The organism is Pleomorphochaeta naphthae, from assembly GCF_055396005.1.
In genome coordinates this window covers 2,750,207-2,865,549 of record NZ_AP042457.1, presented here as the reverse complement: position 1 = coordinate 2,865,549, position 115,343 = coordinate 2,750,207, and the positions used below count along the sequence as shown (strand labels likewise).

Sequence of the window (115,343 nt, the reverse complement as noted above, 5' to 3'; positions counted from 1 at the left end):
CTATATAGATGTTGTGAGATTGCAAGAGAACTAACACTCGAAGACAAATGGAAAGTTGGGAGAGTTATAGCCCGTCCATATTTAGGAAGAAAAAAAGGTGAATTTAAAAGAACTGCAAATCGCCATGATTATGCTCTAAAACCTTATGGCAAGACAGCCTTAAATGTCTTAAAAGATAATGGTTATCAAGTTATATCTGTTGGAAAAATCTTTGATATATTTGATGGAGAAGGTTTAACTGAATCAAACAAATCTAAAAGTTCTGTTCATGGAATGGAACAAACAATAGAGATCGCAAAAAGAGATTTCACAGGTTTATGTTTTACAAATCTAGTAGATTTTGATGCTCTTTGGGGGCATAGAAGAGATCCTCAAGGCTATGCTAAAGAAATAGAAAGATTTGATATAAAATTAGGTGAATTCTTAAAAGAAATAAAAGAGGATGATTTATTAATAATAACAGCTGATCATGGAAACGATCCAACATATACAGGAAGTGATCATACTAGAGAATATGTTCCATTTTTAGCTTATTCTCCTTCAATTAAAGATCCTAAAGAGTTAGAGGTTTACGATACTTTTGCGATAATTGGTAATACAATTGCAGATAATTTTGATCTTGAAATGCCTGAAAATACGATTGGCACATCAATTTTAGACAAACTAGAATAAGGACCTTTATTCTTGTTATATAGCTGTTGTAATAGATAGAATACAACAGCTATTTTTTTACTTTAAATTCTTAATTGGATCTAAAACTCTATAATCTCCAACCATTTTACTTACAGTTCTCTTATGAGCATCTTCACAACCGTTAAAAGGTTTATCTTGATTTTCACTCTTATATTTTTGAGTTAACCATAAAACATCATTTGAAATTCTATCTAAATTTTTTATTTCCAATTCTGTTAAAAATTTAATAAAATCAACACCATCTTTAGCTCCTAATACATCAAAAGCACTATTTATTAATTCTTTATAATGGTGAAGACAAAAGCCTTTACTTTTAGAGAGGGCTTCTCTAAAAGGTGGTTCATTCATACTCATAAATATAATAGTATAAATATATCTATCTAACCGTTTTTGCATTTGAGTACAAATCAAACAACCTTTTTCTCTTTTAGCTATTTCTTCATTAAATAAAGAGATAGCCTTATTCATTTTTCTAGGAGACGATGCATTCTGCATAGAGTAAAAAGCTTTTTCAAACTTTTGTCGACTTTGAGCTAAATAAGTATCACAAATTAACGCAAGACCTTGAGGTTTTTGAGCTTTAGCTAAAAGTTGAAAATGGTGATTACAAAATCCATATTCATTTACTTTTACTCTTGTTTCTGGATTCATTACCGAAGAACCTAAATAAAAATCAACTCCATGTTGCTCTGCTTCTTTCATCAAAGAGCATAGAAAACATTCACAATCACTCTCAAGAGCATCCCAAACTGGAATTGTCTCTAATTTATATTTTGGTTTTGCCATTTATAATCCTTTAGATTTCAAATAACTTTTTACGATATCTGGATAGTTAGTAATTATTCCATCTACTTCCCATTCCACACATTTTGCCAAAGATTCCATATCATTTACCGTCCATGTATTGACTTTAACATTGTGTTTTTTACACTCATCAACAGTTTCTTTAGTTAATGTCAAAACATCAGGATGATAACATTCTATATTCAAAGCATTAGCATAAGGCCCTATATTCAATAAGCCTTGAGATTCAACTAATAACCCACAAACTATATTATGATCAATTTTCTTAGTTAAAATAGTTGAACTATGATTAAATGAAGAAATTATAACTCTATCTAGTAAATTATATTTTTTTAACATCGAAATAACTTTACTTTCAATATTAGGATAATAAATTAAATTAGTTTTGATTTCTATATTAGTTACTATATCTTTATCATAAATATAAGAGCAATATTCTTCAAAAGTTGGAATTTCTTGTTTAGAATAAGAATCGAAAAATTTAGTATTTGCATTTAACTGTTTTAATTCTTCTAAACTTTTGTCCTTAACAAAACCTGTTCCATTAGTAGTTCTATCAACAGTTTCATCGTGAATTACAACAAGTTCATTATCTTTTGTTAAATGTACATCCAATTCAATTCCATCACAGCAGCCATCTTCAACAGCTTTTCTAAAAGCTAACATTGTATTTTCAGGATATAATCCTGAAAATCCACGGTGAGCATAAGTTTTTATTGACATTTTATACCTTTCTTAATTCAATAAAATAGGGAGTTAATTAAAACTCCCTAATTTTAATTTTATTTAATTAAGGACATAGCCTTCTTAGCAATGTTCTCTGGAGTAAAACCAAAGGCTTTAGATAAATAATCAAGTTTTCCAACTTCACCAAATCTTTCACCAACATTAACAAAGTCCATTTTTACAGGATATGTCTTTGCTAAATGACTAGCTACCATCTCTCCAACTCCACCACTGTATCTTCCGTTTTCACAAACTAAGACACGATTACATCTTTTAGCTACTTCTTCAATTAAATCTGTATCTAAAGGTCTTATTGTATGTAAGTCTACTAGAGTTGCATCAATTTTGTTCTCTTTAAGAATTTCTAAAGCTCCAGTTGCAGCATCAACCATTGTCTGTCCTGTTGCTATAATTGCCACATCTTTTCCTTTGCTTAATTCTATACCCTTTCCAAGTTCAATCTTTGTTCCAACTGGATATCTGTGTGTTACACCTTTTCTTGCACTACGTGTATATGATGGTTGTTTGTTTTCATAAGCTTGTCTAATTAATTCATACATACTTTGTGCATCTGATGGATCTATAATTACTACACCTGGTACTTGCCTCATTAATGCAATATCTTCAAATGGCATATGTGTTCCACCATTTAATTGTGCTGTAATTCCAGGATCTGATCCAATTAGGTGTATTACTTGATGTGCATATCCAACTGATAAGAAAAATTGGTCAAATGTTCTTCTACTTGCAAAACATCCAAAAGTGTGTGCAAAAGGTGTTAAACCCATTGAGGATAGTCCTGCTCCAACTCCTACCATATTTGCTTCAGCTATTCCACAGTTAAAGAATCTTTCAGGATATTTATCTTGAAAGCTCTTTGATCCTATACAACTTGCTAAATCAGCATCAAGCATTACTATATCTTCGTGTTCTGCTGCTAAGTCATTTATAGCTGCCATAACAGCATCACGCATATTAACAATATTACTAGTATCTCTCATTAGTTAACTCCTTCTCTTTCTCGAAGTTCTTCAATTGCAGTCTTTGCAACGGTTTCATCATAAGCCATACTATGATTTGCACTAGTTCCTTCTCCTGGAATAAATCCATAAGATTTAATAGTATCCATAACAATCATAGAAGGTCTATCTGTTGCTGCTTTTGCTTTCTCTATTGCAATAGCTATTTCTCTAAAGTTATGTCCATTTATTCTTTGAACATGCCAGTTAAAACCTAACCATCTTGTATCAATATTATCCATTGATACTACATCTTCTGTATAACCGTCTAACTGCAATTTATTTAAATCTGTAAATGCTATAAGATTTCCTAGCTTCCATTGGGCTGCTGTTTCAGCTCCTTCCCAAATTTGTCCTTCTTGGCTTTCACCATCTCCTATAACTACAAATGTATTTGCTTTTATTTTTTTAATCTTTTGTCCTAATGCTATTCCAACTGCTGCTGAAAAACCTTGGCCTAAAGATCCTCCTGTAAAGTCTACTCCAGGAGTCTTTGTCATATCACAGTGACTTGGTAGATTTGTTCCACCTTGATTCAAAGTTAAAAGCCATTCTTCTGGAAAATATCCCTTGCTTGCTAAAGTAGCATAAACGGCTGGACCAGCATGTCCCTTAGAACATACAAAACGATCTCGATCCTCTTTTTTTGGATTCTTTGGATCAATTCTTAATTCTTGGTAATATAAATAAGTAAGCAATTCAATAATTGACATACTTCCACCAATATGACCTGAACCAAAATGTCCAATTTCTTTAATTGTCATCTCTCGAATTTCCAAAGCTTTTTGCTTTAGGTATTTGACATCCATGGTACTCTCCTAATTGTATATATTATTATTATTTGTTTTTTTATAAATATTAATTTAATGAAAAAAGCAAACACCAAATTTAAAAATAATAAAAAAAGTTTAGCCTTAATTCAAAATTAATTAACTTCCACCTTGAAAGTTAAAATTGCAAGTTTAATAAGTTAAAATTTAAATACTTATTATAATAAAAAAGGCTTTAATATCCTATTATTTTATTCGTGTAAATTATAACATAAAAGAAATATCATGAAAATAAAAAAGCTACTCTTTTGATACATAATTATTTATTTATATTAAGAAATTAAACAAAAAACTTGTAGCTAATTATCTATTTTGATACAATACCAACTATTAGAAATTTACCATTAGCAGGAGAAAAAAACTATGAGAATGAGCAAAATGTTTTCCAAAACATTAAGGGAAGCACCAAGCGCTGCAGATAGTAAAGGTTATGAAATGCTACTGAGAGCGGGCTTTGTTCGCCAAATGGGAGCTGGAATATTTACATTACTACCTTTAGGCTATCGTACTACCCAAAAAATTGAAAATATTATAAGAGAAGAAATGGATCACATTGGTGGTCAAGAAATATTAATGCCCGTAGTTAATCCCGCTGACATTTGGAAAGAAACTGGAAGATATTATAGCATTGATAAAGAAATGACTCGTTTTAACGATAGAGCTAATAGAGACATGGTTCTAGCTATGACCCATGAAGAAGACGCTACAGCTATCGCAAGAAATGAAATTGGCTCTTATAAAAAGTTACCACAATTAGTATATCAAATACAAACAAAATGGAGAGATGATGCTAGACCTAGAGCTGGTTTAATTAGAGTTAGAGAATTTACTATGAAAGATAGCTATAGCTTTGATAGAAATGTTGAAGGTTTAAATGAACAATACAAAGCTCATTATGCTTCATATTTTAGAATTTTCTCTAAAGCCGGTCTTCCTGTTATCGTTGTTGGTGCTGATTCTGGTATGATGGGTGGTAAAATTTCGCATGAGTATATGTACCTTTCTCCAATTGGTGAAGATACTATTATTACTTGTGATAAATGTGGTTACACAGCTAATAGACAAGTTGCAGTTTTCCAAAAAGAATATTTTAAAGAAGAAGAAAAAGAATTAGAAAAAGTTAAAACCCCTGATTGCAAAACAATTGAAGAGCTTTGCTCTTTTTTGAATATTGAAAAAAGACAAACAGCAAAAGCTGTATTTATGGTTGGAACCTTCATTGATGACCAAACAGGAGAAGAAGAAGAAAAATTAATAACTGCAATTATTAGAGGAGATTTAGATGTTGAGGAAAATAAACTTCAAAAGATATCTAAAGCAAATACTCTAAGACCAGCACATGAAGAAGAAATAAAAGCTGCTAATATGGTTCCAGGTTATGGTTCTGCTATTAACTGTGATCCTAAAACAATTGTTATTGTTGATGATTCCGTTAAAAAGAGTAATAACCTTGTAGCTGGAGCTAATGAACAGGGGTATCATCTACTAAATACTAATTTTGGTAGAGACTACACTGGAATTGTAGCTGATATTGCAAGTGCAAAAGATGGATATACTTGTCTTTGTGGTCATAAGCTAAAAGAAAATAGAGGTATTGAAGTTGGAAACATCTTCCAATTAGGAACTAGATATAGTAAAGCTATGAATTGCTATTTCACAGATGAAGATGGAAAAAACAAACCTGTAATTATGGGCTCTTATGGTATCGGAGTTGGTAGATTCTTAGCTTGTCTAGCTGAAGAATATACTGATGAAAAGGGGTTAAGCCTTCCTATCACCGTATCTCCATATCAAGTTCATTTAATAAATTTAATAAAAGATAAATCTTTAGGCGAAAAAATTTATGAAGATTTAACTAATTTAGGAGTTGAAGTTCTATTTGATGATAGAAAAGAAAGCCCTGGTGTAAAATTTACTGATGCAGATTTAATAGGTATTCCAATTAGAATTACCCTAGGTAATAGAAGTGTAAAAGACGGAAAAGCAGAAGTGAAGTTAAGAAAAGAGTTGGATAAAAACTTTTTGTTTGACTTAGATTCACTTACCTCTCAAATTTTAGATTGTATAAATCAATTAAAAGAAGAAATTCAAAAAAACATAGTTCACAAAGAATTAGAACTTTAAGTTTATTACCACCCTTTATTATAAATTAGGGTGGGTTATTTATTTGAATAGACAAATTAAAAACAATTAATAATATGAAATTTTTAAAATATTTAGAGATTTCATATTTTTTTTAATCATTAATAAAGCACTGACTCTTAATACAAAATATATTTTTAAATTAATAATTAGTAAAAAACCAACTTATATCAAACATAGTACAAATTTGTTTTTTTTATTATGACCGATAATTAATAAAAAAAATCAACATTCTTATATAAAAAGTATACTTTTCACAAAATTTTTAAAATTTTAATTATCTTTTTATAACAAATGAAAAAAAGTTTTATAAAACTGCAAGATTTTAACTTGACTTATTCAAACATATAACATAGTATAGATATTGTTAATAAAGAACTCTTCATTCTTAATTAACACGTCTCTAATTACTTTTATTGACAACACAAATAAGCACAACAAAAAAAGCAATATTATAAAATATTGCTTTTTTTGCGATTTAAAAGAAAAACCTAATTAGAATTTATCCAATTAGGCTTTTAAGTTAAAATCTAGTATCTTAATGTCATACAATTTTCAAAACTAATTTGCACCTAGTTTTTTCAACGCGTTAACAACATAAGTTCTTTTTTTCAATTTAGCATATTCCAATACACTGTGATTTTGATAATCTCTAGCGTTTACATCTGCACCTTCTTTAATTAGTGCTGTTACTATTTTTGTTTCACTATTACTATTCACTGCCATAATTAAAGGAGTTTCTCCTAAGTAATTTCTACTATCCAAATTAGCACCAGCATTGATTAAAGCTAAAATAATTTTAGGATTAGTATTATTGTTTGCTGCTAAATGGAGTGAATTAGATCTATATTTAGGTTCAGTAGCATTTACATCTGAGCCTGCTTGAATAAGTGCATTTAAAACAACTAATGATGGATTATTTTGTGCCGCCAACATGATAGGGGACATTCCCCAATCATTGGTACAATTAATATCCGCACCCTTACTTATTAGATCTTTAATGTCTTTTGCCTTCTTTGAACTTTCAGCTGCAGCTAAAAGTTTTTTGTTTAATAATTCTGTCTTCTTTGTCATTTACATCTCCTGTAAAACCAGAAATTAACTTACTTTATTATTATGAATTATTTGACAATTGTAAAGATATCGACACTTTTAAGACATTTTAAGTAATTATTACAGAGTTCTCTTCCAAACATCTATTGGATTAATTTTCATTCTTATAAGACAATAAAGATATCCAAACAAAAGCCCAGCTAAGTGAGTTAGATGTGCTACTCCACCATTAAAACCAGAAGCTTGGCTAAACAATTCAATGACAAAAAACAATACTATTAGTAAAGGAGCTCTTATTGGAAGTAAGCCAAAGATATATACTTTTGCAAAAGGGAAAAATACAGCAAATAAAAGTAATATTCCATATATGGCACCAGAAGCACCTAAGAGTATGGAATTTTGACCTAATAAGAAAAAGCTAACGAAGCTAAATATTCCCGACAAAGTTCCAACTAATAAATAAAATAGTAAAAATTCTCTAGTCCCCAATCTTTTTTCTAATGCTTGACCAAAAATAAATAAGGAAAGCATATTGAAAAAAATATGCGAAAAACTACTATGGACAAACATATATGTAAAAACTTGATACACATATCCATTTAAAACGAACGCAGGTATCATAGATAAATAATATATGCCTCTTGGCCATACTATTGTCGTTAATATATATACAAAAACATTTATACCAATTAAATATAAAGTTGCATTCGAATAGGTATATTTAAATTTCTTATTCAATAAATTTTCTTTCATATTCATAAAGATATAGATGCAAATACTAAATAGTCAACTAAATTTCTAAAAAAACATTTAATCTTTATCAGATACACACTATTACATATAAAAATTTATTTTTTGGTATGCTTATTGCTTTGTTATTCATATTAATAATTTTTTTTTATAAACTCCTAGAGAAACAGTAAACATTTTTTTATTTATTGTTTCTCTTATTTTATTAAAAGGTGTGAAATTTTTGCACAAATTTATTAAATTAGAAAATTATATACAGTCTTTTTTCTAAAATAATTAAAAAATTATAGCTTTTTGAGCTCTAAACATCCTTTTTAACAATTGGCACGCTTATTGCATGATATTATATAAACAGAGTAGATTTTTTCAACCTCCTTTTTTAAGTGTGATTTATAGATGCTAACAAACCTCTCCCACCCCCTTGTTAGCATCTATATTTTTTTTGTCCTAAAAATAGGTGTGAAAATTTTTCTCAATTATTAAATACAAGAAAATATTACACATTAACACAGTACGTCACTTTTAACATTTCTTAAATAAACTTGCTATTTTGGCCTATTTTTAGGGGTTTTTACTTTTTGGCACGCTTATTGCATATATATTTACATAAAAAAACAGAGCAACAGTTTTTTTCAACCTCCTTTTTGGACGCCGATTCTCTCCTTTTATTCGGCGTCTTTTTTTTGCCCTTTTTAGAGTATCGATTTTAAAAACTTTTTATGATAAAATAAACATATGGCTAAAACAAGAAGAGATAAAGCTGATTTTTATACAAAAAAGGCACATAGAGAAGGATATCCTGCAAGATCCGTATATAAACTAGAGGAAATCCAAGCAAGTAATCATATAATCAAACCTGGTGATAAAATCCTAGATGTAGGGGCAGCTCCAGGCTCTTGGACTTTATACACCCATAGAGAATTATTAAAAGAAAAAGGTTCTATTGTAGCTGTTGATTTAAACCCTTTAAACTTAAATCCAATTCCTCCAACAGTTACTTTTTTTCAAGGTGATGCTTTTAGCAAAGAAATAAGAGAAAAACTAGTTAAACTAGGACCTTATGATTCAATTATTAGTGATGCAGCTCCAATGACAATGGGTAATAGAAGTGTAGATACCGCTAGAAGTGAAAATTTAGCTGAACAAGTTTTATATTTAGCTATGGAACAACTAAAAGTCCACGGGAATTTAGTCATTAAAATATTCCAAGGTGGTGGACAGCAAGAAATTTTAAAATTAATGAGAAAATATTTCACAAAAGCTAAAACAACAAAACCAAAAGCATGTAGATCAGATTCATTTGAAATTTTTTTAATAGGTTTAGATAAAAAAGAAACCCTTTAATTTAAATACTATAATCTAAATTAAAGGGTCTTTATCAATATTTATAATTATTGTTTATTGTCATCAAAATGAACATCTAATTGTGGGAAAGGTACGCTTATGCCCTTTTCTCCTAATTTTCCAACAACTTCACTTTGAAATCTCCAATATACTTTCCAATAATCTTCAGGTTTTACCCAAGGTCTAAGTAAGAAATCTATTGAGGAATTTGATAATTTATGAACTTCAATTATTGGAGATGGATCTGACAATACTTCTGGATATGAATTTAGCATTTCAGTAAATACAGATTTGCAAATCGATAAATCAGAATCATAGGGAACACTAACTGTCATAGAAACACCGCGTTTAGAAGTATAAGAATAATTAGTAATGGCCACTCCCCAAACTAATTTGTTAGACATTGTAATTCTTTTACCATCTGGAGTATTTAAAGTTACGCACATTAAATCCATAGAAGCAACGGATCCAGAGAGGCTACCCACTTCAATATAATCACCTTTCCTAAAAGGTTCATTTAAAACTAGCATAGCGCCTGCAAAAAAATTAGACAAGGAATCTTGAAAAGCTAAACCTAAAACAACACCTGTGACTCCTAAGCCGGCAACAAGAGGACCCATATTTATACCAAGGTGTTGTAAAAAAGTTAATATAATAATTATCCATCCAATTACTGATATAATTTTTATTATATAAATAATTAATAATTCACTTAAATTTTTTGACTTATTTAAAACAGCTTTAATTGATCTAATAATTATCTTTAAAGCTATCCAAGAAACTATAACAATTAATATTCCAGATAGCAAACTAATACTAAAGGCTTTAAAACCTTGTGCCTGCCAAAATTTTAAATTAGAACTTATGCTTTCAGCAAAAGTTGTAGTTGCAACTTCCGTTGCTAAAGATAATAAGGCTCTCATACTCTACTCCTCAAATCACTTTATTCAATTTTTGTAGTTAATGATTATAAAAAGAGTATAGAGAATTTAAAATATATAAACAATTAAGGAATATCTAAGATTGTCAAATATCCACTTAGTATATATAAAAAGAGGACACCTCTATAGATATCCTCTTCTTTATTATCTATTTATTTTTTTTACTTAGCTAATAGACTATTTAATTTTTTAGTAAACTCTACAGGATCTTTAGGCATAACCCCTTGAGCTAACATTGCTTGACCTAATAATACTTCACTTAAAGTTTTATTAAATTCTTTATCTTTACTATCAGCAAGTTTCTTAACAATTTCATGCTCACAATTTACTTCTAAAATTGGTTTTGATTCAGGTATATCTGTTTGCCCCATCTGTTTTAGAATTTGTTGCATTTGTACACTTGGATCATTTTCATCTACGACAACAATTGCAGGAGAGTCAACAAGACGTGAAGAAACAACTACATTGCTAACTTTATCACCTAACGCATCTTTTATTTTCTTAACTATTGCCTTTTCTTCTTTAGAATCTTCTTTTTTATCTTCTTTGTCATCTTTTAAATCATCAACTGCACCACTCTTATTAATAGCTTTTAAAGGGATATCTTTATAATTAGCAATAGAACCAATGATAAAATCATCAATTTCTTCTGGCATAATTAATACTTCATATCCTTTTTTCTTATATGCTTCTAATAAGGGGCTAGCCTTTAGAGTTTCTTCTTTACCACCTGTTATATAGTAAATACTCTTTTGATTTTCACTCATCCTTTCTTTATATTGAGAAAGAGAAACATAGCCTTCTTGTGTTGAAGATTTAAATCTAACAAGTTCTAATAGAGTATCTCTATTAGCATAATCGCTATATAAACCTTCTTTTAAAGGACCATTATATTGTTCAATGAATTTTGTATATAACTCAGGATTATTATCCGCAATCTTTTTAAACTCACCTAGCAACTTTTTAACGCTTGCATTTCTAATTGTAGACATTACCCTATTTTGTTGTAAGATTTCTCTAGAAACATTTAATGGTAAATCTTCACTATCAATGATACCTCTAACGAATCTTAAATATGTTGGTAATAATTCTTTATCATCATCTGTTATATAAACTCTTTTTACATAAAGTTTAACACCCGGTTTATAATCTGCATATTTCATATCAAAAGGTGCTTTAGCAGGAACATAGAATAATGTAGTATATTCAGTAACACCTTCAGCTTTAACATGAGTGTAGAATAAAGGATCTTCACTATCACTATAATTATTCTTGTAGAATTCATTATAGTCTTCTTCTTTTAATGAACTCTTACTTTTTCTCCATAATGCTGTGCAACTATTAATTTGTTCAACTTTATGTTCAATTGTCTTAATTGGATTTCCATCAGCATCTTTTTTACCATCTGGATCTGGAGTTTCTTGGTCATAACTTAAATAAATAGGATAAGCAATATGATCACTATATTTTTTGATTAGCTGCTCAATTTCCCAACGGTTTGCATACATCACCCCTTCTTCATTTAAATGAAGAATAAGAGTAGATCCTTGTTCATCTCTTTCTGACTCTTCAATTGTATAAGAGCCTTCTCCTGTACTAGACCATTTATAAGCTTTATCTTCACCAGCTTTCTTTGTTATAACTTCTACACTTTTAGCTACCATGAAGGCACTGTAAAAACCAACACCAAATTGACCAATTAAATTATTATCTTTTTTTAAATCATCAGTTAAATTAGCTAGAAATTTCTTAGTTCCACTTGATGCAATAGTACCTAAATTATCATTTAAGTCGTCATGGTTCATTCCAATACCATTATCTTTAATAGTTAAAGTAGCATCGCTTCCCTCAGTAAACTCAATATCTATTCTTGGGTCAAATTCATAATTTTTAAACTTGTCATCAGTGAGTGATAAATATTTTAATTTATCGATAGCATCAGAAGAGTTTGAAACTAACTCTCTTAAAAATATTTCTTTATGTGAATAAAGAGAATGAATAATTAATTGTAATAATTGAGAAACTTCAGTTTTAAATTTTTTCTGTTCCACGTTAATCCTCCAGAAGAACTATAAATTTACATTTAAAAGTCAAAAGACCTTTAAAGAAAGTACAAAAAAAACAGAGAATCGGCAACTGTAAAAGCCAAAAAAAATACCGCTTAACCAAAGGGCAAAGCGGCAACCTCCTATTTGATTCTACTCAATTTAGAATCTTTTATACCTATGCGCTGGGTCTATCGCAATAGATATGAACAACGACATTTATTATTATTGCATAACTTTTATATTATGTAAAACATTTTTTTAACTATTTTTTTAAACGAGGAAAAAGACATTATTTTCTTCTATTTACATGAAAATGCCCTATTAAATTTGATGAAAGTCTCTAAATTATATGGAACAATAATTTTTTCTCTTTCAGTTAAAAAAAAGAACTAAAAACAACCTATAAAAATTATCAACTTATCATCAAAAGTCACAAAATTCGTAAAAAATTATAAAAATACTTGTAAAAAATAAAGAAAATCCAAATTAAAAACATATTCCAAAATATGGCAATAAAAACTTTAAATTTATTTTTTTATATAAAAAAAGGTAAAATTGTAAATTAAAGTTTCCCCAAAATACCCAATCCTATGTCTTATTTAAGTTTATATATAAAGATTAAAATAAAATCATATTTTGAAACAATACCCATGATTTAGTTATAAAATGAGCATATTTTAAATATTTTAAAAATGTAATAAGTATGCAACAAGTTTAAAATTTTAAAAACTTTCTTCATATTACCCCTTACATTTGACAAATGTTATATGATATACTATTTACAGAATAAAAAATTAAAAGGAATTAGAAATGTTAATAACTCCAATAACAAACGAAACAAAATCAACTCAAATTGCAAACAAGTTAGAAGAAATGATTTTAAACAAAAAATATAGAGCGGGAGAAACCCTTCCAAGCCAACATGAATTAGCTCAACAATTTTCAGCTTCCAGCAGATCTGTAAGAGAAGCTTTTAAAAATTTAGAAGCAAAAGGTTTAATTCAAGTTAGCCAAGGTAAACGTGCTCTAGTGAAAAGTAATAATTTGGATCAATTTGTTGAATCACTTTCGATGTCTATGCTATCAAAACAAGTACCTGATAAAAAATTACTAACAGATTTGATGCAAGTTAGAACAACTATTGAAGTTTCAGCAACAAGAGAATTATCTCGTAGTCCTTCTAGAATGCTTATTGTTCGTTCTCTTGGTCGTTGTGTTACTAAGATGGAAAATACAATCCCTATTTTAGAAGAAAACCCAAGAGATATTGAAGCTCTTACTAATTTTAAGCAAAATGATTTTGAATTCCATACTACTTTAATAAAATCTAATGATAATATTATTTTAAATTCTATTTATGAAAATTTATCTCCACAATTATATGCAGCCTTAGACAGAGTTAAAGAAAATCTTGCAGAAAAGAAAAAGAAAGTTAATGAATATCGCTATTTAGTAGATGCTCTAGAAAATGGACAAACAGATTTAGCAGTAGCTTTAACTTTAGTTAACTTAACCAATATATCTGATAAATTTGAAGACTTAAAACTCTAAACATTATTAAAAAAAACTCTTTGTTGTAAATATTATCAACAAGGAGTTTTTTTAAATTTGAAATAAACCTAAATGCTCTACTAATATTTTTAAACCAATAAATATCAAAATTATTCCACCAAGAACTTCAGACCATTTGCCAAATTTACTTCCAAAAATATGCCCTATAAATACACCTATAAAAGATAAAATAAAAGTAATTACTCCTATTATAGCTACAGAAAGAAGGATATTAATATTAGGAAGTAGTGCAAACGTAACCCCTATAGCTAAAGCATCAATACTTGTTGCAATAGCTAAAAAAAATAAATTTTTTACATCTATTAATGTCGTACTACAACATTCTATTTCATGCTTCTTTAATGCTTCTACAATCATTTTTCCTCCTATGAAGGATAATAATAAAAAAGCTATCCAGTGATCGAAGCTTACAATATATGTTGCAAAAGATTTAGCTAAAAGCCAACCCAAAAGTGGCATTAAAAATTGAAAACCTCCGAAAAAGAAAGCAACAATAAAAGCATATTTATATTTTATTTCAGCTAAACAGAGACCTTTACTTATTGATGCTGCAAAAGCATCCATAGAAAGTCCAATAGCTATTAAAATCAATTCCATATAATCCATATCATTTTCCCAAGACTTAAAAAAAAACATTTTTTTTTAGTCATTGAAAGGATTATATCAAAATTATTTATCTTGAACACCATTAGATTGTCTATTTACTTAATATTCTTTTAAATTAATTTACTTGTTCAAATTTCTTTTTTCAACTATTTTATGCAAATAATATGATTTCATGATATAATTATATTAAATTTAATACGGAGGTTTGCACATGAAAAGATGTTCAATCATTATACATAGTGTAAATGGCAACTGTTTTATTATGGGACAGTATTTACAAGAATTATTAATTGAAAGAAGCTGTGATGCAAGACTTTACAGAGTTGAAGACGACGATTTACATATTTGGGCAAACAAATTAGAAACTGCAAATGATTTCTTAGAAGATATATTAGCTTTACCTATTGCTAACTCATCAACACTTAAAAAAAGTGAGATGATTATCCTAGGATCACCTACTTTATTTGGCAATGTTACTGCAGAAATGAAGGCTTTTTTGGACTCTACATTTGAACTTTCTGAAACTAGAGATTTAGATTCAAAATTCTTTGCAAGCTTCACTAGTTGTAGACACTCAACTTGCGAAGGTGCACATGCTATTGATTCAATGCTTTTATGGGCCCAAAATATGGGTATGATACACATTCCTTTTGGAGTACATACAGAAATTGATTCAGACAATCAACCAGTTGCTGGTCTTGTTCATTTAGCTGGAAAAGAAAATTTAATTAGGCCTAGTCAAAAATTAGGTAAAGTAATGGAAGTCTATGCTGATACTCTAGCAGCTTATATTCAAGAATAATATAAAACTACTTATAAATTAAAACGGATTGTTTTTTTGTAAAACCTTACAATATTCAGTCCGTTTTTTTATAAATTAATTATTTTCTAAAAAGAAAATCTACAATGCGTTTATAGAACCTATACCAATAACCTTTTCCAAATCTAACTTTATAATCTAAGGCAGCACTTTCGATAGAAACATTTTGAGAGCCACTCATATTTTTTAAATCATCCCAATGACGAACAATCCAAATATATAAATCTCCTTCAGTTTTTCCGGGAAAAGAAGATAATAATTTTAATTTTCGACACTCCTTGATTATTGGGAAGTAAACATTTTTATACCAACTTTTTACAGCTTTATCAAAAGGTATTTCTTTGTCCTTTTTTTCATTCATATAGTATTTGTGTACATTAATATGATTTAATACTTCAGGATACATACCTGGGGAAGAAAAGATTATTTCATCAATTGGAATCAAATTTTCGAAATCATATTGTTCTAAAAACTGTTTTCTTTCATAATCAATAACAGCTTTTCTTAATTCCCTCATAGTCATACCTTGTTTTAAAGGTATTTGAGAATCTAATTCTACAATCTCAGCATCAATAAATTCAGCGCCTTGGCTTTTTGCGACAGAAACTCTATGATTTCCATCTCTAACAAAATACCATTGACCAAGCTTATATACACTAATTGCGGGTAAATCTACAAATTGCAAATGTGCTTTATCTATACTTTTCCATCTCTCTTTTAATAATTCTTTTTTAGGATAAAAAGCTTTTGAAAAATCTCTAGCACGACCTTCACTTCCTATAATATCTTTAATAGGAATGCTTTTAATACCTAAATAAGACTGACTTTTTGGTTTAATTAGCTCTGTAACTTCATATAAAGAGAGTAAGTCAGAATTTTCCCATTTTAATTTAGATAACAATACTTGAATAGTCGCCCTATTTTTTGCTTTTTCAAAATTTTCTTCAGTTTGTGTTCCAAGATCAAATTCACTCATCTTAATTCCTTATGTGTTAGTTCTTTTTATCACCTAACTTAATATCTTCTAAAACATATGCTTTATATACATTAATAATCTTTGTTCGTCTATATACAACTTTCCTTCTTGCATTTGTATCAATTAAATGTATATGACCATGTAATAAATATCTGGGTTTAAAAATATCCATAAAAGTTAAAAAACTAGAAAAGCCTTTATGACATTTATCTTTGTCATCATTGTAACCTAAAGGAGGAGCATGAGTGACTAATATATCTAAATAACGGCCATATTTTATTTTATTAAATAATAATTTTGGAATAAGTTTAACAATTCTCTTACGCATTTGTCTTTCTGTATATTGGCTTTTACCCTTATTATACTTATAAGAACCTCCTAATCCTGCAATAATTAAACCAGTTTTTTTATCCCTAATAACTTTCCCGTCTAAACATTCCCCACCATAAATACGTTCAACGCCTATAGGGGTATTTAAATTTCTAGTTTCTTTTCCAGCATTCATAAACCTGTCATATTCTTCTAAATTATGATTTCCAAAAACAAAATATAATGGCTTATTTAAAGAAGAAAGAATAAACTCATAATATGATAGAGATAAATCTCCAGCAGAAATTACTAAGTCTATATCTTTGAAATGGTCTTTAACATGTGATGAATAAATTAATCTATCTTTATCGTCTGAAATACACAGAATTTTCATTAAGCCGCCTCTTTTGTATATCTGTATAGTACAATATTTCTTGTGTTTTTTATAGTAAAATCTTTATTGCAAATATTTAACTTATGTTAATCTTAACAATTTATAATCATATTTAGTTTAACATATTATATTTTTGCTAGACGTATAAACTTTCTTAAGGCATAATAACTAAAGAAGAACATGGGGAATCAAATGGAAATAAAACATAATAGACCAACATGGGTTCTTAATTTCAAAAAACCAATGGGAACTGAAATAAAATATATTAATGGACATTGGTATCTTTATGAAAGAAGCTCTATTTGGGATTCCACAAAAGGAAAAGCAAAAAAAAAGAGTGGTAAACTAATTGGAACGATAACAGAAAATGGTTTAATTTTAAAAAAAGAAAAACAAAATATCGAGACGATTACTTGTTTTGAATTTGGAGCTTCAAACTTTTTATTTGAAAATAGTAATGAATTAAGAGAAAGATTAAAAACTTACTACACTGAATATTGGAAACCTATTTATGCTTTAGTCTTATTAAAAGTTAAAGAAAATTGCTCCCTTAATGAATTTAAAGTATTATATGATTCGTCATTTCTTAAAATAAAATTAGGAAAATTAGTAAATCAAAAGATTGATATAAAAAATGCTATAATTTATTTAGCCCAACAAATTGAAATCCTAGAAAATTTCTTTAATATAGAGGAATGCAATCAACTTTTAGATTATTATGAAAAATTAATCAATAAAGATTTTACAAGCAAATCATATTTTCTAGATTATCTAACTTACAACAATCTAGAAGATGATATTTTATTACTTAAAAAAGACTCTTCTATCCAAACAAGAGAAGAAACTTTATCATATGGTTTAGCAATAATTAATTATATGGCAATTCATGTTATAAATTCTATAAACAATATTATTGCTGAAAAAGGTCTTTACAATACTTATAGATTCGAAGGAGTAATTAATTTATTAAAAACAATATATGCATTGAAGATAAATCGGTCATTAAATACAACAAAGCTTTCCAAAGAAGTTGAAAAGCTTTGCTATGCACTTGATTATAAAATATCTATTAAAAATTAATTGGATGCCTATTATCTAAAGCAACTTTTTCAAGATATTTCTTATCTAAATTTAACTCATTTGCAATTTCAATTAAAAGGGGTTTTGATACGAGATTTTGCTCACAGAACAAATAAAGTAAGGCCTTTTCGCTAATATTTGCAGGTAATAGAGAATTATAATAAACTTGAGCATTTTCATAATTCTTATAACGAGTATGAATATGTTTATAAAGATGTGATTTCTCCATATTTTCTTTAATATTATATAACTCTTCTTTTAGAGGTGTAGCCTCACCTCTAGCAGCTAACTCTCCTAAAGGTTTTAAATGATAGTAAGTATATTCTTTAGCAGGGAGAAAGTGATGCTTATCACATCTTGCTTCATAATCTGGTTCAAGAGATGAAGATTTAACTCTATCTCCGCCTACAATAATTAAAGGATCAAAATATAAAGCAGGACATTCTTTATTATCAACTTTATAAAATCTATATGTATAGAAAGCATGATCCAAACAATCTGGATGTTCACAATATGCTGTTAAAGGAATTACATCTGTAGCAACATCTAACATCAATCTAGCAGTTGAATTAAATAAGTCCCTTCTGAAATTCAAAACTAAAGTGGGGAATATAAACATTATACCCTTTTCTAGACTATGATTTCTAACAACATATGCTAATCTTTCATCAAAAAAAGAAGCTTCATCTATAATATAAGTACCTACTGTAGGATTATCTTCAATTACTTTTTCCAAACCAAAAGAATCTTTAATTTTAGCAATATTCTTACCACAACGAACATAGCCAGATCTAAAAGCAAGTGCATCATCAGGATATTCATGGAATCTATCTCCATCAACTTCTGATCTGATAAAAAAAACATTTCGCCTATCTACATTCTTATAACTAGTTGCCTTTTTTACTACATCGCTTTTTTTCTGAGCAATATTTGCATCTCGCCAAACTCTTGCAGCAAATTCAGTTTTCCCAGATCCCATAGGTCCAATTAAAAGAACCCTTCTCCCAGGAAGGGTAAAATCAAAATGTGTAAACGTATCTAAAATTTCTAAAGAAGGAAAGCCTAAACTTTTTAAAAAATCAGACTTTTCTTCCATATTTTTCTTAATATTGTGCATCAGAAGTGGCTCCAGTTACAATAGCTACTCCACAACTAGCACCAATTCTAGTTGCTCCAGCATCAATCATAGCCTTAGCTTCTTCATAACTGTGAATGCCTCCACTAGCCTTCACTCCAAGTTCTTTACCTACTGTTTTTCTCATTAAAGCAACATCTTCTACTTTAGCGCCTGCTGTTGAAAAACCTGTTGAAGTTTTTACAAAATCTGCACCAGCTTTTTTAGCTAAAATACAAGCTTTTATTTTTTCATCATCAGATAATAAGCAAGTTTCAATAATAACTTTTAATAGTTTATCACCACAAGCTTGTTTAACTGTTTGTATGTCTTTTAAAACTAAATCATCTTTACTGTCTTTTAACCAACCAATATTGATTACCATATCAATTTCATCAGCACCGTCTTCAATAGCTTGTTTGGCTTCAAAAGCCTTCGCTTTTGTGCTCATAGCACCTAATGGAAAGCCTACAACTGTACAAACTGATACAGCTGAATTTTTTAGTTTATTAGCACATTCTTTAACATGACAACTATTTATACAAACTGAAGCAAAATGATACTCCAATGCTTCATTACAAAGTTCTGATATTTTTTCGCTAGTAGTATTAGCCGCTAAAACTGTATGATCTATATATGATGCAATATCCATAATTTAACTTGTTAAGAAAAATCTTAACATCCTCCATAATAAAAATTCTTATTTTACAATCCATATTTTACTCTATTGTAAGAGATACGGCAACTGATACCTTTTAGAATTATAGAATATTAATTTTATATAATTTTTTTATTACGGAGATTATATCATTGACTAACTTAGGATTATATAGATACTCTAATCACATGTTACAAATATTTGCAGATAATTTTATGTGGGTATTGATGATTGTTTTACTTGTAAATCTTTCTCAACGAAAACTAGCCCACTCAGACAAAAAACGTATTGCAACAATTTATATTGCTGCTCTTTTGCTCCTTTATAATATTCTTGTTGTATTGGTTTTGACAAATGAACTTCCAATGTACCTTGGATATGTTGCTATAATTGTGCCAATTACTATTGGAATCTTTTTTAGAGATCGAGTTTGGCCATTTAGACTACATTGTAAAAAATGTGGAGTTAGAATGCCCTTTGATAGAATAATCGGTGGAGATGAAAATCTTTGCGAAGATTGTTGGTTAGAAGAACATCCTGAAGAAGCTGAAAAAAAACGTAAAGAAGAAGAAGAAAAACAAAAGGAAATTGAGAAAGAAAACACTTTTGTTTGTCCAGATAGTGTTAATGAAATTGATTGGGATGCTTGGGATCCTCAGGAAAGATGTGTGCTCTCCTATGTTAAAAAAGATGATAAAGTCTTACTTATTAACAAAAAAAAGGGCATTGGAAAAGGTTTAGTTAATGGTCCTGGAGGACATATCGAACTTGAAGAGACAGCTATTGAAGCTGCATACAGAGAGTTTGAAGAAGAAACTGGATATACTACAGATAATTTAGAATATGTTGGAACACTTAACTTCCAATTTAAAGATGGCCTGTCAATGAGAGGCTATGTATATATAGGAGAAGGGGCAAAAGGAGAACTTAAGGAAAGTGAAGAAACAGTTCCTTTTTGGTGCCCAATTAATGAGCTACCTTTAGATCAAATGTGGGAAGATGATAAATTATGGCTTGAACAAGCCTTACAAGGTAAAAAATTTATAGGTAACTTTATATTTGATGGAGAGAAAATGCTCTCCCATGACGTAACTTTTGAATAAAAATATATAATGGGGGTAGTGTAAAATACTACCCCTTATTTTTTAGTGACAACCACAACCGCCATCACCACAAGAACAACCATCACCTTCGTCTTCACTGCCACATGAACAGCCACCATGATTAGCAGCATTTAAATCTATTAAAGATAATCCTTGTTCTGTTACAACAAATTTAGCACTTGCTAAAGCAGCTTTTGCATTTTCGCCATAAACTACAGGAACACCATCAACATCTTCTACTTCGCCATCATCTGTTAAATCGACATTCAAAGTACTAGAAACACCATCATTCTTTATAAAAAAATAAATAGCTTTCTTTTCGTTCTTTTTTAATTCTTCTAAAAAAATAACCTTGGAGGTTTCATCAAATTGCATATAATACATCCTAAATTTTTGAATTTTAATAAATATACCCTAAATTTTAAAACAATATAACCTATAAGCCTTAAAATTTGAGCACTTTATCTCTTGATATCTAAATTTTCCTTCTTTATTATTAAAATTATGAATTTACAAATACCAACAAACGAAGCTACTAATGAGCTTATAATTAAAAAATCTAGATTCATTGCTATAGCAAAAAAAGTAAAAACTTTAGAAGAAGTTAAAACCTTAGTTCAAAATACAAAAAAAGAACATCCTAATGCTAATCATGTAGTTCATGCTGCAATTGTAGGGAATCAAGGTACAATTTATAGTTATAGTGATGATAAAGAACCTAAAAATACTGCAGGAAGACCAGCCTTTGAAGTCTTAAAAGGTAGTAATTTAACTAATATTGTAATATTAATCATTAGATATTTTGGTGGAACCTTACTTGGGACAGGCGGTTTAGTTAAGGCCTATGGAGATAGTGCAAAAGAAGTTTTAAAAAAAATAAAAAGTGAAGAGCTAATTCAAAAAAGTGAACTAATTTTAAAAACATCATATGATAGATATGAAAAAGTAAAACTAATTTTAGAAAAAAATTCAGTAGAAATTTATGATGAAATATTTGACGTTGGTATTACAATTAAAGGAACATTGCCTTTGACTAATTGCGAAGATTTAAAAGCTAAAATTATAGAAAATTCGAATGCAAAAGATCTAATTGAATTTAATACCTTACCTTTCTAGCGACGTGATATCTTATTGAATTTGAGAGATTTAATTAAATCTTCACTTTCTTCTTCTTTTTTCTCTTCAGATTTAATTAATGTATCTTCATAAAAATCATTATCATCAATTGTATTTGTTAATTTTATTGCTATTGAAATTGCTTTCTCAACAGCTTTCTCTTCAATTTTATCAATTGTATCATTTTTCGTATGGAAAAAAGAATTTTTTATCCCATTATCAAAATCAAGAGCCATTAAAGTACAAGCCTTAACTTTAGCTTTATAACCACTTGCTGCATCAGTTGCTCCACTTAAAAAGGGTAACGGATGGTTTTTAGCTTTATATCCCATTGCTACAGCTAATTTCACACATTTTTGTGCCAGTTCTTTAGAAAGTGGCATTAATCCGTTAATATCACTATCAATAAAAACAAGATCATCAGCATTATATAAACAATCAAAATTTAACTGGATAGGATTTTCAAATAAAGCTTGATGTTTATCAAACCATACACTTGAGCCTCTTAGTCCAACTTCCTCAGCATCAAAACTTGCAAAAACTAATCTAGTATTAGACAAACCTTCGCCGCAATCTTTTTTCCACTTAAAATAACGTGAAAGTTGAATTAAAATACTTGAACTTATTAAATTATCCCCAGCTCCAGGAGAGGCTTCTTTAGAATAATAGTTTATTATTCTAAAAACTATTGGGCTAGCTGCTAATAATAGAACAATGATTACAATAGTTGTTAAAGGAGGAAAACCAACTTTTAAGATCCTATTCGTTAATAACTCAACTATAATTTCTACAATATTCATTATTATAGCTAACCCAAACAAAATAATTGGTAATTCTACATTTAAAAAATACCCTTTTTCACCTCTATTATTAGTTAGTAAAGGAGCACTATCATGATGAGATGTAAAAATAACAGTATTTTTAACTTCCTCCTCTGGTTCAATTACTCCATGTACATTAACACCATCTGAATCTTTAACCTTGCTCTCAAAAATAGGTTTGTAAACAATATATTCTCTATAAACATAAAAAGAAAAAAATAATACTATTAGTAAAGATAAAATAGGCATACCAAAAATTAATAATATAAGTGAGGTTATATAAACATAGGGTATTAATCTTATCCAAAGGCCATATGCTAATCCTTTATGTTTAAATTCTTGTTTAGCTGTAAAATCACAATATTCACTTAATCGTTCATTGATTGAAGAGGCACATTCTTTACATGATTGTGAACCTGTCAATCTTGGACCAAATTTTTTTATTAAATTTTCTGTCTCACTTATTGCATCCTCTGCTAAACTAGTTGCTCTCAAAGGATCTAAAGGAGATTTTCTATGAGTGTGTAAATCAGGTTTAACTAAATCTGGTTTTTTATTTTTTTTTCTACTAAAAATTTTAGTGATTTTTAACAAAAGTAACATCTCCTATTTATTAGCAAATATAATATAGCTCTTAGAAAAATTAAAGAAGGTAATATGATGCTATCTAAAGTATATAACTTTTTATTTAAAAATTTAAGCAACCCAATAGTTTTTAATTATTTTTGGTCCAACAAAAATAAACTTAATTAAAATTAGTATTTTTTTTATTAATGACGTACAAATAAATTAAAAACTATCTTGACTAATTCATCCTGTACCACTATATTATATTTCTGTTGACGTCTTGATGTCACAGATAAATGGAGAGATGGCCGAGTGGTCGAAGGCAGTAGTCTTGAAAACTACCGTGGGGAAACTCACCAAGGGTTCGAATCCCTTTCTCTCCGTATCTAACATATTTATATAAGTTAGGGATTGGAGAGGTGCGAGAGTGGCCGAATCGGGCTCCCTGCTAAGGAGTTGACCTGGTAACGGGTCCGGGGGTTCGAATCCCCCCTTCTCCGATTAAGGTCCTTGTTTAACACAAGGACTTTTTTATTTTCAATATTTATTTCTTTTTTTTTTATTTTATCTCCCATGTTTGACACTATTTTTGTATTAATATAAAATATGGTAATTCGTTGCAAATGCAACAAAGGAATAATTTATGGAAGATATTAATAAATATATTGAAGAGCTAGAAAAATGCAAACTTTTTAATTCAATCTCAAGACAAGATTTAGAAACCTTATTACCCTGCCTCAAATCAAAAGTTATATCATACGATAAAAACCAAACAGTTTTCCACCAAGGGGATCTTATTGATAAAGTTGGAATTATTTTAGAAGGAAATTTAATCATCCAAGGAATAGACTTTTGGGGAAATAGCTCAATTTTAAAAAATTTAATTCGTTATGAAATGTTTGGAGAAATATATGCTTTTGAGAAGAAACCTTTAGATGTTTCAATTATAGCAAATTCAAAATCTACTATCTTATTTTTAAGTTTAGATAAAATATTAAATCCTTGTCAGAAATCTTGTGTTTTTCATACAAGGTTAATTGTAAATTTATTACAAATATTCGCAAAGAAAGCAATCGCGATGAATAATAAAATTAGAATTTTATCTAAAAGAACTACTGAAGATAAACTCTTAACTTATTTAAATTCTTTATCATTACAACAAAATAGTAAAGAATTTACTATTCCATTTAACAGACAAGAATTAGCAGACTTTTTAGTTGTAAATAGAAGTGCTCTTAGTAAAGAACTGATGAGATTAAAAAAAGATGGTGTAATAGATTATGATAGAAATAAATTTATTTTATTGGAATAAAAATTTTATGCAAAATATAGATTTGACATTATTTTATTTAGTCTTTCGAACATAATCCCATAAAATTTTACCACTTGACATATTTAATAAAAAAGAATATAGTCGACTTTCGTAAATAAAGGAAGTAAAAGAAATTATATTCCTTTTGTTTTTTTTAAAATGAGACCTTAGCTCAGCTGGATAGAGCATCAGTTTGCGGAACTGAGGGTCGGAGGTTCGAATCCTCTAGGTCTCGACAATATGAATGCAGTTGTATACTGGAGAGATGTCCGAGAGGTCGAAGGAGACGGACTCGAAATCCGTTGTAGCGTTCCACGTTACCGAGGGTTCGAATCCCTCTCTCTCCGATAATTACTCTCTCACCTCCAGTTAAATGCTATTTATGACCCTTTATGGAGAGATGTCCGAGTGGTCGAAGGTGTACGCTTGGAAGGCGTATGTGCCCGAAAGGTACCGAGGGTTCGAATCCCTCTCTCTCCGTTTTTCAGTCGGTAGATTCTGTACTATGGATAATTACCCAACCCCGTCAGGACCGGAAGGTAGCAGCGGTAAGTAGTTTTTTCATGAGATACAGGTGATTTACCGACTGTTTTTTTATATTTATTTCTTATATAAAATCTTATATAATTACATTGATTTTATGCTATAATCATAAATTGTAGGAGAATTGTATGGCTTATGAAGTAACAGCAACAAGAAAACGACCTCAAAATTTTGATAGCCTAGTTGGCCAAGAATTTGTTGTTTCAACAATAAAAAACTCTATTAAAGCTAATAGAATTGCTCACGCATATCTTTTTTGTGGACCTAGAGGTGTTGGAAAAACTTCATCAGCTAGACTTTTAGCAAAAGCTTTAAATTGTGAGCATGGACCTACTCCAAATCCTTGTGGAAAATGTGAACTTTGTGTTGAAATTACAAAGGGTAATTGTAACGATGTAATTGAAATCGACGGAGCAAGCAATAATAGTGTTGATGACATTAGAAATATAAAGGAAGAAGTTCGCTTCCATCCACAAAAGGGAAGATATAAAATTTATATAATTGATGAAGTTCATATGCTAAGTAAAAGTGCTTTTAACGCATTGTTAAAAACAATTGAAGAACCCCCAAGTTATACTATTTTTATTTTTGCAACAACAGAAACTCAAAAAGTTCCTGCAACAATTAGAAGTCGTTGTCAACAATTCCATTTTCAACTTATCAATATTGAGACAATTAGTGCTTGTTTAAATCAAGCTGCTAAAGATTTAGAAATTGAAGCTGATCCTGATGCCATTTTCTGGATTGCTAAAGAAGCAACAGGCTCAATGCGTGATGCTTATACACTTTTTGATCAAGTTGTAGCCTTTAGTAACAATCATATTACCCTTGATAAAATCAAAGATAAACTTGGTTTAATTGGTATAGATCAAATAAACACTATATTTACCCATATAATTAATAAAGATATGAAAAATGTTCTATCAGAACTTGATAATATGTTAAAAGCTGGAATTTCTGTCGAACAATGTATTAAAGATTTTGCTACTTATTTTAGAACACTCTTATTACTTAAACAAAATATTTCAGACCCAAACATTTTGGGAATGCAATCTAAAGATATTCCAGAAAAAATTATAAAGACATATTCATCTGAACAAATAGAAGCAGGTCTTGAATTATTTATTAATTTATATAGAGATATTAAATATTCTATAAGTCCTAGATTTGAACTTGAACTTGCTATAAACAAACTTCAAAATCTAACTCAATTAGCCTCACCTATTATAGTTATGCAAAAAATTGCTGAACTTAAAAATGAAATTTTATCTGATTCAAATATTTCTAATGAAAAAGTAAGTAATGTAGAAAAGCAAGCAGAACTTCAAAAGCAAGCAGAACTTCAAAAGCAAGCAGAACTTCAAAAGCAAACAGAACTTCAAAAGCAAGCGGAACTTCAAAAGCAAGCGGAACTTCAAAAGCAAGCGGAACTTCAAAAGCAAGCAGAACTCCAAAAGCAAGCGGAACTTCAAAAGCAAGCAGAACTTCAAAAGCAAGCAGAACTTCAAAAGCAAGCGGATCTTCAAAAGCAAGCGGAACTTCAAAAGCAAGCGGATCTTCAAAAGCAAGCGGATCTTAAAAAGCAAGCGGAACTTCAAAAGCAAGCGGATCTTCAAAAGCAAGCGGATCTTAAAAAGCAAGCGGAACTCCAAAAGCAAGCGGATCTTCATAATACTAAAATCATCGCAGAACAAAGAAAAACTGAAGAAATAGCAACATCAAGACAACAAAATCAAGCAAATAATAATTTATTTACTCTTGAACAATTGCCACTGATTGTTGATTTAATGAAGAACAAATATTTTAAAGTTTCAACAGCGTGTAACAAAATTACAAAGGTTGAACAAAGAGGTAGTACTCTCGTTTTATACACACCTTTAAATTTTAACTTAGTAATAATGAAAGAAAACGAAAGAATTATTAGAGCTGCGATAAAGAGAATTTGTGGGTATCAAGGCCCAATAGCATTTGAATTAGAAAATGTTAAACCTAGTATAACAGAAAAAAAAGCAATAGATCCTTTTGTTGAAGAAACAAGGAAAATGTTTAGAGGCAAAATAGAAGAAGTTGACTAATTTAAAAAAAAACTTTATTAAACAATTGATTAGATTAATTATTATAGGAGGAAGGCGATTTAGCCTAAATTTAATATGAACCCATTTGATATGATGAAAAATATGAAAGACCTACAAAAGAATGTAGATAAAATGAAATCACAATTAGAAACCATTTTCGTTACAGGTAGTGCTGGAGCTGGGATGGTTGAAATAACCATTAATGGAAAATACACAATCACTGACATTAAAATTGATAAAGCAATTGTAGACCCAGAAGATGTTAACACTTTACAAGTATTAATTGCAGCAGCTTTTAATAATGCTTCAGAAAATCTACAGAAAAAACTACAAGAAGAAAGTGCTAAAATGGCAGGATCTTTTGGCAATATGTTTGGACAAAACTAATGAGTGCTTTAGAAGATTTAATCGAACACTTAAGCAGACTCCCCAGCATTGGACCGAAAACTGCGTCAAGACTAGCTTATCATTTAATAAAAACAGATAATGGGTATAACCAATTATTGGGGAAAGAGATTGCAACAATTCAAGATAAAATTTTCCCTTGTAGCATTTGTGGAAGTTTTACTGAAACAGACCCTTGTCCTATTTGTTCAGATCCATCAAGAGACCATAGCACCATTTGCATAGTAGAACAACCACAAGATGTAGTAACACTTCTATCAAGTGGTGTTTATGATGGTATGTTTCATGTATTAGGTGGGGCTATAAGCCCAATTGATGGCATTGGAGTCAATCAATTAAATTTTTCAAATTTAGTAAAACGCCTAAAAGAAGGGTCTTTTAAAGAAGTTATAATCGCAACAAATCCTACAGAAGAAGGGGATACAACAGCTTTGTATATAAGACAGCTATTAAAAGATAGCGATATTAAGATAACTCGACTCGCAAGTGGTTTGCCAATTGGTGGAGATATTGAATATGCAGATAAAGTTACCGTTGCTAGATCGCTAAGAGGAAGAATTAAATTTTAAGAAAAAATAGTCTCATCTAGAGACTATTTTTTTATATAGTTTTGAAATTCATTAAATCTTTTTTCCATAATAGAAACTCCATGATTATAAAAATCATCTAAAACCTTAATATCTTGCTCTAAATGTGAAATGCTATTTACTTCAGGTTGAATAACAAAAATCCTATTTTCATCTTCCAATTTTTTTATTTCCGATAGCCTATTATTATATCTTAGATGTCTTGAATTCAGTGCTTCTACTATTTTAGGATATTTTTTATATTTATGAGCTATTATAGATTTCATTAATTTGCTATTTTCTTTTTTAATGTATCCTTTTTTCTGCGTTAATACCAAAACAACAATCTCTTCATTTTTTTCTAAGGCTCTATTTAAAGGAATAGAATTTGATACACTACCGTCAACATAAGGTATTGAATCAATTTCAACAATAGGTGCAGCTAATGGCATGCTACAAGAAGCTCGACAACTCGCCATATCGCGTTTATAAGGGTCAATCCTTAAATATTCACATTTCCCTGTCAAACAGTTCGTTGCAACAAGTTCTACATCATGATTATATTTTATGAAATTCTCATAACTATAGGGAAAAGTTTTTTCAGGAAAATCTATAAATAACTTATCCATATCTAAAATTTTAGAAGTTAAAAATTTACTTTTATGTATATATCTATTTTTTTTATTATCAATTAAAATAGTATTTCTTGATCTACCTTTCTGGTGTGAGGCATAATTCAAACCATTACTTGCTCCAGCAGACACTCCAAGGATTTTAGAGAAGTAGATATCTCTATCCATAAGAAAATCTAATACTCCTGCTGTAAAGATTCCTCTATTAGCCCCGCCTTCTAATATTATAGTTCCATTAATTTCCATAAAATCCTCAAAAAAAACATGCAAAGCAAACTAGCCTTACATGCATTCACCATTATTTAATATGTCTTTCTTTTTTTATTTTTTCATAAGCTTCTTGTATTTCTCTAAACTTCTTTGTTGCCATTTTTGAGAATTCTTCAGGTAAGCCTTTAGAAGCGATTGTATCAGGATGATATTCTATACTCAATTTTCTATAAGCCTTTTTAATCTCTGACTCTGTTGCATTCTTTTGTAAACCTAAGATAGTATAAGCAGCTTCTATAGAATCAGAAGTTGTATATTTATTTTTTAATGCGTCAAAATATGATGGAGAGAATCTAAATATTGATATAACTTGTTTTATAATATTTTCTTCTTCTTTTGATAGTGTTCCATCTGAAATTGCAACTTTAAATAAAGCTTCTATAGTTAACTGTAATATTGCTTGATCATGGCTAAATCCAGAATACAATTGTCGAGCAAACTGTTCAACTGTACCACCGTTGACTAAAGCAGCCTCAAATACTCTTCTTGCAGCCTCTTTTGATGCAGCATCTAAACCTAATTCATTATCAATAAATTTATTTACAGCGGCTCTCTCTTCATTACTGACTCTAGAATCAGCCTGTGTTAATCTTGCTAAAAGAGAAAATACACCAACAAAGAACAACATGTTTCTCTGTTCAACACGATTCATTCTTCTTTGACCAAATTCGTAATATTTGGTGCTAGAAGAATTCTGATCATAATTTTCTGCATGATCAAACAGATTACCAAAAGCAACTCCTGCTATTAAACCAATAGGCCCACCTAAAGTAAAGCCAAGAATTCCACCTATAAATTTACCAAACCATGCCATTATAATTTATCTACCAACATTGAACACTTACCAGAAGGAATTGGAAGTGTTTTCTTCTTATTTTCATCTACTATTTCTATAGTGAAATAATAAAGCTTTTCACTTTCTAGACGAATTTCCCATCCTCTAGCATTCTTATTACTTAAAATAGTAATCATATTTCTTTTTAGGGAAAGACCTTCTATTCCCATTGCTTCACGACTTGTCATAGTCCAATCTACAGTCTTCCTTGGTAAAGAAATATCCATACCTATTATATTTTCTATCATCAATGAAATAGTGATTAACCCATTCATCGCTATATGTCGTTTCCTTGGGAAATTTGGAAGTTCTAAAGTAGTACTCTTTCCTTCTTTATTTGGTAAATAACCTTCCCAAACATCGTCAATTTTATCTGAATCTGGATGAAAAGTGTCTAAGATAAAGTATAGATGTCTAATAGCACATTCACGAGCAAAAACAAATTCATTATATTTAATTAAACCTTTAACAACCATGAATGTATTAATTGGAATAACACCACCACACCAACCATTTCCTGATTCACTAAAGTTTGGTGAACTAACAGGTAAACCTGGGAAAGGATTGTCTGTACCAAATTCTTCTGGATTATGTAATTTTTCAATTAAGAATGAAGCTCTTTCATCATTTGGGATTTCTGCTAAAAGTGTCCAATATGCACCGATAAATTTTTCACCGACTTTTTTCCCTTTTGAGTTTAAATCATAATAAAAGCTTGTTTCTTCATCCCACATGTGAGTATTAATTCTAGTTTTAAGTCCAAAATACATTTTTTTGTATTTAAAACTTAGCTCTTTATCATTTAAAATATCACCAATAGCAGACATATAGAGAGCATTCATAGCTAATTGTGCATTAAAGTCAATTGGGTAAACACAATTCTTTCTAGGAATGTTACCACTTAAACAAGCTGAAACAGGAACAGAATATAATCCGTTATCTGCTTTGAAGTTTTCGGTTAACCATTCAAAGTATTTTTCTAATTTTGGGACGACTTCTTTTAATCTTTTTTTGTTTCCAATTTTATGATAAAAAGTAAACTCAACATAGGCTAATAAACAAGGAGCTAAGCCTAATGGGTTATTGGGATTTTTTACAATAGCACCAGTTTCAACTGAATAATCACTTCTAATTGCTCCATCTTCTTCTTGTTTTGAATAAAAATAATCTATCAAAGCAAATGGAGAATATTTTTGATTACTGTAAACCAAAAATAAAGCTGACATACAAGCTTCAAACTGATTAAAGGTTTTTTGATTTGGATATGACAAATATTCCCCAACAAATCCGTTTTGTTCAGTACCGCTCTTCCATTGTTCATTTATCCACACCCATGTACGATTATACATGTCGACAAAATCTTGATCATAAAAATGTATTGCTGGAACTAATTCCTTAACCAATGTCTTCTCCTCAAATCTAATGAGATCACTAGAATCTAATAAAATACAATATAATAATAAACTCTTCAAGAGGCAATTTATTAACGTACTTTATTATCATACACTATATTTTTAAAATTCTAACAAAAAAAATAATTTTTTTACCATTTTTTTATCATTTTTTTTAATAAATCACATTAATAGCCCCTTCCTTTATCGTAATTTCAATTTTGTCTACTTTTTTTCCCACCATTTCTCCATCAATATGGATTGGCATATCATGATTTTTAGAAAATATATTTATCCATTTTTCTTTTGAATATGAAAAATGCTCATCATATAATTGTTTACCCGATAAAAATTTTATAGCTGTTTTTATAATTTTGTTTTTAGCAATAGGCTTAGCAGCATAAACAAAATCTAAATATCCATCATTGAGAATAGCTTTAGGTGTCATTAAAAAAGCTCCTCCCATCCTTCTTCCATTTCCAATTGATAATTGTTGAGATTTTATATCTATAATTCCTGATTCTTTTTCAACTCTCAGATCTAATGGTAAAGGATAATGTCTTAATAAATTTAATAAAGCTAAAATATAACTTAGTGTCCCAGATACTCGCTTATAACTACTTGCGATAAAATTAACTGATGGCTCAAAACCAATACCTAGCCCATTAATGAAGTGGGCACCTTCTAAAAACCTACCACCAACACAAAATCCTACATCTATTTGTTTATAATTATTATTTTTAATTTTTTTTACAATATCATTGATTGATAATTTATTTATTTTTAACATCCAAGCAAAATCATTTCCTCTACCTATTGGTAAAATGGAGAATATAGGTCTTTTTTCAATTGGTAGCCCCAATTCTTCTGACCTTTTTAAAATACCATCTATGCTTTCATTTACAGTTCCATCTCCACCGGCTGCTGTAATAAAATCATATTTACCTACAGCTTCATATGCTATTTTTCTACAATCATTTCTAGCTTCTGATTTTATTATATCAACTACTATATTTTCACTCTTAAATGCTTTTAAAATAATTTTATCTAATTTACTAGACTTTCCTTTATTTGCATTAGGGTTTAATATTACTAAACCTTTATTCCCCATCTATTTATCCTTGATAATATACCTTAAATATATTTATAATTTTCATCTATTTTACACTATAGCAACACATCTAACAAGTTTATTGATTTTTTTTTCTTTTTTCCTATAATTTGCTTGTTTCTATTTTATAAATAATATAAACATTAATTTATAACAAATATGACTAAAACAATTGAAAAAAGAAACTTCTATAAAAAATTACTACAATTAGCAGTTCCAATAATGGTTCACCAACTTCTAATAAATTCTGCATCTTTTGTAGATACTATAATGATAGGACAATTAGGAGCGGAGAGTGTTGCCGCTGTAGGGTTAGCTAATCAAATGTTTTTCTTGATTAATCTAATCTACTTCGGACTAGGTAGTGGATCTGGGGTACTTATGTCCCAGTTTTGGGGTGCTAAAAACCAAAATGGATTTAAAAAAGCTTTTGTTCTTGCGATTACCACAAGTTCTATTTTTGCATTGATATTTAGTTTTTCTTCATTCTTCTTCCCACGCCAAATAATGTCCTTTTTTATAAAAGATGAACAAGTTATTATACTTGGAATCCAGTATCTTAAAATAGTTAGTATAAGTTATTTTTTCTCTTCAATAGCATTTATTTATGCTACAGCTTTTAGATCAATCCACAATACAAAAATTCCTTTATTTGTAGCTCTTTTATCATTATCAATAAATACTCTTGGAAATTATGTATTAATATTTGGAATTGGCCCTTTCCCTAAGTTAGGTGTACAAGGTGCTGCTATTTCTACAACTTTTTGTAGGTTCGTTGAAGGGGCTCTACTAATTGGCTTAACATATAAAAAGAAAAATTCAGCTTTAAGATTAAATAAAAATAGCAACCTTGTTTTCACTAAAATATTTATAAAAAAATTCTTTAAAGCAAGTTCCCCTGTAGTTCTAAACGAATTAACTTGGGCACTTGGTATGGTAGCTTACAAATATGCATTCTCTAAAATGGGAACAAACGCTATAGCAGCCGTTCAGGTTACAGAATCTATAACAGGCTTATTTTTTGTTGTAATTATGGGATTTAGTATGGCTGCATCAATTATGATAGGAAATAAAGTAGGTGAAAAAGAATATGAAGTGGCCCAAATAATGTCTAATAGATTTTTATTTATTAGCTTAATAAGTGGAGTTCTTATGGGACTTCTATTATTAGTTTCAGCGCCTGTTTTAACTAGATTGTTTTCTTTAAATGATACAGTATCAACTTTAATTATTAAAACTCTTTTCTACTATTCTTTTCTCTTTCCTTTAAAATTTGTGGTTACTGTTATTATAGTTGGAATTATTAGAGGTGGAGGAAGTACAACTTTTGCTTTTTTATCAGAAGCTCTATGTGTATGGTTAATAGGAGTTCCTTCTGTATTTATAGCTATTTTTATATTCGATCTTCCTCTTCCATTAGTTTACCTTGTTATGAGCTTAGAAGAAGTTGCAAAAACTATTATAGGTTTTATTAAAATCAAATCCAAAACTTGGATAAAAGATTTTACTCAATAACAAGTATACAATTGTACAAATAATTTGTCTTTTAAAGTTTATAGTTTCAACTTAATTTGACCACTTCTAACTTGTTATCTATACTTAGACTGTAACGAGGAGTTATTTATGAATACAGTTTTAATAAATGGTACTGTTTTAACAGGATATGCACAATTAGAAGATTGTGCAATATATATAGATGAAAACGGAAATATTGGTGATATTTTCAATATGAAACGTTTTGCTCAAAAAGAATTTCCTTCAGACACTGTCGTAATTGATATACAAAATAGTTATGTAATTCCAGGTCTTATAGATACTCACATCCATGGGATTGGTGGATATGGAACTGAAGATAATTCTCCAGATGCTATCTTAGGAATGAGTGAAAGACTTGCAGATTTTGGTGTTACTAGATTTCTACCGACAATATACACAGATAGTGAAGAAAATATGATTGCAGGAATAAAAGCAATTGTAGATGCTATGGGAAAAGAAAAAGGAGCTATAATTCAAGGAGTAAATGTTGAAGGTCCTTTTATCTCTTCTAAAAGAATTGGAGCCCAAAACCCAGAAGGTGTTAGAGCTGTTGATTTAGATCTTTTCCATAAATTTCTAGAAGTAGGAAAAGGTAATATAGTTTGTATGACGGTAGCCCCAGAGTTGAAACACATGCGTATGTTAGCCCTTGAAGCTAGAAAACATAACGTCGTTTTATTAGCAGGGCATACAGATGCTACTTATGAAAATATCCTTGAAGGCATGCAATGTGGAATTCTGCATTCTACTCACTTCTTTAATGCAATGAGTCGACTACATCATAGAAACCCAGGCACAGTTGGGGCGATTATGATTCAAAAAAACATGAAGGCAGAGATTATCTGTGATGGAGTTCATGTCCATCCTGAATTAGTAAAACTACTTATTCGAGAAAAGCCTCTTGATAATATAGTAATGATTACAGATGCTTTAAAACCAACAAAACAAAGAACAGGTTGTTTACTTGCAAATGGTGTTGAAGCCCAATTAAGTGAAGAAGGTGCTTTTATTAGCAAAAAAGACCCATCTCTATTCTTAGGTAGTTCTCTTACTATGTTACAAGGTCTTAGGAATATGACCGACTGGGGAATATCTTTATCAGATTCTGTCCAAATGGCTTCTTGCAATCCAGCTAGAATTTATTCAATGAATAAAACTGGTGCCTTAATCCCAGAATATAAAGCAGATTTAACGGTCTTAGATAAAAATTTACAGTTGAAAGCTTTGTTTATTGGGGGTAAGCTAATAAGAGATCGATTAGCATAAGGGAGTAGAAATGAAAAATATCAAAGATTTAGAACCTAAGGCACTTTTTTCCTATTTTAAAGATATCTCAGATATTCCAAGAGAATCAGGAAATGAAGAGGGAGTTAGACAATATTTATTAAACTTTGCTAAAGAAAATAATTTTAAAGCAAAAGTTGATAAAATTGGAAATGTCATTATTTATGTCCCAGCAACAAAAGGATATGAAAATAGGAGTTCAGTGGCTTTACAAGGTCATATGGATATGGTCTGTGTAAAAACTTTAGAGTCTACACATGATTTTACTAAAGACCCTATTGAATTACAAATCGATGGAGATTTCCTTAAGGCTAAAGATACTACATTAGGTGGCGATAATGGTATTGCAATCGCAATGGCTCTTGATGTATTTACTGATAAAACAGTAAAACATGGTCCTTTAGAAGGAATCTTTACAGTAAGTGAAGAAACAGGTTTAACTGGAGCTTTTAATATAGAAGAAGATAATATAAAAAGCAGAAAGTTAATTAATTTAGATAGTGAAGAAGAAGGTATAATCTACATAGGTTGTGCTGGTGGTATAGAAACTCAAGCAACGTTGAAAGCTGATAAAGATAAAGTTGATTCATCATATAAAGGGTATAAATTAACAGTAAAAGACTTACTTGGTGGACACAGTGGTGCTGAGATACACATGCAAAGAGCTAACGCTATAAAGCTCATTGCAAGAACACTAGTAGATTTAAAAACTCTTCGCCTAGCATCAATTGAAGGAGGAACGAAACGAAATGTTATTCCATCCTCTTGTGTAAGTGTCTTTGCGATTGACCAAAGTGAAGAAAAAGCGCTTAAAGATGCAGTCGAAAAACTAAAGCTTATATACAAAGAAGAGTTCTCAATCCAAGAGCCTAATATAACAATATCATTAGATGAAGAAAAAGTTGAAAAAGCATTTTCAACTAAGGATAGTACTAACTTTATTAGATCTCTATATCTTGCTCCGCATGGTGTTGCTTCAATGAGTATGGAATTAAAAGGAGTTGTAGAAACTTCTTCTAACCTTGCAATAGTTAAAACAACGGCTACAGGTTTAGAAGCTATAAGCTCTCATAGATCTTCAATAATGAGCAGTAGAGATGATATTGCAAATAGATGTGCTAAAGCCTTCTTAACTTGTAATGCTGATGTTGTACAAGTTGGAGCTTATCCATCATGGAAACCAGATTTATCTTCTAAATTAACTAAGTTCTGCGCAAAGGCATATGAAGAATATGCAAATAAAAAACCAGTTTTGACAGCTATTCATGCAGGGCTTGAATGTGGAATTATCAATTCTAGAATTAAAGGTATGGATTCTGTTTCATTTGGACCAGATATGTTTGGTGTTCACTCAGTGAATGAAAAACTATCTATTTCTTCAACAAAAAGAACTAGTGAATTCTTAAAACATTTATTATCTATAATTGAATAACTATATTTGGCTAATTAATTATAATATTAACTAGCCAAAATTTTACTTAAATATTAGAGGCAAAAATGAATAGTAAAACTGCTGTAATTGGTATTGTTGGGGAAATCTCTCCTCCGTCTCCTTCTTCTGCCTTTCAACAATTCAAAAGACAAGGTTGTGTTGACACTTATACGAGAGCGATTGAAAAAGTTAATGCAATACCAATTATCTTACCATATATTAAAGAATATAATTCAGACACAATCAAAACTCTAATTTCTAAAATTGATGGCCTATTAATCCCTGGAGGAATAGATATTGACCCTTCTATATATGGAGAAGGCCGCGTTAGTGAATGTCAAAATAGCAACAAAGAGTTTGATATATATTGTATAGATATAATTAAAGAAACAGTAAAAGAAAAAAAACCTATCCTAGGCATCTGTAGGGGATGTCAACTTTTAAATGTAGCTCTAGGGGGTACTTTGTTCCAAGATCAAAATTTAGATAATAGAGAATCTAAAGAATTCAATCATTTAGCGTTAGATTATATTGATACGGTTAGTCATAAAATCATAATAAATAAAGACTCAAAACTAAATAGGATTTTTAATAAAAGAGTATTAAGTGTTAATAGCTTACATCATCAAAGTATAAATAAAGTTGGAAACGACTTAGTCCTCTCTGCTCTAAGTCTAGATGGTTTAGTTGAAGCTATTGAAGGTGAAGATTCTTCATCCTTTTGTATAGGAGTACAATGGCATCCTGAAACATTATTTACTAAAGACGAATCAATGGCACCTCTTTTTAAAGCCTTAATTGATTCAATTTAATTTTTTTGATTTCCCATTATGAAAAACGGATTGATTTATTACAAACCAATCCGTATTATTTATAATTAAAAATTAAACTTCTAATCTAGTTTTCTTCTGCGATTTGTCTTGCCATTTCAGCACCTAATTCAAAAGCTTTTTTCTTATCTTCTTCACTAGGGGAACCTTGATATTCAACTTCACCAATAAAATCTAATTTCATAGATTCAACAAATGGTAAGAATTGTTTCAAAGCTCCTCCAGACCATCCATAAGAACCGAATCTAGCAATTTTCCTATTTGTAATATGAGATCGATCCATTTGATCTAAAACACTGTACATAGGAGGGAACATTTTATATTCGTAAGTAGGCATACCTACAATAATTCCTTCACTCCTCCAAGCTTTTTCAAGAACAAAAGATTCATGAGTTTGTGGAACTTGCATCACGTGAACTTTAATACCCGGAACGCTTTCAATTCCTGAAAGAATACTATCGACTAAAGCTTGAGTATTACCATACATACTAGACCAAACTAAAGTAATTTCTTTTTCTCTTTTACCTTTAGCGTAAGATGCTAATCTCTTATAAATTGAAATAGCTTTTTCAGGATGTTCTCTCCAAATTACACCGTGAGAGGGGCAAATAACATTAACATCTACAGTTTCTAATTTACTTATTGCTCTTAAACAGAAAGCAGAAAAAGAACTTATAATATTTGCATAATATCTCTCTGTTTCTGGAATGAGTAAATCCCATTCTTCTTTTGTTAATTCATCATCAAAACTATTTTCATATACACCATAAGAACCAAAACCATCACAAGAAAATAAGATTTTATCTTCTACTAAGTAAGTCATCATTGTTTCTGGCCAGTGAACATTAGGAGTCATGAAGAATTTTAAAGTTTTGTCACCTAAATCTAAAGTTTCGCCATCTTCAACTGCATGAATATTTGTTTTTAAATTGTAAAAAGCATCTAATAAAGGAACTGCTTTTTTAGAACAAAAAATCTTAACATCAGGATTCTTCTTTACAATATCAGCTAAAGCGCCAGTATGATCTGGTTCCATATGATTTACTACTAAGTAATCAATTCCTTTATCTTTAATATCTAATGAATCAAGTTCAGAATTTACCTCTTGTTCCGCACCATCCCAATCTTTGACATAATCAATTAATACAGTTTTTTCACTACCTTTTATTAGGTATGAATTAATCATTACACCTTTAGGAATAGGCCATATTCCTTCAAATAATTCTTTACAACAAACTGTAGCAGGTAAGCGAAAAACATTTTCAATTATTTTATCTGGCTTCATTTATATATCTCCTAAAATATTATTCAATAACGAAATAAAAATAATTATTCTATTGAATTATACACGTTCTTTTCAATTAAAACATAGTTAAAATATTTAAACAAGAACTAAAATGATGAATTTTAATTTTTTATATCAAACTGTTAGCCTAAGCTAATGAAACATTAAATCTTCTTTCAATATTTTTAATTTGATGTTCTAATTCTCTATAATTTGGACATACTTTCTCTAATTTTGAGTAGAAATTCTTACTATGATTTTTTTCCAAAATATGCACTAACTCATGGAAAATAACATAATCAATACAAGAAGAAGGAAGCATCGCTAATCTAAAAGAAAAATTGATATTGTCTTTTGCTGAACATGAACCCCATCTCGTATTCGATTTTTGTATTTTTATATTTTGAATTAAAGGTTTAAAGTCTTTAAATGCAATATTTTCTTCAAATTTTCTCAATATAATATCTCTAGTTCTACTTTTATAATATTGAACAATTGCTAATTCTATCTGATCTTTTGAATTGTTATTTATATAAAGTTGTATCTCCTTTTTCTCATCATTTAAAATGATATTAGATACAATTTTATTAATGTTTTTAAAAGAAGAATCCTTAACATTAATTAATTTTAATTTGTATAGTTTTCCATCTAATAAAAAAAGATCTCCATCTGTAAAAGTATGTTTTCTAGTACTAGGATTATTTTCTAACTTATCAATATTATCCTCTATCCATTTCTTATTCTTGCAAACAAATTCTTCTATTTTTTGAGTGGAAACATTTTTAGGTGCACTTACAACAATTCTTTGATCTCTTTTAATAGAAATAGTGATTCCTTTATACTTATTTGATTTAATTATTTTATAATTGTTTTGTTTTTCTGTATCTAACATAGACGATTGTTTTTTTTCTCTTTATAATAATTTTCATGAATGATTTTAATAGTATTAATTTAAACCTTTTTCAACCTATTGTTTATAATAAAGAATCAAACTCCTTAGCACAAGATATAGAAACCGCTTATCTATTATTAATAAAAAAACTTGATAAAAGTAAAACAGCATCTGAAGCTTGTATAAATATTAAATATTTTTGTGAAGATAAAATATCCTTTGAAATTACAGAATTTGGTTTTGCAGATCAACCAAGTAAAGAAGTTGTAGAAGCTGTAAATAAGGGAGAAGAAATTCCTTTAGTTGAACACGATATGGAAATTCCACCAGGAAAATATAAATTCATACAACTTCCTTTTCTCCCAACTCAAGAAAATTTATTTTCTACATTGATGCAAATTACTTGTTCTAATAATGTAAAAAACAGTGGTAATTTTTATTTAAGATTATTAAAAGAAAATGCCATAACTATAATAGCTCAAATTATTTTAACATTAGAAAAATAATGGGATTAGAAAAGGAACAAGTAGTGTCATTACTATCCCATGATACATCGTTGGTATCATAAAAGATGGTCCAAACTGCGTAGTTAAAATTGGAAGGGTTACATCCATAGTTGTGGCCCCTCCGATACAAACAGAAGGATAATAAAAACGTCTGCCAAATTTTGCTAGAAAAGGAATTAAAAAGAAAGAAAAACTTTCTCTAAAAATATTACTTAAAAAAGATATAGAGCCTAGAAGCGGGTAACCCAAATCCGTAATCATAATCCCAGATAAGCTATACCAACCAAAACCTGAAGAAAGGCCTAAACTTTCTTTAATTGTGAAATTCGTAAAAAAAGGTAAGAAGAGAGAGCCTAAATATGTTCCAATTATAGTCCATAAAGGTAGTAATAATAAAATAGGAGAAGAGAAAATTTCTGTTACTTTTATTTTAGAATTTATTATTCCCATACCTGAACAAAATAATAAACAATATAATAAATACGTGATTATTGAAGAGGTATACCAATTAAAAAAGGGAGTAAATAATCTCAATAACATTCCTAAAATAACTGTCATTATTAATATTAAAGGTTCTTTTACAATGTATATAATACGTATAAACCAATGTTTTTTAACTTGAATTTTTGCTTCATCACTTAGTTGAGCATTGTATAAAGAATTAATATCACTACTAGTTATATTACTGTCAGTATTTTTAATAGTACCGTCTTCATTTACTATTCTTGATTTTTTAAAATCTATTAAAAAGGAAGCTATTGTAGCTATAATAATTGTCCCCAAAACTGAAAAAGTTGTTACCATCAAAGCTTGTATACCAATAGTATTTAATTGCGACAAAATATTATCAATTGATCCTGTATTTATCCCCATAAAAAATAATAATAAATATAATATGATACCTGAAAGAAAATTTACTTTTTTTAAAGCTTTTTCAGGTAATTTTTTTCCTACAAAGAATCCTAGAACTAGGGCAAAAATTAATTTTGATAAATACATAATTGTTTCCATAAAAGAAACCATAGTAGAAATACTTAGTTAAATCAATAAAAACTAAAACATTTCTATAACATAATATATAAAATCACTTTACGTATTCCATATTGAAGAGTATATTTTTATTCATGAACATTGAAAAAAAAAGTGATACCGTCCATTTAATTAAATTTAAAGATAATAGTGAACTACTATTAATTGGAACAGCCCACATTTCTAAAGAAAGTGTAAATGAGGTTAATTCATATATTGAAGAATATAAACCTGATAGGATTTGTATTGAATTAGATAAGACTAGATATAGTAATAAAAAAGATAGTCAAACTTGGTCAAACAAAACAATTACTAAAGTTTTAAAAGAAGGAAAAGGTTTTTTACTTCTTGCTAATATGGCTTTAGCGTCCTTTCAAAAAAGAATGGGAAATAGTACTGGTATTAAACCAGGAGAAGAAATCCTAAAGGCAGCTAAATTAGCTGAAGAGAAAAAAATACCCTTTTCTTTTTGTGATAGAGAAATTCAAACAACATTTAAAAGGGCTTGGAGAAAATCTAATTTTTGGAATAAAATGAAATTACTAGCTACTTTAATTTCAGCTGCTTTTAGTAAAGAAGAAATATCTGAAGAAGAACTTGCTGAACTTAAAAAAGCAGATGTTCTTGAAACTATGCTCAATGAAATGGCTAAAGAATTACCAACGATTAAAGAAGTCTTAATTGATGAAAGAGATTTATATTTAGCCACTAGTATGTATACTGCAAAAGGGGAGAGAAAACTTGGTGTCATTGGTGCTGGGCATACCCAAGGAATTTTAAATAATTTAAAAGCTCTAGATGAAGAAAAATTATCAAAAGATATCACAAAAATTTCTTCTGTCCCTAAACCAAGTAAAGTTGCCAAATCTTTAACCTATCTTATTCCAATTGTCATTATTGGAATTATAGTATATGGCTTTGCACACTCTGGTTGGGATAAAGGTATTACCTTATTTAGTTATTGGGTTATAGTTAATGCTATTTTTACTGGAATTGGAGGAATTGTAGCTTTAGCACATCCACTAAATATAATTATTAGTATGCTAGCTGCCCCATTTACAAGTTTAAACCCAACAATTGGTGTTGGGATTGTTTCAGGTCTTTTGGAACTAAAGCTCAGAAAACCTAGTGTAAAAGATTTTGATAAAATGAGCGATGATGCACTTTCTCTAAAAGGTTGGTACAAAAATAGAGCACTCCATGGCTTGTATGTGTTTTTCATTTGTTCGATAGGTTCTGCTATAGGAACTTTTATAGGATTTCCTGTCCTATTAAATATATTAGCTTAAAATAATATAACAAACTTATTATATAAAACTTCTTACTAGATATATCTAATAAGAAGTTTTTTTTTATACTATGCTTAATACTTCAGTTATATGATGGCATTTATAACTTTTTATTTTTGTAGATGAAGTAGTATGAGGACTAACAACTTCTTCAAATCCCATATCTATAGCAGCCTTAATTCGTTTACTACTAAAATTAACAGGTCTAACTTCTCCGGCTAAACTTAATTCACCAAAGGCTATACAACTTTCTCTAAAAACTTCACCTTTCAAAGAAGAAGTTAATGCAATAGCTAAAGCCAATTCGATTGATACTTCTTTTAATTTAATTCCTCCACCAACATTCACATATATATCACAATCACTAAAACGAAGATTTGCATGTCTTTCTAAAATAGCAGCAACTCTTGTTACACGTGAAACATCTATACGATCACTATAAATTCTCGAATATCCACTTTTTGCAGGAATGGTTAAAGCTTGTATTTCTACTATAAATGTTCTAGATCCTTCAATTACCGAAGTAAAAGCAATTCCAGGAGGCAAATGGCCTTTTGCTCTTTTATTTAAAAATAGACCAGAAGGATTAGCAACAACAGAAAGTCCCTTCTCCCCCATTGTAAAAATTCCTAATTCATCTACTGAACCAAATCTATTCTTTACTGCCCGAACTATACGAACTCCATTCGTTGTTTGATCAAAATATAAAACGGTATCAACAAGATGTTCAACAATTTTTGGACCCGCAATAGTACCATCCTTTGTTACATGTCCTATAAAAAATAAAGAAGCTCCGCTCTTTTTTGCTTCACCAATTAATTCCATAGCACAACTTCGCATTTGTGTTGATGATCCAGCCATAGAAGTAATTTGAGAAGAAGATAAAGTTTGCAAAGAATCAATTACTATAATCTGTGGTTTTAACTCATCTATTACTGTTAATAAATTTTCAACTTTTGTATCATTATATATATAGATTTTAGAAGAATTTAATTTTAATCTATTAGCTCTCTGTTTGATTTGAGAAGATGATTCTTCTCCACTTACATATAAAACTTTATAAGAGGTAGAACAATTTGCCACAGTTTGAAGCATTAAAGTAGATTTACCTATACCAGGTTCTCCTCCTAATAAAATAGCAGAACCTTTCATTATCCCACCACCAAGTACGCGGTCAAATTCATTGAACCCTGTATGGAATCTCATTTCATCTTCTATTTCTATTTCATCGAGCACTAAGGGTTTATTAGTTTTAGAAATATTTACCCTTTTTCCAACTTTTTCTTTTTCTTCAATAGCTTGTTCTTCAAACGAATTCCAACTTCCACAAGATGTACAACGACCCATCCATTTTGATTCAACCTTACCACATTCACTACAAACATATCTAATATTTTTATTTCTCATAAGACTATCCTAATATTTATAATAAATATTATATCATAAATTGTTTTTTTGCTTTAAAAAAAACATCCCAACTTTTAGTAAGCTGAGATGCTATAATATTTATTTTTTAAAATTTAAAATTTAATTAACTCAACATTGAAAATTAAATATGCATTAGGAGGAATTACTCCTGGGTATCCGGCTTCACCATAACCTAATTCTGGTGGAATAATTAAAGTTCTATTTTCACCTTTTGTCATTGTTTGAAGAGCTTCATTCCAGCCTTCAATAACAGTTCCAATTTGGAAAGTTGCTGGAACACCTCTAGCTTTTGAAGAATCAAAAACTTTTCCATCTAATAATTTTCCTTCATAATGAACAGTTACAGAATCACCCATTTTTGGACTTTCTCCATTGTTCCCTTCTTTATTGATAACGTAAAGAAGACCTGAATCAGTTTCAATTGCTTTAGGATAAGCTTTTTTAATTGATTTTAAAACTGTAGCACGTTGTTTCTTTAATTTCTCTAATTTTAGCTTTTGAGAATTTTTTACTAAATCATCAAACTTTTCACGTGAAACATCAAAAGCTTTAGCAGCTTCACCAACTCTTTCTATAGAAATTGAATTAATTCTATCATCTTGTTTGATGGAATTTACAACATCCATTCCTTCAACTACGTTTCCGAATACTGTATGTTTATCATCAAGCCATGGAGTCTCTACATGTGTTATAAAAAATTGAGATCCGTTTGTACCAGGTCCAGCATTTGCCATTGATAAAATTCCAGGACTATTATGTCTCAAAGTAGAATCGAATTCATCTGGGAATTTATAACCAGGACCACCAGTGCCTGTTCCTAAAGGGCAACCACCTTGGATCATGAAATTATCAATAACTCTATGGAAATTTAAACCGTCGTAAAAAGGCTCTCCATCATTAAAAATTCCTTCAGCTAAACCTACAAAATTCATTACGGTCATAGGTGTTTTTTCAAATTCTAGATTCAATATTATATCACCTTTATCTGTATTGATAATCGCATATAATCCATCAGTTAAGTTTTTACTCATTTTAATTTACTCCTTATATTTCAAACAAATCTCTACCATTAGATAACTTTTGAAATAAATTTTCTAATTCTTTTTCATTATTATAAGATAACACAATTTTACCTTTATTCAAATCACCTTTAATTTCTACTTTATTTCCAACTGCTTGAATAAATTTATCTTGTATTTCAACAATTTCTGAATCTATAGGATTTACTTTTTCTTTTTTAGTTTTTTTATCAGAGAGAACATCTCTATGGCCTTTATTTAATTCTTTAGCTATTTTTTCTGCTTCTCTAACAGACACATTATCCTTAGTTAATTTTTCCATTAATAAAATCCTATCTGCAGGATTAACTAATGATAACAAAGCTCGAGCATGTCCTGGACTATATTCACCATTAATAAGACCGTCTTGCATGACCTTTGGAAGTTGTAATAATCTCATACTATTACTAATAGCAGAACGGCTTTTCCCAATTTTTGTTGCAAGTTCTTCTTGTGTTATACCAGTTTCTTGAATAAGGAAAGAATATGCAGAAGCTTCTTCAATTGGATTTAAATCTTCTCTTTGTATATTTTCTATTAATGCTATTTCGAGTCGACTTTCGTGAGTAAATTTTTTAACAATAACAGGAATTCTTTCTAAACCTGCTAATTTTGCAGCTCTAAACCTACGTTCACCTGCAATGATTGAAAACATATTATTATCTACTTCTTCAACAAGGATAGGTTGTAATATTCCTTGCTCCTTTATTGATTGAGCCAATTCTTTTAAAGCGTTTTCGTTAAAATATTTTCTTGGTTGATCTTTATTTATTTTTATTTGTTTAATTGAGACATGAAGAATCAAATTAGATTCATGGGTTGTTTTTGTTGTGCTATCTACTTTATTTGAAAAAATTCCTTCAATAGAATAGCCATCAATTAAAGAGCCCATGCCTTTTCCTAAACCTTTTTTCTTGTTATTCAACACGTTCTATTACCTCCTGAGCAAACTTATAATATGCTTTCGAGCCAGAACAGCTTTTATCATAAGCGAAAATGGGTAGGCCATGCGATGGTGCTTCAGAGAGCCTAACATTTCGTGGGATCTTAGTTTTAAATGTCAAAGTTGGAAAATATTCAGAGACATCTTCAACAACATCATTAGCTAGCTTTGTTCTTTTACTAAACATAGTAAAAAGAATACCCAAGACTTCTAAATCTGGATTTAAATTTCTTTTTATACTTATTATAGTTCTCATTAAAGAATTCAGTCCTTCCATTGCTAAATATTCACATTGCATTGGAATAATTACATGTTTTGCCCATGCTAAAGTATTAATTGTAACTAAACCTAGGGAAGGTGGACAATCTCCAATTATATAATCATACATATTATCTAATTTAGAAAAAGTTTCTTTGACAAAAAAGTTTCTATCTTCAAAATCTACAAGTTCGATATTTAAACCTGCTAAATCAATATTAGCAGTAATTATATCTAAATTATTGAAATTAGTTTTTTGACAAGCTTCAACTACAGATACTTGCTTAGTAAGGATCTCATAAGTTCCAGGAGCACTATTATCAGCAGAAAGAGAACTAGAAAGATTTCCTTGAGAGTCAAAGTCAATTAAGAGAACTTTTTTACCTAACATGGCTAAAGCTGCTCCAACATTAACTACACTAGTAGTTTTACCTACCCCACCTTTTTGATTTAAAAAAATTATTTTTTTAGCACTCATAGTATAAATATAAGGTATATATCTAATATTGTCAGTAATTAAAATTAAAATACTAGTAAAGTAATTGAATTTTCTAGACGATTAAAAAAATTTTTAGTATACTTGCTACATATTAATTTAAATATAGGAGATAACAATGGAAGATAAAGTAAAATCCGCTATTGAAGATATTCGCCCTTCATTACAGAATGATGGTGGAGATATAGAATTTATTAAATTAGACGGAAAAACAGTTTTTGTTTCTTTACAAGGTGCTTGTGCAGGTTGCCCAATGTCTCAAATGACACTCAAAGGTGGTGTTGAAAGATATTTACGCGACAAAGTTGATTCAGAAATCGTAGTAGAAAATGTTTAACGTGAAACATTAATTTTCAAATTATAAATTTCAATAAAAAATACATTGCATTTATGTAGTGTATTTTTTTTATTTAAAGTTTTAGTGTACAAAATGCAAAAGTAGAGTTAAAATACTTTAGTCTTCTGTTATTTACTTACCCATTTTTTGTAAAAAAACAAAATTTGGGTATTTTTTTATTAAAAAATAACTTCAAATCTTTAATTTACTTTAAGGCCTTCTACGTTTTTAATATATAGTAATTATAAATATAAAATCTATCAAAAATAATATAGAAATAATTCTTTATTACACAAGGAATTATAATTATATTTTGACTAACACGCTTCTATATAACAGTACAGATTTTAATAAATTAAACTTTTTATAATATCACTATAAGTATAAAAAAATCACCCATTGTAATTAATGAGTGACTTTTTTTGGTAATATTATTACCTTTCTTTATTTCTTAATAATATCGAAGTTATTCTTTATCATTATTTTCTTGCTCAGTAACAACTTGATCGGTAGCATCAACATCTATTGATTCGATTTCACTACCTTCAGCTTCTTCTTCGTCATAATTTGTTGAAGCTAAAGCAACAATACTATCATCTTTGCTCTTTAGCGTTACAACTCTAACACCGCTAGCATTCCTTCCTTGAGTTGAAATATCTTTTACATGAATTCTAATAGTTTGACCTAACATTGTTACACAAACTATATCATTTTCTTCATTTACAGATACTGCATTAATAATAGTACTACTCTTATCTCCAATTCTAAAGATCTTTTGACCTTGGGTACCTCTATGGTGATTCATAAATTGATCATAAGAAACTTGTTTACCTTTACCTTTTTCAGTAACCATTAACACTCTCTTAGCTGGATCAACTTTTAATAAGCCGGCAACATTATCATCGCCTCTTAATTTAATACCACGTACACCGTGCGTTGCTCTACCCATAGCTCTAACATCGGTAGCATTCATTCTAAGGGCTAAACCATTCTTAGTAACTAACATGACATCATCTTCATCTTGAACAAATTCGCAATGAAGTAATTCATCACCCTCATCTAAAATAATAGCAATAACACCTTTAGCTCTAGCATTTTTAAATAAATCTAATCTACATCTCTTAACAACGCCAAATTTGGTAGCAACCATTAAGTATTTCTTTTCATCAAATTCTTTGAAATTGAATATTGTAGTTATCTTTTCATCAGAATTTAACTGTAGTAAATTCTTTATACTAGATCCTTTAGCATTCTTTGAAGCCTCTGGAATTTGGAATACTTTAGTATAATAAGCCTTACCGGCATCAGTAACATACATAACATATTCATGGGTTGAAGCAACAAACATATGTTCAACAAAATCAGCTTCTTGTAATTTTGTTGTTCTAGAACCCTTTCCAGCTCTACCTTGAGCTTTATATTCTTCAACAGGAATTCGTTTTGCAAAACCTTTATTGCTAATTAAAACAACAACATCTTCTTCTTTAATGAAATCTTCCAAATTACTTTGTCCAATTTCTTCAGGATGAATCTTAGTTAACCTTCTATCTTTTGCACCAACTCTTAAAGCTAATTCTTTAGTTTCATCAGATACAACTTGTAAAATTTTTTGCTCATCAGCTAACAAGGAAGTATAATAATTAATCTTTTTCTCAAGCTCTGCTAACTCTTCTAAAATTTTACTTGCTTCTAATTGTGATAAACGGCCAAGTTTCATATCGATAATAGCTTGAGCTTGAATATCATCTAAAGCAAAATTTTCCATCAATCTATCACAAGCTATAGTATTATTTGCACTGCTTTTAATAATACTTATTACTTCATCAATATTATCTAAACCAATCTTAAGACCTTTTAATATATGGGCTCTTTCTTGAGCTTTTTTTAAATCATACTTTGTTCTTCTTGTTACTACATCTTCTCTATGTTTAATGTAATAAACAAGCATTTCTTTAAGATTTAATAATTTTGGTCTACCATTAACTAAGGCTAAGTTATTTACATTAAAATTTGTTTGAAGAGCTGTTTTAGCAAATAATAAATTTAAAACTACAATTGCTTGGGCCCCTGTTTTTAATTCAACAACAAGACGAATACCATTTCTATCTGATTCATCTTTTACTGCAGCAATACCAGGAATTATATTATCTTTTCTTAAATTATCAATCTTCTTTACTAATTCAGATTTATTTACTTGATACGGAATTTCAGAAAAAACAATTTGATCTCTACCTTTATCTGGAGTTTCTATTTCATAAGAGGCTCTAATAACAATTTTTCCTCTTCCTGTAGTAAAAGCATCTCTAATACCATTTAGACCACATATATTTGCCCCTGTTGGGAAATCAGGTCCTTTGATATAGTTTCTCATTAATTCATCGATTGTTATATCTGGATCCTGAATTACAGCCTCAATTGCTGAACATATTTCAGTAATATTATGAGGAGCCATATTTGTTGCCATACCAACAGCAATACCACTTGAACCATTAGCTAATAAAAAAGGAAAAGCTGCCGGAAGTACAGTTGGCTCAGTCATAGAATCATCATAGTTTGGCCCGAAATCTACAGTATTTTTATTAATATCTGTAAGCATTTCTTCACCGATTTTACTCATTTTTGATTCAGTATATCTCATAGCTGCTGGTGGATCTCCATCAATGGAACCGAAGTTTCCTTGCGGAGATACAACAGGATATCTTAAAGAGAAATCCTGAGCTAATCTAACTAGAGCTTCATAAACGGAACTATCTCCATGTGGGTGATATTTACCTAAAACGTCACCAACTATCCTAGCACATTTTTTATAACTACTATTGGCTCTTAATCCCATATCATACATATCATATAAAATACGTCTATGAACAGGTTTTAAACCATCTCTTACATCTGGTAAAGCACGAGAGACAATAACAGACATAGCATAATTTAAATAAGACTCTTTCATCTCTTTTGAAACGTCTACATCTATTATTCTTTCGTTTTTTTCAATTATTTGATCATCATCCATACAGATATCCTTTTAAACGTCTAAATTAGAAACATATTCAGCATTTGCATCAATAAATTCTCTTCTTGGTGCAACATCTTCACCCATCAACATAGAGAAAACTCTATCAGCCTCTTCGGCATCTTCTAACCTTATTCTACTAATCATTCTTGTTTCTGGGTTCATTGTAGTTTCCCAAAGTTGTTCTGGGTTCATTTCACCAAGACCTTTATATCTTTGTATTGATACACCTTTTGAATTATCAGTAATATTATTGTCTTCAAGAATTTTAACTCTAGCTTCTTCGTCATAGGCATAGAAAACTTTTTTATTTATTGTAATTTTATAAAGAGGAGGCATAGCAAAATAAACATATCCAGCCTCAATTAAAGGTCTCATATATCTAAAGAAGAAGGTTAATAATAAGGTTCTAATATGAGAACCATCAACATCAGCATCTGCCATAATAATAACTTTATGATAACGAACTTTATCAATTTCAAAAGTTACATTTTCAACATCATCTTCTTCATTCTCTATATTATTATAGCGAGTAACACCAGCCCCTAAAGTTTGAATAATAGGTTGAAGTTTATCATTTCCTATTACCTTATATTCTTGAGCTTTTTCAACATTAAGCATTTTTCCCCATAAAGGTAAAATTGCTTGGAAAGATCTATCTCTTCCTTGTTTAGCTGAACCACCTGCTGAATCTCCCTCAACTATATATACTTCACATTTTGCTGGATCTTTTTCTGAACAAACAGCTAATTTGCCAGGTAAACCACCACCATCACTTTTCTTTCTTATTTGTTCTCTTGCTTTTCTTGCAGCAATTCTTCCTTGTGCAGCACTAATTATTTTAATTAAAATAATTTCGGCTACTGAAGGAAATTCATCAAAATAATTACCTAGTTTTTCATAAACAAGAGATTGTACCAAACCAGATACAGCAGAGTTACCTAGTTTCATTTTAGTTTGACCTTCAAATTGAGGTTCTGGCATTTTTACAGATACAATAGCTGTTAAACCTTCTGCAATATCTGAAGAATCTAATTTTTCATTAAACTTTTTTAATAATTTAGTATTTTTTTGTAATTGGTTATTAATAGTTCTAGCTAAACCACTCTTAAAACCAGTAAGGTGAGTTCCACCTTCTTTGGTATTAATATTATTAACAAAGGTAATAATTTTTTGATCATATTTATCATTATATTGAAGAGCAATTTCAACTCTAATATTGTCCTTCTCTCCTTCAAATGAAATTGGAGTTTCATGAAGAACTTTTTTATATTCATTTAAATAGGAAGCAAATTGAGCTATTCCACCTTCAGCATGAAAAACCTCATTTTTAACTTCATCTTCATTTCTTTTATCACAAATCGAGATTTTGATACCTTTATTTAAAAAAGCTAATTCTCTAAATCTTGTTGCTAAAGTTTCATAACTAAAGCTATTTCTTTCCATGATTGAAAAATCAGGAGTAAAAGTTATAATAGTTCCATTTTTATCAGTACTACCAACTTTAACTACATCATGTTGAGGAACACCTTTTTTGTAAACTTGTTTATAACAGAAAGAATCTCTAAAAACATTAACTTCTAAATAATCAGATAATGCATTTACACAAGACACACCAACACCATGGAGTCCACCAGAAACTTTATATGAGTTTTTATCAAACTTACCACCTGCGTGTAATTGAGTTAAAACAACTTCTAAAGTACTTTTCTTTTCTGTTGGGTGTAATTCAACTGGAATACCTCTACCATTATCTTCAACAATACAAATTTCTCTACCTTGGCTATCTAAATCAAGAGTAACCTTAATAGTATCACAATAGCCAGCCATTGCTTCATCAATACTGTTATCAATAACTTCATATACTAGATGATGTAGCCCCTCAATACCTGTGGAACCAATATACATACCAGGTCTTTTTCTAACAGCTTCCAAACCTTTTAAAACCTGGATATTACCTGCACCATAATCATTTCTTTTATTAGTATCTGAAGTTTCTATAAAATCTTCTGCTGATGCTACAGACTCATCCTTTTTCATATCTTCTATCATGTTAAGTCCTTATTTGTGCGGAGAAAATTAATAAAAAAAAAGAGAAAACTCCTATTACATATATTAATATTATTGCACATATTTTAGGTTTATTCTTTTTACTATTAAATATAATTAATAGAAGAAGATTTTATTATAAAAATAAAATACCTTTTAACTCTTTTATTATAACAAAATCAAGAGTAAGTTACAAGTAATTTCACCCATATATAAAAGGAAGTAAATTCTTTTATAAAAAATAAATATATCTTTTTTTTTATAACAAAATGAACTTTTTTTATATTAAAAAAATAAATAAATCTTATAATCTTTAGAGAAAAGTTTTTTCTAAATAAAGCTTGCAACCATTATTAAGAAAGGTTAATATAATTTTATGGTTAATACACAAGAGTTCTATTCTGATTTATGGGATAAAATAATACAAAAGTTAATTCAAAATAATAAGTCAGCAGAAAATATTAAAATGGATTTTGTCTATGCAGAAGACAACAAACTTTATATTGATTCTGTGTCTGAATTTAGAAAAGGATATTATACTAACCAATACTTAAAAATTTTGAATGAATATTTATCTGATTTAAGTGATGAAAATTTAGAAATTATATTTTTCGTAAATGATAAAAAAAATCCAAAATTTCCTCAAAAAAAAGAAGAGAAACCTTCTCCTTCTATAAAAAAAATTAAGGAAGAACCCCTAGAGAAAAAACAAAATAATTTTGCATCTTTATTAAATTCCAAAAAAAATGATATCCAAGGAAAAAGACTTAGCACAAGAAGAGAAGAAAGTTGCTTAAACGAAAGATATACTTTCAATTCCTTTATTATGGGAGATAATACTAGCCTAGCATATAATGTTTCTTTAGCAATAGCAAAAGAACCTGGTATAGCATACAACCCGTGTTTAATTTATGGTGGTGTTGGTTTAGGAAAAACTCATCTATTGCAATCTATTGGTAATTATATTTTAGAGAATAACGAAAGATTAAAAGTTATTTATGTTACAGCAGAAAAATTTACTAATGAATTTATAAATGCATTAGGAACTAATTCTCAAATAAATAATTTTAAAAATAAATATAGAAAAGTAGATGTATTATTAATTGATGACGTTCACTTCTTGCAAAGAAAGCAAGGGATACAAGAAGAACTCTTCCATACTTTTAATGACTTATATGAAACTAGAAGACAAATGGTTTTTACTTGTGATAGACCTATTAATGAACTAAAATCTATGACTGATAGATTAAAAAGTAGATTTTCTCGTGGTATAAATGTAGATCTTCGTCCCCCTGAATATGAAACAAAAGTTAAAATAATTAGGGTTAAAAATAAAGAAAAAAATTATATATTAAATGATGAAATTATAGATTATCTTTGTCAAAATATTAATACAAATGTTAGGGATTTAGAAGCTGCTTTTACTAAGCTTTCTGCCTTCCATGAATTTACAAATGTTCAATTAACTTTAGATAAAGCTAAAGAGTTAATAGCACCAACGCTATCTAGTGAAAACAGTTCTTTAAAGAACTTATCAGTCGATAAAATTATTAGAGCAACTGCTGAATATTTTGATTTAACATCTTACGATATTAAAGGAAAAAAACGTAATAGAAAAATAGTTAACGCCCGGCAAATAGCTATATACTTAGCGAGGGAATTAACTGATTTTTCTACAACTGAAATAGGTTATGATTTTAGTAAAGATCATACAACAATAATGCATGCAATTGAAAAAGTTGAAAAATCAAAATCATCTAATTTAGAATTAAATAAAAACCTCGAATCAATAAAAAATTCACTTCTCTCTTTAGCTTAATTCATATAAACATATTACATATTTTATCATATTATTTGGCCTTTAATTTAATTAAATGGCCTTATTTTTTTAATGCAAAAACTTAAATATTTTTATATATTTTAAAGAATAATTTATTTCTTTTTATATTTATGATTGTGGAAAACTTGTGGATAAGTTGTTAATAACTTGTGGATAAGCTGTGTATAAATTGTGAATTGTACATTTTTACTTGTGTAAAACCTGTTAATAACTTGTTAAAAAGTTGTGGAAAAGCTGTGCAAAAACTGTTAATATAATGTGTATAAATTGTTGATAACTTTTTGGTAAATAAAACTCTTGTTGATAACTTGTTAATAACTTTTATTTTATCCACAAGTTATCCACAACTAGTAGTATTAATAAGTTGCTTTATTAAAAGAAATTAGATAAGTTTTACACATTTCCACAAGCCTTATTACTATTATTATTAACTATTTATATATATAATAATAAAAGATAGGAGATTCTAAATATGAAATTTATGTGCGATAAAGAGACCTTTGCAAAAAAGATTTTCAATGCAAACGACTTCAAGAATACAAAAAGTTCAATTTCTATTACAACAAATGTATTTTTAAAAACAACACAGGATTTACTAATCATAAAAACAACTGATAATAATATGGGTTATATTTCTTCAATTCCTGTAATAACCATTGAAGAAGGAGAAACAACTGTTTCATGTAATAAACTAGGAGATATTTTAAAAGCTTTTAATAAAGTAGATAATATTATTTTAGAAACTAATAATGACAGTCTTAACATATATCCAAAAGATTCAAAGAAACATTTTAATTTTGAACTAAAAACTATTGATGCTAGTGAATTTCCTGTAATGGAATCTCCTGATAATAAAGACTTTTTTAAAATTAGTGCAGTCTCTTTTTTAGAAATGATTAAACACACACAATTTGCAGCGTCAAAAGATGAATCAAGACATTATCTTTGCGGTCAATTTTTTCAAAAAGTTGATGGTGGAATTGCCATGGTAGCCACAGATGGAAAACGCTTATCTTTTATTAAAAAAAGATGTGATGATAGCGTACCAAATTTTCCTTCAGTAACTATTCCAACAAAGTTCATAAATATTCTCTCTAAAATCTTAGAAGACTCTGGTGAAATGGAAATTGCTTTAGAAAAAAATTTAATTTCAATCAGATTAGCAGATGAAACTTTTTTATATTCTTCTCTAATAGAAGTTGGTTTCCCAGTTTACAATAGAATTATTCCTCAAGAACAAAAATATAAATGTATTTTAAATTTACAAGATACTATTGATGCTATTAACAGAGTTAAACTTTTCGTTCTTGATAAAAGTAACAGAATCTTTTTAAATATCTTACCTACAAAAGTAATTTTAACAAGTGATGTAACAGAACAAGGACAAGCTCTTGAAGAAATAGATTGTGTATATAATGGAGAAGAACTTACTATTGCTGTAAACTATAACTTCTTTTTAGATCCATTAAAAAACATGGATGTTGAATATTTTTCAATAAACTTTGATGGACCTAATAAGACTTTGAAACTTTTACCAGAATCAAATGAAAAAAGTTACTTGCATATTGTAATGCCAATACAACCAAAATAATGAGAATTTTAAATATTCAAGGAACATCTTTTAGAAACTTAAATTTAACAGATCCCTTAGATTTTAATAAAAAGCAAATAATTTTAATTGGTGCTAATGGACAAGGTAAAACTAATTTATTAGAAGCTTTGTATTTTATTTGCTATGGTAACTCTTTTAGAACTACAAATTTAAAAGAGCTCCTTTCTTATACTTCTAAGAGTTTAAATTTAAAAGCAACTTTTTTAACAGATAAAAATGAAAAAAGGCAAATTTCAATTTCAATTAACAACAAAAAAAGAGAAATAAAAATAGATAATAAAACTATCCATGATCGAAAGCTTTTAATTTATAATATTCCTTGTATTGTTTTTTCTCATGATGATATAGCCTTTGTTAGAGGAACACCTGAATCAAGAAGAAAATATTTTAATCAAACAATGAGTATGTATGATCCCATATTTTTTGATGATTTGAGATATTATAATAAAATATTAAAACAAAGAAATGCAATTTTAAAAAAAGGAGAATATGATCTTTTAGATGTTTATGATTATAATTTAGCAAAATATGGTATTTTAATTAAAAATGCTAGAGAAAAGGCTGTAGATGAAATGAATCAATTATTTCCTTCACTTTATAAAGAAGTTTCAAATATTGAAAATGTTAAATTAGAATATAAAAGTTCTTGGAAAAAATGTGAAAGTGAAGAAGATATAATTGAAAATCTAAAACAAAATAGAGAAAGAGACATAAAATTCTCACTTTCAAATGTAGGTATTCATCGTGATAAATTTACAGTAAATACAGAAAATGGTGAATTATCTGCTATAGGATCTACAGGACAACAAAGATTAGCTTCTCTAGTTTTAAGAGCTACTCAATGTAAATATTATAAAATTAAAACAGATAAGGAACCCATATTGTTAGTAGATGATGTTTTATTAGAATTAGACCATGAAAAAAGAGATAAATTTTTGAAAATATTCAATGATTATAGTCAAGCTTTTTTCACTTTTTTACCTGAAGAAAAATATTTTAATAAAATTGATTTAGTTAATAGTCTAGTCTATAATGTTGAAGAAGGAGTTTTTAAATTAAAGTGAAAAACAGAATATGTAAAGATAAACCTATATCGAGTAAAGAACTTGTAGATTTATATTTACAAAATGTTTTACAAAAAAAGAAACCTTTAGCTTTTGAAATTAGTGAGAAATGGGATATAATAATAAAAAGTAAATTAAAAAACCATTTAAAAATAAAAGAAATTAAAGATGGTGTTTTAATTTTAGTAGCTGATCATCCAGCTTGGGTGCAAAAAGCGAATATGAGTAAAAAAAATATTTTGAATAATATACAAAAAGAATTTCCTGTAAGTAATATAAAATCTATACATATTATTTGTAGGTAAGCACTTGACGTATATTGCTATGCTCTATATACTTTGCAACTCGAAGGGCCTTGCGCCTAGATAACAAAATAGAAAGATCCGCGCAAGCGATGAATTGGAGATAAGAGATGAGTTATAAAGGAAAAAGAACTTACCAACCAAGTAAAGTTAAAAGAAACAGAAAGTTTGGATTCCGTGCCCGCATGGCTACTGTAGGTGGAAGAAAAGTGCTAGCACGTAGAAGAGCAAAAGGTAGACATAAATTGTCTGTTTGTGATGAGAAAAAGCCTTTCTAAACTTGAGATATTAAGAAAAAAGTCAGAAATAGATAATGCTTTTAAAAATGGTAAATCCACATCTAGGCGTGGTATTAAACTAATTTTAGCTCCTAATAATTTAAACCGAAATAGAATTATAGTAATTCCAGTTAAACACTTTGGTAATGCGGTTGAAAGAAATACAATTCGTAGAAGAATTAAAGAAATATGGAGAAAAAATAAAGATAAATTTATTTCTGGCAATGATTTTATTTTTTTGGTATATCCAGGAAAGGTTTTTGATAGCAAAAAACTAGAGAAAACAATTCTAGAACTTTGTGAAGAACAGGGAATTTATTTAGATTAGTAAATAAGTTCCTTATTTCCATTCCTGTATAGAACCTGATATGTTATCTACAGGAGTAGACATGGATAAAAGAACTATACTAGCAATGTTTTTAACTATTGTTGTTGTAACTTTAGGGATGTTTATACAAACAACATTTTTTACACCAGAGCTTGTTTCAACAGATGAGACATTAGTACAACAACAAGATGAAGATGTATCTGCTACAAATCAAATTGCCAATAATACTAATTCATCTTCAAATCAAATTATTTTAGATTCAAATACTGATTATACTTACATAAACGAAAAAGATGCTTGGAATTCAGGTAAGCCAGGATCTTTTGTTGCTGTTGATGATCAATCTAGTGAACAAGAATTTGTTTTTGAAAATGGAGTGTTGAGAATAACCTTTGATACAAAAGGTGCTTCAGTTTCATCAATTCAGTTGATTGATCATTTAGATACAGAGGGAAATCCTGTTGAATTATTATTCAAAGGTGATTCAGATAAAAATGCCTTCTTAATGTATGCCGGAAAAGATACAACTAATCCTATCGATGCAAATTTCAATTATTATGTAAATGGAAATGAAGTTGTATTTACAAAAACCTTTGCTTTAATAAATGAAAATCAAGAACAAGGTGATACGTTCACAGTAACTAAAACTTTCACATTCGGTGAGAATGAATATTTATTTGAAGTTGATATAAATATTGAGAATAGTGTAAATAAAGCTATCCCATTAAATTTCGAAAATAATTCATATACATTAGCATTTGAACCTCAACTTGGTCCCACATTTGAAACTATGAGTAATAATAATTATTCTTATAGAAGATTTTATGCAAAATATGATGGTGAATCAAAGAAATCAACTATCAAAGTTGATGGAGTTGAAGAAATTCAAGATTATGTAACTTGGACTGCTTTAGCAGGTAAATATTTTGCTATAATTGCAATTCCTGATGCAACCAAATATAATATTACTTTAACTCAAGAAACAAATGTAGATGGTTTAGCACAAGCTAATGGTATGTATTATACAAGACCTGTAATTAAGAGTTCTTATAATACTGATACATATAGATTCTATTGTGGTCCAGAATTAGCTGAAAACCTTTCTGTTTATAATAATGCCAAAGATAATTCATTTGGTTTATCTGGCCTAAATTTAGAAAAAGCAGTTGATGCTTCATCTTGGTTAGGTTGGTTAGAAAATATTTTGAAATGGTCCTTGTCTTTATTAAACAAAATAATTCCTAACTATGGTATTGATATTATTCTATTGACCATAATTTTAAAGATTTTAATTAATCCTTTAACCAAAAAGAGTATGCAAAGTTCAGCAAAGATGAGCGCTCTTGGTCCACAAATGGAAGAATTAAAGAAAAAATATGAAGATAATCCTGAAAAGTTAAATAAAAAAATGTCTGAATTGTATAAAAAAGAAGGCGTTAATCCAATTAGTGGTTGTCTTCCAATGTTGATACAATTCCCAATACTTATAGCTTTCTATGGATTATTAAATAAGCATTTTGAATTAAGAGGAGCAATGTTTATTCCAGGTTGGATTACAGACTTATCTCAACCAGAAACAATATATACATTGAAATTCTTTATACCAATCCTAGGAAATCAAATTCACTTACTACCAATTTTATATACAGTAAGTATGATTTTCTCTATGAAGATAACTCAATCTGGTCAAAGTGCGGCTGCCGGCCAATCAGCTTCTATGATGAAGATGATGACCTATGGTATGCCAATAATGTTCTTCTTTGTACTTTATAATGCTCCATCAGGATTGTTGCTATATTGGTCAGTAATGAATGCAATTAGTATTTTACAACAATTGTGGAATAATAGAAAAGCAAAAGAAAATTCTCAAAAGAAGATAGCTTTTCCTAAAAAAGGACCAAAAAACAAAAAGTAGAAATTAATGAGCAGGGGTATAACCTATCTGCAACGGAGAAATATATGACTCGAGAATTTGAAGGACGTAGCGAACAAGAAGCTATTTCAAAAGCTGTCGAAGAGCTTCAAATTGAAAGGGAGGATTTCGATATTGAAATTCTTCCTCCCAAGAGAAAAGGTTTGTTTAAAAAAAATGTTAGAATAAAGATTTATTATAACGATGGAAGCGAAGAATCTCTTGAAGAAAATGAAGCACCTTTAAACAGCGATTTTGAAAACAAAGTTATTGATTTTGTAACAACTTTAATTAAAAAAATGGGTTACGAAGCAAAAGTGAGCGTTAATTTCAGAAAAGAAAGAAAGTTGGGATTAAATATTGAGAGTGAAAACTCTTCGATAATTATTGGACGCAAAGGTAAAAATTTAGATTCTATTCAACTATTAACTAATGTTTTTGTTGGTAGATTAGATCAAGATCAAAAAGTTATAATCGACAGTGAAAACTATAGATTAAGACATGAAGAAAGAATTATTAGGATGGCTTATAAAACTGCTGAACAAGTAAAATATACTGGTAGAAGTCGTTTATTAGAGCCAATGAATCCTTTTGAAAGAAGATTAGTCCATACAGCTTTAAATGATTTTCAAGGAATTGAAACAAAAAGTGAAGGCGATAGTTTATATAAACAAATTAGAATTATTCCTATAAAATAATAGTTAAAAGTATAAACTTAGAAATTAATAATATTGATGAAAAAATCTATAATATCTTTTTTTATAGATGAGTCAGTATTATTAATTTTTTTTTTGTGTTATTGACATGAGATATAAAGTATAATAGATTGAAATTGTGCTATTTGTTGTTATTTAAGATTAAATTTGAAGGATTTAATCGCAAGGAGACGTTATGAAAAAATTTATTATAATTTTTTGCCTCCTTTTTATTTTATTTAATAACCAAGTCTTCTCTGAAACCGTTTTAATTAATGGAATTGATGAAACCTTGGTATTTAAAGTATTAGGAGAAGTTGAGACAGAGAGTTATGTTGCATCACTTTATTATGATGAAGAGCGATTATTAGACGATATAACAATTTTAGATGAAAACAATGGAAGATTTAATATATCTCAAGAAGGAAGAACAAAAGTTTTTAGAATAGTTATTGAAGGTAATCAAGATTTTTCAAGAAATTTAGAAGTAAGAATACAAGGTCAAAAATTTGTTGGATATCCTGGAACTCAAACTGCAAATGTTGATACACAGTTATATGTAAATGCAATAGATCCAAATCTACCCAATAGCGTAATTAGAAATGACAATGTTCCATTTTCCTCTTATATATCAATTCCAAAAGGCAAGCATAGTTTAACTGATAACATAGTTGAAGTAAGATTTGTTTTAGCCTGGGGCGGTAATGATACTTTACTTTCAGGATTATATTTTTCAGATATAGATATTGAGTATTCTGTAGTTGATTAAAAAAAAGTTGCCACTTCAAACTGAAGTGGCAATATTTCTTTATTAATTAAATACTTAATTTGATAATTTTTTCCCAGCTAACATTTTCTTTACCAAAATGTCCATAATTAACATTATTTTTATATATTGGTTTCAATAAGTCTAGAGTTTTAATAATTCCTTTAGGCGTTAAATCAAAATTATTTCTAACAATATTTTCCAATTCTTTATAATTATATTTACTTGTGTTAAAAGTATTAACAAATACTGATATTGGTTGAGAAACACCAATAGCATATGCTAATTCGACTTCACATTTTTCACAAAGGTTGTTTGCTACTAAGTTTTTAGCAATATATCTAGCCATATATGCCGCAGATCTATCAACTTTAGAAGGATCTTTACCAGAAAAAGCACCACCGCCATGGCGTCCCATTCCGCCATATGTATCAACAATTATCTTTCTTCCAGTTAAGCCTGTATCTCCATTAGGACCACCAATTACAAATCTACCTGTAGGGTTGATGTAAAATTTAGTTTCATCATCTAATAAATTAGTGTGAGCTAAAGTTGGTTTTATTACTTCATTTATTAAAAAAGATTCTAATTCTTTTCTAGAAATATTTTCAGTATGTTGATGACTCATAACTACTGTTGTTATTCTTAATGGCTTGTTATTCTTATCATATTCAACTGATACTTGACTTTTTGCATCAGGTAGTAAAAAGTCTACTGTTTTGTTTTTTCTCAATTCAGTGGCTTTTTTTAGTAATTTATGGGAATACATAATAGGCAGAGGCATAAATTCTTTAGTTTCGTTACAAGCAAAACCAAACATCATACCCTGATCTCCTGCTCCTTGATCACCGAATAGGCTTGTATCCTCAGTAACACCCCTTGAAATATCAGGGCTTTGTTCATGGATTAAATTCGTTATTTCAACAGTATCATAGCTGAAACCAGTATTTTTATCAGTGTAACCAATATCTTTAATTACATCTCTGATAATTTTATCATAGTTTAATTTAGCTTTAGTTGTAATTTCACCGGCAATAATAACTCTATTAGTTGTTGCCAAAGTTTCACAAGCAACTCTTGATTTTGGATCAACTCTTAGACATTCATCTAGAATAGCATCACTTATTTGATCACAAACTTTATCTGGGTGACCTTCACTTACACTCTCTGAAGTGAAAACATGATTATTTAAATTAGAAATCATAAAAAGACCTTCCTTAATATTTAAATTAACTGGGGAAGGGGAAGCGCGGAATTATAATGAATAATTACCGTTCCCTCTTTAGCAGTTTATACGTCCGCAAGCTGGGAGCTATCAAATCGACGTTAACCAAAGGATATTTATAAAACTAAATTTGGTAAAGGGACAATTTAAGCATTTTGTGTAAAAAGTTGAAATTTATTAAATAATTTATGATATAATGATATTAATTTTTTAATGGAGAAATTAATGAGTTCTTATAAAATTATTGGGGGAAATCCAACCTTTGGAGAAATAACCGTTAGTGGAAATAAAAATGCAGCCTTACCTTTAATTGCTGCAACATTATTAACTGATGAGCAAGTTGTTTTAAGAAATATTCCCTTCATTAAAGATGTAGAGGTAATGTGTAATTTATTAAGAGATTTAGGATCTTCAATTAAAAAAGAAGGTAATAATACATTAATAATAAAAAGCGGAAATAGAAAAGGAACTTTACAAAAAGAAGCTATAGGTTTAGTTAGAGGTTCTGTATTATTAATTGGTCCATTACTTGCAACTTTGAAAAAAGTAGAACTTCCTCCTCCAGGAGGAGATGTTATAGGTCTTAGAAGAATCGATACACATTTTACAGGTTTATCTTATCTAGGTTGTGAGTGCAAGATAAGTGAAAAAGGATCATTAACTATTAAGTGTGATTCATTAAAAAATAATCATATTTTTTTAGATGAGGCTTCTGTAACTGCTACAGAAAATGTATTAATGGCTTGTGCTCTTTGTCCTGAAGAAAGTGTTATAGAAAATGCTGCTTGTGAGCCACATGTTCAAGATTTATGTAAAATGTTGATAAAAATGGGTTGTGAAATTAAGGGAATAGGATCAAATTTAATTACAATAAAAGGTGCTAAAAAATTAAGGGGTTGTGAATATACAGTAGGATGTGATTACATGGAAGTGGGGTCTTTAATTGGTTTAGCAGCAGCAACTAAGGGAAGTTTAGTAATAAAAAATGTTGATGAAAATATTTTAAATAGTATTAATTTGGGATTTAGAAAGATTGGTATTGAGTTTTTTTATAAGGGAAATAATACTTTAATAGTTCCTAAAAATCAAAAAAGAATAATACAAAAAAGTTTAAACGGCCTAACTAATAAGATAGATGATTCACCTTGGCCAGGTTTTCCTGCTGACTTATTATCAATAATAACAGTATGTGCAACGCAGATGAGAGGTACAATTTTGCTTCATGAAAAAATGTATGAATCTAGAATGTATTTTGTAGATTGGTTAATCAGAATGGGAGCTGATATTATTCTCTGTGATCCACATAGAGCAATTGTTAATGGTCCAACTAAATTAAAACCAGCACTTGTTACAAGTCCTGATGTTAGAGCGGGTATGGCTCTAGTTATTGCAGCAGCTTGTACAGAAGGAGAAAGTGAAATCCAAAATATATATCAAATTGAAAGGGGTTACGAAAATTTCGAAAAAAAGTTAGGTAGTATAGGAATCAATATATTAAAAATATAATCAATTGATTATACTTCTAATTTGGATATAAGATAAAAGTTTTCCACAACTTATCCACAATTGCTACATATGTTAAGTATATATAATACTTAACACTTTTCTAACATATTAAATATCAGTCATATATATTGTAAATGATTACATAATTCTTTATATAGTATAAAATTAACTCTATTTTTATATGTAAAGTATTAAATGAAATATTATTAAAATATAATAATTGTTATATAAGAATTGCTAATTTTAATATAGCTTAAAATAACAACTTTTCCACAAAAAATTGCTAAAATTTAATAAAAATCAAAAAAATACCATATTCTTTATGTTTTGTGTTTTTTTAGGGTGTAGTTCATTTAATTTAGTTTCCATTTAAAAACTAAAAAATACTTATTTAATTATTTATATAATAACTATTTATTTATATAAAAATTATGAATTGCTTTAATTTATATTATTTTTTTTAATAAAATAATCCATCTTATTGTATTAATAATTCTGTAAATTTGATATTCTAAAAAAAAATAATAGCCTATAACATTTTAGTATAATAACTATTGATATATTATCCCCAAATAACAATTTTTTGTTACAAAAAATATAGAAAAAAGTAATGAATATTATTATATTTATATTTAAAAGATATTTAATTGTATGTTAAATAAGTAATTATAAATATAAATATTTTTATATTTTATTATTGACATTTTTATTATACAAGGCTAACATGATTGATGAATTAAGTTAGTTGCATCTAACGAAGGAGAGTGTATGCCATTATCAATGTTATCACTAGGAGACTCAAAAGAAATCGTTTCTATAAGTGCTTCCTCAGAGTTAAAACAACGTCTATTATCTATGGGATTTGTTCCAGGTAATTCAGTTACCATAGTAAGTGAAAGTCCAATGGGCTTAGTACTTGAAATAAAAGGAACAAGATTGGCGTTGAACAAAGGGTTAGCACATCTTATTCAAGTAGCATAAATAATATTTAAAATTTTTAGTGAGGAGCTTTTTGTATGACTTTGTGTGATTTAAAACCAGGCCAAAAAGGGAAAGTTGTTTCTTTTGGTACCGAAGGTGTTTTACGACACAGATTACTGGATATGGGGATAACGACGGGAATAGAGATTCAATTAATTAAGGTTGCACCATTAGGGGATCCTTTAGAAATTAGATTACGCGGATATAATCTTAGCTTAAGAAAATCTGAAGCTTCTGTTATTGAGATTAAACAATAAGGATATTGCAGATGAAATACAATTTAGCGTTAGCAGGAAATCCGAACTGTGGTAAAACAACTCTTTTTAATATACTTACTGGTTCAAAACAACATGTAGGTAACTGGCCAGGAGTTACAGTTGATAAGAAGGAAGGTCTTTGGAAAAAACATTCAGAATATAATATTTTAGATTTACCTGGAACTTATTCTCTTTCTCCTTATAGTGAAGAAGAAAAAATAGCGAGAGATTATATAGTAAAAGAAAGACCCGATTGTGTTATTGATATAGTAGAATCTCCAAATTTAGAAAGAAATTTATATTTAACATTACAAATTCTTGAAACTGGTGTTCCAACAGTAATTGCTTTAAATATGAGTGATGAGCTTAAGCAAAGAGGAGAACATATTGATGTTGATTATCTAGAAAAAGAGTTTGGAGTTAAAGTTGTTAAAATATCAGCTAGAAATAATCAAGGTATAGATGAATTATATCATGCAGTTCAAGAAACAATTGAAAAAGGTATAGTACCAAAAAAAATACCATTATTTGAAAAATTAAAAGATTTAGATGATGAACAAGTTGCAAATGCAAGATATGAAAAAATTACAAATGTAGTAAAGCATTGTTATAAAAAGAATAAACAAGTTGAAAATACAGAAACAAAAAGTAGCAAAATAGATAGAATTTTGACAAATAAAATATTAGGATTGCCTATTTTTGCTGTTGTTATGTATTTATTATTCCAAATTAGTTTAGGTGAAAACTTATTCTTTGTAGGAATTCCTGGCTTAGGTATTATTTTCGCAGGCTGGGTAGAAGCTATTTGGGAAGCTTTAACAAATCTTGTAGCTTTAGGTTTAGTTAATGCTGCACCATGGGCTCAAGGTCTTGTTATCGATGGTATATTTGGTGGTATCGGTGCTGTCCTTGGTTTTATGCCATTAGTTTTAGTCTTATATCTATTATTAAGTATTTTAGAAGATAGTGGATACATGGCTAGAGTAGCTTTTGTATTAGATAGAATTTTTAGAAAATTCGGTCTGTCAGGTAAGTCTTTTATTCCTTTATTGATGGGTTTTGGTTGTGGTGTTCCAGCTATTATGGCAACTAGAACTCTAGATGAAGAAAAAGATAGGCATATAACAACAATCATTACAGCCTTTATGCCTTGTGGAGCTAAATTACCTATAATTGCTTTATTTGTTGCAATATTATTTTCTCCTGAACAAGCTGCTAATGTAACTTTCTTGATTTATGCAATTGCCTTAAGTGTTGCAATTATTGTATCTCTTATTTTAAATAAAATTTGGTATAAAGGTGCTGTTTCAAATTTCTTAATGGAATTACCTCAATATAGATGGCCTACTCCAATTTCGGTTCTTCAGCATTCTTTGGAAAAAATAAAAGGATTTGCAAGAAAAGCTGGTACTATAATTTTAGCTTCAACAATTTTGATTTGGTTCTTAACAAACTTTAATGTTAATTCATTCAATGGCGTTAACAAAGCGAATAATGAAAATAACAGTGTTATGAGCGCAATGGATGATTCATTTATGGCTTCTGTTGGTAAAGTTATAAGTCCTATTTTTAATCCTTTAGGATTTAGTGGTTGGAGACCAACTGTTGGTATAATTACAGGTTGGATAGCAAAAGAAAATGTAGTTGCAACCTTTGCACAAGTTTATGATGAAGATATTAGTGAAGAATATTTATCGAATTACTTTAATGCTGAAGATGCAACTCAAGCTGAATTAGAAGAAGCTGGTTTCGAAGGTGGTATTTATGATGTAGATGCTGCTAGAGAAATTTATGATGGAATCTTATCAGAAGGTGGGGATCATAATGCTTTACCAACAGTTAGAAGAGATATTCCAACTACAAGCGGTGGATTCGCTTATATAATGTTTAATTTATTATGTATGCCTTGTTTTGCTGCTGTAGGATCAATGCATAGAGAATTAAAAACTTGGAAGAAAACTCTTGGTGGAGTTGGTGTTCAAATGCTAACTGCATACATAGTCGCTATGATAATAAGAATTATTGGACTCTTATTTGGATTTTAGGAGAATTGTATGATTAATTGGATTATTGCAATAGTAGCAGTTGCCCTTGTTATATTTGGCATTGTTAGTTTTGTTAAAAAGAATAAAAACAAAAAGGACTGTAACGGTAACTGTAGTAGTGGTTGCAGTGGTTGTGGATTCTAGATATAAAATTCCCATTATATCTTTAAGACATTATCTTTAAGTAGTGTTTAATTTATTAACGGATTGTAATTTTAAAAAATACAATCCGTTTTCATTTATTGTTCCATCATTAAAGTGTGAATTGCACTCAGTCCAACTATTGCTGCAGTTTCAGCTCTCAAAATATTGGTTTTTAACATAACAGGAATGCCACCTTTGTTTAATAAAAGGTTACACTCCTCATCGCTTAACCCGCCCTCTGGACCTATTAAAATTCCTATATTTGTATCAAAATCAAGATGTTTTATTTTCTCTTTTAAAGAACTATTGTTATCTAAATCAATTTGATGAAAAAACAAAAGGGGAAAATCTAGAGATTCAATAAACTCTTTAAAATCAACTATCTTATTAAATTTAGTAATTATAGGAGAGCCTGATTGTTGAATTGCTTCTTTTATAATAGTTTCGTATCGCTTAGTGTTTGAATTATCTTTTTTTGCAATGCAAAATTTACTTTGAACTAGTGTTATAGAATGAACTCCGAGTTCAGTTGCCATTTTAATAATGGTATCATTTTTTTTACCTTTACATACGCATTGATATAAATGAAGCTTTGGATATTTTCCTGAAAAGGATGGAAGTTCATCAGTTGATATAAAAGACTCTCCTTTTTCTAAAGGGTTAACTTCAATTAAACAACTATTTTTATCAAATGATAATAGTGTTAATTGATATGGAGAGCCATGTATATCTCTAGCAAAAATTTTATCTCCTGTTTTCAGTCTTAAAACTTTTGTAAAGTATTGGCAGTCTTTGCCTTTTAACTTTAATTGGGTTTCCCCATTAAAGGTAGAGGGTAAAACATACTGTCTCATTTAATTCTCCAATTGATTAACGGCTTCAACTAGAGCTTTATCAAGATAAAGATCGTAGACAGGTCTTTCATCATAATCCATCCTTGATAAGTATTCATTTCTAACAAGAACTAATAAAGCATTTCTATTTAAATCTTTATTATCAATCTCATCAGCAAATTTATTTAAATTTTCTTTTGTATATTCAGGATTTTCATCTACGAAATTTGAAACCTTGTTTGATTCCATTAATTCTTCATATATTGGGATTTCATCATCTTCGAAGATTTCTTCTTCAATTTCTATATCTGGTTCAATTCCAACTTCATGAATATCAATTGAATTTGGAGTTAAATAATGAGCAATAGTGAATTGAACAAAGCCTTTACCAAATGGGAAGGTTTGTTGCATTATGCCTTTACCAAAAGTTTTAGAACCTATTACTAAGGCTCTGTTATTATCTTTTAACGCACCAGTTAAAATTTCAGATGATGAAGCTGTTCCTCCATTTACTAATAAGACAAGTCTAAAAGAATCATCTACCATTGTTGTAGGAGTAGCTTTAGTAATTTGGGTATTATTAGGTAAAGTTTCTTTTTGTTCAGTTATTAATATAGTATCTCCATCTAAGAATAAATCAGCAATATTTAATGCAGAATCTACAATTCCTCCTCTGTTATTTCTTAAATCGATAATCAAGCTATCTATGTTTTTATCTAGCAATTCTTGGAAATCTTCTTTAAATTGATCTGCTGTAACTGCTGTAAATTGGTTAATTTGAATATAACCTATATGATTATTAATAACATCTTTAGTAGTTGATGGTGTCTCAACAACTTCACGGGTTAAAGTGATATCAAAACTTTTAGAACCTCTAAGGATTGTAATACTGACTTCAGTTCCCGGGTCTCCTCTAAGCTTTAAGGAGGCTTCAGTTGCACTTAAATCATCTACAGGCTCTCCATCTATATGAGTAATATAATCATTAGCTTTTAAGCCTGCTCTATCAGCTGGTCCTCCAGGAAATGGAGAAGATATCTGTATGTAATAATCCTTGTCCTCTTTATCTTCATTATCATCTACAACTTTTGGATTTTTTTTAGTTAGATATGTTCCAATTCCACCGTATAATCCAGTTGATTGTTCTTCATATGCAGCTGAGTCCTCTTCTGAAATATAAAAAGAGTATTCATCTCCTAAAGAATCTAATAAACCTGTTGCCATGCCTTCAAGAGCTTTATCATTATCAACTTCATTAATAGATAAAGCATCAATAATTTGATAAAGATAAGCTATATTATTGATATTTTCTTGAATTACTTTGGTATTTGGAGAAGCTGCAATAACCGTCTGATTTTTTGCTTCATTACTTCCACTTGCATATAGAAAGCTAGAAGTTAAAATAATAGTAATAATTGTAAATTTAATAAACTTATTCATATTAAATATAATACATACAACTTTAGGTGTTGACCACCCCTAAAGAGGTAAGTAAACTTTGAAATATGATATTATTTATAAATTTTCCAGAATGGATTAGTGCAGAAATTATTAGAGGCTTACCAATTAGATGGTATGGGTTAATGTATGTTTTTGCTTTTGTAACAGCATACATTCTTTTTCGCTATCAAGCTCGAAAAAAAGAAGTCGAAATATCAGCAGATGAAACACAATCTTTTTTCATGTTTTGTATCATTGGTTTACTTTTAGGGGCACGATTATTTTCTGTATTGATTTATAATGGAACATCTTATTACTGGTTACATCCTTGGCTTATTTTTTGGCCATTTAGAAATGGTCAGTTTGTAGGACTGCCAGGTATGAGTTACCATGGAGGGCTTGTAGGAGCTATATTGGGGGGTGTAATTTATTCAGCAAAAAACAAAAGAAATTTTTTCGAATTAGCTGATGTTCTCTGTTTTGGTATTCCTTTAGGATATACTTTTGGCCGCCTAGGAAATTTTATAAATGGAGAATTATGGGGAAGAGTTAGTTTTAGTAAAATAGCAGTGCTTTTCCCTTATGCAGATAAGTTCTCAACAAATTATCAATGGGTTAGAGACGCAGCGGATAAATTGAATATAGAATATATCCTTGGAGATTTTGTTAACTTACCAAGGCATCCTTCCCAATTATATGAAGCCTTTTTTGAAGGAATTGTATTATTCTTATTCATGTGGTTTGTTATTAGGCCAAAAAGAAAGAAGAAATATAATGGTTATGGTTTGTCATGGTATTTAATTGGATATGGAGTCATTAGATTCTTTATTGAATATTTTAGAGAACCAGATTTAAATTTAGGCTTTATTATTCAATTAGATAGTAATGCTAATAATCCAGCATTATTACAATCTTTTTTAAATTTTAGTATGGGCCAATTGTTTTGTATTCTTATGGTTCTAGCTGGAATTATTTTATCATTAATTTTAAAAAATAAACAAAAAAAAGCTTCGGAGGCTAAAAATGGACATAAAAAATAAATTGTCTTCTCTTAGAGAAATAATGAAAAAAAATAATATAGATGGATATTATATTAATGGTACCGATCCTCATAACAGTGAATATGTTTGTCCAAGGTGGAAATCTCGTGCCTTTATTTCTAATTTTACGGGAAGTGCTGGAACTGTCTTAGTAACTAAGGATGAGGCCTTTCTATGGGTGGATTCAAGGTATTTTATTCAAGCTGATCAACAAACTAAAGATTCAGAATTTAAAGTTATGAAATTAGATATAAATAATACACCTACCCCTAAAGAGTTTATTAATAGTTATTTTAAAAAAGGCAGTAGAATTGGTTTTTCAAAAGACACTTTAATGATAGATGAAAAAAAACAGTTTGAAAAAGAATGTAAAGATGTTGAAATCGTTGTGAGTGAAGATTTTTTAGATAAAATTTGGGAAGATAGAGAAAGTATTCCTGAAAATCAAGTTGTTGAAATGGATGTTTCTTTAACCGGATTTTCAAGAGCTCAAAAATTAAATATGATTAGAATCTATTTAGGTGAAAAAAAAGCAGATTATGCTTTTATAGCTTCATTAGATGATATTGCTTGGACTTTGAATTTAAGGGGAAGTGATATAGATTTCAATCCCGTATTTATTTCATATCTTTTAGTAACAAAAGATAAAGCATATTTATTTACAAGTGAAAATAGATTTTCTAAAGAACTCTTAAAAAGTGTTCAAAAAGATTTAATTATTTATCCATATGATCAAGTAACTCAAAAGTTAGAAGAGATATTAGAAAGTGGAAAAACTATTTTATTAAATGAGAAAAAAGTAAGTACTCTTTTTGAAAAAATTCTAAAAAAATTAGATCTAAATGTTATTGATGAGTTAGAAGTTACAACAAGATTAAAAGCTTGCAAAAATGAAACAGAGTTAGAAGGTATGAGAAGAGCTCACCTTTTAGATGGGGTTGCTATGGTTAATTTTTTAGCAAGTCTAGATTTTGAAAATGGGGAATATTCTGAGATAGAAATTGCAAAAAGATTAGAAGAATTTAGATATAAGAATAAAGAATGTTTAGGCCTTTCTTTTAATACAATCTCTGGTTTTAAAGAAAATGGAGCTCTATGTCATTATAGCGTTAGTGAAGAGAGTAATAAACAAGTAAAAGCTAATGGATTATTAGTTTTAGATAGTGGTGGTTGTTATGAAAGTGGAACAACAGATATCACTAGAACACTACTTTTTGGAACGCCAAGTGATGAAGAAATAAGAGATTATACTTTAGTCCTTAAAGGTCATATTTCCTTAGCTTTACAAAGCTTTCCAGAGGGTACAAAAGGACATCAGTTAGACATCTTAGCTAGACAATTTTTATGGAATTATGGATTAACTTATTTTCATGGAACAGGACATGGTGTTGGTCATAGATTGAATGTTCATGAAGGACCTCAGAGAATTTCTACAGTAGTAAATGATTATCCTCTGCAAAAAGGCATGGTAATTAGTGATGAACCTGGTGTGTATAAAGAAGGAAGACATGGAATTAGAATAGAGAATCTAATTGTAGTACAAAAAGATGTAAAAACAGAATTTGGCCAATTTTTAAATTTTGAAATTTTAACAATTTGTCCTTATGAAAAAAAATTAATTGATGTTTCTCTTTTAACTGATCAAGAATTAAATTATATTAATTCATACCATTCTTGGGTTTTTAATGAATTGAAAGACCTAGTTGATAAAGAATCTTTATCATATTTAAAAGAAGCTACATTACCATTAGAAAGATAAAATAATAAATAGATTTACCTTCGATTTAGATAGCTTTACTAAAGTCTCTTTATTGTAGTAATCTAGGTGTATAAAAATAAATAAATAATTATCAATAATAAAATTAGGAGATAATACAAAATGGTCGAAGCCTTAAATAAAAATGGCAAAATAAGTCGTAAAGGACCCGTTGTTCTAGTAATTATGGACGGTGTTGGTTTTGGTAAATTTAAATCTGGCGATGCTGTTCAATCAGCCCATACTGAAGTTTTAGATAAATTGTATAAAGAAAATCTTTGGACAAAACTTAAAGCACATGGAACAGCTGTTGGCCTTCCTTCAGATGCTGATATGGGAAATAGTGAAGTAGGCCATAATGCAATGGGTTGTGGTAGAGTTTTTGCCCAAGGTGCAAAGTTAATAGCTAATTCAATTGCTTCTGGACAAATGTATGAAGGAAAAACTTGGAAGAAGTTAACAAAAAATACAATAGATCATAATTCAACATTGCATTTCATTGGCTTATTATCTGATGGTAATGTTCACTCTCATATTGATACTTTAAAATCAATGGTTGTTAAAGCAAAAGAAGATGGTGTAAAAAAAGTTAGAGTTCATGCTTTATTAGATGGTCGTGATGTTGGTGAAAAAAGTGCTTTAGAGTATTTTGATCCTTTTGAAGCTTTCTTACAAGAATTATCAGATGATAATTTTGATGCGAAAATCGCCTCTGGTGGTGGACGTATGGTTATCACCATGGATAGATATAATGCTAACTGGGATATGGTAAAAAAAGGTTGGGAAACTCATGTTTTAGGTGAAGGTAGACAGTTTGATTCAGCACATGAAGCAATTGTAACTTTACGTGAAGAAACAGGTGCAATTGACCAAGATTTACCTCCTTTTGTTATTGCTAAAGATAATAAACCAGTTGGAACTATTGAAGACAATGATAGTGTTATTTTATTCAATTTCAGAGGAGATAGAGCTTTAGAAATAACAAAAGCTTTTGAAGCTGAAGAATTAACTGAATTCGATAGAAAACGTCGTCCTAAAGTTGAATACGCTGGAATGATGGAATACGATGGAGATTTACATGTCCCTGCACAATATCTAGTTTCTCCACCTTTTATTGATAGAACAATGGCTGAATATTTATGTGCTTCAAAGGTTAAACAATTCTCTATTTCAGAAACTCAAAAATTTGGCCATGTAACATATTTCTTTAATGGTAATAAGACAGGTAAATTCGATGACGAATTAGAAGAATATGTAGAAATTCCTTCTGATATTGTTCCTTTTGAAGAACGACCTTGGATGAAATGTGCTGATATTGCTGATAGAGTAATTAAAGAAATTAAAGAAGGTTCATGGGATTTAATCAAATTAAATTTCCCTAATGGAGATATGGTAGGCCATACAGGAATTTATGAAGCTGTCGTTTGTTCAATGGAAGCTATGGATTTACAAATAGGCAGAATTAAAAAAGCAGTTGAAGAAGCTGGTGGTGTTATGATAATTACAGCTGATCATGGAAATGCAGATGATATGTTTGAGCATGATAAAAAAGGAGAAATTAAAGTTAAAGAAGATGGTTCTCCAAAAGCAAAAACATCCCATTCTTTAAATCCTGTACCTTGTATCATTGTTGATCCAGAATATAAAGGTGAATATGATTCTAAATTGAATGAAAATTTAGGAATTAGTTCTATTCCTGCAACTATAATGAACTTCTTAGGATTTGATCCACCAGAAGATTATGATAGTTCTATTATTAATTTAAAATAGTTAAATAGATTTTAAATAAAATAGAGGGAGAGTTCTTAAAGAATATAAGAAACTCTCTCTTTTTTTATATAGAATATGACTTCATATTTACAATAAGGAATTTTGAACTAGCAATTAATAAAAGTAAAGTTATAAATAAAACACCTAAATTCAAGTTAATATTATATCTTAGAATTCCTAATGAAATTGTAAATAAGATATAAGAATAAGTTTTTAATTTATTGTGTTTAGTTTTGTCTTTTAAATAAGACGGAATAAAACTTAAAATAGCTATAATATTTAAACAAATAAAAAAGATTTTAAAATATAAACTAGAGAGAAACATATTCAAAGGTTGCTCAGCTGTAGGATTATTTATCTTTATAAAATATGTTAAGAACAAAGAGAAACTTATTGTGAATAAAACTAAATGATTACTATTTTTATAATTTGTTTCTTTTTGGTTTATTCCACATAAGATTAAAAATATAGTTGATGAAATTATTGAGAAAAGATGAATTTTTCCCATTAATATTGGTGAAAAAATATAAGCGTTAATATTATCAAAAAATGAGGGCAATATAATAATTCCATCTAAGCTTAAAGTTAATAAAACATAATGGAGTAAAGGAGAATCGCTCCATCTTATAGGTTCATTCATTTGACACAGTTCGATTGCTAAATATCCATATACGAATAATTGAACAAAAATAGAGAATGAGATGGGAGAAAATAAAGCTATATCTTTGTCAAAGCGTATTATATCAATAAAGGAAAAAACAATTATTCCTAAGAAAAATAATGATATTATTAATTGAATTGTTACTAATAGATATTGGTAGTTTTTTTTCATATAACCCTCTTGGTTATTATATAATAAAAGGGCTAATTTGAAAATGAAAACAAAAGGCCCTTTTTTTTAAGAAATGAGGATTATATCATATTTTTATATGGAACAGGTGTTAATTGAGATAATCCTTTTTCCCTATGTAAAATCCAAATATTAGCAGTAGCTGAAGTTAACGAACCAATAATTACATCTATCATTGTTCCCAATCCACAGAGTAAAGGAAGAAGTCCCACAAGAGACATCTCAACAGATTGTAAATCAATCGATAATAGTTTCAAAGTAAAATATGTGATAAAAAATACTTCAAAGCCTAAGAAAAAACTACTAAAAAAGGATACAAAAGCTGCTGTTAAAGCAATAAATATAGATAAAGAAATTGTTGGTGGAGCGTTTGTTGTGGCATATATTAAAGATGAAATTGTAAATGAAGCAACCATAGCACTGCCCCCTCTAGCAAAAATTGTAGTTAAAGAAATAGCTGTAGATGAAACTCTTTTTTGAACTCCCATATTCATTCTTGATAAAGAAAAGTTTATAGGTGTTGCAAAGAAAATGTTTGCTGAGAATAAGCCAGCAAGTGATGCTGCAAGAGATCTGTATAATATCTTATATGGATTTTCATGAAATCCTGTTGTTATACCAAATAGTAAAGGTAATAATCCAAAAATCGCTACAAGGGAAATAGTAATTAAGAATAACACAAAGTTTGGTGCAACAAAGACTGTAGCTTCATCTTGTAGTGTTGCAAAGAAAGAAGCAGATACAATGTAGACTAAAGCAAAGCCATAAAGAGTGAATGCTCGACTTAATTTATACATTACTTCACTAAATGAGTTTATTGTAACATAAGCTGGTCTTAATACATCGCTTGATGGTTTTAAAAAATATCCAAACAATAATGCAATAAAAACTATTGGTGCTAAAAAGTTTTGAGTAGAGGCTAATGAATAAAAAGGATTAATGGGAGCAAAAGCTTCTTTTAATAAAGAAACTGATGTTTCTATATATTTTATTACTGCACTAGTGCCCGCTCCAGCACTTGAAGAAGCTGGGAAGGATATTGGCATTATATAAAATAAACCAACACCTAGAAGAGACAAGAGTAATGAGGATAAAACTGTCCAAATAAAAGTTGCCGCAGTTAATCTACCTCCCATTCTATCTTTTCTCAAAGATGCTATTCCTGCTGTTACTGTAATTAAAACAATTGGAAATAGTATAAACCCTCCAAATTGAATTACCAATGAGGAGAATCCTTGAATAAAAGATATATAGGCATCAAATTGCCCTAAAAGTAAAGTTGTAGCTAACCCCATAAAGGTAGCGACTAAATATGTAATCCAAGTTTTCATATAATTAGATTAACGTAACATTCAATACAAGTCAATTAAATATGTATATTGCAAGAATAAACGTTTAAAAAAAAATAGCGAAAATATGAGCCTAAAGACTAATAAAATAAGCTTTTTTCTATATTTTGAATTAAAAAAACTAGTTATTTACAAAAAGAAATATGTAAATAACTAGTTTGTAAGGAATTATATTAAACTTAAGAAGTTATCAAGTTTATATTCTGAATTTCCTTCAGCCTTTAATAAATGCGAAATATATTTTTTAATTTCAATTTCTTTTGTAGAAAACAAAGTTAATGATAGAGCACTCAATATTATTAATTCTTGTACAGATTCTTTCTTATACCAAGTTATATCTTTATAAACATTACATAAAGTATATTTTTTTATAAAAGAAGAATTAAATAATAATTTGAAATTTTCTAAAGGATTTTCTTCTAGCATTTTATAAGAAGCTAAGAAAATAGCAACTCCATCAATAATATGTTTTCTTTCATTAATATTAACTTTTAATTTATCTAAATTGTCTTTAAAGAAATAGGATAGAATAAGTTTTTGGCTAAGTTTATTAATTTCTTCAATAGTATTTGTTTTATTAACAAAAGGATAAATTAATAGACTTGAAGCAATAATTATAGAAAGTTCATTCATAGCAAATCCACAATTAGCTAAAATTTCATTGTTCTTAAACAACTTAGAGAAATTTTCAAAAGTTTTTAGTGTTTTTGTAGGATTGATATTTCTTGGTGAACAAGATAGATAAGTTTTTGTTAAATCGCTTAATTTACTATAGGCTAATGGAAGAGTAGAGTATGATTGAGCAATTTGTAAAATTATTTTGCGGTTTAATGCTGTTGTAGATAAACCTTTTGAAATATTTTCTAAGATTTTTATTACTTCTGGACTGCGTAAGTTATCCATAGTTTTAAAAATTGGTTGTAATCTAATAGCTGTAACTTCAAGATTAAGATCCTTAACTCCTTTATCTCCAATTTTGGCATATAATCGAGAATAAGCACCATCTATGTCTTCAATTTCTCTAATATCTAGTAAGACTTTAGTTTCATAACCATTTAGATGTACCCAAAAACCATCATCATATATTTTTAAAGAAGGTGTAAGATATGTTAAGCCATCATTAAAGTTTTTATAAACTAAAAAGTTTTTACCACTTAAAGTTAGATTTAAACTTTCTGCTACATTAGTGAACTGGTACGGAATTTTTAGACATTTAATTATACTTAATGCCCTAGATACCACATTAATCATATTAAAGATTAGTTATGTAACTAGCTTGTTATCGAGAATTAGATGGTGCTCAAAAGGTATTTAGTTGATAGGAGACATTGTACAAATTAAGTACAATTGAGTATGTTTCATAATTGTAATAATCATATATAAATAATACTTTGTAATTTCAAAAGTACATTTTGGAGATAGTTATCCATGTGTCATATGACCAAAAATAGCTTTCTTGCTGGCGTTTTATTTAGCATTCATTACTCGATAGAGCGTTTATATTAACTACATTAATGTTCAAAGATAGGCTCATGACAAATGTATTGTAGACCCTGGTCAGTTATATAATAAAGGTTGACTTAAATTGAAGCTCCAATATCTGTCTATATAATTGAATCAAGAATTTATATTACAAACTCTTCTCGTTGAATTTCTGAAATACAAATCTGATAAGGAAAATATTATATCGTGACAGCATCTAATGATGATAAATAGGCTTTATTACTTGCATTAATTGCTAGATACGGATAATCTATTAACAGTTGTTAATAACTATGTAGGTACGGCATATCTAGAGCAGGTTATTCTTTGGACTTAATTCTAGATAATACGTGTGTGCAAGAGATGTCTAAAAGGATAGATCTGCATTGGATATAATAATCCATATCTTATCATAGCAAGCTTCTTATCAAGTTCTAGCTCATCTATATGGTACTAAGAGTACCAAATAGATGTGTCTTAGAAAATATCTAAAGATTGTATGATAACATTTATTATTATGTCCAATTGCAGATCTACCCATATAGAAAACTGCTTAAAGCATCAAACAGTACTTATCTAGAATTAAGTCAATAGTAATAATGCGTTGATATATGCGACCTGACAGAGTTATTAACAACAGATAATAGATTATACGTATCTAGCAATTAGTAGCAAGTATTAAATTCTATTTATCAGTAATAACAGATGCTGTACAGCATAGTGATATCATTTTTCTTGTCATGATAATTTAAGAGAAGCAGCTTTGATTCTAGATTAATGTTGATCAAGCTTAATAGATAGATATGGAAGCTCAATTATAGTATTCATGTTATTATCAAGTGCTAGTGTGTTCAATACTTTGCTAGAGACTATCTTTTAACATTAAGAAGTATAATATTAAACGCTCTCTGATTAGATCATATCTGGAATCAATTCGCTAACGCAAGAAAGCTTTTTCTGGTCATTGACAAGATGGATAACTTCTACAGAATTACTAATTTTGAAAATTACAATATTGTATTAATTAGTATTGAATTTTACAACTATTGAAACATACCATTTGCTCTTTGTAAAATGTCTTCTAATCACTATAAGTAAGTTTTAGGAAACCCATACATAATTCTGGACCATGCAAACTAAGTTGCCATAACTAAACTTTAACTATTGATTCAATGTGGTATTACTAGATTAAGTTTTAATTAAGTTGTCTAAACTTTCCGTGCCAGTTCATTAGTAACAATCATTTTATTTAATTTTTTATTTAATTTAGGGGCTGATAATTTAATATAGCCTTCCACACTATCATACTGATTGTTATAAAAAACAAGAGTTTTTTCATCTTTTGTTCCGTTAGAGTAACAGAATGTTGAATTGTTAATTTGTCCATTTTGAATTAAATCATAAATATTAAAATAATCAACGCCACTAAATAAATATCTAATTTTTAAAAGGGGGAAAATTCTTTTGTAATGCTCTTTTATTAAATAATCGCTTGGCCATTCATCCCAATATGCTTTTTTATATTCCATTCCATATTTTTCTTTTAACCCTTCTATTTGACCATGTCCAAACATTGGAAGTCCTGGCATAGTGGAAAGAAGAGTACATACTCCAAAATATTTATCTCCATCACCAAATTGTCCGATTGCAGTCTCTTCATCAGGATTACTCATAAAGTTAACATAGCGTTTTAAAATTTCTGGATCAAAGGATAAAGTTTTTTTGATAGTTTCTATATATTTTCTATTTTCTTGGTTTTTTAACATATTCATAAAAGCACTATTATAAACACGATGCATGCCTAGTGTTCTTACAAAATAGCCTTCCATCATCCAAAACGCTTCCGCAAGAAGTAGGGTATCAGGTAATTCTTCAGCCATTCTGTCAACAACTTCTCTCCAAAATTCTTTTGGGATTTTATTGTTAAATTCCTCATCGCTCATACTATAAAGAGCTCTTCCTGCTATATCACCGGCATGACCTAATTTAGGATACCAAAGTCTTTGAATATGTTTTTTTGCAAGAGTCATTGCTGCATCAAAACGAATAATTGAAAAATTTTGAGCTACATGTTTTATTTCTTGATATACCGCTTCTCTTGTTTCAGGATTAAGGAAATCTAATTGCGCTGTATCATTCCAAGGCATTGAAGTTCCATCGTTACCGTGAAAGATATAAGAAGTCTGATTTGTTCTTTTATCATATCTTTTAAAAGTTACAGCTGCATCACTTTGGTCGTAATAATGATCTTCAATTTTTAATTCAATGTTATCATCTGTTGAAAGATTTGGTCCATTGTAAGTGTAAGAAGGAAATGGAGGATTAGATTGTTGAATAAAAAGCTCTGGTCTATTTATAACCCAATCACTATCTATTCCAGTATGGTTCGGTACCATATCTGAGGCAAGACGAATACCTCTTTTTTCACATCTTTCTTTTAAGTTATGTAAGGCTGGCCATCCACCTATTAAAGGTGAGATTTCATTGCTTTTTAAAGAGTAGGCCGAAGCTTCAGCTTCTTCGTTTCCGCAAAGGTTTTTAATTTTTTTACTAGCATCACTTCTTTGCCAAAGTCCAATTAACCAAAGAGCATTAAAGCCTCTTTGTTTTAAATTATCTAATTCTTCATCAGGGATTTGATCTAATGTTGTAATTGGTCTTTTATAATATTTAGACAATTGATCTAACCATACTAAAGTACTTTTTGCCATCATAACTACATTAGGCATCCAGTTTTTATCATCACTAAAGGCTTCGTATTCACTATCAAACATTGAGTAATCCGGTACATAAGTTTCACTATGATTTCCGCCACCATTATTATCTGTAAATACAGGTTTATATTCTTCTTTTGTTAAATCAATTGCTTTTAACAAACTTTTTTTTAATTCATCTGAGAGTAAATGAGACCATTCGTCTAATATAAATGTTATTTGATCGGTTAAAGAATCAGGATGTAGTATTGCTGGAGTTAATAAAAATGAAAATAAATCTTCATCACTTCCACTAACTTTTGGTCCGTTAGAGACAAATTCTCCTAATATAGCAGATAAAGCTTTTGAGGCAGGAGGAAACTTGATTTCATCTCTATATATTAAAGGTCTTATAGCTTTAATTAAGGCAGGATTGTGAGTAATAACTCTATGGACAAAAAAACCTCTTGCTGTCTCTTCAGTATATTGTTCTTTTGATAAGTTTTGTAGGTTTAATAAGGGTGATGGAAATTCTTTTGAATAAAAAGTGAGGACATCATGTACAGATTTATTTTTTGAGACTAGAGGAATCATTCTTGAGAAAAGATCTGAATCATTATCTTGTAAGTGTTGATCTATTAAAGATTGGTATAGAAGATGTAAAACAGCACAAGCATTCAATTTTGAAGCACTAATATAATCTGTAGATGTTGTTTGCGTATTATATTTATGAGATATCTCTTGGGATTGTTTATAAAAATAATCAACTTGTTTATCAGTTTGGAAAAGGATGGAATATTCCTTTATTTGGTCCCTAATAATTCTAGAAACACGAAAATCTCTTGATGTCATAAATCCTCCTGCACATGTGAAGTATATCATATTTTATTTTACAAGTTAAACATATAGTAAATAAAATATTAGATTAATATTAATAATTTTACCCTTATATATTGTCTAACAATTGTGCTGCTTTTTCTATATATATTGGTAATGAAATTTTTTCATCGTCATCAAATGCGGATAAAACAAAAGATGAGATATTGTTATGTTTCGGTCTACCAATTCCAAACCTTAATCTATAAAAATCATCATTTTTTAGTTGTGTTTTTATACTTTTTAAACCATTATGGCCTTTTAATCCGCCACCTTTTTGAATTTTAATTTCTCCAAAAGGAAGTTCTAAATCATCATGTACTATGAGAATCTCATCGCAAGTTAAAGAAAAATAAGAGGCGGCAGTTTGAACAGGAATACCGCTGTTATTCATGTAAGTTTGTGGTTTAAGAAGTTTAATTCCCTTATAATTGCAAAATTGGCTATTAAATTTTTTTTGGAAAGTAGCATCAGGATATTTATAGGAGCAAATAGAAAAGCCTATATTATGTCTAGTATTAATATATTGTTTACCGGGGTTGCCTAAAAATACAATCATTTTTATCATATTTATAATATAATAAGTGGAGGTGTTAATTACAAGATGTATCATTTATTTGTATATATTCCTAGCACTCATTTAGAGAGTGTTAAAAATGCTATGTTGGAAGCTGGAGCAGGAAAGCTTGGTGGTTATGATTATTGTTGTTGGCAAACGAAAGGTTTAGGTCAGTTTAGAGCTGGAAAAGAAAATAATCCTTTTGTTGGAGAAATTGGAGAAATCCACAAAGAAGAAGAGTGGAAAGTAGAATTTGTAGTTGAAGATAAATATGTTAAGTCGGTAATTAAAGCTATGAAAGAAGTTCACCCTTATGAAGTTGTAGCTTATTCTCTCATAAAGATGGAGGATATTTAATTTATCTACTTTTTGAAACATCAATTTTTGGACAATAGTTATTCTCGCTGCAAATACTACATTTAGGACTAATAGGAGTACAAATTAATTGTCCATAAGACACTAATATTTCATTTAAAATAATCCAATATTTATTTGGCATGATTTTTTGAAGTTCTTTTTCGCTTTCTTCTGCAGTTTTAGTATTTATCCATCCCATTCTATTTGCGATTTGATGTACATGGCAATCAACACAAATTGCTTTTATATTAAATGCTAAATTTAATGTTAAATTAGCTGTTTTAATTCCGACTCCGGGTAAGCTTAGTAGTTCTTTAGTTGTAGAAGGAACTTTACCATCATATTTAGTTAAAAGTATTTCACTTATTTTTATTAAATTGTCTGTTTTTCTTTTATAAAAAGCACAAGGATAAATTGCTCTTTCGATAGCTTCTCTATCCATTTTAAGAAGTTCTTTAGGCGATTTAGCAAATTCAAATAATCTATTGCTAGCTTCTAATGTTACTTTGTCTTTTGTTCTAAGAGATATTATTGTAGAAGTTAAAATACAAAAAGGATTATTATTTGTATTTAATGCTATTAAAGAAACAGATGGAAGAGGAGAATTTTCTCTTTCCAATGTTTTTTTCAATCTTAAAAATAGTTTATCCCAATATTGCTCATCCATAATTAACTCTTTAACATATAAATAATACTTAAACAAGTAAAAACCCATTTTTATTTACTTGATTTTTTTAATTATTGAGCATAAGGTTTTTATATGATTATAATACTAAATAAGCAAATTAAACCGAGCCAAAAAGAAGATATTATAAAATTTCTCCATGATAAAGGCTTCAAAGTAAAAGAGATTGTTGGTCAAGAAGAAACTGTTCTTGGAGCAGTTGGTAGAGCAACTATTGACCATAGAATTGTGGAACAGATGGAAGGTGTTTCTTCTGTAGTTCCGATTTCAAAACCTTATAAACTTGCTTCTAGAGAGTTAAAAAAAGAAGATACTATTGTACAAGTTGGAAATGTTAAAATTGGCGGTCATCGAATTGTTGTAATGGCAGGCCCTTGTGCTGTTGAATCTGAAGAACAAATAATGACTATTGCTGCTCAAGTTAGAGAAGCAGGGGCTGTAATTTTAAGAGGTGGAGCTTTTAAACCTAGAACATCTCCCTATTCTTTCCAAGGTTTGGGTGAAGAAGGTTTAAAATATTTGAGAAAAGCTGGAGATACTTATGGAATGCCTGTTACAACAGAAGTAGTCTCTCCTTCTGATGTTGAAATGATGACAAAGTATATTGATATGTTCCAAATTGGAGCTAGAAATATGCAAAACTTCGAACTGTTAAAAACAGTTGGTAGAACAAAAATGCCTGTTTTATTAAAAAGAGGTTTATCTGCAACTATTGAAGAGTGGTTGATGGCAGCAGAATATTTAATGGCAAATGGTACAGATCAAATTGTTCTCTGTGAAAGAGGAATTAGAACTTACGAAAGAGCTACAAGAAACACTTTAGATTGTAGTGCAATTCCGATTGTACAAAAATTAACACACTTACCTGTAATTGGCGATCCAAGCCATGCAACTGGAATAAGGTCTTTAGTTTCTCCAATGTCTTTAGCCTTAGTTGCAAGTGGTGCTAATGGTCTTATTGTTGAAGTTCATAATAAACCTGAATGTGCACTAAGTGATGGTCCTCAATCATTATATCCTCCACAATTTGAAAAATTAATGAGAGATGTTCAATCTTTATCAACTGTTGTTGGAAAAAGTTTAGAGAGAATTCCTAGAATAATACCTCAAAGTTTAACAGAAATAGAAAATGTGTTTTCTTCTTCTGATAAAATTGCTTTCCAAGGTGAAAGAGGTGCCTTTAGTGAATTGGCTGTAAGAAGAACATTTGATGATAAAGATGTACTATCTTGTGAAAAATTTGAAGATGTATTTGAAGCTGTAATGAAAGGTGAGGCTCTTTATGGTGTAATTCCAATTGAAAATACACTTGGTGGAACTATTAATGATAATATAGATAATTTGATTAATTATCCTGATATCGTAGTAATTGGTGAACAACATGTTAGAATTATTCATAATTTAATTTGTTTACCTGATGCTAAAAAAGAAGATATAAAGAAAGTTTATTCTCATCCCCAAGGGTTAGCGCAATGTGCTGAATATCTAAAAAAAGAATTGCCTAATGCCCAAGCAGTTCCTTTCTTTGATACTGCAGGAGCCGTTGATTTTATTAAAAAAACTAAAGATAAATCTCTTGCTGCAATAGCAGGTGAGCCTGCAGCAGCCTACCATAAGATGAAAATCTTAGATGCAGGTATCGAATCTCATCCAAATAATTATACAAGGTTTTATATAATTTCTAGAGAAGAAAATGCTGATAACTTTTTAAGTGCTAGTAAAGCAAACAAAGCTGCAATGATATTTAATGTATCGCATAAACCTGGAGCTTTATTTAATGCTTTAAAAGTATTAAGTGATTATGGTTTTAACCTAAGAAAATTGGAATCTAGACCAATTTTAGGTAAACCTTGGGAATATTCTTTCTTTGTAGAAACAGATATTTTAAATTTAGAAGAGGCTTTTGAAGAAGTTTGTAAAATTTTAAAAGATGAATGTTCTATGTTTAGAGTTTTAGGAAAGTTTAATTCAACTAATTAGTTTATAATATATTTTTTAAATAAGCTGTTGTTAATATCAGAAATTGATTATCAACAGCTATTTTTATTTGTCTATAGTTGTCAAGTTTTTAATAATTTTATTTTTTTCTATCTTTTTTACACATATTATGTTAGACCTTCTGGCTCAGGTCTTGTTTTTGGGAATTAATGTTGTTAAGCTAAAACTATGTTAGATGTTTTAGTTAACGAGGTAGCTCTTGTTTGAAATTAATTGGTTATTAATATTTCAAATGAGAGCTTCAAGTTTATAACGCTTTAATTTATTAAATATGTATTCTTCATCTACTATATTATAAATCTCACCATTCTTTAATAAAGCAAATCCAATAGATATCATTTTATTAGCTGTTGCAACTGCTGTTTTTTGACCAAACTTTCCTCTTTTTTCAAGTTTTTGCCAATACCTTGTAAGAGAACAATTATGATTAAAGTTTTTTATACTCCAAGCAGCTTGTACTATATGTCTTCTAACAGGCATACAGCCAAAATGAGAAACACTTAATTGTTTGTCTACTGAACCCGATTGATCTTTTCTAGGAATGAGTCCTATGTAATTTCTAAGTTGATCTGCCTTAGAAAACCTTTCTCCATTTCCAATGAAAGCTACTAAAGTTGCTGCTGTTATATCACCAATACCTGGTATTGATAACCAAGCTAAAGCTTCTTTAGGATGATTTAATAATATTTGAATAATTTTACTATGAATTTGTTCTTTTTGAGATTCTACTACTTCAATGTTACGAACTAATAAATTTGCACTAAAAATAGCTAAATCTTCCTTAAGTAATTCATCAACACAAGATTGTCTTTTTTCAGGATTTTTTAAATCTGATTTCTTTAAATCTGGATAACCCATACCTGTAAATATTGCATGAAGTTTATTAATTAATTTAGTTTGTAATTGAGAATATGCTATATGAAGTTTTATCAATGCTCTATCAGCTGATTCTTCTTTTGTAGGAATTGGTATAAGAACCCAATTTTCAGGATTAGCATCTCTTGCATATTTAGCAATCTTTGCAGCATCTTGCCTATCTGTTTTACAAATTGATTCAAAAATAATATGCAATTTCATTGGATTAAGGACATAAACATTAGATGCAGTGTGTTCTAAAAGATATCTTGCTAGATTAAAAGAAGAAGTTCCACCTTCCATAAATATTGCATCACCAACCTTGAACCGAGAAATTAAGTTATTTCTTCCTTGCTCATTCATCTTTTCATTAAAGAAAGATTTCTTTTGAAATCCTGAATCTCTTGAAAGTGTACATCCAACTAGAGTTTTTTTGGAAAGATCCAAACCGATAATTCTAGTTGCCGTTAATTCTTTAGGTCTGTCTATCATGGGCAGCCTCCTTAAGTTAAATTAACAGATTGTTGGGAAGCTTTATGAAAGGGAGTGACAAAAATGTCCTTCATTTTTATTATTGAGATTATCTCGAGAAGAATCTCGAGATATCTCCCTGTAGTCTTCGATGACCGGCTATTGTATCTTTTTTATTGAGGTATATCTGTATTAACAGTATCCATCACAAATACCATTACACGATCACCGGTTCCCATTCTCCGTCAAGAATAGGATAACACCTTTGACTTACCAACTATAGACATACTACTTTTTTTGTTAAGGCAAATTTTGTAATAATATATATATAGATAATATGAAGGCTAAATTTATCGTATTATTTATATTAATTGTTAATATTTTTATTAGCTGTGAATATAGCTTAAATAATAAAGAAGTTGAAATAATAATTGAGAGAGAACATCCTTTTGAGAGTGCGAGTGGTCAAAGTGTTTGGTATACTTTATCATATACAGATGGTTTAGGTAATATAAATTATAAGCACTTAAATAAAACTCAGAAAACGACTAAAATATATGTTAAAAAAAATGCAACTATATTTATTTGTGCTAGAGCATTAAATGATTTTTCTCCCGTTGGAGGGGTTATTAACCCAGGATCAGATAATAGAGTTGTCTTAAATTATGAGCAAGGTTATTTAGTTAGTTTCTTACAAGATTTATATTTGCAAAATCCTGAAGCTACAAGTGCTTTAAATTATGAGAAATTGTACACAACATTGAAAAAAAGAAATTTAATTCAATCTTTTGATAAATTAGTTTTAGCAAGGGATTTAATAAATGGAAATTTAAGTGATAAATCAATATATGAAGTTGATAATCTTTCGATTGAATTAACTCAAGCTATTGAAGGATATTGGATAAGTGAAAATCCAGATGAAGGAGGTTTTCATATATCAGATAGTAATTATAAAAGAGTGAGTTTAAGTTTAGGAGAGGGAGAACATTATTATATAAATATTGAAAGTGGATATATTATGGTAGTTATTGTAGATACTAGAAGCAGAAAATATTTTGTAAGAATTAAAGATATTAATCCTGAGTTTAACTAATAAAGGCTATATTAAAATACAGCCTTTATTAGTAAGTTGAGTATTATTCTTTTATTTTACGACAATATTAACAAGTTTTTTAGGTACAGCAATCTTTTTAATTATTGTTTTACCGTCAATCCATTGTTTTATTTTCTCGTCGTTTAAAGCAATTTCAATCATATCCTCTTTGCTAATATCTCTACTAACAGTTGCTTTAGATCTAAGTTTACCATTAACTTGAATAACAAGTTGGATTTCATTGTCTACTGTCAATTCTTCATCATAAGTTGGCCAAGGTGCATTTGCAATTGGAGAAACTTTTCCAGCTCTTTGCCATAACTCTTCAGCTAAATGAGGGGCATAAGGACTTAATAAGAGTAAGAAGTTTTCCCAAATTTCTCTAGGTAAAGTATCAATTTTATAAAGTTCATTTACTAAAACCATCATTTGGCTAATAGCCGTATTAAAGTTTAATGTATCTGTATCATTTGTTACTTTTTTTATTGTTTTATGAAGAGCCTTTAACAAATCCTTAGAAGGTTTTTCTTCTGTGATTTCTCTTTCATCAGATAAACGCCAAATTCTATCTAAGAATCTATAAACACCGCCAATTCCAGAAGTTGACCAAGGTTTAGAAACTTGAAGAGGTCCCATAAACATTTCATAAAGTCTCATAGAATCAGCACCATATTCTTCAATGATATCATCAGGATTGATAACATTTTTTAAGCTCTTAGACATTTTTGCAATAACTTTTTCTAGTTCATTACTAGTGCCTTTTTCAAAGTATTGACCATCTTTTTCTTCAACCATATCAGTTGGAACTAAAGATTTGTCTTTTCTTTGATAAGCAAAGCTAGTTATCATACCTTGGTTAACGAGACGAGTGAAAGGTTCTTTAGTTTCTACAAGTCCTAAATCAAATAAAACTTTGTGCCAAAATCTTGCATATAATAAGTGTAAAACAGCATGTTCTGCCCCACCTACATACAAATCTACAGGCATCCAATAGTTTTCTTTTTCAGGGTCAACAAATCTTTCACTGTTGTGTGGATCTAAATATCTAAGATAATACCAACAAGACCCAGCCCATTGAGGCATAGTGTTAGTTTCTCTTTTAGCAGGAGTACCACAAACAGGGCAAGTTGTATTAACCCAATCATCTATAAGAGCTAATGGACTTTCACCTGTTCCACTAGGTTCATAACTAGTGACTTTAGGTAATTCTAAAGGTAAATCTTCTTCTTTTACATGTACAATTCCACATTTTGGGCAATGTACTAGAGGAATTGGTTCTCCCCAATATCTCTGTCTTGAGAAAACCCAATCTCTAAGTTTATAGTTTGTTGCTTTGTGGCCAAAATTTCTTTCTTCTAACCATTGAAGCATTTTTTTGATAGCATCTTCTTTATTTAAGCCATCTAAAAAGTCTGAATTAACGTGTAAACCGTCTTCAACCCAAGCTTCTTTTTGAACATCTACTTTGCTTTTTAAAACTTCAATAATTGGAAGATTAAACTTTTTTGCAAATTCCCAGTCTCTTGAATCATGGGCAGGAACTGCCATAATAGCACCAGTTCCGTAACTAATTAAAACATAGTCAGCAATCCAAATAGGAATTTTTTTACCATTTACAGGGTTTATGGCATAGCTACCTGAAAAAACACCTGTTTTATCTTTAGCTAAGTCAGTTCTTTCTAGATCACTTTTCTTAGCTGTTTCTTCTAAATATTTTTCTACAGCTTCCTTTTGGTCTGCAGTTGTAATTTTTTCAACAAGAGGATGTTCTGGTGCAACTACCATGTATGTTGCTCCGAACAATGTATCACAACGAGTTGTATAAACTTCTAATTTGTCATCAAAGTTTTCAAGTTTAAAGAATACAGCTGCCCCTTCACTTTTACCAATCCAGTTTCTTTGCATAGCTTTAACTGAATCAGGCCAATCAAGTTCATCTAAATCTTCTAAAAGACGATCTGCATATTCTGTAATTTTTAAAACCCATTGTCTGATATTTTTTCTAACAGTTTGTGTGCCACAACGTTCACATTTTCCATCTTTAACTTCTTCATTTGCAAGCCCAGTTTTACATTTGGGGCACCAGTTTATAGGAGTTTGTGATTCGTATGCTAAACCTTTTTTAAATAATTGTATAAAAATCCATTGTGTCCATTTATAGTATTCTTTACTATGGGTTGCAATTTCTCTATTCCAGTCATAGCAAAAGCCTAAGCTTTTAATTTGCTTTCTGAAATTATCCATATTTTTTTCAGTTGTGGCTTTTGGATGTGTGCCTGTTTTAATAGCATAGTTTTCTGCAGGAAGGCCAAAGGAATCAAACCCCATTGGATGGAGAACATTATAGCCATTCATTCTTAAGAATCGGCAATAAATGTCTGTAGCGGTATAGCCTTCTGGGTGTCCTACATGAAGTCCTGCTCCTGATGGATAAGGAAACATGTCCAATACGTATTTGCGCTTTTCTTTTGGTACTGACGCATCTTCACTTACTGCAAATGTTTGGTTTTCTTCCCAATACTTTTGCCATTTTTGTTCTATTTCTTTAAAAGGATAATTACTCATAAATCCAATAATACATTTGCATATAGGTTGCGTCAATAATACTTGTATTTTTGAGATGAAAAATTAATTAAATCCTCAGAAAAAGAGCAATTATTGTCAAAAAATTAAAATATTTCTCTAACTCGATTGAATTTAATCTCTTCAATCCTACGTTCATCCATTTTTAATATAGTATAAACTCCGAATTCATCGCTAATAGAGTCTTTTTCATTTGGGATATCTCCTGTTAAACTCATTAAATAGGCTGCAATGGTTCCAACTTTTTCTGCATTTTTATAAGGGATATCCATCTCGTCACAAAAATATATAAAAGGAGTATCACCTTGTACTATATATAAATCTTTAACACCTAATACAGGTTTTATACTTTCACCTTCACTCTTTTCATGTTCATCATAAATTTCGCCAAGTAATTGTTCTGCAACATCTTCCATGGATATTACCCCTGCAAAACCGCCATATTCATCTAAGACTATAGCTAATTGTAGTTTTCTTTTTTTGAAAAGGAAAAAAACATAATTAACATGTTTAGTCTCTAGGACAAAAATAGGCTCTCTTTTTATAGAAAGTAATGGTTTATCCATGTTGTTTTCAATCTGAGCTTTTAAAATATCCCGTACAAGGACAATCCCTATAATGTTTTCTTTACTACCTTTATATATGGGAATTCTTGAATAACCCGAGTTAACAATATCAGTAAATGCTTCACTTATTGTTTGCTCTGCTGAAACTGTAAAGACATCTTTTCTATGAGTCATAATTGTTTTTATAGGGTTGTTTGAAAAGTGTAAAACTTTTAACATTAATTCTGATTCATATTCATCTACAACACCATAATCTTCAGCTACATCTACAACGTGCATTAACCCCTCTAGAGTTAAGCCTTTTTTATTACCTTTGTTAAATGTTTTATCGACAACATTTCCAAAAGCTTTTATGAAAAAGACTACTGGATATAATATCTTTGATAAAATATAAATAGGATAGCTCATTGTTTTTGCAATTTTTTTTGCATTAGAAATTGCAAGTTGTTTAGGTGTTACCTCTCCGAAAATTAAAATTATTAGAGTTAGTATACCTGTACCATAGGCTACTAGATTTTGTCCAAAATATTTTATACAAAAAGTAGTAACGATCGAAGAAACACTAATATTAACTACATTGTTTCCAATTAAGATAGTAGTTAAAAGAGTGTCTTTTTGTTGTGTTAATTTAGCAGCTAATCTAGCACCTTTCTTTTTGCTTTTTTCTAGTTCTTTAATTTGAATTAAGGAAAGGGCAGTAAATGCTGTTTCAGTAGAAGAGAAAATTCCACTAAGAATTATTAGAACTATGATGATTATTATTTCTTTAATCATATAGTTCCACCTATTATTGTTGATATATTATACGGATCACTATCTTCATCAATTGATTCTTTCATACTAGAAATATAAAAGAAAAACATAAAGCTAGCAAGTAAAAATGTACTTATTCATTATTTTTTAACCTAAATTAATATTCGAAAGATAGATTAAACCTAACGATAATAATATTAATGCTAAAGTATAAGTTCCCATCACATAAGTGTGGCTAAATCTCTGTTTTCCTGTGCAGACATTTCTAGCAATAAAACTATCACTTAAGGTAAAGATAGATGTACCTAAAATGAAAAATGGATTGAGAGTTGTTGCACTAAATGAAATGAAAATTGCCATTAAAATAGAATAAATTCTCATAGGAATTTTTAAAGTTTTACCATTTTGTGTAATTTTAAACATATATCTTTCAGGTATTATCAGAAGAATTAAGAATAAGAAGAATATAAAAATTGATTGCTTAAAATGTAAAAATAAAATTATAAATGAAATGTGGCCGAACAAAAAACTTATTAACCCCGATAAGAATAGCTTAGTTTTCTCACTTAAAAGGAGGATGTCTCCAATTAAATAAAAGCTATAACTAATTAGTATAAGCATATAAATATTGTTTTCAAATTCTGAATTTAAGATAGCGTTTAAAAAAGCTAAAGGAGCTAATGTAATTTTTGATAGGAATATTAAAATCTTGATATTTTTATTACATGCTATAATATTTATTATACTCATCAAAATAAAAGTTAGTAATGCTATAGTTTTCATATAAATTATGATATTACACGCATGTAAAAAATGCAAATATTTTTACATTTTAGCTGATAGTTGTGATAAAATGCATTATCTAATTAAGGTATTAAGGCATTATTAAAAATAATGATATAAAATAAAAATAAAATTAAGCTTGTTTGAAAAAAAAGTGAAATAATGTATAATAATAATGATATGGCAAAAGAAAAAAATAAAAACTACGATGAAAAACAAATTCAATCTTTATCACCTTTAGAACATATAAGGTTGAGAAGTGGTATGTATATTGGAAGGTTGGGTAACGGAAGTAATCCCAATGATGGTATATATATTTTATTTAAAGAAGTTGTTGATAATAGTATAGATGAATTTAATGAAAAGTTTGGAAATAGGGTAGAAATATCAATAAAAGATAACTTAGTGTCAGTTAGAGACTATGGTCGAGGTATACCATTAGGAAAAGTTGTGGATTGTGTGTCTAAAATGAATACAGGCGCTAAGTATACAAATGAAGTTTTTCACCGTTCTTTAGGCTTAAATGGAGTAGGTGTAAAAGCTGTTAATGCCTTATCTTCTCATTTTAAAGTTATAAGTTATAGAGATGGAAAATTTGTAAGTGCAACTTTCTCAAAAGGTAAAATTTTAGATGAGAAAAAAGGGAGTGATAAAACTCAATTAGATGGAACATATATTGAGTTTATTCCTGATGAAGAAATTTTTAAAAACTATAAATATGACGAAGATTTTATAATTACAAGGCTTTGGAATTATGCTTATTTGAATCCAGGCTTAACATTGAATTATAATGGGAAAAATTATAAAAGTTCAAAAGGTTTATTAGACCTTTTAAATAAAGAAGTTGATGGTGAAGAATTATATTCTTTAATTCATTACAGAGGGGAATATCTAGAGTTTGCCCTAACTCATATAGCTAATAGCTATGGTGAGAATTATTTCTCATATGTAAATGGCCAACATACTATGGATGGAGGAACTCATTTATCAGCATTTAAAGAAGGTATTTTAAAAGCAGTTAATGATCATTTTAAAAAAAGTTGGTCTGCTCAAGATGTTAGAGAAGGTGTTTTAGGTGCTATTTCTGTAAAAATAGAAAATCCAGTTTTTGAAAGTCAAACTAAAAATAAACTTGGCAATACTGAAATTAGAGCAGAAATTGTTCAAGAAGTAAAAGATGGTATAATAGATTTTTTATTAAAAAATCCAGATGAAGCTACAAAACTTTCTAACAAAATCTCTCATAATGAAAAGCTTAGAAAAGAATTAAATGATGTTAGGAAAAGTTCGAGAAGTTCGGCAAAGAGAGTTGCTCTAAATATACCAAAATTGAAGGATTGTAGATATCATTTGAATCAGAGTAAAAGTCATATTCAAGAGTGTGAAAATTCAATGATATTTTTAACCGAAGGAGACTCAGCTTCAGGTTCAATAACAAAAACTCGTGATGTTAAAACTCAAGCAGTTTTTTCATTGAGAGGTAAAATTTTAAATGTTTTTAATAAAAATAAGGCTGAATTATATAAAAATGCTGAACTATATAATATTATGAAAGCTCTTGGAATAGAAGACAGCGTCGATAATTTAAGATATGGTAAGGTTATAATTGCAACTGATGCTGATACTGATGGATTTCATATTAGAAATTTATTAATGACTTATTTCTTAACTTATTTCGAAGAATTAGTTCTTGCTGGTCGTGTTTATATTTTAGAGACTCCTTTATTTAGAGTTCGAAATAAAAAGCAAACAGCATATTGTTATTCAGAGGAAGAGAGAGATTTTCTTGTAAAACAAATAAAAGGTGCTGAAATAACAAGATTTAAAGGACTCGGTGAAATTGACCCTAAAGAATTTGGTATGTTTATAGGTGAAGATATGAGACTTGAGCCAGTTACAGTTAACTCAGTTTCTGAAATTAAAAAACTTCTTAGATTTTACCAAGGAGAAAACACTCCTGAAAGAAGAGCTTTTATAATGGAGAATTTAATCTAAATGGCACAAGTAGAAAAAATATTTAGAAAAAACTTTTTAGAGTATGCTTCATATGTTATCAAAGATAGAGCTATTGCTGATTTGGAAGATGGCTTTAAACCTGTTCAAAGAAGGATAATTCATACTCTCTTTGAAATGGATGATGGAAAATTTCATAAAGTAGCTAATGTAGTTGGTTGGGCAATGAGATACCATCCTCATGGAGATTCATCAATATATGAAGCATTAGTAAATCTAGCAAATTTTGATTTATTAATTGAAAAACAAGGAAATTTTGGTAATAGTTTAACAGGTGATAAAGCAGCAGCATCAAGGTATATTGAATGTCGAATTTTACCTTTTGCTAAAAAAGTTTTATACAATCCAGAATTAACTACATATGTAGATTCTTATGATGGAAGGCACAAAGAGCCGGTTGCTTTTTTGTCTAAGCTTCCTCTTGTAGTAATCCAAGGTGTAAATGGTATTGCTGTTGGAATGGCTACTACAATTTTCTCTCATAATTTAAATGAAGTAATAGAATCAATGAAAAAAGAATTGAGGGGGGAATCTTTTACTCTTTATCCAGATTTTTCTTGCGGTGGTTTTGTTGATGTTACAGATTACGATGATGGTAAAGGTTCTATAATAGTAAGAGCTAAATTAGACACTTCTGATCCAAAGAGGATAGTTATTCGAGAATTGCCATTTGGAATTACAAGTGAAAGATTGATTTCAACAATTGATGATGCTGCTAAAAAGGGCAAGATAAAGGTTGCTGCAATCAATGATTACACCTCCGATGAAGTTAATATTGAAGTTAATCTTTCTAGGGGAACTTACTCAGAAGATGTAGTAAAATTATTATATGCTTATACTGATTGTGAGAGAAAAATTTCTTGTAATCCGCTTGTTATTAAAAATAATATTCCAACTATAATGGGTGTTACAGAAATAGTAAAATATCACTCACATCATCTACTTGATGTATTAAAAGCAGAACTCGAATTAGAAAAATCTAAATTACAAGATCGTCTTCACCTTAGAACTTTAGAGAGAATATTTGTTGAAGAGCGAATTTATAAAAAAATTGAACAAAAAAAATCTGCTCAATCAATTGTTAAAGCTGTAATAAAAGGATTTGAACCTTTTTCTGAACAATTGTTTAGAGAAATTAATGATGAAGATGTTGATAGGTTGTTAAAAATACCTATTAGAAGAATTAGTTTGTTTGATATTGAAAAAAATAAAAACGAAATTGATTCATTAGTTACAAGCATAGAGGACATCAATGGTAAACTTAGTGACTTAACTTCTTATGCAATATCTTATCTTGATGAGTTAAAAACTATGGTAAGTAAAGATAAGCTGAAGAGAAAAACAGTAATTACTAGCTTTGAAGCTGTTAAAGAAAAAGAAGTAGCACAAAGAGATAAAGATGTTAGATATGATCCATCAACTGGTTATTTAGGTTATACTGTTAAAACTGGAAAAGTTGTTTTAACTGTAAGCATTTTTGATCGGGTTTTAATTATCTTAAAAGACGGGACTTACAGATTTTTGGTTAATCCTGAGAAGGAATATATTGGCAAGGGGCTTCTTTATATAAATTATGGGGATAAAGAAACTCTTGAGGAAGTAACTTTTTCAATGATTTTCCAACAGAAAGTATATAAATACTTATTTATTAAAAGATTTAAAATAAAGTCAGGACAATTAAATAAAGTTTATCCTCTTTTACCAAATGATAAGGATTTTAAAGTTGCAAAGCTTACTTATTTAGAAAATGCAGAAATTAGAGTAATATATAAACCTAAACCAGGTCTTAGAATAAAAGAAGAAAGTTTTTATTTAAGTGATTATCTAATTAAAGGTAGTAAATCAAAAGGTGTTAGATTAACAGTAAAAGAAGTTGCTTCGCTTAGAATGCGAGCTGTAAAAGAAGTAACAAATGAAGATAAAGAACTCTTCGATTAAAGGAAAAAATGCAAAATATTAAAGATAGAATATTATATGAAGATAATCATTTAATAGTAGTAAACAAATTACCAAAAGAACTTGTTCAAAGTGATATAACCCAAGATGAAACTTTAGCTGATAAAGTAAAGGAATATCTTAAAGTAACTTATAATAAAAAAGGTAATGTATATTTAGGTATTCCACATAGATTAGATAGGCCTACAAGTGGAATAGTAATATTTACGAAAACAGATAAGGCTTTAAGCAGATTATGTAATGCTTTTAGAGAAAATGATATTAAAAAGAAATATTGGGCTGTAGTTGATAGAGCCCCTAGCAAAAGTGAAGGAACTTTAGTCCACTATTTAATGAGAGATAGTAAAAAAAATAAAAGTTTTGCCTCTTTGGTAAAAAAGAAAAATACTAAAGAAGCTAAACTTTCTTATAAGCTAATTGGTGCTTCAAAGAGTTTCTATTTACTTGAAATTGATTTACATACAGGACGACATCATCAAATTAGAGCACAGTTAGCCACTATGAATATCCATATTAAGGGTGACTTAAAATATGGATTTCCACGTTCTAACAAAGATGGAGGAATTTGCTTACATGCTAGAGAAGTGTCTTTTTTACATCCAATTAAAAAAGAACAGATTACCTTAGTTGCAAATCCTCCAAAAGATGTTGTTTGGGATTATTTTGTTAATGCTGTTTCTTTAGACAATTAAATCAATAATACCTTTACTCTTTAAACCATTTATTTTAATAATGAATGGTTTTTTTGATTTATAATGAGTAAAGTATTTTTTCTTTGATACAACATCAAGGTTTTCAATTTTCTTTTTATCAAGCTTTCCATCATTAAAAGTCGGATTAATTGTCATATATTGGGTTCCAAGCAAAGTTAAATTTTGGAAGAAGTGAGTTCCTTGACTTGGTTCTACTTGGAATGTAGGAAGGCCTGTTTCAATAATAACTTTAGCATTTGAGATTTGAGACCAGCTAACTGGAATACCTAGCCAAGGGTCACTTGAGCCGAGGCGACCTGCAACAATCAAGATATATTGGTGATTAGTATTCTCAAATTCAGCATTAAATTCTTCAATTTCTTTAGGCATGTTTATCATATTCGCTGAATCAAAATCATCAAGATTAATCATAATAATATCTTTTATGTTATCAATTTTACCATTTCCCATAACAGAGGTAGAAACAATTAAAGACTCTTCTTCCTCTTTTTGAGAAATATATACATCACTCTCTTCATTTCCTTCAGCAATGGGTCTAATTTGTAGAAGGCTAAATTCAGGTTTTTTAGGCAAGGTTTTGTTTAGATTAATAGCAAATTCAATTTCAACAGGAGTGCTCATAGCTTCTTTTCCCAATTGTAATATATCATAAACAATGGAAGCTAGAGGAAACATATCATATTTTAAAATGCCATTGAAAGTAATAATTTTTTCACCTACTGCTCTTACACTTTCGCTAAGCATACCTGTTTTAATATCGAAGGTACTAGCACAGCCTTTAATACTTTCAGGATGTTTAAAAGCTTCTTCTATTTTAAGTAATTTTAGGTTATCTAAATCATGTAAAGGGTCAAAAGGTGTTTCTAAGTCTAATGCATAAAAATGAGTTTGACTGCTGAATTGATTATTCCCTAAAAAATGTATAGGTCGCTTAGGATTTTTTGGGGAGAAACGAAAAACACTTCCATTATCTACAACACTTTTTCCGAAGCCAAAACAAATATTTGCAATTCCATCATTAATATTTTCGCCTGCAATAGGATAATAATTTAGAGATCTTGCAACACCACTTATATTTGGGTACCAATATTTTCCATGCTTAGATCCTATGACTTGTTGAATAACAATTCCCATTTTTTCTTCTTCAATTAAATGATCTGTAGCTTTTAAATATTCTTTAGCTTTATGGAAAAATGTTGAAGCCCATACAGTTTTTATCGCCATCTCTAATTCCATAAGTCTTGTTTCATCATCTCCCATATTATTTATCATGCAGGTTTCATATACACCAGCAAAAGGTTGAAAATGTGAATCTTCTAATAGAGATGAAGATCTAACTGAAATAGGTTGCCTAATTACGTTAATTATTTCTTTTAAGTCTTCTTTTAAATTAAGTGGAATAGGTTTTTTAAGAAAAGCTTTTAACATTTCTTTATCATCTAGGTCTTTTACAATGGTGGATCTTAAATTGTTTTCATCGATAAAAGTTGAGAAACTATGGGTGGAAATTACGACAGTTCTTGGAATTGAGAGATAGATATCTGGGTATTTTTCCAAAATACCACTAGCTCTTAGTTCCATGTCGATAAAAGCTAAACCACGGCCTTTCCCGCCTAAGGATCCTTCTCCAATTCTGCTAAAGAATAGAGTTTCATCATAAATATCCTTAGAGAATTGGGCTAGAACACCTTTTGTTCGTTCAGCTCTATATTCTTTTATAACTTTTACAAGTTCCTCTCTAGTTTTCTCTTCATGTCCTTCATGAGCTTGAATTGGTTTTATTCTTGCCGCTAAAACATATAAACTTTGTGCTCTAAGCCAGCGGGAGAAATCATCTCTTTTTGTATGATATATAAAACTTTCAATCGGGATAGTTGCTAGAGCTTTTTGTAATTGTCTCATAGTTTTAGCTTCAGCTATAACTTGATTAGTTTTTGGATCTTTAAATAAGAAAGGTCCAAAACCATAGTTAGCTGTAACATAGTCTTCAAGAGCAAATAGGAGATTATTAGATTTTTTCCATAAAAATTGAGCGCCCGCTTTTTTTGTTATCTCTTCATTTTCTTTATTCATACTTTGAATTAAGAAAGGGAGTCTAGGCTTTTCTTTTTTTATGGTTTGCCAAAGTTTTAATCCAGCAAATTTATCTTCTCTATTATCTTTTTCGTAAGCCATATCAGAAATAATACCCAAGATATTATCTTTGAATTCGTTATAAAGGTTTATGGCCTCTTCATAAGTTTTTGCTAATAAAATTTTAGGACGACCTCTCATCCTTAATATTTTTCCCCATGAATTTAGTCCTTCTAATATAGAAGATCTATTTTGAGTAATTAAACTTTTATATAGAATAGGTAAAAATGAGGAGTAATATCTAACAGAATTTTCCACTAATATGATAACTTGAATATCTGCTTCTTTTGTATCATGCTTAATATTCATTCTATCTTCCACTAATTTAATCATTGCTAAGAAAATCATAGGGTCGCCTTGATAGTAGAAAAAGTTTGTTATCGATGGAATTTTTTTGCTTTTTAATTGTTTATTTCTTTTATGTATTGGAGAAGGGGAAAGCACAACTATAGGCATGTAAGGATAAACTTCTTTAATATCTTTTGCCAGTTCTTCAACTCTCTCATTTCCTAAGTCTAGCATTGAAATAACTAATTCAAACTTACGACTTGAAGAGCCTAAAATTTTTAAAGCTTCTTGAGGTGTATTTACATGAGTTATTTTTGGAGGGTTAGACAAACCTAGTTGAGTATATTCAGTATAAAGCGCTTCCTCAACTCTACCATCTTCTTCAAGAAGAAAACGATCATAATCACTACATATTAATAAAACGTTATATATGTGTTTTAGCATTAAATTGCTAAAGGGTAACCATGTTGGATCTAGTTTATACATTTAATAATAATAACATATGAAAAAAGGTTTAACAATTATAAAAATAAGAGATTTCCTTAATTTGTGTTATAAATAAAAATTTTAGCACATTATTAAAAAAAAGCAAAAAAATAGAGCATATCCTAAAAAAAATTTTTATAATTACTGTAAATTGAAACTTGACGATTGGTAAAAGTGGGTATACTCTATGGTCGTAACAAATAAGTTTTTATCTAGAAGGAGATAAACTAAATGTATAATTTAGAAGCTTTTATGGCTCAGTTAGAACAAAAGAATCCTGGACAAAAAGAATTCTTGCAAGCAGCTCGTGAAGTAATCGAAAGTATTTTACCTGTGATTAATGATAACCCTGTTTATATTAAAAATAAAATTCTTGAAAGAATTACTATGCCTGAAAGAATTATTGAATTTAGAGTTGAATGGGAAGATGATAATGGAGAAATTCAAGTAAATAAGGGATGGAGAGTACAATTTAATAGTGCTTTAGGTCCTTATAAAGGTGGATTAAGATTTCACCCATCTGTTACTTTAGATACATTAAAATTTCTAGGTTTTGAACAAATTTTTAAAAACAGTTTAACAACTTTACCTATGGGTGGAGGGAAAGGTGGATCTGATTTTAATCCAAGAGGTCGAAGTGATGCAGAAATTTTACGTTTTTGTAGAAGCTTTATGACTGAATTACATAACTATATTGGACCAGATACTGATGTTCCTGCTGGAGATATTGGTGTTGGTGGAAGAGAGATTGGATATCTATATGGACAATATAAAAAGTTAAGACATGAAAATACTGGTGTTTTAACAGGAAAAGGCCAAGGTTGGGGTGGTTCTTTAATTAGACCTGAAGCAACAGGTTATGGTGCTCTATATTTTGCAAATGAAATGTTAAAACATAGAGGAGACAGCTTAAAAGATAAAAGAATCGCAATAAGTGGTTTTGGTAATGTTGCTTGGGGCGCTGCAGTTAAAGCTACTCAACTTGGTGCTAAAGTTGTAACAATCAGTGGTCCTGATGGCTATATTTATGATGAAGAAGGTGTAAATACTCAAGAAAAATGGGATTATATGCTTTATTTAAGAGCTTCTAATAATGATGTTGTAGCTCCTTATGCTAATAAATTTGGTGCTAAATTTATTCCAAATAAAAAACCTTGGGAAGTAAAAGTAGATTTAGCTTTCCCTTGTGCAATCCAAAATGAGTTAGATGAAAATGATGCAAAAGCTTTACATAAAAATGGTTGTAAATATGTAGTTGAAACTTCAAATATGGGATGTACACCAGAAGCTATAGAATATATTTTAGATAGTGATATGGTTTTCGCTCCAGGAAAAGCTGTTAATGCTGGTGGTGTTGCTGTATCTGGTTTAGAAATGTCTCAAAATGCGATGCACTTGTCTTGGACAAGAGATGAAGTTGATGAAAAATTAAAAATGATTATGAAAAATATTCATCAACAATGTGTTAAAGAAGGTACTCAACCTGATGGAAGTGTTAATTATCCTTTAGGTGCAAATATTGCAGGTTTCAAAAAAGTTGCAGATGCTATGGTAGCTCAAGGTTATTAATTTGAATTGAAACTATTTTGTCTTCTGGTTTTGTTGGTTTTGTTTGGCGGGTAGATTGTCTACTCGCCAAATATTTTTAAGTTTATTACTTAAAAAAATTTCCTTAATTTAAAAATTTGCTTAACTTTTATTAAGCAAAGTAAGAAAAAAAACAAGAAATTGTAAAATAAATAAAAAAAATAAAAATATTTAGTTAAGTTGTTTTACTATAAAAAAACAAGAAAATGTAAAAAATGGTTATATTAAATAATTTTAATTTTTATTTTTTATCTATTACATTTTTATAAAACTTATATAACTTTTATATCTAAAATTGTAATTTTAATTTGTTTTAAGTGTTTAGTATAACTTTGATGTTGGATTGTTGCGGCAATTAGGTTTTCATGATAGGGTATGCGTGTTGTGTCGTTAAGGAGATAAAAGATGCTAGATTATTTATATGAAATAAAAACGTCTAGAAGAAATAGGACATTAGATAGCCAGCGATTTAGCGTTGAAGAAGTTGATAATATTCTTGATCCAATTAAGAAAAATAAAGCTTCATTGTTGGCAAAAAAAACTATTACAAAACCTATTGAGATGGAAAGTGTTCATATTGATATACAAAAAAAGAATTGTAAAAAAGGCCTTTTAGGTTTTTTAAAGAAAAAATAAAGTTAACTTTAACTTATACTTAAACAAAATAGTTTCTTTTATTTATTAGGAGGGTGTTAAGAAATACAGCCGTCCTAATTTTTTTTATTCATTAATCATACAAAAATCACAATAATTTGATGAAAATAAGGAATATTGTAAAAAAAATTGATATAATTAATTTTTTGTAATTTATTATTAATTCACTAGTTAGATAAGCCTAATTCATAAAAAATTAAATTTAGAATACTTTGCTCATCGTACTTGAAAACCCCTAAATGGTGTATTATAATTTGTGATGGTTATGTAGGTATTCTTATGTTTATATAGCTATTATAGGTAATTGTATGATTTTCAAATTTAAATCAAATATAATATTTTGGTAATGGAGTGTCAAAAATGGACAACAAAAAAATGGTAACTATTGATGGTAACACTGCTGCTGCGCATATAGCATATGCTTTCAGTGAAGTTGCTGCAATTTACCCAATCACACCATCTTCACCAATGGGTGAATATGCAGATGCTTGGGCAAGTACTGGTAAGAAAAATCTTTGGGGTAAAACTGTTGAGATTATTGAAATGCAATCAGAAGCAGGAGCAGCTGGTGCTGTTCATGGAGCTTTAGCTGGTGGTGCATTAACAACAACTTTCACAGCTTCTCAAGGTTTATTATTAATGATCCCTAACATGCATAAGATTGCAGGTGAAATGACACCTACAGTTTTCCATGTTTCTGCTCGTTCCTTAGCAGCACAATCTCTATCAATCTTTGGTGATCACTCAGATGTAATGTCTTGTCGTAATACTGGTTTTGCAATGACTGCTGCAAGTAGTATTCAACAAACAATGGATATGGCTTTAGTAGCACACTTAGCAACATTAAAGAGTGATGTCCCTTTCTTAAGTTTCTTTGATGGCTTTAGAACTTCTCATGAAATTCAAAAAGTTGAAGAAATCTCATATGATGATATCAAGAAATTAGTTGATGAATCATTAATTGAAAAGTTCCGTTCTAGAGCTCAACGTCCTGAAGCTCCAATGACTAAAGTTGCAGCTCAAAACGAAGACGTTTACTTCCAAGGTCGTGAAACTGTTAATAAATATTACAATGCAGTTCCAGAAATTGTAGAACATTACATGGCTGAAGTATCTAAGCTAACTGGTAGACCTTTACATTTATTCTCATACTCTGGTGCAGAAGATGCAACTGATGTTGTAATTGTTATGGGTTCTGGTGCTGATACATGTGAATGGGCAAGTAATTATATTAACAGCAAAGGCGGAAAAACTGGTGTTATTAATGTACATCTATATCGTCCTTTCAGTGCTGAACATTTAGTTGCAGCTTTACCAAAATCAGTTAAGAGAATTGCTGTTCTTGATAGAACAAAAGAACCTGGTTCTTTAGGTGAACCTTTATACTTAGATGTTGTAGCTGCATTACAACAAATGGGTCTAACTGGTATTAAAGTTATTGGTGGTCGTTACGGTTTAAGTAGTAAAGACTTCCCACCAACACATGCTAAAGCTGTATTTGATCATTTAGCTGGTGAATGTTTCCATAACTTTACTGTTGGTATTGAAGATGATGTAACTCATAAATCAATTAAAATTGGTGAACAAATCGACGTTATTCCAAGTGATGTTTCATCATGTATGTTCTGGGGTCTTGGTTCTGATGGTACAGTTGGAGCAAATAAGAACTCCATTAAGATTATTGGTAATAATACTAATAAAAATGCTCAAGCATATTTCGCTTATGACTCAAAGAAATCTGGTGGTATTACAGTAAGTCACCTAAGATTTGGTGAAAGCAAACTAAACATGCCTTGGTTAATTGACCATGCTGACTTTGTTGCTTGTCATAATGCAGCTTATATCGGTAGATACGATATGCTAGGACCTTTAAAAGAAGGTGGAGTATTCTTATTAAATAGCCAAATTCCTTCTTCAGAAGTATTTGAACATTTAACTAGAGAAATGCAAGAACAAATCATTAATAAAAAGATTAAATTCTATAATATTAATGCTCTAGAAATTGCAGAAAAAGCTGGATTAGGTACAAGAATTAATACAGTTATGCAAGCTGCATTCTTTAAGATTAGTAGAGTTCTACCTGAAGATGAAGCTATTAAATTGATTAAAGAATACATCAAGAAAACTTTCTTAAGAAAGGGTGAGGATGTTGTTAAGAAGAACTGGGCAGCTGTTGATGGTGCTTCAGATGCACTACATGAAGTTAAAGTTCCTTCTAAGATTACAAAGAGCTATGTTCCTGCAGCATTAATTAAAGATGATGCTTCAGACTTTGCAAAGAATATTATTAAACCAATCATGCATCGTGAAGGTGATAGTATTCCTGTATCTAAGATGTCTTATGATGGTAAATTACCTTCAGGTACAGCTAAATTAGAAAAACGTGGTGTAGCTCCTGCTGTTCCAATGTGGATTTCTGATAACTGTATCCAATGTAACCAATGTGTACAAGCTTGTCCTCATGCAGCTATTCGTGCAAAACAAATTGAACCTGCAAATCTTGAAGGTGCTCCTGAAACATTTGTAACTCTTAAATCAAATACTAAGAATGATAAAGACTTAAGATTTAAGATTCAAATCTATACAGAAGATTGTCAAGGTTGTGGAGTTTGTGTTGAAGCATGTCCTGCAAAAACTAAAGCTTTACAATTATCTCCAATTCAAGTTGAAAGAGATAAGGGTGAAATTGCTAATGCAGAATTCTTCGAAGAACTACCTTATGATGTATTAGACGGTACAAAAGATACAACAGTTAAGGGTTTACAATTTAAACAACCTCTATTTGAATTCAGTGGAGCTTGTGCAGGTTGTGGTGAAACTCCTTACGTTAAACTTGTATCTCAAATTTGTGGTGAAAGCATGATTGCTGCTAACGCAACTGGTTGTTCATCAATTTATTCAGGTACATTCCCAACTATTCCTTATACAAAACGTCAAAAAGATGGTAGAGGTCCAGCTTGGGGTAACTCATTATTTGAAGATAATGCTGAATATGGTTTAGGTATGCGTCTTGCTGTAGATAGCAACAGAAATCTATTAAAGTTAAATATTGACAAACTTCTTGAAGTTGGTACAACAAAAGAATTAACAGAAGCAATCCAAGCTAGCTTAGCTGTTTGGGGTTCTGCTAAAGAAGATGCTATTGATGCACAAAAAGCTGTTCAAGCTGCTTTACCTGCTGCTTTAGCTGCTGCAACTGATGAAAACAGAGTTTATCTTGAAAAGATCAATGAATTAAAAGATTACTTCTCAGAAAAGACTGTATTTATCATCGGTGGTGATGGTTGGGCATATGATATTGGTTACGGTGGTGTAGACCATGTTGTAGCTTCTGGTAGAAATGTTAACATTCTTGTATTAGATACAGAAGTTTATTCTAACACAGGTGGACAAGCTTCTAAGGCAACTCCAACTGCTGCTGTAGCTAAATTTGCTAATGCTGGTAAAAAATTAGGTAAGAAGAATCTTGGATTCATGTGTATGAGTTATGGTTATGTATACGTTGCATCTATTGCTTTAGGTGCTAATAGAATGCATGCTCAAAAAGCATTACAAGAAGCTGTTGCATGGAATGGTCCATCAATTGTATTCTGTTATTCTTCATGTATTAACCATGGTATGAACATGAGATATAGCCAAGTAGAAGCTAAGAAAGCAGTAGATGCTGGTTATTGGCCTTTATATCGCTATAATCCTGCTCTAGAAGAAGGTAAGAGATTCTCTTGGGATGTTAAGAAAGAACCTACTGTTGCTTATCAAGACTTCTTGAAAGGCGAAGTACGTTATACTTCTTTATATAAGACTAATCCTGAACATGCTGATGAATTATTCCAAAAAGCAGAAGAGGATGCAAAACGTCAAATGAATTTCTTCAAATCTATTGGTGGAATTATGTAATTGATTTTTTGCTTAGCAAAATATATGAGGTCCTGTTTAGGACCTCATTATTTTTTAATTTGTTTAATTTAATTTTTGTGGAATAAAACCAGAAGAAGTTAAATAATAAATTTCAGAAATATCATTTTCTTTTAAGTATTTTTCAACTAAATCGAAACCACAGTTTAATGAGTCTTTTGAATGAGAATCTGAACTTACTATTATTTTAGAATTAAATTTCTTTAATATATTAAAAAGGTTGAAATCTGGATATGGAGAAGTTCTATATCCTCTAGAAATTGCACCAGTATTGATTTCAATTATTTTATCAAGTTTTGTTAATTCATCTATAACACTTTTCATTAAATCTAAATACCACTTTTGTGAAGTGTGGAATAGTTTATATTGTTCATTGAATTTTGTATAAAGATCAAAATGTCCCATAATATCGAAGTTGACATTTTTAGCGAAAGAAAGCAAATCTTCATAATATTTAATTAAAAATTTCTTTTCTCCTCCACATAATTCAACTAGTTCTTTTAAATGTTCTAAATCGTAATCTATTGGATATATATCATTATTAAATTTTAAAAAGTGTACAGAGCCAATAGTATAGTCCACAACTCCCTCATGAGTAGGATTTAGAGAATCTAATTCTAATCCTTTGTATATTTCAATTTGGGGATATTTATCATTATATGAAGATAAGAGATTTGAATAATTAATTTGTTCACTTTTCATTAATTCTTTGCAATCAATTTCGTAACCACACTCAGCATGTTCACTAAAACCAATTGAAATAAAATTTAATTCAATAGCTTTTTCAATTATCTCTTGAGGGGTATTTTTCCCATCACTGTATGTTGAATGAGTATGTAAATTTGATAATATCATTGTTTTTCCTTCTTTAGAATGATATTTACATACTCTAAAGTATTAATCAAGAAGAATAAAACTGTTAATTGGTATAAAGTTTATTTAGTTGTTTGAACTTATATATAAAATCTATTGAAAAAAAGAAAGAGTCCCAAAATATTTTTGAGACCCTTTATATTATCGTTTATTATCTATTTTTCACACCATTTCTTTAAGAAAACATTTGCAGATCTGTTCATTTCTTTCATAAACTCACTTGAGTATTTTCTTAAATAAAACTGATCTGCGATTGTACCTGTATTTTCAAAAGGAAGAGTATTGTTTTTACGTGCTCTCTCTTCATGCTTTGAATAAGTTTTTTCAATTTCCTCTTTAGTTTGTTCTTTATATGTATCAGTAAAGAAGATGCTACTAGCATCAGGTCTAACTAAAGGTTCTGTTAATAATTTTTTTGGTTTCCCAAAAATTAGCATAGAAGCTGGTACTACATGAGAAGGTAGATTTAGAAGTTCTTGGACTTGTTCAAAATTTTCAATAATATCCCCAACATAACAGGAACCATAACCTAATTGATCAATAGCAATTGTTGCGGTTTGGGCTGCTATCATAGTATCTTGCATAGCTAGATGAAAATCTCCTAAACTAGGAGTTCTTATAGGAATGTTGGTCTTTTCAGCAGTATTGCTATATTCAAAATATTTCAACCAACGATGGAAATCTGCTAAGAAGACCCAAACATGAGGGGCTTTTTTTATCATAGCTTGTTCATCACAAAGATGAGAAAGTTTTTCTTTTATTTCTTGTGATTCCACTTCTATTATAGAATATAGAGTTAAATTACCAGCTGTTGGAGCTTGTAAAGTAATTTTTTTAATTAAATCAATATCTTTAATGTTAATCTTCTCGTCTAAGAATGCTCTATGTGAGCGTCTATTTAATAATTTATCTATCATATTTCTATTATACAAAAACTAAAGGGGCTATTATAGCCCCTTAGTGTTATTTTCTTGTTATGTTTATTCTTCTACAACAGAGAAGTCTTCTTTGCTAGCTCCACATAAGGGACATACCCAATCATCTGGAATATCTTCAAATGCTGTTCCAGGTGCAATTCCACCGTCAGGATCGCCTTCGGCAGGGTCATAAATATAACCACATAAATCACATTCATATTTTTTCATTTTTTTCTCCTATAAGACAGTAGTCTTTATATAATATTATCAACTAATATGGCAAACGGCAAGAATTTCTTTTATAGTTTTGCAAAATTTATAATGAAAATCTTTAAATTTAAGTGTTTTTTAGATAAAAAATATAATTAATTTCTACAGCTAATAGAAGTATTGAACTATTTTACTGTATTTTGTGAATATTTTTTATTTTTAAATTTATAAATTTGATAAAATTCAAAGTAAATTGTGAAAAAGTATACTAGATTTTAGTATTAATAAAACACTTCTTTTATATAACTTGGTACTGATGTTTTTAAAAAAACAATAAGGCTATTTACCTTATTGTTTTAATGATTATTTAACAAGAGATATTATAAATTGCAAGAATCTCTTTCAAAGTTTTACAAAATTTTTGTTTAAATGGTTCAGGTTCAAGAATTTCTACTGATGGGCCACATTGAATTATTCTTAAGATGAGTTCAATTGAATTTTCTACATCAAAGCTATAAATGAAATAATCATCTTTTTCTTCAATTTTAGGACTTGTATGTTTTAAATTGTTGAAGGCATTTATTGCAGAAATTTCTTTAACTTTTATTTTAAGAGGTATTACATCAATTGGTTCATATTCATTTTGTTGTTGAGGCATTTTGAATGGTCTAAGGTTATCTGGAATAGTGTAAGTTTGCTCTAAAATTATAGCTTTAGTAATGGTACTAATATCAATCGTTACCATTTCAGTAGTATGCCTAAGTCTACCTGTTACGCTTATAGGATTTCTTCCTGTTGCATCTTCTCTGAATCCTATAAAATATGGAGCTACTTCAGATATTTTTTTCTGATTGTCTATAGTTTGTTCAATTTTTACTATTCTACCAGAAACCCAAGAATCTATTAAAACATCTAAAATAGTATTATATTTTGAATTTCCACTTTTTTTCTGGATTGCTTTATCAATTTCTTCAGATAGTTGGACAATATTGTCGCTAATTTTAGGAGCGTATGATCGCATATTCAAAGCTATTTTTCTTAGACCAGAGGCTAAATGTGGATTTTGAAATTCAGAGTTTTGAGCAATGACTTCAGCAGACATATTAAAGGCAAGACTCTCATAAATACTTAAAGCAATATTGTCGTCATTATTCTTATCACTCTTTATTTTTATTAAATTGTTTTCTTCAAAAACGTCGATATATTGGCTTAATTCTGAAACGTATCTACTTATAGTAGATCTATGGACACCAAGTCTTCTAGCTATTTCAGCTCTTCTTAAACCTTCAGGGTGAGAAAGTAGTAATAATTCTAATTGCGCAACGCGTTCGCCTTTCATAAAAATCTCCAAAATTAATTTATGCACCAAAGTGCAACATTTATACAATAACATAAATTTTAGAAAATGCAACAAAAAAACAACAAAATAAGACAATAATCTAATTTTATCTTAATTTTATTTTGTTTTAAGAGAAACAAAATATAGTTAAGAAAAAAAATAAAAGTTAGATAATAAGTGTGGTATAATAATACGACTTATTATTAGGAGGATTAAAATATGAAATTAGGAGCATTTTCAATAAGTCTTTCAGTAAAAAATTTAAAAAAATCTTTAGAATTTTATAAAAAGTTAGGATTTACAGAATTTAAGGGTAGTTTATCACATCATTGGGTAATAATTAAAAATGGAGAGTGTGTAATAGGATTATTTGAACATATGTTTGAAGAAAATATTATTACTTTTAATCCTGGTTGGGATAAAGATGCAAATGAAATTAGTGATTTTGATGATATCACAAAGCTTAAAGATGAGTGTATAAAACAAGGCATTCCATTATTATCTGACAACGTCGAAAAAGGTGGTCCTGGGAGTTTTATGATTGATGATCCTGATGGAAATATTATATTATTTGATCAACATGTATAAGCTTGTAATTACTTTCATTATGTATTAAATATATAGTGATATTATATTATTAGGAGGCCATTTATGAGTGAAAAAGAAATGAAAGAAGCAATTGAAAAAATTGAAATCAAACTTTCCTATGCTGAAGAAATGGTTGCTCAACTTAATGAAATTATCATTGCCCAACAAAAAGAAATGGGAATAATGAATAATCATATAACAAAGTTAGAGAGAAAAGTTGCTCAGTTAATGGAAGAGAGTGAAAGTGCGGACCTTCCAAATAGAAGGCCACCTCATTATTAAGACCTTTTTTGCCAATGAGATTTTGCTTCAAAAACGACCGTTTTTGAACCATTTTCTTCTTCCCTAATAAGTTTATGGTTAAAAATAGGATTTTCCCCTTCTAATGCTAAGGGGGCAGCGCTGTTTGTTATCATTTGGACTTTATCTTTTATAAAAGTTTCTTTTAGCCAAGAAACATCTATGTTTTTAACAATATATTTATCTCTAAAAGAGTTAGGCATTGATCTTAGAACCCATCTGATGTATGAAATATTGTTAACATGTTTATTAAAATCTGTATCTGAATAGTTGATTATAGGTGTTGTTGTGCTTAAAATGGGTAAATCATCGTTGAAAAATTCTCGTTTGTTTATATGAAATTTTCTATCACGAGCTTCAGAAGGAACTCCAATTTTTTCAAGAATATGAGTTGGTTCTATAGGTCTTTTTGTGTTTATATCTAAAATAGCCCAAAGAGTTGTAGCTTTAAATAATAGATTTCCATCTTTATCTTTTGCCTCAACTATTCTAGGAACTAAAATTCGTCTAAAAGGTAATTCAGCCCAAGTTGAAACAATTACTGGTTCTCTCCATTTTGGATATTTAAAAATTTCAATGTTTTCCCTTGAAATTACCCAAGTTAAACCTTGATCGTTTAAATCATATATTGAGCATTTTAAAAGAGATGAATGATATCCTGCTATTTCTTGTACTACTTCAAAGCACCAATCGAGGTTTGCTAATAAATGTGAATCACAATTAAATGTGAAAGGCATATATTCTTCAACAAAAACATTATTTTCACTAAGACCGATTATATTGGTATTTGTAGGCATTTTGAGTATTTTCCTCCAACTGTGTATTAAATATACTGCAATTATGTTTGTTTATTCAATAAGAGTTACATAAGTAGCTTGCTTAAGAATAAAATAAAAGGAATCGTGAAAATGCAAGCTAAAGTTGATAAACCTAATAATGATGAAGCATATAATTCGTCTTTATTAAACTTTAAAGCAAAAGTAGTTGTTGTAGCTCCAACAGGGCATGCCATTGCAATTATAACTATTGTTTTAATCATTTCTGAACTATTTAATTTGAATAAGAAAAGTAAAATAATTATTGGTATCACTATATTGTGTATTAATAAAATGTAATATCCTCTTATATTTGTGAACATGTTTTTAAATGGAGTTTTCATAATTGTAGCACCAACAATTAAAAGAGCTAAAGGGCTATTCATTGATCCAATTGTTGCTAGTGGAGATACTATGAATTCTGGGATTCTAATCGAAAGAAAATAAAATAAAAGTCCCAAAAAAATAGCAATCATATTTCTACCAGTGAAGATTTTAATTAATTGTTCTTTTATAGGTAATTTTTCTAACATACTAATTCCATAAGACCAACAAATAATATTGAATGCTGTTATAAAGCCAGTACAATAAAATACACCTAAGGACCCATATAAAGCATACATTAAAGGCAGGCCAATGAATCCACAATTTGAATACATCACAGCCATTCTCTCTACAAGATAATCCCTTTTATCTGTTTTCTTTATAACTATTAATGATATCAAAATTGCAATAATAATTGATAAAAACGAAAGTAGAAAAACTAGAAGCAAGCCTTCAACTTGTTCTTGATTGTAATCTCTTTGATAAGAGGTGAATATTAAGAGAGGACTAACTATTTCTAATAAAAGGTTTGTTAAGCTTTTTAATCCATTATTATGAATTAGTCCTTTCTTATAAGCATAGGCTCCAATAAATAAGATTATTAACATTTGGAGAATTTGAAAACTAGTTTGGGTAACTATATTCATGGAGCTCAATCTTCTCTTTTAAAGAATCTTAATATACTTCTTCCATATTTTCTTTCATCAAAAGTTATCAAATCTCCAATTTTTTCTGGCCATTGAGATTTCTCTTCACTTGGATAATGGATAATAAATAAACCACCTTTTTTAACAATTTCGGATTTAGCTATAAGTTGAGTTAATTCAACTTTCCCATCCATTGGAAAGGGTGGGTCTGCATAAACGATATCATAAGAGATTTTAGATGTTGGAACAAATCTTTTAACATCTGAGATAAATAGTTTTATTGTTGTATCAACAAAAGAAATATTTTTTAATATGACATTCTTTTTACCCCTATCTTTCTCAACTAAGTGAACTGGATTTGCTCCTCTTGAAGCAGCTTCAATACCTACACAGCCACTTCCACTAAACAAATCAAGAAAAGAATAGTTATCTAAATCTCCAAGAATAGAGAAAAGAGATTCTCTCATCCTATCCATTGCAGGTCTTATAACCCCTGGAGGGCAAGTTATAATTCTACTTCTATATTTTCCACCTGTTATTCTCATATTACCTCTATTCCTGTGCAAAAGGATTAGCTGTTTGAAGAACCTTTTCAATTACTCTATTATCAAGTTTAATAAAACCTGGATCATCTAATAAAATTCTATCACAATAATCTCTTGCAATCTTTATTAATTCAAAGTCGTTTACTAAAGAGGCAAAGTTCAATCTTAAGAATCCAGATTGTTTTGTTCCCAAAATATCACCAGGTCCTCTTAGAACTAAATCTTTTTCAGCAATGTAAAAGCCATCATTTGTTTCTCTCATTACTTTTAATCGATCTTTGCCAAGCTCACTAATATTATCATCAAAAACTAAAAAGCAAAAAGATTGAAGATGCGATCTTCCAACTCGGCCTCTTAATTGATGTAATGCTGATAAACCAAAAATATCAGCATGTTCAATGATAATACATGTTGCATTTGGTACATCAATGCCTACTTCTATAACACTAGTTGATACTATATATGATAATTCACCTTTTTTAAATCTGTTTAAGATAGAAATTTTTTCATTATCATCAATTTTACTGTGCAAAAGTGCAGAAGGAATTCCAGGATATTCTTTTTTAAGATATTCAAACATATTTGTTACATCTCTTAATTCTTGAGGTCCTGAATCATCTATTCTTGGATATACAAAATAGGCTTGATGACCACGTTTGAATTCAACACCAACTGCCTTATACATTCGCTTTCGAGATTTCTCTCCTACAAGATGTGTAATTATTGGTTTTCTTCCAATAGGCAAAGTGTTAATTGTCGATATGTTTAAATCTCCAAAAACTGTTAATGCTAATGTTCTTGGAATTGGAGTTGCACTCATCATGAGTATGTTTGGTTTGATTCCCTTTGCTAATAATTTTGCTCTTTGATTTACTCCAAATCGGTGTTGCTCATCTATTATAATATATTTTAGATTTTTAAATTCTACATTATCACTAAAAAGGGCGTGAGTTCCAATCAATAGTTGAATAGATCCATTTTTAATGCCCTCTAGTATAGGTTTTCTTTGTTTTGTTTTAACAGATCCTGTTAATAAGGCTATTGTTATTCCTAAAGGTTCTAATAGTTCAGCAGCTTTTTGTGCATGTTGATTTGCTAAAAGTTCAGTTGGAGCCATAAATGCTACTTGATGATTTTTAGATATTTCATGAAGGGCAGAAGCCCAAGCAATTAAAGTTTTACCAGCTCCAACATCGCCTTGAAGCATCCTATTCATGGCTCCTTCGTTATCTAAATCTTGTCTAATTTCTTTTAGTGTTTTTATTTGATCATTTGTTAATTTAAAATTTAAGTTTGCAATAAATTTAACTTCTAAATCAGAAGGAAAGCTTTTTTTGTTTTTTATAGTTCTGTGAATTTCTACGTCTTTACGTGCAAGAATTTGCATGTAAAATAATTCGCTTAGTGCTAAGGTTTTTTTAGCTAGTTTAAGCTGTTCAATGTTTTTAGGAAAATGATAAGCTCTAATAGCTTGATTAAAAGGCATTAGATTTAATTCTTTCATCATTGATTGTGGAAGCTCATCTTCAAATACTATTGGTTGGGATAATATTTCAATAATATTTTTTTTAATTAGTTTTTGAGTTAAAGAACCTTTTAAGGGGTAAAGAGGTAATATTTGTCCAAAAGGTGGAGGTGGATTTTCTATATCTTTTATTTCATATAATTCAAAACTAGATGCTTGAAGTTCCCCATTATGATGTGAGACAGTAGCATAAATATAATAAATTTTGTCGACTTTAATCATTTTCTGAAGGAAGTTTCTTCCAAAACATAATAGACTAAGTCTTTTTGAACCAAAATAACTTTCAACTTTTATTTTTAAAGTTTTTCCAGATTTAGAAAAAGCTCCAAAAAAGGAATGAGATTTTATAACAACGAAAGTATTAATTTGCTTACTTTCATTAAAATAGGGAGGTAAATCTTCTAAATTAATTAATCTAGTTCTGTCCTCCCTGTCTCTAGGGCTTAGTAAAAGTAAATCTGCGTACGTTTTTATCCCTAAAGAAGCATAGCTTTCTTTAGCAGAATTTCCAACTCCCTTTAAATTTGTAATTTTAGTTGAATAATTCCTTATAAACATACTTTTTAACCTTAGGCATTAAGTAAATAAGCAATGAGATAATTTAAAAGTTGCTTTAATATAATATATGAAAATATTGAAAATACTGTACTAGTTATTAGTAAAGTTCTATCAGAAATTATTTTGCTGAAGAAAAATACTTTTTGAATCCAATTTAAAAAGCCACCAATTATATTTTCAAGACCTCTAATTAGGTTTATAGAATTGGGGCCTCTTTTATAACATAAAACTAATCTTATTATTAAAAGTATTATTAAAATTACAAAGAATGGAGAGATTAGATATGCCCACAATGTGTTTAATATCAATGCTAAAACTACATATAGTGTTATGGTTCCTGTTGAACCAAACATGGAGAATAAGCTCTGTAATACTGATATAAGAGCAAAAGCTAAAAGTGGCGTAAAGTCAATGTTATTAGTTTTCAAAATGTTAACGTTTCTAAATAAATTTAAATACGGATCAACTATTTTATTTAAAAGTTGTACTACACTACTATTATTTAAATTACTTAGAGATGAAAACCAGGATAAAATAATCCTTATCCAAATTAATAAATTATAAAAAGTTAAAAGTTGAGCAATAACTAGTGCTATTTTCATTAATAAAGTTGATTCTTGTATATTCATTTTTACCTCAATTAAACCAGATTTCTAAAACTTCTGGTCTCTCATTTATTTTTTCAATAAATTCTTCGCTATACCTGACATTAAATACTACATTACAATCAATTGTAATTGATTCTTGTTCTTTTTCTTCTATTTCATCATCTGTTGATGTTAATACTTCTTTTTCTAAAATTAATTTAAGATCTAGAGGCCCAGAGTTCTGCATTATAATTTTCTTTAATTCTGAAAGCCCTATTTCTTTAGCTACATTATAATCTAATTTTATATTACATGAAGATAAAGCGATAGGTGGT

Annotated in this window: 99 protein-coding genes, 5 tRNA genes and 1 other RNA gene (2 of these 105 running past the window's edge); 53 read left to right on the top strand and 52 right to left on the bottom strand. The window is 29.3% G+C overall.

Annotated features, from left to right (window positions below; translation table 11 throughout):
• Window positions 1-672 carry the 3' portion of a phosphopentomutase gene (locus tag ACZ5SO_RS13060; RefSeq protein WP_464625179.1) on the top strand. 516 nt of this gene lie to the left of the window's left edge, so only the last 672 of its 1,188 coding nucleotides appear in the window; its start codon lies off the left edge, out of view; it ends in the stop codon at window positions 670-672.
• A 57-nt stretch (window positions 673-729) separates the two neighbouring features.
• On the opposite strand, the gene ACZ5SO_RS13055 is transcribed toward ACZ5SO_RS13060, so the two are convergent.
• The 4 genes from ACZ5SO_RS13055 to ACZ5SO_RS13040 are packed head-to-tail and all read right to left on the bottom strand — an operon-like array spanning window position 730 to window position 4,051.
• Window positions 730-1,479 (bottom strand): DUF6062 family protein, encoded by a 750-nt coding sequence (locus ACZ5SO_RS13055; protein WP_464625177.1) that lies wholly within the window; start codon window positions 1,477-1,479, stop codon window positions 730-732.
• Window positions 1,480-2,220 (bottom strand): glycerophosphodiester phosphodiesterase, encoded by a 741-nt coding sequence (locus ACZ5SO_RS13050; RefSeq protein WP_464625176.1) that lies wholly within the window; start codon window positions 2,218-2,220, stop codon window positions 1,480-1,482.
• A gap of 59 nt (window positions 2,221-2,279) precedes the next feature.
• Window positions 2,280-3,224 carry a transketolase family protein gene (locus ACZ5SO_RS13045; protein WP_464625175.1) on the bottom strand — a complete coding sequence of 315 codons (945 nt, stop codon included), beginning with the start codon at window positions 3,222-3,224 and terminating at the stop codon, window positions 2,280-2,282.
• Window positions 3,224-4,051, bottom strand: a complete 828-nt coding sequence (locus tag ACZ5SO_RS13040; protein WP_464625174.1) for a transketolase — start codon at window positions 4,049-4,051, stop codon at window positions 3,224-3,226. The genes ACZ5SO_RS13045 and ACZ5SO_RS13040 overlap by 1 nt, the downstream gene beginning before the upstream one ends.
• A 384-nt stretch (window positions 4,052-4,435) precedes the next feature.
• On the opposite strand from ACZ5SO_RS13040, the gene ACZ5SO_RS13035 reads away from it, so the two are divergent.
• Complete coding sequence (locus ACZ5SO_RS13035; protein ID WP_464625173.1) at window positions 4,436-6,196, top strand: proline--tRNA ligase; 1,761 nt, start codon at window positions 4,436-4,438, stop codon at window positions 6,194-6,196.
• A gap of 579 nt (window positions 6,197-6,775) precedes the next feature.
• On the opposite strand, the gene ACZ5SO_RS13030 is transcribed toward ACZ5SO_RS13035, so the two are convergent.
• Together ACZ5SO_RS13030 and ACZ5SO_RS13025 are read right to left on the bottom strand one after the other, a co-directional pair.
• On the bottom strand, window positions 6,776-7,288 hold the full coding sequence (locus ACZ5SO_RS13030; RefSeq protein WP_464625171.1) for an ankyrin repeat domain-containing protein: 513 nt from the start codon (window positions 7,286-7,288) through the stop codon (window positions 6,776-6,778).
• Window positions 7,289-7,387: 99 nt separating this feature from the next.
• Window positions 7,388-8,020 carry a rhomboid family intramembrane serine protease gene (locus ACZ5SO_RS13025; RefSeq protein WP_464625170.1) on the bottom strand — a complete coding sequence of 211 codons (633 nt, stop codon included), beginning with the start codon at window positions 8,018-8,020 and terminating at the stop codon, window positions 7,388-7,390.
• A 732-nt stretch (window positions 8,021-8,752) separates the two neighbouring features.
• On the opposite strand from ACZ5SO_RS13025, the gene ACZ5SO_RS13020 reads away from it, so the two are divergent.
• Window positions 8,753-9,361 carry an RlmE family RNA methyltransferase gene (locus ACZ5SO_RS13020; RefSeq protein WP_464625169.1) on the top strand — a complete coding sequence of 203 codons (609 nt, stop codon included), beginning with the start codon at window positions 8,753-8,755 and terminating at the stop codon, window positions 9,359-9,361.
• 47 nt (window positions 9,362-9,408) lie between these two features.
• On the opposite strand, the gene ACZ5SO_RS13015 is transcribed toward ACZ5SO_RS13020, so the two are convergent.
• Both ACZ5SO_RS13015 and htpG read right to left on the bottom strand, forming a co-directional pair.
• Window positions 9,409-10,284 (bottom strand): mechanosensitive ion channel family protein, encoded by an 876-nt coding sequence (locus ACZ5SO_RS13015; RefSeq protein ID WP_464625167.1) that lies wholly within the window; start codon window positions 10,282-10,284, stop codon window positions 9,409-9,411.
• A gap of 179 nt (window positions 10,285-10,463) precedes the next feature.
• Window positions 10,464-12,353 carry a molecular chaperone HtpG gene (htpG, locus tag ACZ5SO_RS13010; protein WP_464625165.1) on the bottom strand — a complete coding sequence of 630 codons (1,890 nt, stop codon included), beginning with the start codon at window positions 12,351-12,353 and terminating at the stop codon, window positions 10,464-10,466.
• Window positions 12,354-13,160: 807 nt separating this feature from the next.
• On the opposite strand from htpG, the gene ACZ5SO_RS13005 reads away from it, so the two are divergent.
• Window positions 13,161-13,901, top strand: coding sequence for a FadR/GntR family transcriptional regulator (locus tag ACZ5SO_RS13005; RefSeq protein ID WP_464625163.1), 741 nt, complete (start codon window positions 13,161-13,163; stop codon window positions 13,899-13,901).
• 51 nt (window positions 13,902-13,952) lie between these two features.
• On the opposite strand, the gene ACZ5SO_RS13000 is transcribed toward ACZ5SO_RS13005, so the two are convergent.
• Complete coding sequence (locus tag ACZ5SO_RS13000) at window positions 13,953-14,528, bottom strand: manganese efflux pump MntP (protein WP_464625161.1); 576 nt, start codon at window positions 14,526-14,528, stop codon at window positions 13,953-13,955.
• Between the two features lie 211 nt (window positions 14,529-14,739).
• On the opposite strand from ACZ5SO_RS13000, the gene ACZ5SO_RS12995 reads away from it, so the two are divergent.
• Window positions 14,740-15,330: a flavodoxin family protein gene (locus ACZ5SO_RS12995; protein WP_464625160.1), complete on the top strand. Its 591-nt coding sequence runs from the start codon at window positions 14,740-14,742 to the stop codon at window positions 15,328-15,330.
• 79 nt (window positions 15,331-15,409) lie between these two features.
• On the opposite strand, the gene ACZ5SO_RS12990 is transcribed toward ACZ5SO_RS12995, so the two are convergent.
• Together ACZ5SO_RS12990 and ACZ5SO_RS12985 are read right to left on the bottom strand one after the other, a co-directional pair.
• A complete protein-coding gene (locus ACZ5SO_RS12990; protein ID WP_464625159.1) occupies window positions 15,410-16,324 on the bottom strand; it encodes a transcriptional regulator in 915 nt (304 codons plus the stop codon).
• Window positions 16,325-16,340: 16 nt separating this feature from the next.
• A complete protein-coding gene (locus ACZ5SO_RS12985) occupies window positions 16,341-17,027 on the bottom strand; it encodes a metallophosphoesterase family protein (RefSeq protein WP_464625158.1) in 687 nt (228 codons plus the stop codon).
• 192 nt (window positions 17,028-17,219) lie between these two features.
• Here ACZ5SO_RS12985 and ACZ5SO_RS12980 point away from each other — a divergent pair, with 192 nt between their 5' ends.
• Window positions 17,220-18,107: a hypothetical protein gene (locus tag ACZ5SO_RS12980; RefSeq protein ID WP_464625156.1), complete on the top strand. Its 888-nt coding sequence runs from the start codon at window positions 17,220-17,222 to the stop codon at window positions 18,105-18,107.
• On the opposite strand, the gene ACZ5SO_RS12975 is transcribed toward ACZ5SO_RS12980, so the two are convergent.
• Window positions 18,097-19,224, bottom strand: a complete 1,128-nt coding sequence (locus ACZ5SO_RS12975) for a thymidine kinase (protein ID WP_464625154.1) — start codon at window positions 19,222-19,224, stop codon at window positions 18,097-18,099. The two genes, ACZ5SO_RS12980 and ACZ5SO_RS12975, sit on opposite strands and share 11 nt — an antisense overlap.
• Complete coding sequence (gene deoC / locus ACZ5SO_RS12970) at window positions 19,211-19,873, bottom strand: deoxyribose-phosphate aldolase (protein ID WP_464625152.1); 663 nt, start codon at window positions 19,871-19,873, stop codon at window positions 19,211-19,213. Before deoC ends, ACZ5SO_RS12975 begins: the two co-directional genes overlap by 14 nt.
• A gap of 194 nt (window positions 19,874-20,067) precedes the next feature.
• Between deoC and ACZ5SO_RS12965 the strand changes: the two genes are divergently transcribed.
• On the top strand, window positions 20,068-20,982 hold the full coding sequence (locus ACZ5SO_RS12965) for an 8-oxo-dGTP diphosphatase (RefSeq protein WP_464625150.1): 915 nt from the start codon (window positions 20,068-20,070) through the stop codon (window positions 20,980-20,982).
• Window positions 20,983-21,024: 42 nt separating this feature from the next.
• On the opposite strand, the gene ACZ5SO_RS12960 is transcribed toward ACZ5SO_RS12965, so the two are convergent.
• Entirely contained in the window at window positions 21,025-21,357 is a 333-nt protein-coding gene (locus ACZ5SO_RS12960; RefSeq protein WP_464625148.1) for a hypothetical protein, read from the bottom strand.
• Window positions 21,358-21,486: 129 nt separating this feature from the next.
• Here ACZ5SO_RS12960 and ACZ5SO_RS12955 point away from each other — a divergent pair, with 129 nt between their 5' ends.
• Complete coding sequence (locus ACZ5SO_RS12955) at window positions 21,487-22,098, top strand: YigZ family protein (RefSeq protein WP_464625146.1); 612 nt, start codon at window positions 21,487-21,489, stop codon at window positions 22,096-22,098.
• Here ACZ5SO_RS12955 and ACZ5SO_RS12950 read toward each other — a convergent pair.
• On the bottom strand, window positions 22,095-23,513 hold the full coding sequence (locus tag ACZ5SO_RS12950; RefSeq protein ID WP_464625144.1) for a M28 family metallopeptidase: 1,419 nt from the start codon (window positions 23,511-23,513) through the stop codon (window positions 22,095-22,097). The two genes, ACZ5SO_RS12955 and ACZ5SO_RS12950, sit on opposite strands and share 4 nt — an antisense overlap.
• A 271-nt stretch (window positions 23,514-23,784) precedes the next feature.
• Between ACZ5SO_RS12950 and ACZ5SO_RS12945 the strand changes: the two genes are divergently transcribed.
• The 10 genes from ACZ5SO_RS12945 to recR all read left to right on the top strand — a co-directional run bounded on the left by ACZ5SO_RS12945 (window position 23,785) and on the right by recR (window position 28,390).
• Window positions 23,785-23,869 (top strand) — tRNA-Ser (locus ACZ5SO_RS12945).
• Window positions 23,870-23,899: 30 nt separating this feature from the next.
• A tRNA-Ser gene (locus ACZ5SO_RS12940) sits at window positions 23,900-23,986 on the top strand.
• A 143-nt stretch (window positions 23,987-24,129) separates the two neighbouring features.
• Window positions 24,130-24,798 (top strand): Crp/Fnr family transcriptional regulator, encoded by a 669-nt coding sequence (locus tag ACZ5SO_RS12935; protein ID WP_464625143.1) that lies wholly within the window; start codon window positions 24,130-24,132, stop codon window positions 24,796-24,798.
• A gap of 161 nt (window positions 24,799-24,959) precedes the next feature.
• Window positions 24,960-25,033: transfer RNA gene (locus tag ACZ5SO_RS12930), tRNA-Arg, on the top strand.
• 24 nt (window positions 25,034-25,057) lie between these two features.
• Window positions 25,058-25,145: transfer RNA gene (locus ACZ5SO_RS12925), tRNA-Ser, on the top strand.
• Between the two features lie 47 nt (window positions 25,146-25,192).
• Window positions 25,193-25,278 (top strand) — tRNA-Ser (locus tag ACZ5SO_RS12920).
• A gap of 9 nt (window positions 25,279-25,287) precedes the next feature.
• Window positions 25,288-25,386: signal recognition particle sRNA small type (gene ffs / locus ACZ5SO_RS12915), an RNA gene on the top strand.
• An 83-nt stretch (window positions 25,387-25,469) separates the two neighbouring features.
• The gene (gene dnaX, locus ACZ5SO_RS12910; RefSeq protein ID WP_464625141.1) at window positions 25,470-27,416 is read left to right on the top strand and encodes a DNA polymerase III subunit gamma/tau; all 1,947 of its coding nucleotides are present in this window, start codon (window positions 25,470-25,472) and stop codon (window positions 27,414-27,416) included.
• Window positions 27,417-27,491: 75 nt separating this feature from the next.
• Window positions 27,492-27,803, top strand: coding sequence for a YbaB/EbfC family nucleoid-associated protein (locus tag ACZ5SO_RS12905; RefSeq protein ID WP_464625140.1), 312 nt, complete (start codon window positions 27,492-27,494; stop codon window positions 27,801-27,803).
• On the top strand, window positions 27,803-28,390 hold the full coding sequence (gene recR, locus ACZ5SO_RS12900; protein WP_464625138.1) for a recombination mediator RecR: 588 nt from the start codon (window positions 27,803-27,805) through the stop codon (window positions 28,388-28,390). The genes ACZ5SO_RS12905 and recR overlap by 1 nt, the downstream gene beginning before the upstream one ends.
• Before the next feature lie 23 nt (window positions 28,391-28,413).
• Here recR and ACZ5SO_RS12895 read toward each other — a convergent pair whose 3' ends face one another.
• The 4 genes from ACZ5SO_RS12895 to ACZ5SO_RS12880 form a co-directional block, all read right to left on the bottom strand.
• Window positions 28,414-29,265 (bottom strand): patatin-like phospholipase family protein, encoded by an 852-nt coding sequence (locus ACZ5SO_RS12895; RefSeq protein ID WP_464625136.1) that lies wholly within the window; start codon window positions 29,263-29,265, stop codon window positions 28,414-28,416.
• 52 nt (window positions 29,266-29,317) lie between these two features.
• Window positions 29,318-30,103 carry a co-chaperone DjlA gene (djlA, locus tag ACZ5SO_RS12890; RefSeq protein WP_464625134.1) on the bottom strand — a complete coding sequence of 262 codons (786 nt, stop codon included), beginning with the start codon at window positions 30,101-30,103 and terminating at the stop codon, window positions 29,318-29,320.
• Complete coding sequence (locus ACZ5SO_RS12885) at window positions 30,103-31,527, bottom strand: MGH1-like glycoside hydrolase domain-containing protein (protein ID WP_464625133.1); 1,425 nt, start codon at window positions 31,525-31,527, stop codon at window positions 30,103-30,105. Before ACZ5SO_RS12885 ends, djlA begins: the two co-directional genes overlap by 1 nt.
• A gap of 163 nt (window positions 31,528-31,690) precedes the next feature.
• Window positions 31,691-32,626: a diacylglycerol/lipid kinase family protein gene (locus ACZ5SO_RS12880; protein WP_464625132.1), complete on the bottom strand. Its 936-nt coding sequence runs from the start codon at window positions 32,624-32,626 to the stop codon at window positions 31,691-31,693.
• Between the two features lie 159 nt (window positions 32,627-32,785).
• Between ACZ5SO_RS12880 and ACZ5SO_RS12875 the strand changes: the two genes are divergently transcribed.
• The 4 genes from ACZ5SO_RS12875 to ACZ5SO_RS12860 all read left to right on the top strand — a co-directional run bounded on the left by ACZ5SO_RS12875 (window position 32,786) and on the right by ACZ5SO_RS12860 (window position 37,690).
• Window positions 32,786-34,141 carry an MATE family efflux transporter gene (locus tag ACZ5SO_RS12875; protein WP_464625130.1) on the top strand — a complete coding sequence of 452 codons (1,356 nt, stop codon included), beginning with the start codon at window positions 32,786-32,788 and terminating at the stop codon, window positions 34,139-34,141.
• A 108-nt stretch (window positions 34,142-34,249) separates the two neighbouring features.
• Window positions 34,250-35,428: an N-acetylglucosamine-6-phosphate deacetylase gene (nagA, locus tag ACZ5SO_RS12870; RefSeq protein ID WP_464625129.1), complete on the top strand. Its 1,179-nt coding sequence runs from the start codon at window positions 34,250-34,252 to the stop codon at window positions 35,426-35,428.
• Window positions 35,429-35,438: 10 nt separating this feature from the next.
• On the top strand, window positions 35,439-36,878 hold the full coding sequence (locus tag ACZ5SO_RS12865; RefSeq protein WP_464625128.1) for an aminoacyl-histidine dipeptidase: 1,440 nt from the start codon (window positions 35,439-35,441) through the stop codon (window positions 36,876-36,878).
• 65 nt (window positions 36,879-36,943) lie between these two features.
• Window positions 36,944-37,690 carry a gamma-glutamyl-gamma-aminobutyrate hydrolase family protein gene (locus tag ACZ5SO_RS12860; protein WP_464625126.1) on the top strand — a complete coding sequence of 249 codons (747 nt, stop codon included), beginning with the start codon at window positions 36,944-36,946 and terminating at the stop codon, window positions 37,688-37,690.
• Window positions 37,691-37,775: 85 nt separating this feature from the next.
• Here the strand turns inward: ACZ5SO_RS12860 and ACZ5SO_RS12855 are convergent, their stop codons facing one another.
• Window positions 37,776-38,993, bottom strand: coding sequence for an FprA family A-type flavoprotein (locus ACZ5SO_RS12855; protein ID WP_464625124.1), 1,218 nt, complete (start codon window positions 38,991-38,993; stop codon window positions 37,776-37,778).
• A gap of 148 nt (window positions 38,994-39,141) precedes the next feature.
• Entirely contained in the window at window positions 39,142-39,885 is a 744-nt protein-coding gene (locus tag ACZ5SO_RS12850; RefSeq protein WP_464625123.1) for a M48 family metallopeptidase, read from the bottom strand.
• 35 nt (window positions 39,886-39,920) lie between these two features.
• Between ACZ5SO_RS12850 and ACZ5SO_RS12845 the strand changes: the two genes are divergently transcribed.
• A complete protein-coding gene (locus ACZ5SO_RS12845; protein ID WP_464625121.1) occupies window positions 39,921-40,391 on the top strand; it encodes a hypothetical protein in 471 nt (156 codons plus the stop codon).
• Here ACZ5SO_RS12845 and ACZ5SO_RS12840 read toward each other — a convergent pair.
• On the bottom strand, window positions 40,380-41,402 hold the full coding sequence (locus tag ACZ5SO_RS12840) for a LysO family transporter (RefSeq protein WP_464625119.1): 1,023 nt from the start codon (window positions 41,400-41,402) through the stop codon (window positions 40,380-40,382). The genes ACZ5SO_RS12845 and ACZ5SO_RS12840 overlap by 12 nt on opposite strands.
• 113 nt (window positions 41,403-41,515) lie before the next feature.
• Between ACZ5SO_RS12840 and ACZ5SO_RS12835 the strand changes: the two genes are divergently transcribed.
• Window positions 41,516-42,709, top strand: a complete 1,194-nt coding sequence (locus ACZ5SO_RS12835) for a TraB/GumN family protein (RefSeq protein WP_464625118.1) — start codon at window positions 41,516-41,518, stop codon at window positions 42,707-42,709.
• A gap of 63 nt (window positions 42,710-42,772) precedes the next feature.
• Here ACZ5SO_RS12835 and radA read toward each other — a convergent pair whose 3' ends face one another.
• From radA to ACZ5SO_RS12815, 4 genes are all read right to left on the bottom strand, one after another.
• Window positions 42,773-44,116: a DNA repair protein RadA gene (gene radA / locus ACZ5SO_RS12830; RefSeq protein ID WP_464625117.1), complete on the bottom strand. Its 1,344-nt coding sequence runs from the start codon at window positions 44,114-44,116 to the stop codon at window positions 42,773-42,775.
• Between the two features lie 113 nt (window positions 44,117-44,229).
• On the bottom strand, window positions 44,230-45,168 hold the full coding sequence (locus ACZ5SO_RS12825) for a peptidylprolyl isomerase (protein ID WP_464625116.1): 939 nt from the start codon (window positions 45,166-45,168) through the stop codon (window positions 44,230-44,232).
• 13 nt (window positions 45,169-45,181) lie between these two features.
• Entirely contained in the window at window positions 45,182-46,120 is a 939-nt protein-coding gene (locus ACZ5SO_RS12820) for a ParB/RepB/Spo0J family partition protein (protein ID WP_464625115.1), read from the bottom strand.
• Window positions 46,113-46,874, bottom strand: coding sequence for a ParA family protein (locus tag ACZ5SO_RS12815; protein ID WP_464625114.1), 762 nt, complete (start codon window positions 46,872-46,874; stop codon window positions 46,113-46,115). The genes ACZ5SO_RS12820 and ACZ5SO_RS12815 overlap by 8 nt, the downstream gene beginning before the upstream one ends.
• A 136-nt stretch (window positions 46,875-47,010) precedes the next feature.
• Here ACZ5SO_RS12815 and ACZ5SO_RS12810 point away from each other — a divergent pair, with 136 nt between their 5' ends.
• On the top strand, window positions 47,011-47,229 hold the full coding sequence (locus ACZ5SO_RS12810) for a NifU family protein (RefSeq protein ID WP_464625113.1): 219 nt from the start codon (window positions 47,011-47,013) through the stop codon (window positions 47,227-47,229).
• 466 nt (window positions 47,230-47,695) lie between these two features.
• On the opposite strand, the gene gyrA is transcribed toward ACZ5SO_RS12810, so the two are convergent.
• Together gyrA and gyrB are read right to left on the bottom strand one after the other, a co-directional pair.
• Window positions 47,696-50,239 carry a DNA topoisomerase (ATP-hydrolyzing) subunit A gene (gene gyrA / locus ACZ5SO_RS12805; protein ID WP_464625111.1) on the bottom strand — a complete coding sequence of 848 codons (2,544 nt, stop codon included), beginning with the start codon at window positions 50,237-50,239 and terminating at the stop codon, window positions 47,696-47,698.
• Window positions 50,240-50,251: 12 nt separating this feature from the next.
• The gene (gene gyrB, locus ACZ5SO_RS12800; RefSeq protein ID WP_464625110.1) at window positions 50,252-52,291 is read right to left on the bottom strand and encodes a DNA topoisomerase (ATP-hydrolyzing) subunit B; all 2,040 of its coding nucleotides are present in this window, start codon (window positions 52,289-52,291) and stop codon (window positions 50,252-50,254) included.
• Between the two features lie 373 nt (window positions 52,292-52,664).
• On the opposite strand from gyrB, the gene dnaA reads away from it, so the two are divergent.
• From dnaA to ACZ5SO_RS12755, 9 genes are all read left to right on the top strand, one after another.
• Window positions 52,665-54,107, top strand: coding sequence for a chromosomal replication initiator protein DnaA (gene dnaA, locus ACZ5SO_RS12795; RefSeq protein ID WP_464625108.1), 1,443 nt, complete (start codon window positions 52,665-52,667; stop codon window positions 54,105-54,107).
• 493 nt (window positions 54,108-54,600) lie between these two features.
• Window positions 54,601-55,719, top strand: a complete 1,119-nt coding sequence (dnaN, locus tag ACZ5SO_RS12790) for a DNA polymerase III subunit beta (RefSeq protein ID WP_464625106.1) — start codon at window positions 54,601-54,603, stop codon at window positions 55,717-55,719.
• Entirely contained in the window at window positions 55,719-56,804 is a 1,086-nt protein-coding gene (recF, locus tag ACZ5SO_RS12785; protein WP_464625105.1) for a DNA replication/repair protein RecF, read from the top strand. The genes dnaN and recF overlap by 1 nt, the downstream gene beginning before the upstream one ends.
• A complete protein-coding gene (locus tag ACZ5SO_RS12780) occupies window positions 56,801-57,109 on the top strand; it encodes a DciA family protein (RefSeq protein ID WP_464625104.1) in 309 nt (102 codons plus the stop codon). Before recF ends, ACZ5SO_RS12780 begins: the two co-directional genes overlap by 4 nt.
• Before the next feature lie 107 nt (window positions 57,110-57,216).
• Window positions 57,217-57,384: a 50S ribosomal protein L34 gene (rpmH, locus tag ACZ5SO_RS12775; protein ID WP_464625103.1), complete on the top strand. Its 168-nt coding sequence runs from the start codon at window positions 57,217-57,219 to the stop codon at window positions 57,382-57,384.
• Window positions 57,365-57,712, top strand: coding sequence for a ribonuclease P protein component (gene rnpA, locus ACZ5SO_RS12770; RefSeq protein ID WP_464625102.1), 348 nt, complete (start codon window positions 57,365-57,367; stop codon window positions 57,710-57,712). Before rpmH ends, rnpA begins: the two co-directional genes overlap by 20 nt.
• A 61-nt stretch (window positions 57,713-57,773) precedes the next feature.
• Entirely contained in the window at window positions 57,774-59,627 is a 1,854-nt protein-coding gene (gene yidC / locus ACZ5SO_RS12765; RefSeq protein WP_464625100.1) for a membrane protein insertase YidC, read from the top strand.
• 44 nt (window positions 59,628-59,671) lie between these two features.
• Complete coding sequence (gene jag / locus ACZ5SO_RS12760) at window positions 59,672-60,322, top strand: RNA-binding cell elongation regulator Jag/EloR (RefSeq protein ID WP_464625099.1); 651 nt, start codon at window positions 59,672-59,674, stop codon at window positions 60,320-60,322.
• Between the two features lie 193 nt (window positions 60,323-60,515).
• Window positions 60,516-61,088 (top strand): hypothetical protein, encoded by a 573-nt coding sequence (locus ACZ5SO_RS12755; RefSeq protein WP_464625098.1) that lies wholly within the window; start codon window positions 60,516-60,518, stop codon window positions 61,086-61,088.
• A gap of 46 nt (window positions 61,089-61,134) precedes the next feature.
• Here ACZ5SO_RS12755 and metK read toward each other — a convergent pair whose 3' ends face one another.
• On the bottom strand, window positions 61,135-62,289 hold the full coding sequence (gene metK / locus ACZ5SO_RS12750) for a methionine adenosyltransferase (RefSeq protein ID WP_464625097.1): 1,155 nt from the start codon (window positions 62,287-62,289) through the stop codon (window positions 61,135-61,137).
• A gap of 246 nt (window positions 62,290-62,535) precedes the next feature.
• On the opposite strand from metK, the gene murA reads away from it, so the two are divergent.
• The 5 genes from murA to ACZ5SO_RS12725 all read left to right on the top strand — a co-directional run bounded on the left by murA (window position 62,536) and on the right by ACZ5SO_RS12725 (window position 67,243).
• The gene (gene murA, locus ACZ5SO_RS12745; protein ID WP_464625096.1) at window positions 62,536-63,816 is read left to right on the top strand and encodes a UDP-N-acetylglucosamine 1-carboxyvinyltransferase; all 1,281 of its coding nucleotides are present in this window, start codon (window positions 62,536-62,538) and stop codon (window positions 63,814-63,816) included.
• A 768-nt stretch (window positions 63,817-64,584) separates the two neighbouring features.
• Entirely contained in the window at window positions 64,585-64,797 is a 213-nt protein-coding gene (locus tag ACZ5SO_RS12740) for a FeoA family protein (RefSeq protein WP_464625095.1), read from the top strand.
• Window positions 64,798-64,832: 35 nt separating this feature from the next.
• On the top strand, window positions 64,833-65,054 hold the full coding sequence (locus tag ACZ5SO_RS12735) for a FeoA family protein (RefSeq protein ID WP_464625093.1): 222 nt from the start codon (window positions 64,833-64,835) through the stop codon (window positions 65,052-65,054).
• A gap of 11 nt (window positions 65,055-65,065) precedes the next feature.
• A complete protein-coding gene (gene feoB / locus ACZ5SO_RS12730; RefSeq protein ID WP_464625092.1) occupies window positions 65,066-67,099 on the top strand; it encodes a ferrous iron transport protein B in 2,034 nt (677 codons plus the stop codon).
• Between the two features lie 9 nt (window positions 67,100-67,108).
• Window positions 67,109-67,243 carry a FeoB-associated Cys-rich membrane protein gene (locus ACZ5SO_RS12725; protein ID WP_464625090.1) on the top strand — a complete coding sequence of 45 codons (135 nt, stop codon included), beginning with the start codon at window positions 67,109-67,111 and terminating at the stop codon, window positions 67,241-67,243.
• Between the two features lie 95 nt (window positions 67,244-67,338).
• Here the strand turns inward: ACZ5SO_RS12725 and ACZ5SO_RS12720 are convergent, their stop codons facing one another.
• The gene (locus ACZ5SO_RS12720; RefSeq protein ID WP_464625088.1) at window positions 67,339-68,097 is read right to left on the bottom strand and encodes an RsmE family RNA methyltransferase; all 759 of its coding nucleotides are present in this window, start codon (window positions 68,095-68,097) and stop codon (window positions 67,339-67,341) included.
• Complete coding sequence (locus ACZ5SO_RS12715; RefSeq protein WP_464625086.1) at window positions 68,098-69,516, bottom strand: S41 family peptidase; 1,419 nt, start codon at window positions 69,514-69,516, stop codon at window positions 68,098-68,100.
• 65 nt (window positions 69,517-69,581) lie between these two features.
• Between ACZ5SO_RS12715 and lgt the strand changes: the two genes are divergently transcribed.
• The 3 genes from lgt (at window position 69,582) to gpmI (ending at window position 74,082) form a co-directional block, all read left to right on the top strand.
• Entirely contained in the window at window positions 69,582-70,556 is a 975-nt protein-coding gene (lgt, locus tag ACZ5SO_RS12710) for a prolipoprotein diacylglyceryl transferase (protein WP_464625084.1), read from the top strand.
• A complete protein-coding gene (locus ACZ5SO_RS12705) occupies window positions 70,540-72,315 on the top strand; it encodes an aminopeptidase P family protein (RefSeq protein ID WP_464625083.1) in 1,776 nt (591 codons plus the stop codon). The genes lgt and ACZ5SO_RS12705 overlap by 17 nt, the downstream gene beginning before the upstream one ends.
• A 120-nt stretch (window positions 72,316-72,435) precedes the next feature.
• The gene (gpmI, locus tag ACZ5SO_RS12700; RefSeq protein ID WP_464625081.1) at window positions 72,436-74,082 is read left to right on the top strand and encodes a 2,3-bisphosphoglycerate-independent phosphoglycerate mutase; all 1,647 of its coding nucleotides are present in this window, start codon (window positions 72,436-72,438) and stop codon (window positions 74,080-74,082) included.
• Between the two features lie 64 nt (window positions 74,083-74,146).
• Here the strand turns inward: gpmI and ACZ5SO_RS12695 are convergent, their stop codons facing one another.
• From ACZ5SO_RS12695 to pth, 5 genes are all read right to left on the bottom strand, one after another.
• Window positions 74,147-74,914 carry a hypothetical protein gene (locus tag ACZ5SO_RS12695; protein ID WP_464625080.1) on the bottom strand — a complete coding sequence of 256 codons (768 nt, stop codon included), beginning with the start codon at window positions 74,912-74,914 and terminating at the stop codon, window positions 74,147-74,149.
• Between the two features lie 80 nt (window positions 74,915-74,994).
• The gene (locus ACZ5SO_RS12690) at window positions 74,995-76,263 is read right to left on the bottom strand and encodes a cation:dicarboxylate symporter family transporter (protein WP_464625079.1); all 1,269 of its coding nucleotides are present in this window, start codon (window positions 76,261-76,263) and stop codon (window positions 74,995-74,997) included.
• A gap of 186 nt (window positions 76,264-76,449) precedes the next feature.
• The gene (locus tag ACZ5SO_RS12685) at window positions 76,450-77,532 is read right to left on the bottom strand and encodes a hypothetical protein (RefSeq protein WP_464625078.1); all 1,083 of its coding nucleotides are present in this window, start codon (window positions 77,530-77,532) and stop codon (window positions 76,450-76,452) included.
• Window positions 77,533-78,971: 1,439 nt separating this feature from the next.
• Window positions 78,972-81,308, bottom strand: coding sequence for an alpha-amylase family glycosyl hydrolase (locus ACZ5SO_RS12680; protein WP_464625076.1), 2,337 nt, complete (start codon window positions 81,306-81,308; stop codon window positions 78,972-78,974).
• 94 nt (window positions 81,309-81,402) lie between these two features.
• Window positions 81,403-81,900 carry an aminoacyl-tRNA hydrolase gene (gene pth, locus ACZ5SO_RS12675; protein ID WP_464625075.1) on the bottom strand — a complete coding sequence of 166 codons (498 nt, stop codon included), beginning with the start codon at window positions 81,898-81,900 and terminating at the stop codon, window positions 81,403-81,405.
• A gap of 36 nt (window positions 81,901-81,936) precedes the next feature.
• On the opposite strand from pth, the gene ACZ5SO_RS12670 reads away from it, so the two are divergent.
• Entirely contained in the window at window positions 81,937-82,248 is a 312-nt protein-coding gene (locus tag ACZ5SO_RS12670; RefSeq protein ID WP_464625074.1) for an NGG1p interacting factor NIF3, read from the top strand.
• A 1-nt stretch (window position 82,249) separates the two neighbouring features.
• Here ACZ5SO_RS12670 and ACZ5SO_RS12665 read toward each other — a convergent pair whose 3' ends face one another.
• Window positions 82,250-82,915 carry an endonuclease III domain-containing protein gene (locus tag ACZ5SO_RS12665; RefSeq protein ID WP_464625072.1) on the bottom strand — a complete coding sequence of 222 codons (666 nt, stop codon included), beginning with the start codon at window positions 82,913-82,915 and terminating at the stop codon, window positions 82,250-82,252.
• A gap of 93 nt (window positions 82,916-83,008) precedes the next feature.
• Here ACZ5SO_RS12665 and aroF point away from each other — a divergent pair, with 93 nt between their 5' ends.
• Entirely contained in the window at window positions 83,009-84,913 is a 1,905-nt protein-coding gene (gene aroF / locus ACZ5SO_RS12660) for a 3-deoxy-7-phosphoheptulonate synthase (protein ID WP_464625071.1), read from the top strand.
• A 246-nt stretch (window positions 84,914-85,159) separates the two neighbouring features.
• Here aroF and ACZ5SO_RS12655 read toward each other — a convergent pair whose 3' ends face one another.
• Complete coding sequence (locus ACZ5SO_RS12655; RefSeq protein ID WP_464625070.1) at window positions 85,160-86,278, bottom strand: IS110 family RNA-guided transposase; 1,119 nt, start codon at window positions 86,276-86,278, stop codon at window positions 85,160-85,162.
• Window positions 86,279-86,594: 316 nt separating this feature from the next.
• On the opposite strand from ACZ5SO_RS12655, the gene ACZ5SO_RS12650 reads away from it, so the two are divergent.
• Window positions 86,595-87,350: a hypothetical protein gene (locus tag ACZ5SO_RS12650; RefSeq protein ID WP_464625069.1), complete on the top strand. Its 756-nt coding sequence runs from the start codon at window positions 86,595-86,597 to the stop codon at window positions 87,348-87,350.
• 51 nt (window positions 87,351-87,401) lie between these two features.
• Here the strand turns inward: ACZ5SO_RS12650 and leuS are convergent, their stop codons facing one another.
• The 3 genes from leuS to ACZ5SO_RS12635 form a co-directional block, all read right to left on the bottom strand.
• Entirely contained in the window at window positions 87,402-89,915 is a 2,514-nt protein-coding gene (gene leuS, locus ACZ5SO_RS12645) for a leucine--tRNA ligase (RefSeq protein WP_464625067.1), read from the bottom strand.
• A gap of 104 nt (window positions 89,916-90,019) precedes the next feature.
• Window positions 90,020-91,273, bottom strand: a complete 1,254-nt coding sequence (locus tag ACZ5SO_RS12640; RefSeq protein ID WP_464625066.1) for a hemolysin family protein — start codon at window positions 91,271-91,273, stop codon at window positions 90,020-90,022.
• A 126-nt stretch (window positions 91,274-91,399) separates the two neighbouring features.
• Window positions 91,400-92,002 (bottom strand): lysoplasmalogenase family protein, encoded by a 603-nt coding sequence (locus ACZ5SO_RS12635; RefSeq protein ID WP_464627850.1) that lies wholly within the window; start codon window positions 92,000-92,002, stop codon window positions 91,400-91,402.
• 213 nt (window positions 92,003-92,215) lie between these two features.
• On the opposite strand from ACZ5SO_RS12635, the gene ACZ5SO_RS12630 reads away from it, so the two are divergent.
• From ACZ5SO_RS12630 to ACZ5SO_RS12620, 3 genes are read left to right on the top strand one after another with little or no spacing between them, the layout of a single operon-like run.
• Window positions 92,216-94,030 carry a DNA topoisomerase IV subunit B gene (locus ACZ5SO_RS12630; protein WP_464625065.1) on the top strand — a complete coding sequence of 605 codons (1,815 nt, stop codon included), beginning with the start codon at window positions 92,216-92,218 and terminating at the stop codon, window positions 94,028-94,030.
• Window positions 94,031-95,986, top strand: coding sequence for a DNA topoisomerase IV subunit A (locus tag ACZ5SO_RS12625; RefSeq protein WP_464625063.1), 1,956 nt, complete (start codon window positions 94,031-94,033; stop codon window positions 95,984-95,986).
• Window positions 95,987-95,994: 8 nt separating this feature from the next.
• Window positions 95,995-96,696, top strand: a complete 702-nt coding sequence (locus ACZ5SO_RS12620; protein ID WP_464625061.1) for an RluA family pseudouridine synthase — start codon at window positions 95,995-95,997, stop codon at window positions 96,694-96,696.
• On the opposite strand, the gene ACZ5SO_RS12615 is transcribed toward ACZ5SO_RS12620, so the two are convergent.
• A complete protein-coding gene (locus tag ACZ5SO_RS12615) occupies window positions 96,685-99,624 on the bottom strand; it encodes a PEP/pyruvate-binding domain-containing protein (protein ID WP_464625059.1) in 2,940 nt (979 codons plus the stop codon). The two genes, ACZ5SO_RS12620 and ACZ5SO_RS12615, sit on opposite strands and share 12 nt — an antisense overlap.
• Before the next feature lie 231 nt (window positions 99,625-99,855).
• Here ACZ5SO_RS12615 and gdhA point away from each other — a divergent pair, with 231 nt between their 5' ends.
• The 3 genes from gdhA to nifJ all read left to right on the top strand — a co-directional run bounded on the left by gdhA (window position 99,856) and on the right by nifJ (window position 105,762).
• Window positions 99,856-101,193: an NADP-specific glutamate dehydrogenase gene (gene gdhA, locus ACZ5SO_RS12610; RefSeq protein ID WP_464625057.1), complete on the top strand. Its 1,338-nt coding sequence runs from the start codon at window positions 99,856-99,858 to the stop codon at window positions 101,191-101,193.
• A gap of 423 nt (window positions 101,194-101,616) precedes the next feature.
• Complete coding sequence (locus tag ACZ5SO_RS12605; protein WP_464625056.1) at window positions 101,617-101,847, top strand: hypothetical protein; 231 nt, start codon at window positions 101,617-101,619, stop codon at window positions 101,845-101,847.
• A 378-nt stretch (window positions 101,848-102,225) separates the two neighbouring features.
• Window positions 102,226-105,762, top strand: a complete 3,537-nt coding sequence (gene nifJ, locus ACZ5SO_RS12600; protein ID WP_464625055.1) for a pyruvate:ferredoxin (flavodoxin) oxidoreductase — start codon at window positions 102,226-102,228, stop codon at window positions 105,760-105,762.
• 63 nt (window positions 105,763-105,825) lie between these two features.
• Here the strand turns inward: nifJ and ACZ5SO_RS12595 are convergent, their stop codons facing one another.
• The 4 genes from ACZ5SO_RS12595 to ACZ5SO_RS12580 form a co-directional block, all read right to left on the bottom strand.
• A complete protein-coding gene (locus ACZ5SO_RS12595; protein ID WP_464625054.1) occupies window positions 105,826-106,635 on the bottom strand; it encodes a histidinol-phosphatase HisJ family protein in 810 nt (269 codons plus the stop codon).
• Window positions 106,636-106,808: 173 nt separating this feature from the next.
• Window positions 106,809-107,570 carry a nitroreductase family protein gene (locus ACZ5SO_RS12590; RefSeq protein WP_464625052.1) on the bottom strand — a complete coding sequence of 254 codons (762 nt, stop codon included), beginning with the start codon at window positions 107,568-107,570 and terminating at the stop codon, window positions 106,809-106,811.
• 63 nt (window positions 107,571-107,633) lie between these two features.
• Window positions 107,634-107,798, bottom strand: coding sequence for a rubredoxin (gene rd, locus ACZ5SO_RS12585; protein WP_464625050.1), 165 nt, complete (start codon window positions 107,796-107,798; stop codon window positions 107,634-107,636).
• Window positions 107,799-108,147: 349 nt separating this feature from the next.
• Window positions 108,148-109,119 (bottom strand): helix-turn-helix transcriptional regulator, encoded by a 972-nt coding sequence (locus tag ACZ5SO_RS12580; RefSeq protein WP_464625049.1) that lies wholly within the window; start codon window positions 109,117-109,119, stop codon window positions 108,148-108,150.
• A 219-nt stretch (window positions 109,120-109,338) separates the two neighbouring features.
• Between ACZ5SO_RS12580 and ACZ5SO_RS12575 the strand changes: the two genes are divergently transcribed.
• Window positions 109,339-109,707 (top strand): VOC family protein, encoded by a 369-nt coding sequence (locus tag ACZ5SO_RS12575; RefSeq protein ID WP_464625047.1) that lies wholly within the window; start codon window positions 109,339-109,341, stop codon window positions 109,705-109,707.
• A 63-nt stretch (window positions 109,708-109,770) separates the two neighbouring features.
• Window positions 109,771-109,989: a SlyX family protein gene (locus ACZ5SO_RS12570; RefSeq protein ID WP_464625046.1), complete on the top strand. Its 219-nt coding sequence runs from the start codon at window positions 109,771-109,773 to the stop codon at window positions 109,987-109,989.
• Here the strand turns inward: ACZ5SO_RS12570 and ACZ5SO_RS12565 are convergent.
• The 6 genes from ACZ5SO_RS12565 to dnaE all read right to left on the bottom strand — a co-directional run.
• Window positions 109,986-110,804, bottom strand: a complete 819-nt coding sequence (locus ACZ5SO_RS12565) for an acyl-[acyl-carrier-protein] thioesterase (RefSeq protein WP_464625045.1) — start codon at window positions 110,802-110,804, stop codon at window positions 109,986-109,988. The two genes, ACZ5SO_RS12570 and ACZ5SO_RS12565, sit on opposite strands and share 4 nt — an antisense overlap.
• Before the next feature lie 65 nt (window positions 110,805-110,869).
• Window positions 110,870-111,793: an AEC family transporter gene (locus tag ACZ5SO_RS12560; protein ID WP_464625044.1), complete on the bottom strand. Its 924-nt coding sequence runs from the start codon at window positions 111,791-111,793 to the stop codon at window positions 110,870-110,872.
• 5 nt (window positions 111,794-111,798) lie between these two features.
• A complete protein-coding gene (gene rsmD / locus ACZ5SO_RS12555) occupies window positions 111,799-112,338 on the bottom strand; it encodes a 16S rRNA (guanine(966)-N(2))-methyltransferase RsmD (protein ID WP_464625042.1) in 540 nt (179 codons plus the stop codon).
• A 7-nt stretch (window positions 112,339-112,345) separates the two neighbouring features.
• Complete coding sequence (gene recG / locus ACZ5SO_RS12550; protein WP_464625041.1) at window positions 112,346-114,421, bottom strand: ATP-dependent DNA helicase RecG; 2,076 nt, start codon at window positions 114,419-114,421, stop codon at window positions 112,346-112,348.
• Window positions 114,422-114,432: 11 nt separating this feature from the next.
• Complete coding sequence (locus ACZ5SO_RS12545) at window positions 114,433-115,050, bottom strand: YggT family protein (RefSeq protein ID WP_464625040.1); 618 nt, start codon at window positions 115,048-115,050, stop codon at window positions 114,433-114,435.
• A 7-nt stretch (window positions 115,051-115,057) separates the two neighbouring features.
• On the bottom strand, window positions 115,058-115,343 hold the 3' end of the coding sequence (gene dnaE, locus ACZ5SO_RS12540; RefSeq protein ID WP_464625039.1) for a DNA polymerase III subunit alpha. The gene runs 3,185 nt beyond the window's last position; the window shows 286 of its 3,471 coding nt (coding positions 3,186-3,471); its start codon lies off the right edge, out of view; it ends in the stop codon at window positions 115,058-115,060.

Bases quoted from the DNA above. Each gene is read 5' to 3' on its own strand.
- ACZ5SO_RS13055 (WP_464625177.1), bottom strand. From the start codon at position 1,479: ATGGCAAAACCAAAATATAAATTAGAGACAATTCCAGTTTGGGATGCT.
- ACZ5SO_RS13050 (WP_464625176.1), bottom strand. From the start codon at position 2,220: ATGTCAATAAAAACTTATGCTCACCGTGGATTTTCAGGATTATATCCT.
- ACZ5SO_RS13045 (WP_464625175.1), bottom strand. From the start codon at position 3,224: ATGAGAGATACTAGTAATATTGTTAATATGCGTGATGCTGTTATGGCA.
- ACZ5SO_RS13040 (WP_464625174.1), bottom strand. From the start codon at position 4,051: ATGGATGTCAAATACCTAAAGCAAAAAGCTTTGGAAATTCGAGAGATG.
- ACZ5SO_RS13035 (WP_464625173.1), top strand. From the start codon at position 4,436: ATGAGAATGAGCAAAATGTTTTCCAAAACATTAAGGGAAGCACCAAGC.
- ACZ5SO_RS13030 (WP_464625171.1), bottom strand. From the start codon at position 7,288: ATGACAAAGAAGACAGAATTATTAAACAAAAAACTTTTAGCTGCAGCT.
- ACZ5SO_RS13025 (WP_464625170.1), bottom strand. From the start codon at position 8,020: ATGAAAGAAAATTTATTGAATAAGAAATTTAAATATACCTATTCGAAT.
- ACZ5SO_RS13020 (WP_464625169.1), top strand. From the start codon at position 8,753: ATGGCTAAAACAAGAAGAGATAAAGCTGATTTTTATACAAAAAAGGCA.
- ACZ5SO_RS13015 (WP_464625167.1), bottom strand. From the start codon at position 10,284: ATGAGAGCCTTATTATCTTTAGCAACGGAAGTTGCAACTACAACTTTT.
- ACZ5SO_RS13005 (WP_464625163.1), top strand. From the start codon at position 13,161: ATGTTAATAACTCCAATAACAAACGAAACAAAATCAACTCAAATTGCA.
- ACZ5SO_RS13000 (WP_464625161.1), bottom strand. From the start codon at position 14,528: ATGGATTATATGGAATTGATTTTAATAGCTATTGGACTTTCTATGGAT.
- ACZ5SO_RS12995 (WP_464625160.1), top strand. From the start codon at position 14,740: ATGAAAAGATGTTCAATCATTATACATAGTGTAAATGGCAACTGTTTT.
- ACZ5SO_RS12990 (WP_464625159.1), bottom strand. From the start codon at position 16,324: ATGAGTGAATTTGATCTTGGAACACAAACTGAAGAAAATTTTGAAAAA.
- ACZ5SO_RS12985 (WP_464625158.1), bottom strand. From the start codon at position 17,027: ATGAAAATTCTGTGTATTTCAGACGATAAAGATAGATTAATTTATTCA.
- ACZ5SO_RS12980 (WP_464625156.1), top strand. From the start codon at position 17,220: ATGGAAATAAAACATAATAGACCAACATGGGTTCTTAATTTCAAAAAA.
- ACZ5SO_RS12975 (WP_464625154.1), bottom strand. From the start codon at position 19,224: ATGCACAATATTAAGAAAAATATGGAAGAAAAGTCTGATTTTTTAAAA.
- deoC (WP_464625152.1), bottom strand. From the start codon at position 19,873: ATGGATATTGCATCATATATAGATCATACAGTTTTAGCGGCTAATACT.
- ACZ5SO_RS12965 (WP_464625150.1), top strand. From the start codon at position 20,068: ATGTTACAAATATTTGCAGATAATTTTATGTGGGTATTGATGATTGTT.
- ACZ5SO_RS12960 (WP_464625148.1), bottom strand. From the start codon at position 21,357: ATGCAATTTGATGAAACCTCCAAGGTTATTTTTTTAGAAGAATTAAAA.
- ACZ5SO_RS12955 (WP_464625146.1), top strand. From the start codon at position 21,487: ATGAATTTACAAATACCAACAAACGAAGCTACTAATGAGCTTATAATT.
- ACZ5SO_RS12935 (WP_464625143.1), top strand. From the start codon at position 24,130: ATGGAAGATATTAATAAATATATTGAAGAGCTAGAAAAATGCAAACTT.
- dnaX (WP_464625141.1), top strand. From the start codon at position 25,470: ATGGCTTATGAAGTAACAGCAACAAGAAAACGACCTCAAAATTTTGAT.
- ACZ5SO_RS12905 (WP_464625140.1), top strand. From the start codon at position 27,492: ATGAACCCATTTGATATGATGAAAAATATGAAAGACCTACAAAAGAAT.
- recR (WP_464625138.1), top strand. From the start codon at position 27,803: ATGAGTGCTTTAGAAGATTTAATCGAACACTTAAGCAGACTCCCCAGC.
- ACZ5SO_RS12895 (WP_464625136.1), bottom strand. From the start codon at position 29,265: ATGGAAATTAATGGAACTATAATATTAGAAGGCGGGGCTAATAGAGGA.
- djlA (WP_464625134.1), bottom strand. From the start codon at position 30,103: ATGGCATGGTTTGGTAAATTTATAGGTGGAATTCTTGGCTTTACTTTA.
- ACZ5SO_RS12880 (WP_464625132.1), bottom strand. From the start codon at position 32,626: ATGGGGAATAAAGGTTTAGTAATATTAAACCCTAATGCAAATAAAGGA.
- ACZ5SO_RS12875 (WP_464625130.1), top strand. From the start codon at position 32,786: ATGACTAAAACAATTGAAAAAAGAAACTTCTATAAAAAATTACTACAA.
- nagA (WP_464625129.1), top strand. From the start codon at position 34,250: ATGAATACAGTTTTAATAAATGGTACTGTTTTAACAGGATATGCACAA.
- ACZ5SO_RS12865 (WP_464625128.1), top strand. From the start codon at position 35,439: ATGAAAAATATCAAAGATTTAGAACCTAAGGCACTTTTTTCCTATTTT.
- ACZ5SO_RS12860 (WP_464625126.1), top strand. From the start codon at position 36,944: ATGAATAGTAAAACTGCTGTAATTGGTATTGTTGGGGAAATCTCTCCT.
- ACZ5SO_RS12855 (WP_464625124.1), bottom strand. From the start codon at position 38,993: ATGAAGCCAGATAAAATAATTGAAAATGTTTTTCGCTTACCTGCTACA.
- ACZ5SO_RS12850 (WP_464625123.1), bottom strand. From the start codon at position 39,885: ATGTTAGATACAGAAAAACAAAACAATTATAAAATAATTAAATCAAAT.
- ACZ5SO_RS12845 (WP_464625121.1), top strand. From the start codon at position 39,921: ATGAATGATTTTAATAGTATTAATTTAAACCTTTTTCAACCTATTGTT.
- ACZ5SO_RS12840 (WP_464625119.1), bottom strand. From the start codon at position 41,402: ATGGAAACAATTATGTATTTATCAAAATTAATTTTTGCCCTAGTTCTA.
- ACZ5SO_RS12835 (WP_464625118.1), top strand. From the start codon at position 41,516: ATGAACATTGAAAAAAAAAGTGATACCGTCCATTTAATTAAATTTAAA.
- radA (WP_464625117.1), bottom strand. From the start codon at position 44,116: ATGAGAAATAAAAATATTAGATATGTTTGTAGTGAATGTGGTAAGGTT.
- ACZ5SO_RS12825 (WP_464625116.1), bottom strand. From the start codon at position 45,168: ATGAGTAAAAACTTAACTGATGGATTATATGCGATTATCAATACAGAT.
- ACZ5SO_RS12815 (WP_464625114.1), bottom strand. From the start codon at position 46,874: ATGAGTGCTAAAAAAATAATTTTTTTAAATCAAAAAGGTGGGGTAGGT.
- ACZ5SO_RS12810 (WP_464625113.1), top strand. From the start codon at position 47,011: ATGGAAGATAAAGTAAAATCCGCTATTGAAGATATTCGCCCTTCATTA.
- gyrA (WP_464625111.1), bottom strand. From the start codon at position 50,239: ATGGATGATGATCAAATAATTGAAAAAAACGAAAGAATAATAGATGTA.
- gyrB (WP_464625110.1), bottom strand. From the start codon at position 52,291: ATGATAGAAGATATGAAAAAGGATGAGTCTGTAGCATCAGCAGAAGAT.
- dnaA (WP_464625108.1), top strand. From the start codon at position 52,665: ATGGTTAATACACAAGAGTTCTATTCTGATTTATGGGATAAAATAATA.
- dnaN (WP_464625106.1), top strand. From the start codon at position 54,601: ATGAAATTTATGTGCGATAAAGAGACCTTTGCAAAAAAGATTTTCAAT.
- recF (WP_464625105.1), top strand. From the start codon at position 55,719: ATGAGAATTTTAAATATTCAAGGAACATCTTTTAGAAACTTAAATTTA.
- rpmH (WP_464625103.1), top strand. From the start codon at position 57,217: ATGAGTTATAAAGGAAAAAGAACTTACCAACCAAGTAAAGTTAAAAGA.
- rnpA (WP_464625102.1), top strand. From the start codon at position 57,365: ATGAGAAAAAGCCTTTCTAAACTTGAGATATTAAGAAAAAAGTCAGAA.
- yidC (WP_464625100.1), top strand. From the start codon at position 57,774: ATGGATAAAAGAACTATACTAGCAATGTTTTTAACTATTGTTGTTGTA.
- jag (WP_464625099.1), top strand. From the start codon at position 59,672: ATGACTCGAGAATTTGAAGGACGTAGCGAACAAGAAGCTATTTCAAAA.
- ACZ5SO_RS12755 (WP_464625098.1), top strand. From the start codon at position 60,516: ATGAAAAAATTTATTATAATTTTTTGCCTCCTTTTTATTTTATTTAAT.
- metK (WP_464625097.1), bottom strand. From the start codon at position 62,289: ATGATTTCTAATTTAAATAATCATGTTTTCACTTCAGAGAGTGTAAGT.
- murA (WP_464625096.1), top strand. From the start codon at position 62,536: ATGAGTTCTTATAAAATTATTGGGGGAAATCCAACCTTTGGAGAAATA.
- ACZ5SO_RS12740 (WP_464625095.1), top strand. From the start codon at position 64,585: ATGCCATTATCAATGTTATCACTAGGAGACTCAAAAGAAATCGTTTCT.
- ACZ5SO_RS12735 (WP_464625093.1), top strand. From the start codon at position 64,833: ATGACTTTGTGTGATTTAAAACCAGGCCAAAAAGGGAAAGTTGTTTCT.
- feoB (WP_464625092.1), top strand. From the start codon at position 65,066: ATGAAATACAATTTAGCGTTAGCAGGAAATCCGAACTGTGGTAAAACA.
- ACZ5SO_RS12725 (WP_464625090.1), top strand. From the start codon at position 67,109: ATGATTAATTGGATTATTGCAATAGTAGCAGTTGCCCTTGTTATATTT.
- ACZ5SO_RS12720 (WP_464625088.1), bottom strand. From the start codon at position 68,097: ATGAGACAGTATGTTTTACCCTCTACCTTTAATGGGGAAACCCAATTA.
- ACZ5SO_RS12715 (WP_464625086.1), bottom strand. From the start codon at position 69,516: ATGAATAAGTTTATTAAATTTACAATTATTACTATTATTTTAACTTCT.
- lgt (WP_464625084.1), top strand. From the start codon at position 69,582: ATGATATTATTTATAAATTTTCCAGAATGGATTAGTGCAGAAATTATT.
- ACZ5SO_RS12705 (WP_464625083.1), top strand. From the start codon at position 70,540: ATGGACATAAAAAATAAATTGTCTTCTCTTAGAGAAATAATGAAAAAA.
- gpmI (WP_464625081.1), top strand. From the start codon at position 72,436: ATGGTCGAAGCCTTAAATAAAAATGGCAAAATAAGTCGTAAAGGACCC.
- ACZ5SO_RS12695 (WP_464625080.1), bottom strand. From the start codon at position 74,914: ATGAAAAAAAACTACCAATATCTATTAGTAACAATTCAATTAATAATA.
- ACZ5SO_RS12690 (WP_464625079.1), bottom strand. From the start codon at position 76,263: ATGAAAACTTGGATTACATATTTAGTCGCTACCTTTATGGGGTTAGCT.
- ACZ5SO_RS12685 (WP_464625078.1), bottom strand. From the start codon at position 77,532: ATGATTAATGTGGTATCTAGGGCATTAAGTATAATTAAATGTCTAAAA.
- ACZ5SO_RS12680 (WP_464625076.1), bottom strand. From the start codon at position 81,308: ATGACATCAAGAGATTTTCGTGTTTCTAGAATTATTAGGGACCAAATA.
- pth (WP_464625075.1), bottom strand. From the start codon at position 81,900: ATGATAAAAATGATTGTATTTTTAGGCAACCCCGGTAAACAATATATT.
- ACZ5SO_RS12670 (WP_464625074.1), top strand. From the start codon at position 81,937: ATGTATCATTTATTTGTATATATTCCTAGCACTCATTTAGAGAGTGTT.
- ACZ5SO_RS12665 (WP_464625072.1), bottom strand. From the start codon at position 82,915: ATGGATGAGCAATATTGGGATAAACTATTTTTAAGATTGAAAAAAACA.
- aroF (WP_464625071.1), top strand. From the start codon at position 83,009: ATGATTATAATACTAAATAAGCAAATTAAACCGAGCCAAAAAGAAGAT.
- ACZ5SO_RS12655 (WP_464625070.1), bottom strand. From the start codon at position 86,278: ATGATAGACAGACCTAAAGAATTAACGGCAACTAGAATTATCGGTTTG.
- ACZ5SO_RS12650 (WP_464625069.1), top strand. From the start codon at position 86,595: ATGAAGGCTAAATTTATCGTATTATTTATATTAATTGTTAATATTTTT.
- leuS (WP_464625067.1), bottom strand. From the start codon at position 89,915: ATGAGTAATTATCCTTTTAAAGAAATAGAACAAAAATGGCAAAAGTAT.
- ACZ5SO_RS12640 (WP_464625066.1), bottom strand. From the start codon at position 91,273: ATGATTAAAGAAATAATAATCATCATAGTTCTAATAATTCTTAGTGGA.
- ACZ5SO_RS12635 (WP_464627850.1), bottom strand. From the start codon at position 92,002: ATGAGTATAATAAATATTATAGCATGTAATAAAAATATCAAGATTTTA.
- ACZ5SO_RS12630 (WP_464625065.1), top strand. From the start codon at position 92,216: ATGGCAAAAGAAAAAAATAAAAACTACGATGAAAAACAAATTCAATCT.
- ACZ5SO_RS12625 (WP_464625063.1), top strand. From the start codon at position 94,031: ATGGCACAAGTAGAAAAAATATTTAGAAAAAACTTTTTAGAGTATGCT.
- ACZ5SO_RS12620 (WP_464625061.1), top strand. From the start codon at position 95,995: ATGCAAAATATTAAAGATAGAATATTATATGAAGATAATCATTTAATA.
- ACZ5SO_RS12615 (WP_464625059.1), bottom strand. From the start codon at position 99,624: ATGTATAAACTAGATCCAACATGGTTACCCTTTAGCAATTTAATGCTA.
- gdhA (WP_464625057.1), top strand. From the start codon at position 99,856: ATGTATAATTTAGAAGCTTTTATGGCTCAGTTAGAACAAAAGAATCCT.
- ACZ5SO_RS12605 (WP_464625056.1), top strand. From the start codon at position 101,617: ATGCTAGATTATTTATATGAAATAAAAACGTCTAGAAGAAATAGGACA.
- nifJ (WP_464625055.1), top strand. From the start codon at position 102,226: ATGGACAACAAAAAAATGGTAACTATTGATGGTAACACTGCTGCTGCG.
- ACZ5SO_RS12595 (WP_464625054.1), bottom strand. From the start codon at position 106,635: ATGATATTATCAAATTTACATACTCATTCAACATACAGTGATGGGAAA.
- ACZ5SO_RS12590 (WP_464625052.1), bottom strand. From the start codon at position 107,570: ATGATAGATAAATTATTAAATAGACGCTCACATAGAGCATTCTTAGAC.
- rd (WP_464625050.1), bottom strand. From the start codon at position 107,798: ATGAAAAAATATGAATGTGATTTATGTGGTTATATTTATGACCCTGCC.
- ACZ5SO_RS12580 (WP_464625049.1), bottom strand. From the start codon at position 109,119: ATGAAAGGCGAACGCGTTGCGCAATTAGAATTATTACTACTTTCTCAC.
- ACZ5SO_RS12575 (WP_464625047.1), top strand. From the start codon at position 109,339: ATGAAATTAGGAGCATTTTCAATAAGTCTTTCAGTAAAAAATTTAAAA.
- ACZ5SO_RS12570 (WP_464625046.1), top strand. From the start codon at position 109,771: ATGAGTGAAAAAGAAATGAAAGAAGCAATTGAAAAAATTGAAATCAAA.
- ACZ5SO_RS12565 (WP_464625045.1), bottom strand. From the start codon at position 110,804: ATGCCTACAAATACCAATATAATCGGTCTTAGTGAAAATAATGTTTTT.
- ACZ5SO_RS12560 (WP_464625044.1), bottom strand. From the start codon at position 111,793: ATGAATATAGTTACCCAAACTAGTTTTCAAATTCTCCAAATGTTAATA.
- rsmD (WP_464625042.1), bottom strand. From the start codon at position 112,338: ATGAGAATAACAGGTGGAAAATATAGAAGTAGAATTATAACTTGCCCT.
- recG (WP_464625041.1), bottom strand. From the start codon at position 114,421: ATGTTTATAAGGAATTATTCAACTAAAATTACAAATTTAAAGGGAGTT.
- ACZ5SO_RS12545 (WP_464625040.1), bottom strand. From the start codon at position 115,050: ATGAATATACAAGAATCAACTTTATTAATGAAAATAGCACTAGTTATT.